The organism is Streptomyces sp. RPT161 (genome assembly GCF_027533845.1).
GTDB classification, from domain to species: Bacteria; Actinomycetota; Actinomycetes; order Streptomycetales; family Streptomycetaceae; genus Streptantibioticus_A; species Streptantibioticus_A silvisoli_A.
Window position 1 is genome coordinate 1 of sequence record NZ_JAPZVN010000002.1, and the last position, 115,343, is coordinate 115,343.

Genomic DNA, 115,343 nt, shown 5'->3' on the forward strand with positions numbered 1-115,343 from the left:
CGCCGGGGCCGCGCCGCCGGGGCCGCGCCGCCGGGGCCGCGCCGCCGGGGCCGCGCCGCCGGGTGTGGCTGTGATCCGGTCGTGGCAAACCGCCCCCACGACCGTTCCCGTCGAGCACCCGTGAATTCACCAGATAAAGCGTCGTGAATTCGCGAGAATTCCAGCATTATCAAGCCGGATTATGGCCCTGCGACCCCCGCGACCAGAGCTATATTTGAATTGTTCCCGGAAAACGGGAAAGGGGAAAGCCGCTAACGCCTTCGCGGAGGATATCCGTCACGGGTGAAGTGCGGCCAAAAACAGAAGGAGCCTGCATGAATGCAGAGCGCGTGATGAATGCGACCCGATTGCGGCCGGTGCACGCCGGGAACGTGATCGAGTTCGAGACCGTAGCCACCCCCGAAATGCAATGGGCGGGCCTGGGCAGACTCGGCAGACCAGTAGTGATCCACGGTGAACTCGCCAGCGTCGAGGCCGACGTGGCCTGCGGCCGTGCGTACGCGCACATCACGGTCATGGCCGAGGTGGTAACAGGCGACGTGGCACGCCGGATCGGCATCGAGGCAGTCCTGGGGGCGCACCGCACCGTCACCTTGACCGGCGAGGTGGGATTCCTGGCGGGCTGGCCGGTGATCTGCACCGGAGTACCCCTCACGTGCGGCGGGTTGACGTTCATGCCCGGTGCGTACCGCGCCATGCGAGACCCATCCGACCTCGACACGTACGGCATCCGGTTTCGCGGCACCACCTACCGGCTGCCCGATCCGAGTGGGGTGTGAGGCGGTCATGTATCCCGACACCGTGTTGCGCGTACTGCGCCAGCTGATCAGCCGGATCGACGAGATCTATGCCCACCGCGACCGTGACTGGTCCGGTGTCGCCATCGAGGCCCTGGAAGGCATCGACGCCCTCGACCGGTGGCTTACCCGGGGCGGGAAGTCGCCGACCGACTGGCACACCGGCAGCTGAACACCAACCCTGGCCCGTCATCAAGGCCAACTCGCGCCGCCCGCAAGCCCCCTGCGGGCGGCGCCACCCCCCACCCTGCGCGCCCCCTTTGTAGACGGAGAGCCCGTATGCGCGACGCGTCTGACGACAACGCCCCGGTCATCCCCCGCATCCCTCGGCCCAGATCACCGCTGGAGCCCATGACCCGACCGCCCGAACCGCCGCGTCGGCCTCACATCCCGCCGCCCACACCGCCCGCCGAGAAGTAGCCGACCCCCCTCGCGACGCACACGATCGGAGCTACCTTCCATGACCACGCCGCCAGCAGCTCAGGGCACTCCGGGGACTTCGAAGGCACGTCCGGGTGAGCTGCGAGCCCGGATCGCCGGAATCCTGGCCGCACAGCCGAGCATGTCGTTCACCGTGACCGAACTGGCCAACCAGCTTGGGCATTCCGGCGGCGCGGTCGGCAACGCCCTGGAAACCCTTCTCGCCCGAGGGCAAGCCGCACGGATCGGCAATCAGCCCCGAACCTACCGGGCAACTGCCACCACGACCGTCGCTGCGGCACACGGCCCGGCCACCACACCACCCAGCCAAAGCCGCGCCACTCCAAACCCCGCCCTGCCGACGACGGCAACGCCCTCTGCCTCACGGGGCAGACCGGTGCCGATCATGCGGCCCAACGGGCAGCGCTACCACCCAAGGGCCTTGGCGAACCTGCCTGATGTGGAGGCGCTGCGGCGGCTGCGCGAGGCGAACGTCCCGGTCCTCCTCTATGGCCCTCCGGGCACGGGCAAGACCTCACTGATCGAGGCGGCGTTCGGCGACTTGATCACGGTGGCCGGGGACGGCGACACCACGGTCGGCGACCTGATCGGCGAATACACCCAAAACGCCAGCGGCGGCTACGAGTTCAACTACGGCCCCCTCGTCACCGCGATGCAGGAAGGCCGCGCCCTGCTCCTGGACGATGCCACGCTGATCTCGCCAAAGGTGTTGGCGGCGCTGTATCCGGCGATGGACGGCCGCAGGCAGATCCAGGTCAAGGCCCACAAAGGCGAGACCATCACGGCCGACGACGGGTTTTACGTGATCGCCGGTCACAATCCGGGTGTACACGGTGCGATCCTCACCGAAGCCCTCGCCTCGCGGTTCAGTGTGCAGATCCAGGTGGGCTCCGACTACGACCTGGCCGCCGCCTTGAAAATCAACGGGACGGCGGTGCGCATCGCCCGCAACATCGCCACCCGCCAACAGACCGGCGAGGTCGGCTGGGCACCACAACTACGCGAACTGATCGCGTTCCAAAAGATCGCCGACGTCCTCGGGCCAGAGGCCGCCTTCGCCAACCTGGTCGGGATCGCCCCCGTAGAGGACCGCGACACGATCGCCGAGATCGTCACGAAGGCCACCGGCAAACCCGTCACCGCCCTCGCCCTCGGCCGCCAACTCTGACACCGAACCACACCCACACCCCCCTTCCACCTCACGAAAGCGAACGATCCGCCATGCCCACGCACACCCACATCCACCACGCCCCGCCGCCGGTGAGCGAGACCGAGCTGGCCACCGCCCGCTGGGAGGACGACGGCGGCCCGGCCATCGAACTGCGCCCAACGTCGAAAGCCGAGCAGTGGCTGCGTGTCTCGGCCGCGTTGACCGAGCGCCTCCCCGACCTCGCGGGCCGCGACGACGTGATCGTCACCTGCGAGGCAGACGGCACCGTCTCCGGAGCCCCCGCCGCCTTCTTCCCCGACCTGGCCACGATCGAGATCGACACCACCGTCTTCGCCCCGCACCACCCCGCCACCCTCGACCCCAAGCAGCCCGGCGACGAGGAACGCTACCCAGCCGCCTGGGGAGCACTGGTCCACGAGGCCGCACACGCAGCCCATAGCACCTGGACCACTCCACCACCCTTGCGCGGAACGGCGGTTGATACGGCAGGGCAGTTGCTGGAGGAGTCCCGGGCCGAACGCGCGCACCTCGCCCGGCGCCCCGCAGACCGCCGATTCCTCCGGGCAACTGTCGGCGCCTTGGTCATGCCGGATTTCACCGCCGAGGCACCGGCCGATGCCTGGCAGGCCGCCTGCGCCGCAGCCTTGATCCTGGCCCGCCGCGACGCCGGAATCCTCGACGCGGATGAGACCAAGTCTCTCGAAGACACCGTCACCAGCATCCTCGGCGGCGACCTCCTGGCCACCCTCACTGCCATCTGGCAAGCCGCCCACCACACCGCCGACACCGACACGCAAGCGATGCTGGACCACGCCCGCGCCTGGTGCACCGCACTCGGCGCGAACCCCGACCAGCCCGAACCCGTCCCCGCACCCGACAGTGGACACGCGGGCGTGTTGGCCGAGGCGATCGGCAAGGTCGTACGAGGCGTAGCGGCGCACGAGGCCGCGCTGGCTGCTGCGCAGGCGGCGATCGCCGCCGCAGCTTCCGCCCGCCGCAAAGCGAAGGCCGCCAAGGCGGCGCACGAGTGGCAAGCCGCCCAGATCGCCGCCCGCGTCTTCGCACCCGGCGCACGCCCCTTCACGCCCGGACAGCCACATCCTGGCTCGCGCGCCCACTCGCCGATCACCGGCACCCGCCCCCCAACCCCGGCCGAAAAGGCGGCTGCCGGACAGCTGGCGCGCGCGTTGCGGGCCGCCGCCTACCGCGAGCGCACCGAGACCGTCACCGCTTCTGCCGCCCCGCCCGGACGGCTGAACATGCGCGGCGCCCTCGCGCGGGACGCGCAAAGGGCGGCAGGCGCTACCCCGACCGCGCTGCCCTGGATCCACACCCAGCGCCGCCCCACTCCCAGCCCACCACTGCGGGTCGGGATCGCGGTCGACGTCTCCGGATCAATGCGGGCCGCTACCGCCCCGATCGCCTCGGCCGCCTGGATCGCTGCCAAAGCCACAGCCCTCACCGACCCCAACTCCCGCACCGCAACCGTCGCCTACCACACCTCCCTCACCGCGATCACCACACCCGGCCGCGCCCCGCACCACGTCACCGAGTTCGCAGCAACCGGTATGGGCCACAGCCTCGCCGAAGCGATCGACGCCCTGACCGCCGGGTTGGAACTGGCGAAAGCGGGCGCGGGCCGACTGCTGGTGATCGCCTCCGACGGCTACTACACGACAGACGAAGCAGCCGCAGCAGCCGAGCGCATCACCGGCCTGCGCAACGCGGGGTGCGCGGTGTTGTGGCTGGCCTTCGCCCCCGACCCCCGGCCCCTGCCCGGCGCCACCCTCCTGGAACTCGGCGACCCAGCCCGCGCCGCCGCAGCGATCGCCAAAGCCGCAACCACCGCCATCACCACCCACTAACCCCCCGCCATGGACACATTACGGAGACCGACATGGCCGTATCACTCAAGACCCTCCACGCCATGTGGCGGGGCCTGAAAACCGACCAGATCATCCGCGTAACCGCCCACCGTGGCACACCACCCCGCGCCTTCGACGGCCGCGTCCTTGCCGTCGGGACCGAAGGGCTCTGGGGACTCACCTACGACGACGGCGAAACCCACTGGATCGACGCCGACCAGCTCGAACACGCCGAAGTCCACTAACCACCCAACAATCCAGCCCCGGACACCGGCGCGACGTCAACACAACAGACGTTTCCTGCTTCGCCACTCCTCGCCCCACCCACGCACCGAACAGGCGCTCCGGCCTGCTTCGAGATCCCCGAAGGGAGACCCCCATCATGACCAACCCACGCCCCGTGCGGTCGTTCGAGCAGTGGTACGCGTCGCTTCCCAAGGTGACCCCCGCTATCTGGCGGGCAACCACGGCTACTACGGCACACCAGGCCTGGCCCCGCTGGAGGAGGCCGGGTGGCTGCACCTGTCCGACGAACTCGGCACCAGCCGGTACTTCGCCGCCGACGGACGCCGGTGCGTCACCTTCCGTCCCGACGAACAGCAACTCCTCGACTGCGCATTGCACCCCTTGTGGGAGGCGGCCAGGCTGGGCCCCGGTCCACCGCCCGCCGTACGCTCAGGCGGGCGGTGACCTTGCTGGGCCTTGGGCCGTCTGGTGAAGGTGGGCATCTCGTCACCTCGGCCTCAAAGGTCAGCTCACCGGTGGTGGGGGTGACCACAGCGTGCGAATGTTGCCGCTCGACCTGCCGGGGCACGGGTACATGACCGGCCGGCGTGATCAAACACGCGTCATCGAAGGCGGCATCAGGTGCCCCTGATGCGTGTGGAGATCGCATCTCGCGGGTGTTCACTTCTTCCGGTTACATGGGGCCCTGGACAAGTCCAATCACCCAAGTCACAGAGCGCCCGCGTTGTCGTATCCGACAGGCAGGCAATCGATCGGTGGATCGAGGCTAAACCGGTTTGTCGCCCAGGGAGGACTGAACGTCCTGCCAACCTTCGTGCCGGTCTCGCCACGATGCGCTCTCGTAGAGAGCTGTTTTTGCTTCCGGCAACGACAGGCCCAGAACTTTGGAAGCGACGTAGATCGCCTCGATCGGAGACATTCCGAGATCACGCAGTTCTTGAAGCACCACCTCTTTTTCCGTTGGCCCGTTTTCGATGAACCTCGATGCGAGCGCATCCAAGCGCGATCGGTCCACGCCTACCCTCCTGCCAGGATCTTCTCCACGTCCAGGACCATGGAGCCAGGACGCTTGAATATCGTTCCATCCGCTTTCGGAATGTGACGCTCGTAGTTGAGCACGACAGTCTTGAATCCCTCGGTATGCGCCTGCTTCGCCAGCGCGTATTTCATGTCCCTGAGCGCATCGGGGCCGACAGGTGCTCGGCTGAGCCCGTCAGTTCCCTTCGGGAAGACCATGAAGCCGTCCAGGTACACCGTGTCACTGGCCGTGCGCACTGTCGCCATGGTCTCAACCGTCTGACCAGATGCCTCGAATGCGTCATCCCAGATCTCACCATCGACGAACCGAAGGCATCCGTCGCTGTTGTGAACGAGTACGGGAGTGCCGCCTGCGAGTACATAGTACGTGTGCAGGCCGTCAACGGTCAGGTTGTATGTGCGTGCCTGCTGGTCGAAGGCGCGGTTGGCGAGGACCTTGACGACGGTTCCGTGCGTGCTCAGCAGCGTTGCGCCCGGTGTCAGGTCCTTGGTCTTGACCCAGCTGTGCGTCGCCGGGCTCCAAAACGGGTGCTCGTCGGTCGCGACGAGTTTGGCTGAGCCCTTGTCGCCGCTTTTGAGTGTGAGTTCGTCGAAGTGCTTGTCGCCATCGGTGACGATCGGCCGGATCACACGCCGTGGTGCTGTCCGGCCGGTTGTCGGGTCGGTGGCGAGGACCGTGTCGCCTGCTCGGATGCCTTCGATGTTGCGGGTGAAGCCGTCCGCCATCAGGACTTTCGTGCCGGATGGGAAGCACTGGCCGCACAACTTGCGGCCCCATCGCACGGCCCGCAGCATTTCCTCGGACCGGTGGAGGATCTCCAGCTTGGAGGAGAATGCTGCGTTGGCCAGGAGTTCTACGCAGGCGCCTGCTTCGAAGTGCGCGCAGTTCTGGAGTTGGTCGAGCCCGAGGAAGCTCTTCTCCGTGTTCCACAGCTGCTGCCCTGCGGCATCCACGGCCGGGCCCTCGGCGATGATCTCGCAGGCAACCGGGTTGTGCTGGCACCACCGTGCCGGGTGATCCGCCGCTTCGCAGCCGAGGATTCCGCACCGGTACAGCTCCCGGGCCTTCTCCCCTTCTGCGTTCTTCACGTCCTGCTGGCGTGCTTGGCGCTCGGCCTCCTCGGTCTTGAGAGCGGCGCGGAAGGCATCGTCGAACGCCTTGGCCGCCGCGTCGTGGTCCTTGCCCGCAGCGATCGCTGAGGCGCGAGCGGCGTCGGCCGACTTCCAGGAGCTGGTAGCCGACACCTGTGCCAATGTCGCGGAGATCGACGCGTCTATCGCCGAGTCGTCCGCGTCTTGGGCCGACTGGTCGGCGTCTGCCGCCGCCTTGCGGGCGGTCTTGGCTGCGGCTGCTGCGTTCGCGGCCGAATCCTCCGCCTCTTTGGCGGACTTGGCAGCCTGCTCGGCGTAGCTCTTGGCCTCGTTGGCTGACGTCGCCGCCTGCTTGGCGTAACCGGCGGCCTCCTGCGCCGCCTTACGTGCGGTGGCCGCAGCCTGACCAGCCTCCGCGGCGTTCTTCTGGGCCGTTGCCGCGATTCCAGCTGCCTCCGCAATGAGCTGCTGCACTTGGGCGAGGTGGGTCGCGGACAGCAGATCCTGGCGCTGTGCCTTGTACTGCCCGACGGAGATGAAAACGTGGAGCAGGTCCGCCGGGCCTTCCAGCGCGATGCGGGCCTCAGCTTGGACTTCAGGTCCGCCACTGTCGTTCAGCTGCGCGGCGCGGAGGCGTTCGTCCTGGATACGGGCGTTGTACTGGCCCGTGGTGATGAACTCGCGGTACTTGTCCAAGGATCCGGAGCTGAGTGCGGCGTCGCCTTCTCGCTGAACTACCGACCCGCCGCTGGAGATGATCTGGGCGATGTGGACCCGGAAGTCCTGCTCTCCGGCCTGGTACTGGCCAGTGGTCAGAAACGCCCTGATCTGGTCGGCATTGCCTTTAAGGGCTTCCTGCGCGGCGGTGCGGACCGAGTTGAGACTGCTTTCTTGCGCCAGAGTCTCAACGCGGTATCGGTCGTCTTGTTCGGCGGCCTGCTTCCAGCCGGTCCGGGCGTAGTCCGTAATCTCCAGATCGGTGCCCGCCAGCGCCGCCTCGGCGGCGGCGGAACTCCACGGACCACCGGTCTCGGCGATACCCAAAGCGATCTTGCGGGCCTGCGGGGCGATAGCCTTCGGGTCGGCGCCCGGCTGGGACGCCTGCTCGGACAGCCGACCGGCTTGGGCATCCAGGTCCTTGGTCTGCTGGAGGGCCGCTTGCTGCGCGGCAGTGCGCCGGTCCTGTTGTGCCTTGAGGTCTTGAGCCTTGGCGATGCCCTCATTGGTGCGGGTGGTCAGTTCCTCGGCGTCGATTTTGCGGGCCAGGTCGTAGGTCTTCTTGGCCTTGGCGACCGCGTCACTGGCCGCGTTGGCGGCGTCCTGCGCCGCCTTCGCGTGTTCCGTTGACTGTTGGGCGGCGGTGGCGGCCTGGCCGGCGTGGGCTGCGGCGTCATCGGCGGCCTTGGCGGCGTTGTCCGCATGAGTGGCAGCCGAGTTGGCGGCATCGCGTGCGTCACGGGCGGCCGAGGCAGACTGGTTCGCCAGGTCTTCCGCGGCACTGGCGGCGCGAGCGGCTTCGCGTGCGTGACGGTGCGCAGAGGCTGCGGCGTTACTGGCCTCGTCGGAGTGGGCACCGGCCTGGTCAGCGTAGGCGTTGGCCTGGTCCGCTGCGTCCGCGGCCGCATCAGCGTTGGCACCAGCCCCAGCCGCCGCCTTGGCCGCCGCTGCCGCGTCACTGGCCGCGTTCCCAGCCTGGTCGGCAGCGTCCGCTGCCAGCCGGGCACCCTTGGCGGCGTCCCGGGCGTCTTCGGCGGCCTTACGAGCGGTGGCCGCCTGGGTCGCATTGGAGGCCGCGTCAGCTGCTGCGTCGCGGGCCCGGGAGGCGGCCTCTGCTGCACCAGCCGCTGCCGATGCCGCCTGGGCAGCGGCGTTGGCTGCAACCCGTGCGGCGGCGTTGGCCGCGGCGGCCGCATCGATGGCGGTCTGCGCCGCAGTTGCCGCCTGATCGGCCGCATCCGCGGCGCGAGCCGCATCCGCCGCAGCGGTTTGCGCATCCCCCTTGGCGGCCTGTGTTTCAGCGGCCGCCTTCTGGGCTGCCGCCTTGGCCAACGCGGCTGCCTTCACCGCACGCGCAGACGCGTCCTTGGCCGCAGTGGTCTGTGCCTTCGCCAACGCACCAGCCTTACGTGCCTGGTCGGCGAGTTGAGCGATGGTGGCGTGTTCCTGATCGTGGGAGCGGGCCACGTACCGGCCCACCATGAGGAACTCATGGATGTCGTCCGCCGACCCGCTGCTCAGGGCGATATCGCCAGCCTTTTGCACGTTCGGGCCGCCGGCATCGATGATCTGCGCGACCTGGAGACGCTCGTCCTGCTGATGCCAGTCGTACTGCCCCTGCCGCAGGAAGTTCTCGATATCGTCTTGGGTGCCGCTCAGCGCGGCGTCCCCAGCCTTGCGCACCAACGGGCCACCGGCGTCAATGATTTGGGCGACCCGGACTCGTTCGTCCTGGAACAGCGGCGCCTTCCATCCATCGGCGAGGAAGGCCTTCAGCTGCTCGGGGGTCCCATCGATGGCCTGGGCGGCGGCTTCCTGCACGTAGTGGCCGCCTATGCTGGCGATCCGCGCGGCCTGGATCCGTTGGTCCTGAACGCCGATGTCCGATGCCTGGGCCAGGAAGTGCCGGACCTGTTCGTCACTTCCAGCCAGCGCGACTTCGGCGGCGGCACGTACGCCAGGGCCGCCGGTCTCCCACAGCCGTACTACTCGTCCGCGGTCGGTGTCGGGTATGACGCCAGTCGGGCTGTTTGCGGTCGGCTGGTCATCGGCCCAGGCATGGACGGGAGTTGGCCCGATCAAGCCCGCGACAAGAGCGATAGGCAGCAGGCTCAGGCATAGCGCGCGTATCGCGCCGGACGCCCTCCTCGCCATGCCCCCCGGGGGTCTTCTGGGTTTCAAAGCGACACTCATTTCGCTGTCTGGCAACGGTAGTTGCCTGCCGTCGTTCGGCGAGCGCGATGATGCCACGCACCTTTACCATTCCTTCACTTTACGGATTTTTATCGGACAGCCCCGAACTGGGCTAAATGGCGCAAACGCGTCGCCATGGCAGTCGCCGAGCGAACTCCCTTACCGGGGTTCTGGGTCAGCTAACTACCCTGCAACGAAGGGGAGTTGCGCTCCGAGCCAGCCAAGTTGATAGCGAGCCAGCTGCCCACCGCTTCAGGATGACCTGTGTGCATCCTGTGGGTTTGGTCACGTTGTGGTCATGTCCAGGTAAACGGTACGCTCCCGCTCGATCTTCACTGTTTGCTTACATCTGTGTGGGGGCCGCGGATGCGCTGTCACCCATGTCTGGAAGGACCTTCCCCGGTGACCTCCCGCGTCCGCACAACACTCGCCGCCGTCGGCGCCACCGCACTCATCGCGCTTTTCGGCGCGCCAGCCATCGCCTCAACTGGCCAGCAATCACTCACCACTTCAGCAGCTGACTCGCCGTCGACATCGGACACCCAACCGCCTTCCGCAGTTGAGGACTTCGCGTACCCCAACGCCGCGAGCATCCTTAAGGACAAGGGCATCAAGCTGATCAAGGGCGACGGTCACATCACCCTGGCTGACTGCGACCAGGGCAGCCAGCAGATCAGGATCTCCACCGTCAAGGGCGAGACCGCCGACCAGCAAGCCACCTACTGCTTCCAGGCCACCGCCAAGACCGGCTACCTCACCCTCGAGCTGCCCCACGTGTTCTACCTGCGGGCCGCCGACCACCCCTTCACCGCCAGCCTCACGCCGCAAGACCCGACCCAGGGCACACCCGCAGGACCCACCCAGCAGGTGGACGTCGCCAAGGGCGGCTTCAAGAGCGTCGGCGAAGGCACCGCCGCCGGTACACCCACGACCCTGGTCGAAATCCGCGTCACCGGCTGACCCAGCGGACACGAGGCATTCCTGCCGTGCCCGCCCCGCCCATCACCGCGCCCGCCACCTGCCTTCCAAGGAACTCCCTCATGCCTGGCATCCGTTCACGCGCCACGTGGACCACCGGACTTCTCACCATCGCCACCCTCGCAGCCGCCACCACGGGCACCGTGCCCGCCAGCGCGGTCTCCGGCCCGCAGACGGCCGACGGGGCCTATGCGTTCACCGCCAAGCTCGACATCGGTGGACAGCGCGGATGCACCGCCACCCTGGTGGATCCCCTGTGGCTGCTGACCGCGGCGAGTTGCTTCACCGACAACCCCGCCCAAGGCTTTGCTGTCGCAGCTGGGGCGCCCAAGTTGAAGACCACGGCCACCATCGGCCGCACCAACCTGTCCGACACCAGCACCGGCAGCGTGCAGGACGTCGTCGAACTCGTACCCCGCGCCGACCGCGATGTGGTCATGGCCAAGCTCGCCAACCCCGTTCCCGGCGTCACCCCCGCCACCATCGCCACCACCGCGGCGTCGACCGGCGAGCAGGTGCAGTCGGTCGGCTACGGGCGCACCCATGACGAGTGGGTGCCCGATCACGCGCACAGTGCCGCCTTCACCGTCGGTGCCGTCAACCCGACCAGGGTGGATCTCGCGGCAGCCGGGGGCGCTGCGATCTGCAAGGGCGACACGGGCGGCCCCACCCTGCGCACCGTCGATGGTCGCGTCGAGGTGGTCGCGGTCGACAGCCTGTCCTGGCAGGGGGGCTGTCTGGGAACGGACGCTGCCGAGACCCGCACGGGTGCCGTCGCCACCCGCGTTGACGACCTCGCCGACTGGATCCAGCAGGTGCGCTACTCCACCGCATTCGCCAAGGCGCCGTGGAAGTACGCCCAGCAGATGACCGCCGGCTACTACACCGGCGGCTCGGCAGGCGGCACCCGCCACATGGACCTCATCGTCCAATGGATCGACGGCGAGGTAACCCTCTACCAGGGTGCGGACGGCAATGATCCGGCACGGCCCTTCGCGGCCGAGTACCGGCTGGCGCCGTCGAAGGGCACCTGGGCCAAGGCCGTCTCCATCGACAGTGCCAACTTCACCGCTGGCAACACCGACGGCCTGATCGTGCGGTGGGACGACGGAAAGATCACCCAGTACACCACCGTCGACGCCAAAGGCTTCCACGGCGAGAAGCAACTGGCCGCACCCAACGCCACGTGGCAGAACGCCCGTCAGATGACCGTGGGCCGCTACACCCCTGGCGGGCGCCGTGACGATCTGGTCGTGGTCTGGAAGGACGGCGAGACCTCCCTTTACACGGACCTCGCCGCCAACGGGATCAAGCGCGAGACCCAGCTGGCCAAGCCCAACACCACCTGGACCTACGCCGACCAGATCACTGCGGGCGAGTTCACCGGCAAGACCTCCGGTGACCTGCTGGTGCGGTGGAGAGACGGCGAGACCACGATCTACCCCGGCCTGACCACCAAGGGCATCCCAGCCGAAATCAAGATCGAAAAGGCCAAGTCCGCCTGGGCCAACGCCACCGTCGTAGCCGCAGGCGCCTTCACCACCAACACCGTCCCCAACGACGTCCTCGTCCGCTGGAACACCGGCCGCCTCGCCCTCTACCCGAGCGTCGACGCCACCGGCGTACACGACGAGGTGCAACTCGCTCCAGCCAACTGACCGTCGTCGGGTGGAATGGAACGGGCGTCGACTGACTGGAGCGGCCGCCCCGTCCCACACCTCCGTGATACGTCAGCGCGCCGCGGCCTGGGGCCTTGAGCCTTGGGCCGAGGGCGCGCGCCGCCTGTGGTTTTCCGCTTCCGGGCCGGGGCAATGGGGCCTGCCGGCTTGGGGGACCGGGGTCCGTTACAGCTTGCGTACGTGGTCGCCCTCGTCGAGCAGCATCGTGAGATTCGATCCTGAATCCCAGTCGACGTCCAACCGCGTGCCCCAACGAGCGTTTGGCTGGTAGGCCGTCACTGTGCCTTGGTCGCCGGGTCGTAGGCGGGTGTGCGGATCTGTGGTGTAGACCAAGGCGATCCGGTCTCCGGGATGAAACATCGCACGCCTCCTGGATATCGGGTTCTGAGGGACGGCCCGCCCGTTGTGGGGTGGTTGTTGTAGTCATCGGTCGGGGTGGCAGGCGTCTTGCGGCCTACCACCCCTACGGGCGCGGTGGGCGACTACTGTTCGATGTCAGCGTGCAGTTGGTACTTGCGTGGGTGGTCGTTGGCTTGCCGGGCTTGGCCGTTCTTTTCGAGAGTGACGAGGGCGTTGGCGATGGCTCCGGAGCTCTTTCCGAGGACCCGGCTGAGTGCGGTGGCGGTGAATTCCGCGTCGGGGTGAGTTTGTAGGTGGTTGAGCACCATCTGGCGGAGCGTGCCGGGTGCAAGTCGCTGCTTGCCGCCGCCGGTGATGACGGTCAGCGTTGGCGGTACAGGCTCGTTCGGCGCGGCTTCGGTCTCGTGGTGAGGGCTGCCGTCCGTGGCCGCCTCGTCGGCTTCTGGGGCTTCGGCGTCGTCGATGGGTGGGGTGGCGGGCTCTGCGTGATCTTCGTGCGGGCTGTTTTCCTCGTCCGTGGATGTGGTGGTGGGGGGTTCGGGCCGTGCGGCTTCGTCCTCTTCGGCGGCCTCGGGTGCCGAGGTTGCGACTTCCTCGTTTGTGGGGGAGTTGGTGTCGGGTTGGGTTGGCTGGTTGGGGTACCAGTGGCTGGCGACGCGGCGGTTGCCGTCGGGTGTGCCGGGTTCGCGGCGGGCGAGGCCGTCCTTTTCCATGGCGGCGAGGGCTTTGGCGGCGGTGGATCGGGAGATTCGGGTGGTTTGGGCCAGCATGGCGGCGGTTGCCCCGGGCTGGTCGTTGAGGGCTTGCCGGATCTGGGCGTGGGCGCCGGTCAGTGCTGCGGGCGCGGGTGCGGTGGGTGTGTCGGTGGTGTGTTGTTCGGCGGTGGTGTGGGTGGTCATATGGTGGGGCCTCTCCCGTGGTGCGGGTACGGTGTGGTGAGGTCCCCGGCCGGGGTACGGCACAGTGCGCCGTTGGTGCCGTTCGGGTGCGTGCGCATCGCGGTGGTCCCGTTGGCGACGACCATGGAGCTATGGATGCGCCGACAAGTCAAGCGGCGTTGTGTTCCCTGGCGTTAGGTGTGTTGAGGACCCGTCTGCCGGGTGGGGTTCGTTCAGGGGAGCGGTCGGGGTGCGGGTTGCGTGGTGTACCTGAAGTTGGGTACGCAGCGCTTGGGCGCGGGCCTGGCCGAGGTGCAGATGCTTCTTGAGCCGCCGAATGCTGACTGGACGCCCGGTGCGGGCGCGGTGTTCGGCGTCCAACCGCAGCGCGCGGGCGAACACATCGCCGTCTACGCCCAGTTCAGCACCGGCGTGGGATGACGCGGGGTACGCCGTGTCGGGCGCGTTGTCGGGCGGGTACGGCCCGCCGTGGGCGTCGGGTTCGGTCGGGTGCGGTGTGTACCCGGTGTACCTGGGTGGGATTTCGGTTTCGGTTCCCGGGTGCGGTGGGGCGCTGAGGTGTGGTGGGGACGGCGGTGGGGGTGTGGTGTGGGGTTGGTTGATGTGGTGGCGATAGGCGGCGACCGTTTCGGTCAGGAGCACCAGGAGTACGGGAGGTACAGCGTGCAGGAGCACCCCTGCTGGGTCGGCATGGCGCGGCCAGCCGATGCGGCCGTCTGGCCACAGTGACTCCCAGGTGTTCATGACGGTGGCGGTGATACCGGTGAACCAGCGCAGCGCCGCGGACCACCTCGGGGGGCGGATCCCCCAGGAGGACAGGCGTGCGTCGGCCAGGAGCACCGTGGCCAAGGCCAAGGCGACCATCGGGTCCAAGAGGATCGCGATCGGCCCGGCGATGCCATGGGCGGTTGCAAAACCGGTGACATTGACCGCGGTGAAGACGGCAGCCATGACGGCGACGGCGGCCAGCGCACGGGTCAACGCCCGCAACAGCGCCTGAACCTCCTCCACGATCGTCACCTCCCCACCGCAACTGGCAGGGCGGCACCCAGGTAGTCATCCCCAGCGAAGCGGACGGGCTCCTCGCGGATGGGTTCGTGTGGGCGCGGTGCGTCGATCATGCGACCGCCGCCGACGTACAGGCCGACGTGGTGGACGTGGGTTGGCGTGCCGTAGAAGACGAGGTCCCCAGGCAAGAGCGGTGCGCGGTCAGGGACGTGGGGTGCGGCGTTGTACTGGTCTTGGGCGACGCGTGGCAGGCGGATGCCGGCGGCGGCGTAGGCGGCTTGGGTCAGGCCCGAGCAGTCGAACCCGGCATCGCCGTGGGCGGGTTCTCTGAACTTCTTGTTGATCAATCTGTCGGCCTCTTGGTTGGCAGTGTGCGTGTGTCAGGAGGGTTGGGAAGGTCTTCTTTGGCTTGGGAATAGGGGCATGCCGAGGTCGGTCTTGGGGGGATCAGCGCTGGTTGATGTCAGTTGCGCGAGTTTGGCGTTCGCTGCGGCGAGGCTGACCTTGAGTCCCTCGATCTCGCCGAGCCATCCCTCGCGTTCAGCTTCGGCAATGCGGTCCTGAAGGTTGTCGCGGATCTCGGTAAGCCGGTGCTGCTGGGTGGGGTCGGGCCAGAGCATGGAGCAGCGGATGCAGGCGTGTTCATGGATGCATGGGGTACCGAACGCGCGTCCGCAGAGGCCGATGGAGACTTTGCGTTTCTCGAAGTGGGCGAGGAATTCGTTCCATTCGTCCTGGGTGGGAGTGCGGTATTCGTGGCTGGGGCGCATGGATCGGCGTCGGGCGATGAATGCCTGGTGGGCGGTGATGGCTTCTTCGGGGTAGATCGCCTTGTAGCCCATGGTTGTGTTGATGTCGCGGTGTCCGCAGATGATCTGGGCGATGTGCGGAGGAAGGCCTTGCATGACGGCGTCGGTGACGAAGATTCTGCGGAAGTCGTGAGGGGTGAAGCGCAGGAGTTTGCCGTCTGGGCTGGTCACGTCGGCGGTGGCGAGGGCGTGGGCGAGCGCGGTTTCGACGGTTCGGCGAGACAGCGCGCGGTCTTCGGCACCGAAGCGTCTTTGGAAGAGTAAGGGGGCTGGTGGCCGCCAGAGACATTCGTGTGGGTCGTAGGAGGGGACCAGCGGAACGGCGCCGGTGGGCTTGCGGACGCGCCGGATGATCGTGCTGAGGACGTCGGCGAGTTCCGGGCTGATCAGCAAGAGGCGCTCGGCGTCGGTCTTCGACGGGGCGATCTGGAGCAGGGGGACGATCTCGCCCGTCGAGGGCAGCCTGTATTGGACAAAGCTGTGGTGGGTGAGTTCGAGGAGTTCTTCGATGCGGATGCCGGTGTGCCGCAGCACCTCGACGGTGGCCCAGGCCCAGAAGGCGAGGTGTTCTTCGTGGGTGAGGTCTCGCCGGGCGCCGGTGTGCGGGTCGTCGGCCCAGATCTTGGTTCCTCCCGCGGTGGGCATGATGGGGCGGATGAGCGTGTGGTCGCCGACGGTGAAGCGCTCACCGGGGGCGGTGGCGCGGGCCGCTTCAAGACGCTGCGCGGCATCTTTGCGCTGCTGGTCGATACTGCGGGCGAGCGTGGGAAGGAGGGGGAGGCGTTCTCGTGTGCGTTGATCCATCCGGGATTTGCGTGCGCGGCGGTCTTTTCGACGGTCGACGTCTGCGTCGGTGATCGGGCAGGGAGCCACCCACGGTCCCCATCGGGCGGGATCCTCCAGTGCGCGGTGGGCGATGTCGCGGTAGAAGGAACGCACGGTGAGCAGGCAGCCTTTGGCATTCAATCGCGCGACCTGGTCTGTGGCGGCCCTGGCGCCGGTTACGGCGGTGGAGGTGCTCTTGACGGCTACGCGTTGTTTCCAGGCGTGGGCGACCTCGGGTGCGAGGTGGAGTGTGGCGATGCCGGGATGGTGGGCTTCCAGATCGCACCAGAACAGGCCGATGAGCTTGTGGGCGAGGTCGACCAGGGTGGTGTAGTCCAGGGCTGGTCGGCGTTCTCGTAGGTAGTCCACGAACAGATCACGCAGGCCGGGGTGGGTCACGCCGAAGCGGTCAACGAGGTCTTCGATGCTGTGCTGTCCGGAGGCGCTGCGGAAGGCGCGGACGGTGGCAGGCGCCTGCGGCGGGAGGATGCCGCTATCGCGGAGCAGTTGGTAGAAGTATGTCTTGCAGGTCCCGCCTTTGGCGTGGACCTCGCTTTGGATATCCAGCAGTTCGACGCAATCGCCGACGGTGATGTCCCGCACCAGCCCGCCCTTGGCTGCCATGATCATGCAGACCCGGGTCAAGGCGAGCCGCGCGATCAGGGGTGAGGCGGTCGGGTTGGCCTTGGCGAGCACGCGCAGCGCAGCAATTCCTTCAGGGTCACGGGAGCGTTCCATGGCGGCCACGAACTTCGGTGAGACGCGGGTGAGCATCCATCTCAGGCTGGGCCGTACGACATCGCCGCAGATCAACGCGAGCAGCCCGGTGGCCAGATGTGCCTCGCTGGTCGGTAGGCCTTGCGCGGTCAGCCACGCGGCGGCGCCCGAGCGCCAGAGTGCGCCGGGCTGATCCTCAGCTTCAGATGCCATCCAGCGCTGCTGCCAGCTGATCCCAGGATGGGCGTTCAGCCAGTGCAGCAGGCCGCAGATCCCGCGCTCACGTTGTCGCCGCACGTTCGGGTTGCCGGTACCGAACGGCGCCGGGACCAAACGCTGCACCAGATAGTCGGCATCGCGCTCAGAAGCTGTCCACGTAGCGGGGACCATCCTCGCCGGGAACTGGTCACGCAGCCGGGCCGCAGCACCGCTGCTGCCACGTGATCGCCGAGGCCTGCTGGGCACGGCGGCCAAGACGGACGCGAGCGGGTCGACCACGGCATTCACAGCGTTGCCTGCCCGAACAGGTCGGCCAGGCTCTCCGCTTGGTACTGTGGAGCCGCCGCTGGCGGCGTAGGTCGTGCTTGCCGCCGTGCGTGATGGGCAAGGACACCGGCGACCACGGCATCAGCAGGCGGCGTCAGGTAGAGCTGGGTCGTGGACAAACGAGCATGACCCATGACCCATTGCACGTCTGTAAGCGGCATCTGAGGATCTTGTGCCATCCGGTAGGCAGCCGTATGCCGAAGGTCATGAAGGGTCCAGTTACTGCCCAGCTGGGCTTGCGCCCGCACCAGGACAGCGCGAGCCGCGTGGTAGGTCAACGGCCGAGGCGTCCGGTGCATCGTCCACCACAGCGGCTGGTCCCATCGCGGCCCGACCACGGCATCGAGCTGCTGCTGATACAAGCGCAGCCAGACGAACGCATCGGGAGAAGCGGGAAGTTGCTGTGCTTCACGCGTCCCCTTGCGCACCACCGTGATCAGGCCACGACCCGGATCGGCGTCACGCCGCCTGGCGCCGAGCAACTCCGAGGCCCGCGCGCCGGTGGAGACGTAGAAAGCCACCAAGGCGCGGTTACGGTGGGATCCCAAGGCCGCGAACAGCTGGTCGAACTGGTCGTCTGGGATGCAGCGAGGGACCCGCTGAGGAATCTTCGGACGGAACAGGCCGACTTGCTCGTTGCGGAATGGCTCCATCGGATTGTGATGCGCGTGGACTCGACCTGTGCGGCGCTGACGGGCCAACGGAAAGGGATTCAGGATCGGCCCGGTGCCCGCCTCCTGGTGGAAGTCGTAGAAGCTGCGCAGCACCGTCTCGCTGTGTGCGACGGTGCGCGCGGCGTACTTCGGCCCCACCATAGGCTTGCCGGTCACCGCATTCGCCGCCTGCAACGCTGATGAAGTGCGGCTCTTGCTCCGACGCGGCTTGTCGATGTGCAGTATCCAGCAAGAGAAGTCGGCGGCATCCCGACGGTCTGCCCGGTTCCAGGGCACGTCAACAGCCCACAAGAACCGGAACCAGCGAAGGAGATCCATTCCATAGGAGCGTTGCGTCGACACCGCGCAGCCTGTCGCCCGCAGCTCGCGCAGATACTCGGCCGCAGGCTCAACGTCCGCCCCACACGCGTCTACGAGTCGATATGGCATGAAGGGGTCCTCCGTCTCCAGCAGCGCACCGACGAGCAGCACGGAAAGGGTCGACAGATCCCGTGGACGCTGTTCACTGACAGTCATGGACCGCTAACGCCGGACGCTGCAGAATGTCATCATCGGCCAGCGGCCAAATCGTCAATATCGCTCCCTCAGCGGCCCGCCGATGGACGGGTAGCACCCAGGTACTGGTCATTGCTGAACCGGTAGGGCTCCACGCGCACCACTTCGCCAGGTCTTGGCGCGTCGATCATGTAACCGTCACCGACGTACAGCCCCACGTGGTGCACGTTCGACGACATTCCATAGAAGACGAGGTCCCCGGGAAGAAGCGGTGCCCCAGCCGGAACGCGAGGACCGGCATCATATTGATCCTGGGCGACCCGAGGCAGTGTGATCCCCGCTGCGGCGTACGCCGCCTTCGTCAACCCAGAACAATCGAAACCACCCCTGACCTGCACAGACCCCGACGGAAGTTCAGTCAACGAGGGTCCGTCGCCGCCCCAGATGTAGGGGCGGCCGAGTTGGGCGCGGGCGTACGCGATCGCGGTGGCTGCTTGCGGGGTGGGGGCGCGGTACGCGTTGTCGGGTTTGGTGGGTTGGTCGCTGGCTGTGTAGGTGGCGGCGGTTTGCAGGACGTGGTCGATATAGGTCTGGTCGTGGTTGTAGGCGAAGATCGCGCCGCGTAGGTTGCGGCCGTCTCGGGCGCCGTTGGTGCACAGCAGGCGGGCCGCTGCGTATACGGAGTCGACTGGATCCCAGGGGGTGGGCGGTGTCTTCCCGCCGGGCGGGATGGGGTGGGCGTAGGTGGCGAAGGTGCTGGGGAGGAATTGCATGGGGCCGACGGCTCCGGCGGTGGAGATCATGTGCGGGTTGCGGGCGTGGTCGGTCTCTGTCTTGCCGATCGCTGCGAGTACGGTCCACGGCAGCCCTGGGCAGGTGGCGGCGGCCTGCTGGTAGAGGGCCAGCATGGCGGTGGGGATGTCGGTGAGTGCCGCCGGGCTGGGCAGCAGCGTGGCACCGGTGACTGTGATGCCGGAGGCGGTGCTGTCCGCGATGCCAGCGATCCCGACGACGGCGATGACCGCGAGGAACAGCAGCCCGGTGGTGGAGCCGACCGCTGCCTTGACGGCTGTCCCCATCAGCGAGTGTCCTGGGACGGTAGAGGGGGGACGGGCCGCCACGGCCACGCATCTTGCTCGACCGGGGACAGGGCTGGGTCTTGCGTGGTCAACGCCGGGGTGAGACCTGGCCAGTGGGCCGCGAGGGCGGCCAGCGGGAGCCTGCCGCCCGCCGTGCTACCCAGCGGCAGCCAGATGGGTCCGGCCAACCCGGCCGCGGATGTGAGGTCGGCGCTGGTGGTGGCGACGGGCAGGTGCGCCTGGTGGGCGGTGTCGGTGAGCCGGGTGCGCAGTGCTGCCTCCCGGCGGGTGGTGCTGGTGTGGATCAACAGGGCGGTGCGGATGCCGGTGGTGGCGGCGAGGCTTGCGTAGCCGGGGAGTTTGGCCTCGAGCCGGGCGAGGGGGCGTTCGGTGCCGGTGTCGTATTCGAGGAAGAACGGCACCGTGGTCGAGCCGCTGTGCCAGTGGGCGTAGGCGTCGGGGCGGATCCAGTCGCCCCACAGTCGTTTCGCCGAGCGGGGGGAGAGCCACTGCGCCAGGTGCTGGTCGCTACGTTGACGGTGGGTTGTGGCGAGGGTGACGAGGTGGGTGTTGACGTTGAGGTCGTGGTCGAGGGTGGGAGAGAAGGCGGTGCGGGCGCACAGGTCTTTGCGCCAGCCGATTGAGGCCAGGTCGGTGCCGCGAATGGCGGCCAGTACTTCGGCTCCGGTGCGGCCGAGGGTGTAGTGCTCGGGTGCGGAGCCGGTCTGCAAAAGGGGCCGGAAGGAGTCCACGAGGCCGAGGAAGTACAGGTCGCGTAGGCGGCGGTTGGCGTTGCGGTGGCCGGTGAACGCCAACGCGGTGATGTGGTGGGAGGTGAGGACTCGGTGCTCGTGCAGCATGGCGGTCAGCCAGAGGTCGCGTGGGGTGAGGCGGGCGGCGAGGGTGGCCAGGTCGGTGCGGGCCCGGTGCAGGTGGTTGGGGCGGCGGCGCTGGGTGGCGGCACGCGGCACGTATGCCGAGCGCGAGCGGGCGGAGGAGCTTTGCGCAGCAGGCATGGAGATCCCCTGTTCTTGGGCGGGCGTGGTGACGGGGTGGCTACAGCGGTAGGTAGGGGGAGCGGGAGGTGGTGGCGCCGACGCGGGCTGCGGCAGCCGCCCTCAAGTGCGCTGAGCGGCCGGGTACGGGCGGTGGCAGGGGGCGGGTGGTGAGGGTGAAAGCGGCGGTCTCCGAGCCGTCTGCGAGCAGGCGGGCGGCGGCTTGGTAGGGGCCGAGGTGGGACAGGTCGTGGGCAGCCAGGGTGGGCAGGGTGTGGCGTTCCAACGCGTGGGCGTCTTCGGGGGAGGCATTGAAGAAGACCTTGTTGCGAGCGTTAGCGGAGATCCCTTCGCGCAGGTCGCGGGGGAGTTGGGCGAGGTGCTGGTGGGCCAGGGTGAGGGAGAGGCGGTAGCCGCGGGCCTCGGCGAGCATGTCCTCCAAGGGGTAGGGGATCGTGAGGAAGTTGTGGCATTCGTCCAGGAACAAAGCCGCGTCGATGCGGGTGTGTTCGGGGGTGCGGGCGCGGGCTGCTGCGGCTTGCCAGGTCTTGGCGACGACGAAGGAGCCCAGCAGCCGGGCGGTCTCCTCACCGAGCGCGCCTTTGGGGAGGCGTGCGAGCAGGATGCCGCCGTTGAGGACGTCGTCGAGGTGGAAGGTCGACTCGCCACTGGCGATCGCGCGGCGGGGGTAGGAGCGTAGGAGAAAGGCGCGCAGCTTGTTCATCACCGGGCCGACCACCGCGGCCCGTGATGGCTCGGACAAGGTCTCGTACCAGGCCCAAAAGCCGCGTAGGACGGGGTCTTTGATGCCGGGCAGGATCCGCAGGCGGTACGCGGACTCGCCTAGCAGCCGGGGGATGTCGGCGAGCGTGACGATCTGATGGTTCTTGCGGGCGTGGAGCAGCAGGGTCAGGCAGGCGGCGCGCATCACGTCGTCGGTGCGCGGGCCCCAGAAAGCGGAGAAGATACGGCGGAAGATGCCGGTGATGTTGTCGACGATGACGTCGATGTCCTCGCCCTCCAACACGTTCAGGCACGGCGGGGTGTGGGGGTCGTCGGGGTCGAGGAGCACGAGCCGGTCCGCGCACCGCTGTGGGAGGCGGTGCAGGAGGTCGGTGACGAGGTCGCCCTTGGGGTCGACGACGATCGCCCCGCGGCCTGCCGTGACATCGTCGAGGACCATGTTGGCGATCAGCGTGGACTTGCCCGAGCCCGTCGCACCCATGACGTGCAGGTGGTGTCGGGCATCGGCAACCTTCAGGCCGACGCCGCGGCGTCGGCCGGTATCGGTCTGCCCAAGCGGCTTGACCCCGGCGCCGGGTGTCGGGATGGCCGGTGGAGGGAGTACGCAGCGGGCTCCGGCACGCGCGAGGCCGGGGGCATCGGGGTCGACGGGCAGGTGAGCCAAGACGGCCAGCTCGGGTACGGATAGCAGATGCCCGCGACGCGGAAACCACCGGCCCAACAGCACCTCGTCTGCCTGGAAGAGCCGGGCTCGGGCCAACCAGTTGCGGGCCGCGAACAGTGAGAACGCAGAGGCGAGGGCGTGCGCCCGGCCGCGTAGCCGAGCCTGCGAGTTGCCGGTGTCGGGGCAGAGGGCGACCGCGTAGCGGATGTCGACTTCCCATTGTGGGCCGGCGAGTTTGGTGACGGTCTGCCGCACTTCGGCGCCGTGAGATGGGTCCAGCGAGGTGACATGGGTGCGCTGCGGGGCGTGGGTGATCAGGTCGAAGATCGCGCTGAGCCGCCGGGGATTGGCACCCGCCTTCAACCGCCGTGCCGCGCGGCGGGCGCGGCGCAGGCGGGCGCCGGTGGCGGGGCGGGCGAGGATTTGCACCACTGCGGCTTCGCCGACCTCCATGCCGGTGGCGGCTTGGAGGAGGGCGCGCAGCGGGTCGGTGTCGTGATCGGTGCGCAGCGGCAGCACTTCGGGCCGGGCCAACCGCAACCTGCCCGCATTGCTGGCATGCCCACGAGGGATCGGGTGGGGTGGTTCGGTCAGGCGGGTGTGGGCGCCGGGCCAGGCGGCCTCAACCGCTCGGCGCACCAGCGCGGTCGGCACGGCCTGGGGCAGCCACAGGCGCACGGTGAGCCCGTCGCTGTTCCAGGCGTACTCGAACGCCAGGTGCGGTTGGCCCCTGGTCATGCGCCGCCACCAGGGGCGTAGCAGCCCTGCGAGTTGGCTCCACAGCACCTCACCCCCCTGTTCGGCGACCTTGGGTGGGGCGAGGATCGTGATGGAGCGCGCCCCGTCGGCCAGGGCAGTGTTGCGCCTTCGGTGCCATCCGGCGCGCCCTACGGCGATGGCGGCGGCGATGAAGAGCACGCCGGGGGTCAGCCACGGCCACGCGGTGGCGGTGAAGCCGGTGATGGTGTGGGCGAGTTCGGTCCACACCGCTTCGGGGTCGGTGAGGTAGCGGCCCAGCAGTCCGCCGAACGGGGTGGGTGCCATGGGGCCGGTCACCGGACCTCCTGCACCGTGGGTGTGGGTGTGTCGTCGTACGGGTCGAGGGCGTCGACATCGGGGCGAGTGGTGCTGGTTTCGGAGACGGCGGCGAGTTCGGCCGGGTCAGTGGTGACGACCTGATGCTCCGTCGCAGACGCGACTGCATAGAACGCTGCTTTATGTCGCCCGGCGAGCAGCAGCGCGGAACCTCGTTCGGCCGTGAGCAAGAACTCTCGCTCACCACGGGAGAGATGGAAGGCGGAGGCGACCTGGTCGATGGTCTGTGGGGCTTGCCGCAGCAGTATCTGTGTGGCGGCGTTCGCCACGATCGCCCGCCCGAGCTCGCCGGCCAGGACGTCGTCAGCGTCCTGGGTGACCACCGCGAGACCGGCCCAGTACTTGCGGGCAGCCTTCGCCATCCGGAACAAGAACCGTGCCCCGTCGCCGTGGCGCATCAACAACCACGCCTCATCCACCACTACCAACCGTCTGCGTGGTGTGGTGGGGTTGGCGACCTGCCGCCAGATGGCATCCAACGCCAACAGCATGGCGGCGGTGACCAGTTCCTCCGGCAACTGTCGTAGGGAGAAGACGACCAGGTGGCCGCGCGGGGGCGTGGTGGTGGGGCCGTCGAAGAGACCGGCGTGGCTGCCGGTGATGTACGGGGCCAGGCGGTCGGCCAGCCCGATCCCCTCCGCTCCGCGCTCACCCAGTACCACGGCGAGGTGACCCAGCAGTGGTGCTGGGCGGTTCCAGGTGCGCGGATCGCCGGTGATCCCGGCGCGTTCGTACGTGGTCAGGATCGCCGTATCCAGCACGGCCCTCTCGCCCGCGGTCAGCTCGGCGCCCAGCAGGACGGCCAGGAAGGTGTGCAAGAACAGCGCCCGCCGGGTCAGCGCATCACGGCTGTTGCGGGCGCCTTCGGGCAGGTCGAAGGGGTTCAGCCGCACCCCGGGCGCGCCGAGCCGGATCACGGTGCCGCCGACCTGCTCTGCCAGGCGCAGGTATTCGTCTTCCGGGTCGATGACGAAGGCTTCGGTGCCGGTGAACAGCTGTCGCAGCAGCTCCAGCTTCATCAGGTACGACTTGCCCGCGCCGGAGCGGGCCACGGTGATGGAGTTGTAGTTGTCCTGGGCGAACCGGTCCCACAACAGCAACGAGGAGCTGGCCGCGTTGACGCCGTACAACACCGGTGAGGTAGAGGGGGTTTGGTCGGTAGTGGGCAGGTCGGGGGAGGTGAAGGGGAAGCAGGCGGCGAGTGCTGCGGTGTCGAAGGTGCGGCGTACTTTGAGGGTGTCGATGCCGAAGGGGAGGGTGGCCAGCCATCCCGGCAGGGCACGGTAGGTGGCCGGTGCAGTGGTGACGAGCAGGGATTCGGCGATCGCCCGGACCGAGGCCACCTGTTCGGCGAGGCTTTCCTCATCGCCCGCGTGGATGGTCAGATACAGGCCGACGTGGAAAAGTTTTCCTTCGCCGCGGGCGATCCGGTAGGCGAGCTCGGCGGCATCCGCCGCTGCCGCCTCGGTATCCGGGTCATCCAGCTTGCCCTTGTCGAATCCGGTGCGCCGTCCGGACTCCAGCCGGGCGCGCTGCTTACGCAAGGAGGCGGCGGCTACGGTGGTGGGGATCGGTTCGATGTGCAGCGCCACGTCCAGGCGGCCGGGATAGGTCAACAACGGTTGCAACCAGCCGGGGTGGACCTCGGCCGGATAACCGATGACGACCAGCGTCGCTGCCAGATGGCCGCCGACCTGCAGGTAGCGGGCCCGCACTTCCACAGCCTCCGGTCCCAGCCCGGCGAGCACCTCACGGCCCGGGACAACAGGTTGCTTGGTGCCCTGGCGGTGCCGCTTGATCAGTGTGTGGACGGTCATCCTCTTCCCTCTCCTTCTGCGTGGTCGGCTGCCATGCGCTCAGTGGCCTCGGAGGAGGCGGCCTCGGTGATGGCTGCCGCGGTCTGGGCCGGATCCAAAGAGGTGGTGGTGATCTCAGCGGCGGCCAGCGCCCGCGTGGCCTCCGTGAGGCGGTGCCTGACCCGGGCCGGAGCAGCGCTGGCGCGGCTGGTTGCGGGGTCTGGCTCGCGCACGACGAGCAGGGCTTGGCGGGTCAGCAGATCGCTGTGGGCCGCGAGGTCGTGCAAGAAGGTGGCGTGGGCGAGCGCCGCGTGCTCCAGGGCAGGGTGTGGCAAGGTCGGCGCGGTGTGAGTGAGCTGGTCGACCAGCGGTTGGAGGTTCAGCCGATGGGCGCGGATGAGGATCTGCGCTGGTCCGGTCAGGGAGTTCAGCCAGCGGGCGAACGCGCCGGTCAGGGCCTGCTGCTCGGCTCCGGTCCGCAGGTCGAAGTTGACGGTCGAACAGGACGCCACCGCCGCGTACCCGTCCCGGCCCAGATCCACCACACCTGAGTCAAGGACCTGCTCGCACGGCATCCGCAACACCGCAGGCGTCGGCCCCACTCGGGTCGCAAGATCTTGCGGCACGACGTCGGGTAGACCAGGCACGCCCTCAGGAGCGTGGAGGCGCCGCTTAGGGGAGCGCCGATGCGCGAGCGCGGCCAGGACGAAGCGGTCCATGCCGATCCCATCGCGGCGCCCGAGCGAGATGGCGGTCATCACCGCGGCGATCGGCCCCACCAACGCCACGTAGGCAAGCGGGGCAAGAAACGGGCGCGTGGCCAAGTAGCCGAGCCACAGCGCTCCTGCGGTACCGGCGAGGATCGCGGTCTGACGTGCAGTCAGAGGGCCGAGGATGCGGTCAGGACATCCGATGTCAGCGGGAATACGGGTGGAGTACGCAACCTCGTCGCTCTCGGTACGGTCAGGTGTCATGTATTCACCTCCTGCGGCGCGGAGTTGAGGGCCCCTCCAGGGGAAGGCGCATCTGCATCGGTCGTGGTGGGCGCAGTCGGCTTCGCTCGACGCGGATCGGCAGCGCCGTCTGCCGCCCCCGTGCGCCCGGCGGCGGTGCCGCGGCTGGTGGCGGTGCAGGAGTACTGGCGCGCGGCTGGCGGGTGGCGGTGATCGGCAGCCACGTCTGTACCGGCCGAGTAGGCCGTCCCGGGGTCTTCGCGGCGGGAATGGGCAGCGTCAACTGCTGCCTGCGCCGAGCCGCGGCCGGATGCGGTACCCCGCGCGCCGGTGGCGGGGTCGAGCCGCGGGGGCCTGAAGTGCCCGGGGGCGAGGGGGACTGCACGGTGGTGCCTCCTGAAGTCGGTGTCGCCCCGCCCGGTCCATGCGGCGCGGGCGGACCGATGGAGGGCGAGGCGGAGGGAGGACAAGTGCCGGGGCCCGGACCTGTCGTGCCGGGTGTGCCTCGCCCGGCCGGGCCGCCAGGGCCGGGGCGCGGGCCTGGACGGTTGCCGGGTCCCGGCGATGCCGACCCTCTGCCGGGACGGGCGGGCGGGGTACGGGCAGGTCTCATGCCGCGGAAAGCGCCGCGCATGACGTAGGCCATGGCGACCGAGCGCAGGATCCGCAGCGGCATGGGGGCGCCGGGCATGGTGATGGGGGTAGAGCGGAAGATGACCCGGGCGGTCCAGCCGGGGATCTTCACCAGCACCCAGAACAGGCACAACCCGGCCAGCAAGTTGCTCAACTGCGAGGGGTTCGGCACGCCGAAGATGGTGTTGTCGGGGGTGAAGTACAGCTTCAGCCCCACAACGAAAACCGTGGACTGCGCGAGCTGGATCACCAGGCACCCGGCGATCCCGCGCCACCACAGGCGAGCGATGCCATCGGTGACCGGCAGCGCGTGGCACGACAGCGCCAGCGGCGCACATGCTGCCAGGACCGCGATGAGGGCGACGCGGACCGTGTAGCCGATCAGCACTCCGAAGATCAAGGCGAGCACGATCAGACCGAGGATCAGCCCGTACAGTGCCCCGCCGGAGGGCAGCAATACCTGCCCGATCAACTGCTGGGCGATGCCCTTGCCAGAAACGGTGGTGCTGCCCAAGATCGCCTGCGAGGCGGCGTTCGCCAACCCAATGGCTTTTCCCAGGATGGTCAGAGAACTGGCCGCGGCGACAAGCCCGATGACCAGGCGCGGGGCGATCTGCTTGAGCGCGTAGCGGGTCTGCACGGTCTCATGGCCCATGAGCATGACCCCACCGACCAGCACGAACAGCACATACACCGCACCGGCGGTGGCTAATGAGGCGGTCCACAACTCGACCAGGGCCGGATTGCCCGTCACATCCGGTGTGGCCAACAGCGTGTCGCCCAACAGCGCGAACAGGGGCTTTTCCGCCTGCTCAATGAGCGCCCCCAGCAGCGAGGCGATCGCATCCGAGACCATCTTCGGGACGTCGAACAGGTCCCCCACCCACCCCCAACCACCCACGCCAGGACCCGGATACGGGCCCGGAGACGGGGCTGGCCCCGGGGAAGGAGAGGGCTCGGGCTGCGGGTGGTTGTGGTCGCTGGGTGGCTGGGGTAGCGACGTGGCGGGTGGGGTCAGCCCAGGTGTGGGCTGTACGGGGGCTGGGCCTGGTGCGGGGGTTGTGGGGCCGCTGGCTGGGCTGGGCTGGGGCAGGGGGTCGGCTGGGGCGGTGACTGGTGCTGCGGCAGCGGCCCGGGGCAGCTCGCCATCGACGGCGACAGCGACGGCGGTGGCGAGGCAGAGCGCGAGGAGCAGTCTGGGCCAGGTTCTGGGGCGCGTGGTCACGGGGCACCGACGATGGACTTGAGAACTTCGACGATGACCGGAGCGAGCACCGCCAAGCCATAACCAGTGGCCGCTGCCCTCAAGGCGCGCTTGGCGGACTCGACTTCACCCGGGTCACCCCCGGCCATCAGGTACCGCAGGCCCCCAACGGTCAGAAACAGGGTGGCAAGTCCTGCGAGCAGCCCCACCAGCCAGTTCCTCAGATTGCCGATGACCTGCGGAATCGTGTCAGCTGCGGCCGCGGGGTCTGCGGCGAGGAAGAGCGCCACGCACGCCGCGACGGCTGGGCCGAGGAACATGCGGCCTGGCCGGAGCGGGCGAGGGACGGGTGGGCATTGGCCTGGTGGCGACATGTGGAACCTCCGGCACGACGAACAAGACGGGCGAAGCGGCAAGGGGTGTCCGGGCTCCTGGGGCCCGAGCGCGAGGCCTCTGCGGCGCGACACCTCCCTTGAGGGTGTGCGGCAGGTGGCCCTTGCTCGGGTGTCAGCACGAGACGGTGCGCTCGGGCCCACAGGAGCTGCCTGGACAGTGAGGGCTCGCCAGCGGTGTGCGCGGGGCCGCGGCGAGGTGCCTCACTATCTATGGACGGATTCGGGCCGATCAGTGCCAGCCCGTCACCTCTGCGGCGGAATCGAGGCCCGGTGCCGCAGGGCTTCACCGAGGCTCTTCTCGGCAGCAGCGCGCTGCCTGAAGATCGTTCGCCTGCTCACCCCCCGCTCCATGGCGATGGCGTCAACTGAGGCCAGGTCCAGGCGGGTACGGGCGATCAGGTCGGCCTCGTCGGGCGTGACGATCTGATCGCGCACGGCCTGCCACAACACGGTGTACTCATCGCCGCATGAGTCAGCCGAGGGCAGGGCGGGGGTGAGGGGCGGCAGGTCGGTGGGGACTTCCCTGACGCGGCGCGGACGGTCTGCCCGGATCAGCTGGTGGGCGGCGCGATCGGCCGCCCGCAGCAGGCGGCGTGCCAGCAGCGGGTCGCCCAGCTCCACGTCCGCGAGTTCGGCCACCAGTCCCGCCAGGGCCTCCTGCTCGATCTCACCGCGGTCGATGTGCGCACCCTTGGGAAGTCGGGCCAGCATCCTGCGCAGCCCCGGCACAGCGAGGCCGCACACCACCGTCGTCCACGGCTCCCCCTCCCGGCGCGCCCGAGAGGCGACCTCGCTCCAGATGCGTTCGCGCACCTCGGGGCGGCACGAGGGGTGGACAATGCGGGCGCGAACCTGGTCGACCGGCACCGGTCGGTCGACGAGCGGGTCGGCGAGCAGCGCGGCGGGCACGGTGAGCGGGCGGATCCCGCGGGCCAGGGACAAGAACGCGGCATCCACCACGGCCAACGGCGAGATGATGGGCGTGGTGGAGGCGGTGCGGTTCGGGTTCATCGTGCGGCTCCTTCAACGAGAGCGGCCAACGTGTGGACAGCCGCCATCGCGCCAGGCGCCCTTGCCACCACCGCGCCATCCATGAACCACCCGCCAGCCCCTCGCGGACCACCGGGCTGCCACACGCACCGGCTCGGCGCTGGCGAATCCGCGCCTGGCCTGCCCTGATACGCCGCTGAGCCGAACCGGCGGAGACGAGAAAAATTTCCTGAAGAAATCCCTGGCCCGCACACGGGCCCGGCGACAGCATGCGGTGTGGCAGGCAACTGGCGAGCACGCCGCTGACCAGCACTTTCGCCCCTGCTGAGCGCCCCGGCGACCCCCCGCACTCACCCGGATCCGATGCTGTGTCACAGGGAAGGTGGTCGGCCGAGAGCTGCGACCTGGGCGGCAACTTACTGGGCGGAAGGACGCGGCTGGCTGAGTCGGCGACGTAGGCATGGACCGTGATCGCCCATGTGATCCGAGCGGTCATCGGCCCAGGCGCACGCCGAGGCGGTCGCGAGTGCTTGTGGCTGCTCCGGTCCGGTGAACCTGCTCGCAGGTCTCAACCGCCTCGTCACCGGCCCGCGCCTCCGACAATGGACTGCAGACGAGAGGGCTGGCGACTGGCAAACAAGTCGCTGAACAGCACCTTTACGGCGCGATCAGACCCACGGATGCGGGGGCATCGCGGTCGCCTAGCTTCGTTGAGACAGCACATCTGGGGCTCCCCGCCGTGGCACTGAAGGACCCGGATTTGTCCATAGAAGGGTGTCAGCACGAGACGGCAGGCCGCCTGCAGCGCACCGCCGCAATGAACCTCAACCGCCGCCCCACCTCACCCCGCCACACCCGACCGCACGTCCCCACACCGCCAGCCGCCATCTGGCTCCCCACCCACCCAACCACCGTCCCCGCCCCCCGACCCGACGAGCCGCCCGCGTCAGCCGTACTGCCCAACTGGGCGGTAGACCGCATCCGGGCCGAGTTCACCCGCCCACTCCACGCCGACCAGCCGCGCCTGCCGCTACTGCGCCTGTCCATTCCCGACTGCCGCCCGGGAATGGACACGCGCACCCGCTGCACTACCGATGCCCTACCCCCGGCACCGCGCCGCGCGGTCATCCTCGCCGAACTCCACCCCGACGCCCTGCCCACCGTCCACGGCGCCAGGCATCCCGAGGCGGCCCAAAGCGACGAGTGGCCCGGATTCTTCCATCGCACCCACCATCTTTTGGCCCGCGGTGGATTCCTCCTGGCCGCCGCCCGGCAACAGCGCCTCGCCGGACGCCTGTCCGACCCCCTCGGCGCCCTGGTGGCCACCGCCCGCTCGGCCGGGTTCACCTACCTGCAGCACATCGTCGTCGTCCACGCCCGCTTGGTCGGCGACCGCATCGAACCCACCCCTCCGCTGGAGACGCCACCGGGGCTGCTCCACAGCGACCTGCTGGTGTTCGAACGAAACACGCGCCCGTGACGGCCGCCCGCCCCGCACACGAGACACCCGCAGACCCGAAGGAGAGCTGTTTCATGCCTGACTCCGTGTGGCCGACCGCCCAAAGGCCCGCACCCGCCCAGCGCGCCGGACGCTACCTGCCCGTATCCGCCGCCCACCCCGCCAAAATGCTGCCCGCCATCGCCGCCCAGGCCATCGCCCGCTACACCAGCCCAGGTGACCTCGTCCTGGATCCGATGTGCGGCATCGGCACCACCCTCGTCGAAGCCGTCCACCAAGGCCGCCACGCGATCGGCGTCGAGTACGAGCCCCGCTGGGCGCACATCGCCCGCAGCAACCTCGACCACGCCACCGAACAAGGGGTTACCGGCCGCGGGGCCGTCTTCCGCGGCGACGCCCGCAACTTGCTCGACCTGATCCCGCAAGAACACCACGGCCGTGTGGCGTTGGTGGTCACCTCACCGCCGTACGGGAGCTCTTTGCACGGTCAGGTCCGCTCCAGCCGCGAGACCGGCCAACCCGGCGTCACCAAGCACGACTACCGCTACGGCACCGACCCGGCCAACCTCGCCCACGCCAGCACCGACCACCTCCTGGCCGCCTTCACCCGCATCCTCATCCAGTGCCGCCGCATGCTGAAGCCCGGTGGAACGGTGGTCGTCACCACCCGACCCTGGCGCGAACGCGGCGAACTGATCGACCTGCCCTCCGCCGCCCTCGCCGCAGGCGAAGTCGCCGGACTCATTCCCACCGAACGCTGCGTCGCCCTCCTCGCCGGAATCCGCGACGGGCAACTGATCACCCGCCCCTCGTTCTTCCAGATGAAGAACGTTCGCGACGCTCGCCGCACCGGGCTGCCTCTTCATCTGATCGCGCATGAGGATTTGTTGGTCTTCCAAGTGCCGTCGCGCGCGAGTTCGGTGGCACGGGGTTTCGGCGGCAACACCGACAAAAGCTACTTGTGTGGGGAGGTCCGATGATGCTCCAGCTTCCTCCCACGCGACTGCAGACGGGTGGCCCGAGGGCAGCACTCAATGCGTGGGCGACCCAAGGCTGGCCCAGTCGATGGGGGTTGTAGTGATTAGGCCCCCTGCCCATCAGCACCGAAAGCATCACTCCCGACGAAAGGACGGCGAACGGTCGCCCACCATCAGTGGCGTCGAAGCGGTACCGCTGTCCCCAGAGCAGAAGGCGAAGGCGGTCAGCGCGCTGGCCACGCTGTTGGCGCTCTGGTGGGAAAAGCGGACCAGGGCGGGTGAACAAAGTCCAACCGATGCCGCAGTAGCGCCCCGGCCATCGACTTGACACCTATTCGGCTTCGAGCGTCCATCGTCGACGCGGCGGCGGGACCGTCCCGCCGCCGCGTCCGCCGACAGTCAGAGGAAGACCATCATGCTGCCGATCAGACCAACCATGCGAGGATGCGCCCATCGCCGCGGCCGACTATTGGCCACCACAACCCATCCAGCAGTCAAGCTCGTTGGGCTCGCGCTGTGATGGGCCGCCACCGGACCGAGGATCGTGCGTGTGGCACAGGCGCCGGAATGCCTTTGCGGGTGGCGATGTACATCCGCATCTCAACCGATGAGGAGCACCAGCCCTTCAGCCTGGAGGCGCAGGAACTCAAACTTCGCTCTTACATCGACTCCCAACCCGGCTGGGAGCTGATCGGAGCGCCCTATCGCGACGAGGCATCCGGTGCGACGACGGACCGACCGGGACTGCAACGGGCTCTGACCGCTGCGCGTGCCGGCTACTTCGACGTTCTTCTCGTCTACAGGGTCGACCGGCTGTCGAGATCACTTCGCGGACTGGTCGAGATCCTTGATCAGTTGGATGAGACCAAGACCGCCTTTCGATCGGCCACCGAACCGTTCGATACCTCCACCCCCGTAGGGCGGATGCTGGTGCAGATGCTGGGCGTCTTCGCCCAGTTCGAGCGGGAGACCATCATCGACCGCGTCATTAACGGCATGGAACGCAAAGCGGCCCGAGGAGAGTGGTGCGGAGGCTACCGCCCGTACGGCTATGAATTGGACTCGGCGACTGCGAAACTCGTGACGGTCGAGCGGGAGGCACCGCTCATCCCGGTGATCTTCGACCTCTACGTCAACGCCCGCATGGGCACGCGCGCCTTGGCCAAGGAGCTCAACGCCCGCGGACACCGCACCAAGAGCGGAAAGCGGTGGAGCGGTGCGAGCGTGATGGTTGTCCTGCGTAACCGGGCGTACCTGGGTGAGGTCTACTTTCGTGGTCAGTGGCACAAGGGCGACGACCCTCACTCATCGCTCATCGACCCCGAGCTGTTCGAGCAGGCACAACAGATCATCGCCGCGCGGGGGGAGGACTACTCTCGCCGGGCCTCAAACAGCAGCGACTACCTGCTCGCGGGCCGGGTGAAGTGCACCCAGTGCGAGAAGAACTACATCGGCACCTCGGCAAGCGGGAACAAGTACCGATACCGGTACTACACGTGTTTCACGCTCAGCCGTTACGGCAAGGGACACTGCGGGGCAGACCGGCTCCCGGCCGACCAGCTGGAGGACGCTGTTCTTGAGGCGCTGCTTGCCGCTTACGCAGATGCCGATCTCATTGCGCAGGCGGTCCAAGCCGCGGCCAAGCGGCGCGCCGACGGCCAGGATCTGGTGAGAGAGGAGCTGGAAGCGGTCAGTAAAGAGATCGCCGCGTCGGAGGCTGGCATCGACCGGTACTTGACCGCCTTCGAAGCCGGTGACCTTCCGCAGAGCGTATGCGGTCCCCGAGTCCAGTCTTTGGCCGAGAAGACGGCGCAGCTACGGGACCGTCAACGTGATCTCCAAGAGTCGCTCGACCTGGCGGATCTGACCGCACCCGGGGAGGAAGATCTCGCCGCGCTGAGAGCCGGGATCCGCGAAGCCATCGACAGTGGACCACCTGCCGTCGTCAAGCAACTACTCGAAGTACTGATCCACGAGGTCCGGGTGGAAAGCCGTACCAGTGTGAAGCCGGTCTTCCGGCTCCCGGAGCTCGGGCGCGTTCCCGACCCCGGGTCGGGATTTCGCGCAATGCTCCGATCGGTGCCCCCGGCAGGACTCGAACCTGCGGCCAAGCGCTTAGAAGGCGCCTGCTCTATCCGCTGAGCTACGGGGGCCGGGCTGCGGCCGCGGCTGTGTCCGTCCCCGGTGTGCCTGCGGTTCCGACCGTGCGGGCCGTGGTACTGGCGGGCTCGGTGGTTCCGTGACCTTGCCGGGGACAAGGATAGAGGGCTGCGGACCTCATGCCGGTTGCTTCACGTCCACGACACGTTGTGTAGGTTCAGTGAAGCGATCTGATAATCGCAGGCTAGTCCGAATTTCGCAGCGTTTTTGACGTCTCCCGTGGCGGGTGTTGTGCACTCGTTATGCCGGCGCCCCAGGAGCCACCGGTGTGTCAGGGCTCGGCTGGGCGGGTCGAAGGGGGCGGACAGGGGCAAGACACGCTTCAAAAAGAGGACAAAATTGGGCATTCTTCACGTGTGGCGATCCTCGACGTACGGCCTGGACTGATCGAAGCGCTGTCGGTGATGCGCGACCGCGTCGACGCCGCGCGATTTCCGTTGCCGCTGCCGGGCGCGCCGCGGGCTCGGCGGGACCGGCAGGAGCTGCTGGCGCAGCTGGACGACTACCTGATGCCGCGGTTGCGCGCGCCGCAGGCGCCGCTGCTCGCGGTGATCGGGGGATCGACCGGGGCCGGAAAGTCAACGCTGGTCAATTCGCTGGTGGGGCGGCGGGTGAGTGAGGCGGGGGTGCTGCGGCCTACTACCCGCACACCGGTACTCGTATGCCATCCCCGGGATCGCGAATGGTTCGCCGAACCGCGGATTCTGCCGGGATTCACGCGGGAGTGCGTCGCGGGCCTGCCCCGGCAGGACTGTTGGGAGCCGGATCCCCGGCGCCGCGAGGCGCTCCGCGAGGGACGGCGCGCCGCCGGGCAGCCGTGCCTGCGGCTGGAGACCGCCGACGCACTGCCGCCGGGGCTGGCGCTCCTCGACGCGCCCGACGTCGACTCCCTCGTCACCGGCAACCGCGAACTCGCCGGCCAACTCATCTGCGCGGCCGACATCTGGGTCCTCGTCACCACCGCCGCCCGCTACGCGGACGCGCTGCCCTGGCACCTGCTGCGCTCCGCCAAGGAGTACGACGTGGCACTGGTCACCGTGCTCGACCGGGTGCCGCACCAGATCGCGGACGAGGTCTCACGGCACTACGCGGCGCTGCTGACGAAGGCCGGACTCGGCGACGTGCCCCGGTTCACGGTCCCCGAACTCCCCGAATCGGCCGACGGCGGCGGGCTGTTGCCGCGCACCGCCGTGCACGGGTTGCGGGAGTGGCTGCGGTACTGCGCGGAGGACTCCCTCGCCCGTGACGCGGCGGCCCGCCGTACCGCCAGGGGAGTGCTGAACTCGCTGCGCCGCCGGATGCCCGCGCTGGCCGGGGCGTCGGCGGCGCAGCACGCGGCCGTCGTACGGCTCACCGGCCATGTGGCCGCGGCGTACCGCGGCGCCGCCGAACGGGTCACCGAGTCCGTGGCGCGCGGCGATGTGCTGTGCGGTGCGGCGCTCGCCCGCTGGCGCGGGTACCCGGCCTGCGGCCCCGAGGCGTTGCGGTACGCGTTGGCCGACGGGTGCGCCGCGTTGCTGCGTACCGCGGTTGACCAGGCCGACGAGGCCGCGGCGCGACGGTGGCGGCTGGACCCGGCCGAGGTGGTCTACCCCGTCTCGTGTGACGACAGGGAGGACGGCTTGGCGGAACGTATCTCCGGGGCGGTGGAGCGGTGGTGCACCGCGCTCACCGATCTCGCGTACGAGGAGGCGCGGTTCGCCCGGGACGGCGAGCGGGCGCCGTTCGACCCCGAGGACATCGCCGCGCTGCTCGGTGTGGCGTTGCTGGGCGGACGGCGTGGCCGCAGTGCCGGAGAGCGGCTTGCCGAACGGCTGGGCGCACTGGCCGCGTTGCGGCTGCGCGACCGCGCGGCGGACGAACTCGACGCCATGGTGGACGGGTTGCTGCGGTCGGAACGCGAAAGGCGGCTCGCTCCGCTCGACGACCTGGAGGTGTCGGCGCGGCAGCAGTCCGCCCTGATCGCCACGTTCTCGGTACTGCGGAAGGTGAGTTGAGCACTGTGCGAGCGGCCGTGGGGAACTCCGGCGACCTGTTGCAGCAGCGGGTCGACGCGCTGGGTGAGCTGCTGGGACTGTCCCGCAGCCGGGTCGAGGCGGAGGCGCTGGCCGACGCGGGGGTGCTGCTCGACCGGGTGGCCGAGCGGCGCAGGCTCTCCCTCAGCCATACCGTCGTAGCCCTCGCCGGAGCCACCGGAAGCGGCAAGTCCTCACTGTTCAACGCCCTGACCGGGCTGGAACTGGCCGAGGTCGGGGTGCGTCGGCCGACCACAGCTTCACCCCTTGCCTATGTTTGGGACGCACACGGCGCAGAACCGCTGCTCGACCGTCTGGGCATCCCGCACGAAACCCGCTTCGCGCGCCGCAGCCTGCTGGATGGAGTGCACACCCGGCTGGGGATGGACGGCGCGGGCAGCGACGCCATGGAGGGCCTGGTACTTCTCGACCTCCCTGATCACGATTCGGCCGCGTTCGGCCACCGGCACCAGGTGGACCGGCTGCTGGAGCTGGTGGACGTGGTGGTGTGGGTGCTGGACCCGGAGAAGTACGCGGACGCCGTGCTGCACGAGCGCTATCTGCGGCCGATGGCCGGACACGCCGACGTCACCCTTGTGGTGCTGAACCAGGTGGACCGGCTCCCGGCGTACGCCGCCGAGCAGGTGCTGGACGACCTGCGCAGGCTGCTGGACGAGGACGGCATCGCGGTGGGCGAGCACGGCGAGGCGGGCGCGGTCGTGCTGGCCGCCTCGGCGCTCACCGGGGAGGGCATCGCGGAGGTACGGGCCGCGATCGGGCAGCTCGTCGCCGAACGCGGCGCCGCCAACCGGCGGTTGGCGGCGGACGTCGACCGTGCGGCGGCGCGGCTGCGGCCGGTGTACGTCGGTGACCGCGCCGTGGGGTTGACGGACGTGGCGTGGGAGGCGTTCGCCGACCGGCTGGCGGACGCGGTCGGCGCGTCGGCGCTTGGGCAGGCTGCCGAACAGGAGTGGCACACGGCCGCGGCAAAGGTCTGCGGAGTGCCGTGGTCGCGGCTGTTGGCACGGCACCGCGGCCCGGTTGCCGACACCGCCGGCCCGCTGGACGAGCCGCTGCTGGCGGCACGCCCGGTGGTGGCGGAGGCGGTACGGGAGGTGGCCGACGCGGCGGCGGACGGGCTGCCGGAGCCATGGGCGCTGGCGGTGTGCGATGCCGCGCAACGGGGGGCCCGGGACCTGCCCGAAGCGCTGGACGAGGCGGTGGCTCGGGCGGAGGAAGCGGAGTTGGAGCGTCCGTGGTGGTGGTCCATGGCCGCCATGGCACAGCGGACGCTACTGGTGCTGGCGGTGGCCGGGACGCTGGGGCTCGTGGCGAGCGCGGTATGGGCGTCCGGCATTCCGCCGTGGATCCCGTTGCTGGCGCTGGCGGTTGGCGCGTTGGGCGGGCCGGTACTGGCTTGGCTGTGCCGGGTCGGTGGACGGGGAGCCGCCCGGCGCTTCGGGCGGTGCACGGAAGCGCGGTTGCGGGCCGCGGCGGCCGAGTGCGGCCAGGCGCTGGTGCTGGAGGCGATGTCCGCCGAACTGCTGCGGTACCGCGAGGTCCGGGAGCGGTACGGGGTGGTGGCGGGGCGCTGACCGGGTTTCCGCCTGGCGGGGGAGGGGGCTTGCCGCTTGGCGGAACGGGGTGCTGGCCGCTCGGCGGGGGCGGTGGACTACCCGTTCGGGTGGGCGAGTTATCCACAATCAGCCGGTACTCCACAGATTTCGGCTCGCTCACCGCAGGCCCCTTCCGCCGGGTGCACGCTGTTCCCAACCACTCGGAAGAGGAAGCGGACAACGGGGAGGATTCGGCCATGAGCATGGGCGAGACGCTGGTGACGGTGGTCGGAAACGCGGCCACCCGGCCGGAGTTGAAGATGACGGCGACGGGCGCGGCGGTGACGCGGTTCCGGCTGGCGGCGACGGAGCGGCGCTATGACCGCGCGGGGGAGCGGTGGACCGACGGGCACACCAACTTCTACACGGTCTGGGCCTGGCGGTCGTTGGGCGAGAACGTGGCGGCGTCGGTGGGAGTCGGCGAACCCCTGGTCGTCCAAGGGCGGCTACGGGTTCGGGAGCGGGAGGACAGGGGGCAGAGCTATGTGTCGGCGGACATCGACGCGGTGACGGTCGGCCACGACCTCTCCAGGGGCACGTCGGCGTTCCGACGCGTGGTCAAGTCCCGCCAGCCGTCAGCGGAACGAGGAGCGGATCCGGCCACGGAACCCGAGCCGACGGAAGCGAAGCGATCGGAGCCCCAGCAGTCAGGAGCTGAACAGGCCCATCCTGAAAGGGCCGAGACACCCAAGGGCGGGGCGCAGCCGGGGGAAGCGTCGCAAACCGACGCCGCGCAGCTGGAGTTGGCGCCGTTCTGAGCGTCCGGATCGTCATCGTAGATCCACTTCCGCGCCGTTCGTCAGCAGATAAAGCATTGAAGGTGGTCACGCGGAATTTGTTAGCCATCCTCCGTAATTCGCGGTAAATAGCTGAGGTGAAGTTGTCCGGCGGATTTATCGATAATTCCAGGGTCATGCGTGATTCGCATAACGATTCAGATTCGGATCGGTTATCGGCTGGGATTAGCGGTGGTGCTGGTGCGGTTGCTTCCTAGGATCCGTCGGGTAGCCACGGGGGATCGGATCTGGCTGGCGAGACGGCCCCGTCAACACCTCTGTCTCGCCCGGAGGGGAAATCCATGTTCACTGTTGGGAGGCGGCGTACCGCCCGCCTTGCCGCCGCCGTGCTGGCATCCGGCCTGGTAGCCGCTGGTTCGATCATCGGCGCCGGGTCGGCGGTCGCCGACGGTTCCGCCCCGGCTGCCGGAGGTGCCACCGCCACGCTCGGCAATCTGAAGACCTACGACTCGGCCACCATTCACGAGAACGGCCACGACCAGCGGGTCGGTGCCGGTCTGTTCGAGATGTCGGTCGACGGTGGCGGCTCGCTCCAGACGTACTGCATCGACATCCACAACCCCACGCAGGACAGCGCCAAATACCAGGAAGTCGCCTGGAGCGCCTCCTCGCTCGGTGAGAACCCGGACGCGGGCAAGATCAAGTGGATCCTGCAGAACTCCTACCCGCAGGTGAACGACCTCAACGCGCTGGCGAAGGAGGCGGGCGTCCAGTCGCTTTCACCGCAGCTCGCCGCCGCCGGTACCCAGGTCGCCATCTGGCGGTACTCGGACCACATGAACACCGATTCCTCGTCGGTCACCGCGAACAACCTCGACGCCGAGAAGCTGGCCGACTACCTCTACAAGAACGCCCAGAGCAGCCCGGAGCCGCAGGCATCGCTGTCCCTCACGCCGCCCGCCGTCTCCGGTAAGTCCGGCAGCCGCATCGGCCCGGTCACCGTGCACACCGACGCCAAGACCGCGCAGGTGAGCCTGAACCCGCAGGGCGCGCCCAGCGGCGTGAAGGTGGTCGACAAGAACGGCAAGCCGGTCACCACCGCGACCGACGGTTCCCAGCTGTACTTCAACGTTCCGGCCGGTACGTCGGACGGCAGCGCCTCGCTCACGGTGCAGGCGACCACCCAGGTCCCGGTCGGCCGGGTGTTCACCGGTGTGGGCCAGTACAAGGTGAGCCAGGTGCAGATCCTGGCCGGTTCCAGCGACAGCACGGTCAGCGCGCAGGCCGGCGCCACCTGGGCCAAGCAGGGTGCGATCCCGGCGCTGTCCGCCATGGTCGACTGCGCCAAGGGCGGCGTGGACGTCACCGCCAGCAACAAGGGCGACCAGGCCTTCACCTTCCAGCTCGCGGGCAAGCAGTACACCGTGGCCGCGGGCAAGGAGCAGACCATCACCGTGCCGGTGAAGGAAGGCCAGAGCTACAAGATCACCATCACCGGCCCGAAGGGCTTCTCGAAGACCTTCAGCGGAATCCTCAACTGCAAGACCGCAGGTGGCGGTAGCGGCACCCCGTCCCCGGCCCCGAGCTCGTCCTCGACCGGCGGCGCCAGCACCGGCGGCGGCAACCTCGCCGAGACCGGTAGCAGCAACGCCACCCCGTACATCGCGGGTGCGGCCGTCGCCCTCGTGGTGATCGGCGGCGGCACGGTCTTCTTCCTCCGCAAGCGGAAGTCGACCCCGGCCGGTCAGTGATCACTGACCGGTAATCCGGACCGACAGGCCAAGGCCCCGGCACACCCCAGGTGTGCCGGGGCCTTCGTCGCCCGCCCCGCAAACCGCGACCCCGCCGCTCAACCACCCGGATCGGTTCCGTAGCAGGCCAGCGGCCCTGGGGTGCCAGGGACCGGCCCCGGCGAGCTTCTCGGCGTCGGGCCGCCTGTGAGCCGTCCGAGGGACGCCGACGACAACCCAGGGCCGCCGATGATGCCCATGCCCCGCAGCGCCACTCCTTGGGGCCCGCGTGACAGGCCCTGGGAAACGGGTTTTCGCCCCGCCCCGCCGGTACGGCAAGATGGGGTGTATCTGCCCACTCCCAGATCTGCCGGACGGTTTTAAGTTGGCTGAGTACATCTACACCATGCGCAAGGCGCGTAAGGCGCACGGCGACAAGGTGATCCTCGACGATGTGACCCTGAGCTTCCTGCCCGGAGCGAAGATCGGCGTCGTGGGCCCGAACGGAGCCGGTAAGTCGACAGTGCTCAAGATCATGGCCGGTCTTGAGCAGCCCTCCAACGGTGATGCCTTCCTCTCGCCCGGTTACTCGGTCGGCATGCTGCTCCAGGAGCCGCCGCTGGACGAGACCAAGACCGTGCTGGAGAACGTCCAGGACGGCGTGGCCGAGACCAAGGCCAAGCTCGACCGGTTCAACGAGATCGCCGAGCAGATGGCCACCGACTACTCCGACGAGTTGCTGGAGGAGATGGGCAAGCTCCAGGAGCAGCTCGACCACTCGAACGCCTGGGACCTCGACGCCCAGCTCGAACAGGCCATGGACGCCCTGGGCTGCCCGCCCGGCGACTGGCCGGTCACCAACCTCTCCGGTGGTGAGAAGCGCCGGGTAGCGCTCTGCAAGCTGCTGCTCGAAGCGCCCGACCTGCTGCTGCTCGACGAGCCCACCAACCACCTGGACGCCGAGTCCGTGCAGTGGCTGGAGCAGCACCTGGCCAAGTACGCCGGTACCGTCGTCGCCGTCACCCACGACCGGTACTTCCTGGACAACGTCGCCGAGTGGATCCTTGAGCTCGACCGCGGCCGCGCCCACCCGTACGAGGGCAACTACTCCACGTACCTGGAGAAGAAGGCGTCCCGCCTCAAGGTCGAGGGCCAGAAGGACGCCAAGCGGCAGAAGCGCCTCAAGGAGGAGCTGGACTGGGTGCGCTCCAACGCCAAGGGGCGGCAGGCCAAGTCCAAGGCGCGACTGGCCCGTTACGAGGAGATGGCCGCCGAGGCCGACAAGATGCGGAAGCTGGACTTCGAGGAGATCCAGATCCCGCCGGGCCCGCGGCTGGGCAACGTCGTGGTCGAGGTGAACAGCCTCTCCAAGGCGTTCGGTGAGAAGGTGCTCATCGACGACCTGTCGTTCACGCTGCCGCGCAACGGCATCGTCGGCGTCATCGGTCCGAACGGCGCGGGCAAGACCACGCTGTTCAAGATGATCCAGGGCCTGGAGAACCCGGACTCCGGCGAGATCAAGGTCGGCGAGACGGTCAAGATCTCGTACGTCGACCAGACCCGCGCCAACATCGACCCGAAGAAGACGCTGTGGGCCGTCGTCTCCGACGAGCTGGACTACATCAACGTCGGCCAGGTCGAGATGCCGTCCCGCGCCTACGTGTCGGCGTTCGGTTTCAAGGGCCCGGACCAGCAGAAGCCCGCGGGCGTGCTGTCCGGCGGTGAGCGCAACCGGCTGAACCTGGCGCTCACCCTCAAGCAGGGCGGCAACCTGCTGCTGCTTGACGAGCCGACCAACGACCTGGACGTCGAGACGCTCTCCTCGCTGGAGAACGCGCTGCTGGACTTCCCCGGCTGCGCCGTGGTCGTCTCCCACGACCGCTGGTTCCTGGACCGGATCGCCACCCACATCCTCGCCTACGAGGGCAACTCTAAGTGGTTCTGGTTCGAGGGCAACTTCGAGTCGTACGAGAAGAACAAGATCGAGCGGCTTGGCGCGGAGGCGGCGCGTCCGCACCGTGCCACCTACAAGAAGCTCACCCGGGGCTGAGGGGCGGAGAAAGGGGATGGCCCGTCACATCTACCGTTGCCCGCTGCGCTGGTCGGACATGGACGCCTTCGGCCATGTCAACAACGCGGTCTTCATCCGCTACTTGGAGGAGGCGCGGATCGATCTCACGTTCCGCCTGGCGCCCGGCGAGGGGAGTGACTCCTTCGCCGGGGGGTCCGTGGTGGCCCGGCATGAGATCGACTACCTGCGTCCGCTGGTCCACCGGTACGAGCCGGTGACCGTGGAGACCTGGGTGACGAAGATCAGCGCGGCCTCGGTGCACTACTCGTATGAGGTCAAGGACGAGAACCACGTGTACGTACGGGCGACGACGGTCGTCGTCCCGTACAACCTCGCCGAGGGGCGGCCGCGCCGCGTCACGGCCGAGGAGCGTGCGTTCCTGGAGGCCTTCCGTGAGGGTGAGCGGACGGAGGAGGCCGTCGCGGTATGACGGCGCTGCCCAACCATGTGCGACTGGCCGACACCGGGGAGGCGGCGGACCTCGCCGCCTTCCTGGTCCGGCTGGTGCGCTGGGACAAGTCCGCGGTGGTGCGGCTCCAGGCGGCGGGCCTGGCGCTCGCGGTCTTCGGCCAGCCGCCGTTCGGCGGTGTGCTGGCGGTGCGGACCGGGGCGCTTGCCGAGCCGTGTGACTTCGACGTGACGGTTTCGGCGGGCCAACTGCTGGACGGAATCGACGAGTCGGCCGCCGTGGCCGCCGTGCCGCCGGGAGTGACTGGTCCGTCCTGGGCCGGTGTGCTGCCGCCGCGCGGCGGTTGGCGACGGGTCGCCGAACTCGACGCGGAGCAGTTGCGGGAGGCCGCGGCCCGGGTCATCGCCGAATTCCGGGCGCGCACCGAGGCGTTGGAGCCCGACAAGCGGACTCGCGGCGAGCTCGATGCGCTCGCCGCGGAGATCTGGGCCCGGCCCCTCGGGGATACGGCGTTGCCGCTGCGCGCGGTGCACGCCGCGCATGCGCTGGGCTTTCTGCGGCCGGTACGGGTCTCCGCCGGCGTCGCGGGAGGTGCGTCGGCCGAAGGCCCGGCGCTTTTCGCCTCCGGCCCTTGGCTGCGGCTCGGTACGGCCTACGGCTCGGCCGTGGTCCGGCGCGCCTCCGGCCTGGGGCTGACGGTCAGCCCGGTTTAGCGGAATTCGCGGCTCCGGCGCAGGGGCCGTGGGGGCATCTGCCCCCAGCCAAAAAGAAGCGATCCAGACTCCGGCGTCAGCCGGGAGTGTTGATCATGGACGCCGCGGCGTAGACCAGGTAGTCCCACAGCTGGCGCTCATACTCGGCGGCGAGCCCCAGCTCGTCCACGGCCGCCCGCATGTGGGCGAGCCAGGCGTCATGCGCGGCGCGATTGACCTGGAACGGGACGTGCCGCATCCGCAGCCGGGGGTGGCCGCGGTTCTCGCTGTAGGTGCGGGGGCCGCCCCAGTACTGCATGAGGAACAGCGCGAGACGCTCCTCCGCCGGGCCGAGGTCCTCCTCGGGGTACATCGGGCGCAGGATCGGGTCCTCCGCCACCCCCTGGTAGAAGCGGTGCACCAAGCGGCGGAAGGTCGGCTCACCGCCGACGGCCTCGAAGAACGTCTGTTGCTGTACCGTTCCGCGCGGGATCTCGGTCACTGAAACCTTCCTTGCCATCGCTTTCCGAATCGCGGCGTCCCTCCATGGTCGCAGATGGCGCGGCGGACGACTTGGGTCGTAGGTCCACCGGTACCACAGTGGAAGCGTGGACTCGGACCGTTGGGCGCGTACCGCCGACCTGCTGCGGGCGCGGCTGGTACGGCGGATCATGGACGCCGGTACGCTGCGTGACCCGGCATGGCGCGCCGCGTTCGAGCGGGTGCCGCGGCATGTCTTCGTGCCGTACTACTACCGCCCGTACCCCGGCGGGCGGGGCTGGGACCGGCTGGCCGCGGACGATCCCGATCCGCGCCGCAGGGCACGCTGGCTCGCCGGGGCGTACGAGGACATACCGCTGGTCACCAGGGTCCGCGAGGGCGCACTGGTCTCCTCCAGCAGCCAACCGTCGCTGATGGCCGCGATGCTGGAGGCACTGGAGATGCGGGAGGGGCAGACGGTACTGGAGATCGGTACCGGGACCGGGTACAACGCGGCGCTGCTCGCACACCGTCTCGGTGGCTCCGCCGTCACCACCGTCGACCTCGACGAGGAGATCACCGACGCCGCCCGCGACCACCTGGCCGCCGTCGGATTCGCGCCGGGGCCTGGCGGACGCGGCAGGGTCACGGTGCTCACCGGGGACGGCGCGCTGGGCTGCCACGAGCGGGCGCCTTTCGACCGGATCATGGCAACCTGCGAACTGGCCTCGGTGCCCGAGGCCTGGCTGCGGCAGTGCCGACCGGGCGGCATGGTGCTGGCACCGATCGCGGACGGGCTGGCCGCGCTGCGGGTCACCGACGCCACGCACGCCGAGGGGCGCTTCCTGAGCACTCCCGCGTACTTCGTCGCGCTGCGCGGCCCCGGCGCCCCGCCGCACCCGGCGCCCGCGCCGGTGCGGGGGGACGAGCGGGCGCGCGCCACCCATGTGCCGCCCGCGGTGCTGGACGACGACGCGTTCCGGTTCGTACTGGCGCTGGCGGCGGGGGAGTTGGAGATCAGCTGGGCCTTCGGCGGTCGAGGCGCGGCGATCACCGCACCGGACGGCTCCACGGTTCGCGCCCAGCGGGACGGCACCGTGCTGGTCGCCGGGCCGCGCGATCTGTGGGCGGTGGTCGAGGACAGCTACCGCCTCTGGCGGCGGGAGCGGTTCGCCCGGCGGGAGCGGTTCGGGGTGACGGTTTCCGGCTCGCGCCAGTGGGCGTGGCTTGACGCCCCCGACGGGCCGCACATCTGGCCGCTGAGGTAGGGGCCGGGGGTGCGGCCCCTCAGGTGTCACCCCCTGCGCAGCGTGATCGTCGTCCAGGCTCCCACGTGCACCCGGTCGCCGTCCGCCAGGTCAACCGGCTGGTACGGGGTGATCGGGTCGGCGCCGCCGTTCAGCGTGGTGCCGTTGGTGGAGTTCTGGTCGACAACCGACCAGCCGCCGTCCGGTTTGCGGACCAGTACGGCGTGCTTGTGGGAGACGCCGGGGTCCTCCGGGGGACGGGACAGGTCGATGTCCGGCGCCTCGCCGGTGCTGTGCCTGCGGCGGCCTATGGTGACCTGGGAGCTGGTCAGCGGAACGTACTGCTCCGGCGAGTAGGTGGGGAAGTACAGCCCCGTGCCGTCGGCTTCGCTGCGCGCCATCATCGCCGTGAAGTACTCGCGGTCAGCGGCCACGATCGCCGTCCAGGTGGCGGTCGTCGGATCCGCCGGTACGCCCTTTTGCCCCGGCAGCGCGGACTGCTCCTGCCGCACCGGCGGTTCGGGCGCCGCGGCGGCGGAACCACTGCCACCGCTCGGTGGCGACAGCAGGAAGTCGCCGTCGTCAGTGCCCTGTTCGACCTCGCCGGAGATCGTGGCGTGCGGCGACAGCGGTTCCGCTGGCCGGTTCATCTGCGAGGGGCGGGAGCTGGTCCGCTCGTACGGCGGCGGGTAGTTGGGCTGGACGTACGACGGCGGGGGCGGCGGCGGGAACGAGGAGGCGGTGTGGCTGAGGAAGTTGTAACGGCACTCCTCGCAGAACGCCGCCTGCCCCTCGCGCAGCGTGCCGCAGCTCGGACAGTGCTCGGCGGCCATCGTCGCGTCCGGGTCGGCCGGGGCGGTGCCGGCGGGGACGGGCGTGGGCACACCGGGACCGGCCGCAGGCGCGGACATGCGCAGCCCGCACACCTCGCACCAGTCGTCGCTCGGCGACTGGTGCCCGTTAGGACAGGTCGGCATGTGGTCGAGTCCCCCTCCCATCGCACCCAAGTGTGCCCAGGTGCCTACTTCTTCACTCGAACGGTCTTTGTGGAACGCGTCTCCAACGTCATCTCGTCGGCGTCCGCGACCTTCTGCTTCAGCCGCACAGTACCCGTCGCCACGTCGACCACGTCCACCACCTTGGCCAGCAGCTTCGCGGTGTCCTCATTGCCGGATTCCGCGGCCAGTTGTACCGCACGCCCGAGTTTGGAGGTGGCCGTGTCGAGATCACCCGCCTTGCGTGCTTCCAGGCCCTGTTGGATCACCTGGGCCAGTTCGGCCTGGCCGGTGTAGTGCGCCACCTGCGCGTTGATCTTGGTGGAGGCGGCCATGTCGTCGGTCCACACCGCGCGCACCAGGCCCTGGCTCAGCACCTCCGGGGCGCCGCCGTCCGCGGACGGCAGGACCAGGGACACCCGCGCCGCCAGCATCTCCTGGCCGACCCCGGCGGCCGGCACCTCCACACAGACGTGGTAGTCGCGCGACTCGTCCCCCCAGGAACCGGTCGGATAGTCCCCGGCCCGCGGCCCCGCCTCGACCCGGCGGTCGGTCAACTCCTCCACCGTGGGCGCCACCTGCTTCACGTACTTGATCCGGGTGCCCTGCGGAGTCCACAGGCGCAGGCTGACGTCCGCGACCTCCTTGCCCATCGCGGTCTCCATCATCTGCCGGAAGTCCGCTTCGAGACCGGACGGATCGGCCACGATGTCGGCGCTGCCGAGCAGCGCCGAGGCGATCCCGGTGACCTCCTTGACCTCCCAGTCGGTGCCGACACCACGGCAGTCACAGGTGAAGCGCCCGGCGCAGCCGTCCAGTGCGGCCCGCAACTCCTCCGGCGTCTCATGCTCGTTGCGGCCGTCGGTCAGCAGGATGCCGTGGCGTATCGCCACATCGGCCGAGGAGAGCAGCCGGTCGGCGAGCCGTAGCCAGGTGCCGATCGCGGTGCCGCCGCTGGGCTTGAGCTTGCGCAGCGCCTGCTTGGCCTGCTCGCGGGTGGCCGGATCGGCGATCGCCGTACGCCCGTTGCCGGGGTAGACCTCCTCGGCCTTGTGGGTGCCCGCGACCACCGCGAACGCCACACCGTCGCGGATCGTGTCGATCGCGGCGGCCGTGGCCTCCCGGGCGTTGCGCATCTTGGTCGGCGGGTAGTCCATCGACCCCGAGCAGTCCACCATGATCACCACGGCGGCGCTGGAAGCGCCGGCTCCAGGGCGGCCGCCGGTGGTGCCGCCGCCGGTGGACGTCACCGTCACGATCGCGTTGACCTCACCGGCGCCTTCCGGCAGGTATTCGTTCTGGTAGACCTCGGCGGTGAACTGCGGGACATGCGACTTCGAAAAGTTGGCCATCGACGGGCTCCTTGACCCTTTTTGTCAGCAAGTGGCGCCTCGGAGTGCGGCGTTGTGCGGAAGTGGGGCTCATCCCGCGGTCAGCCGGGTTGCGGCGTGGGGAACGGCAGTACCGCGACCGTGATGTTGTCGTGGCCGCCGCCGTCGAGCGCCACCCCGACCAGGGTCTGCGCGCAGCGCAGCGGATGGTCGCGTGCGTCGGCCGGTACGACGGCGGCCAACTCGGCGGCGGACTCCGCGTAGTTCCACAGCCCGTCGGTGCACACCACCACCACGCCCGGCCGGTCGGGCTGGAACGAGGCGGTGTGCGGGTCGAGTTCCACCGCGTCCGCGCCGAGCCAGCCGGTGATCGCGTGCGCCCTGACATCCGCGTACGCCTCGGCCTCGGACATCAGACCGGCCTCGACCATCCGGGCCGCCCAGGAGTCGTCCTCGGTGAGCCGGGCGGGCCGCTCGCCTGTGCGGTCGTCCGGGATCCAGTACGCCCGGCTGTCGCCGATCCAGCCGACGGTGAGCAGATCACCGGTGGTGACGGCGCTCACGCAGGTACACGCGGGGGCGTTCGCCGCCGGGTCCGGATCATGGTCGTCGGCGAGGGCGTTGACCGACTCGGCCGCGGTGAGCAGCGCCTCGTGCATCGCCTCCCGTGGCGCCGCACCGCCCGTCAGCGAGACACGCAGCGAGGCGTTGGCCGCCCGGGCCGCGGCGGCCGACGCCTCGTCCGGGCGGGCCGCGGACGACACCCCGTCGCAGACCACCGCGACCACCGCGGAGCCGCCGTCCGGCAGGGCGACCGCGGAGAGCGCGAAGGCGTCCTCGTTGCGGTGGTGCCGCAGCCCGCGGTCGGTCACCGCGGCGACCCCGGGCAACTCCTGCTCCATGTGGTCGCGTTCGCGCGGCTGCGCGTGCCCGCAGTGCTCGCAGTAGCCGTCGGGGTCAACGCTGCCGGTGCCGCAGGCCACGCACATCCGTGCCGGGGATCCCCCGTCGGCCAGCAGCACCTCGCGCGGATCGGTGGCTCCCGCCCGCGGCACCACGCCCGGTGCCGAGTGGTCCGGTCGCGGCGCCCGGTCCGGGGCGGCGGCGGGCGCGGACCGCTCGGGCGGCGCGAGTCCGTAGTCACCGGGCGCCGCGTCCGACTCCTGGCGGGGTGGCGGCGGGCCGTACCCCGTCGCCGGGCCGTGCGGGCCGCGGGTGGCCGTCTCGGCGGCCGGTTCCCCGCTGCGGGGTGCGACGAGGCCGCCGTCGGTGTCGGAGGGCGGCTCCCAGGGCTTGCGGGCGACCGCCGCGGCGGCGAGGTTCGTACCGCAGTTGCCGCAGAACTTGTCCTCGGGCTCAAGCCGTTCGGCACAGGACGGGCAGACGGTCAGTTGCGGCATTGGCTACACCCACGTCCGGGGGCGGAAGCGGTTGGCCCGCTCCACCAGTTCGATCCTTTCCTCGCCGCGCTGGGCGAGCCGGGCCAGGACGCGGTACGAGCGCTCAAGTCCGAAGCGCAGCTCCCGTTCCTCAACGGCGTTGCCCAGCAGGGCGACCTGCACCGTACCGCTCGGGGTGCCGTGTCGGCCCGCCAACACCCAGTCGAGGGCGCTGCCCAGCACCTCGGTTGCCAGCTCCTCGCGGCGGACAGCGTCCAGCCCCAACGCGCCCAGTTTCTCCACCTGCCCGGAGGCCGCGGTCAGGTCGTCGAACAGCGGGTCCTGGGCGGGACGGGCGCGCAGCCGGGCGCGCACGGCGGCCACCTGGGCCGCGGTGTAGTGGATCGAGGACTCCGGGATCGACTCCAGGGCGCGCACCGCGGCGGTCCGGTCGCCGGACGCCAGCCGCACCCGGGCAAGGCCGAACGCCGCGCTGACGTAAGCCTGGTCGGTGGACCACACCAGCCCGTAGTACTCGGCGGCGTTGTCCAACTGGCCCAACACCTCGGCGCAGATGCCGAGCGCCAGCTTGGGCGCGCACTCGCCGGGGAACGCGTCGTAGATCGCGTCGAAGGCGAGCGCCGCGGTCTCGTGGTCGCTCTCGGTGAGCGCCCACAGCCCGCGGTACCAGACCACCCGCCAGTCATCGGGGTGCTGCTCCTCCAACGCGGTCAGGGCGCGGGCGGCGTTCTCCCGGTCGCCCATCTCCAGCCGGGCGCGCAGTTCGCGCAGCCGCTTCTCCACCGAGTCGGTGGGCGCCGCGGCCAGTGCCGCGATCAGCTCGGCGGGCGCCGCCGCCAGCAGGCCGGCCAGGAAACCGGCGTTGGGGTCGCCCGGATCCACCAGCGGCACCGGCAGCGCCAGGGCTGCGGCGTGCCCGTCCAGCGGCGCGGTGACGGCGGGGGTGGAGGTGACGCTTCCGCCGCCCACGTTGACCATGTGCGGGCCGTCGGGCCCGAAGGCCTCCGGCGTGGCCGGACCTGGCAGTCGGCCGGCCGGCTGTGCGGCGGTGCCGGTTCCGGCGGGTAGGGAGGCAGCGCCCGGGGAAGCCGCCGCCCGCTGCCCCGGCACCGCCAGCGGCTGCCCGCCGCCCGCCGCTGCCGTACCCCCGCGGACCTGGCGGGGCAGCCGCAGCAGGCCGGTCCCTGCGGCGGGCGGCGTGCGCGCGCCCAGCGTCGACACCTCGCCCTCGCGCGGCGCCACCAACTCGGTGTCCACCACCCGTAGTTCGGTTCCGAACAGGGTGGACAGCGCCGGGCGCGGCCGCCCCGTGCGCAGCGCCACGACCTCCCGCAGCACACCGGTGAGCTGTTCGCCCATCTCGTCCGCCGAGGCGAACCGCCGCCCGGGATCGGGATCGGTGGCGCGTACCAGCAACCGGTAGAAGGACTCGTACTTGGAGAAGACCTCGATGTGCTCGGGATCGGGCAGGCTGTCCGCGAAGACGTTGGTGTAGCCCTGGAAGTCGAAGGTGAGCACGGCGAGGGTACGGGCGACGGTGTAGAGGTCGGAGGCGACGGACGGACCGACCTCGGCGACCTCCGGCGCCTGGTAGCCGATGGTGCCGTAGATCGGGCTGTCCGCGTCGTCCATCCGGCGGACCGCGCCCATGTCGATCAGCTTGAGCCGGTCCTCCTGCTGGATGGCGTTGTCCACCTTGAAGTCGCAGTACAGCAGGTTGCGGCTGTGCAGATGGCCGAGCGCCTCAAGTGCCTCGATGCCGTAGGCGATCGCCTGCTCCACCGGTAGCGGCTCACGTCGGCCGTCCGCGGTCCGGCGGTCGTTGGCGATCTCCTTCAGCGACTTGCCGCCGACGTACTCCATGACGATGTAGCCGTCGAGGGTGCCGGTGCGCTGGTCGAGGTGTTCCACGAAGTTGTAGATGCGCACGATGTTGGGGTGCTCGATCTCGGCCAGGAACCGCCGTTCGGAGACCGCCGCCGCCAGCGCGTCCTCGTCCCCGGTGTCCAACAGGCCCTTGAGCACCACCCAGCGGTCGCTCACCGCCCGGTCGACCGCCAGATAGATCCAGCCCAGTCCGCCGTGCGCGAGGCAGCCGACCACCTCGTACTGCCCGTGCACCACATCACCGGCGCGCAGCTTGGGGGTGAACGAGTACGGGTTGCCGCACTTGGTGCAGAATCCCTCGGTGCGGCCCGGCCGGTCGCCGCGCGAACGGCCCACCTGTGCCTCGCACTTGCTGCAGTACCGCTTGCGCTCCGGAACCTCCGGGTTGGTCAGCACCGCGGTACGCGGGTCGGGCCGCGGGATCGTCGGTACCGACACCAGCCCCGCGCCCAGCTTGCCGCGCGCCGAACCGCTGCTTCCGGACCGCGAACTGCGCACCGACACCGAACGCCCCGAGGTGGCGCCGGACAACCGCCCGGACACCGAACGCCGGGAGGAACGCGACGAGGTGGAACCCGAGGTGCGCGAGGAGGACGCTGAGGAACCGCTTCCGCTACTGCTCCGGGCGGACGGCACGGAGGGCGCGGAGCCTCCGGTTCCGCCGTTGCCCGTGGTGGCCGCCGGGGCCAGTCCGCAGGTGTCGCAGTACAGTTCGCCGCCGCCGACGTCCTCCAACGTCCCGGCGCAGCCCGGCCGTCCACACTTCATCGGGTCTCTCCTCCACGGTCCGCCGGACCGCCTTGTCCTCCGGGCACCAGCACTTCCGTGACCGCCTGTTGGTAGCGCCGCACCGCGTGCTCCGCCGCCCGCAGATCGCACGGCGCGCTCCACAGCAGCCGCCGTGCCTGGTCGTACCGCTCCACGAGCAGCGGATCCTCCGCCACTCGATGCCGCGCCGCCTTCGCCTTGTACGCGTCCAACCGGCCGCGCAGCTCGGCCCGGACCGCCAGCGGCGCGGTCACCGCGGTCAACGAGGCGCGAGCCCGGTCGAGTTCTTCGTCCGCCCGCTGTTCCAGGTCGTCCAGCAGGGGTGACAGCAGATGCCAGCGGGCCGCCCGGTGGTGCTCGGCGGCGGCGGCCAACTGCTCACGCAGCGCGGCGGCCGGGCCGTTGACCGCCGGGACCTCGGACGCGGCGATCTTCGCCAGCACCTCGCCACGCGCGGCGCGCGCCTCGGCGAGGGTACGGTCGGCGCGCGAGAGCACGTCCCGCAGCCGCAGCAGCCGGTCCTCCGCGTCGTCCCGAACGTGCAGCACCGCCTCGACCTCGCGGCGGATGTCCTCCAGCTCGCGCTCGGCACGTTCATAACGGCTCGTGTCCGGGCGGCCGTTGGCCGGACGGCCCCTGGGCGGCAGCCAGAAGGCGAGCGGATCGGCCACCACCTCGGCGCGCAGCGCGGCCAGATCGGTGAGCAGCCGCTCCAGGTCGTCCCCGGCCGGGTGCTCGCCGGGCGTCACACCGACCGAGCGGGCCAGCGACCGTACCCGCTGGGCCTCGGCGGAGAGCAGGTCGATACGGGCGGGCAGCGCCGACCAGACCGCGTCCGAGGCCGAGACCACCTCGATGACCTGCTGGTACCAGCCGTTCATCCGCTCCACGAGCTGTTCCAGGCTGATCTGCTCGCTCAGCCGGGCCGGGCCGGTCAGCGGGCGGGCCAGATCCGGCAGCGCGCCGCCGGACACCGTGACCCCGGAGCCGCGCAGCAGATCGGTCAGTTCGGCCAGATCGCCGGGGGACGGCCAGCGGCGTCTGCCGCGCAGCTCACGGGCGGTGTCGAGCGCGGTGCCGTACGCGTCGAAGTGCGCCCACAGCAGCGGGATGGCGGGTTCGGCCGTGGCCCACCGTTCCTTCGTCTCCCCGGTCAGCTCGGCCCCCTCAAGCAGCCTGCGGCCCGCATGGTCCTGGAGCGCGAGCAGCGAGGACTCGATGGCCTCGTACTCCGAGCTGAGCCGCGCGAGCGCGCGGTCCACCTCCTCCCGGCTCATCACCGGACCACTAGGACCCGCTGCGGCCATCGAACTCCCCTCTTGTCCTCGTCATCCGTACCGCTGTCATGATCGCCTCAGTCCTTGTAGAGCGGAGCCGGAGGGCCGGTCACGCCCGGCAGGTTGTGCGCCAGCCACTTGTCGTACGCCTGCATCCAGGGGCTGTTGGCGCCGCCCGAGCGGTAGTCGTCCAGCACCTTGTTCACCCGGCGTACCAGGTCCGTGTCCGCAAGGTTCATCGCCACGCCGTAGGTCTCCTGGGTGAGCGGCTGGCCGATCAGGTGTACGGCGGGGTCCTGGGCGGCCTGGCCCGCGGCGAGCGCGTTGTCCGTCAACACCGCGTCGGCCTGGCCCAGTTGCAGTCGCACCAGGCAGTCCAGCTGGTTGGGCACCCGCAGCAGGTGCGAGCCGTGCGGCTGGGCCTCCAGCAGCGCCTCGGCGGTGGAACCCGAGGCGGCGCAGACCGTCCTGCCGTTCAGGCTGTCGTCGAAGCCGGTGACCGCGGTGCCGGTCTTGGGCACCAGCAACTGCTGGCCCACCTCGAAGTACGCGGTGGAGAAGGCCACTTGCCTGATCCGGTCGCAGGTGATGGACATGGTGCGCACCACCATGTCCACCAGGTGGTCCTGGACGGCGGTGATGCGCTGGTCGGTCGGGATCGTCTTGTAGACGATCCTCGCGTCGCTGCCGAGGATCTCCTTGGCGATGGCCTTGACCAGGTCGATGTCGAAGCCGACGAGCTGGCCGGTCTCCGGGTCCCGGTACCCCCACAGATAGCTGTTCTGGTCCACGCCGACGGTCAGGTAGCCGTTCTGCTGTATCCGCTTCACCGCGTCGCCCGACGCCGACGACGGGCGCAGGCTCGCTTCCGGGTGGGTGCACGAGTCGTCCACCGAGACCTGTCTGGCCTGGGCCACACCGGGGCCGCGGGACGGCTCGGCGCCCTGGGTCGCCGCATCGCACGGCAGCAGCGGGAGCAGCGTCGCGGTGAGCGCCACGGCGCACGCGCCCGCCATGGCGGCCACGCCTCCCCAGCCGCGCAGCCGCGGACGCCGGGGCGGAAGGCGCCGCCAGGACCTCCGGGTACCGCTCGATCCGTTCATCGGCTCGCTCCCCTCGCCACTTCGCCGCACTGGCCTGCTCACCTGTACTCCGAGAGCCGTCGGCCGATGCCGAGCACCGCGCCCGCCGCGCCCAGCACCGCCAGCACCGCGACGCCCTCCGGCAGCCCGGTCAGCGAGTCCCGGGCGTCGCCCGCCGCCTGCTGGAACTCTCCCGTCTCATGGTCGACCGCCTGCTGCAGGCTGTGGTCCACCGTGTCGAATGACTGCCCGGTGGTCTGGGTGATCTCCTTGCCGGAGGAGTCCTTGCCGCCGATGACGTACGCCAGCGCGGAGTCGTAGTCGCCGTTGGTGTCGTCGCCGTTGGCCACCGCGTGCCGGGACCGCCACTGGGCCACCCCGTCGGCCGCCTGCTGGACGGGGGCACGGCCGCCGGGGTCGTCGGCGAGCGAGAGCGCCTGGGCCAGCAGGCCGCCCGGCTCGTCCAGTGCGGCCATGCCCTTCTTGTACGCGCCCTCGTACGCGGCGCCCGCGCCACGCGCCACCAGCGTCAGGTTCTCGTTGCCGCGGGCCTGTAGGGCGCCGATCCGGGCCTGGTTGAGGACCTGGAGCGATCTGCCGCCATGGTCCCAGGAGTCGCCGAGGTCGGTGCGGGCCACCGTGTGGCCGGCCACCAGCCACACCAGCGCCAGCCCGGCCGCCACCGTGCCCGCCAGCAGGCCCGGGTTGAGCACCCGGTTGGTGCGCAGGTACGTGCGCCGCTGCGCCCACACCAGGCAGCCCAGGGCGAGCAGGCCGAGTATCCAGGCGGCCCAGGGCAGCGACTTGGCCGCCGCGTAGTCGCCGTTGAGCCGGCCGGTCTCGGTCTGGTACAGCTTCTGGGCGGCGGGCAGCAGGCTGCCGGCCATCTGGTCGTTGGCGTACCGCAGGTAGGCGCCGCCCAGCGGCAGGCCCTGCCGGTTGTTGGCGCGCGCGGTCTCCACCAGGCCCGTGTACACCGGAAGTTGTTCGTTGAGCAGGGTGACCTGGGTCTGGGCGTCGGCCGAACCCTGGCTGTTGGCCGCGGCGTTGGCGATCAGCTGGGCCGCGGTGTGCACGTCGTTCTCGTAGCGCTGCCGCACCGCCGCGGGCTCCTGGCCGCTGACCAGGAAGCCGCCCGCCGCCGTGGTGTTGGCGTCCGCCAGTGACCGGTAGATCTCGGCGGCGTCGGCGCTCAGCGGCTCGCTGCGCGTGGCCACGTCCCGGGCGGCCGAGGACCGCTCGGTGATCTGCCAGGCGGTCACCGCGCCGAACGCCACGATCAGCAGCGCCAGTACCGCGCCGATGATCCGCAGCCGTCCCGGTTCGGTGGTGGCCGCGTCCCGCAGCCGGTCGACGCCCTCGGCCCAGGCGGCCCGCCGTGGCCCGGGCAGCCACGCGGACATGGCACCACCGCTGGTCTGCGTGTGTGTCAACCTGACCCTCCCCCATGGGCGCTGACCGCGCATCGCCCCCTCTCCGCCCGGAGGGAACAACTCTTCTCAGCCAGCCAGTATGGACACCAGGACTGACATCCACCTAGTGATTCTTACGATCTTGCCCTGACCGCAACACCTACGCGTCTCCTCCGTGCTATCACGCCGGGTCGCCGCCCGCTGGTTCCGGGTGCGGTACGTCCAGCAAAAGGGCAGCATTTAGCGGGTTTCTGTCAGATTTAAGGGCAACTTGCATCAATTTCCGGTCTGTTGCGTCTTCGCCCGTTGTGGGGCATCCGCTTCGTAGTGCCGCCGCAACCGGGCGCGGACCCCGTCGCTCGCCGCCAACCGGTCCAGGCCCAGCAGCGCCGCGCCCAGTACCGGGGGTGCGGTGACCACGTGCGCTACGGCCTTCGGCGCGGCGGCGGCGAGGCGGTCGGCGATGGTGTCCATCAGCAGCGGATGGCGCGCCGCCAGCACTCCGCCGCCCAGTACCACCGCCGCCTCCTCGGCCAGCAGCCCCAACCGGTCAAGCGCCACCGACGCCAGGGCGACCACCTCGTCGGCCTGCCGTCGCACGATCCGCACCGCCACCGGATCGCCCTCGGCCGCGACCCGGAACAGCGGCGGCACCATCTCGTGCTTGCGGGTCGCGGCGATCTCCTGTAGGTGCAGCGCCTCGATCAGCGCGTACATCGATCCGAGGCCGAAGTGCGCGGGCAGCACGGCGGCCAGCGCGGTCGGCTCGCCGCGCCCGTCCTCGGCCCGCGCCGCCCACCACAGCGCCTCCTCCGCCAGTTCGGCGCCGCCGCCCCAGTCACCGGAGATCCGGCCGACCGCCGGGAAGCGGGCGGTCCGCCCGTCCGGCAGCATCCCCACACAGTTGATGCCCGCACCGCACACCACCGCGACGCCGCGCGGCTCGGCCACCCCGGCGCGCAGTATCGCGAAGGTGTCGTTGGCCACCTGGGTGCGCCGACCCCAGCCGTAGCCGTGCAGCGCCAGTTCGAGCCGCTGCTCCTCCACCGGGAAGTCGGCGTTGGCCAGACACGCGGAGACCTGCTCGACCAACGGGCCGCCGTCCGGCGCCAGTCCGGCCCCGTGCGCGGCCAGGGCGACGAGCGGGGCGAGCCCCGCGACCGCCTTGGCCGCGCCGATCCGATGCGGGTGGAAACCGCCGCCGCGCGCGGTGCCGAGCACCGAGCCGTCGGCGGCGACGATCACCACATCGGTCTTGCTGTTGCCCGCGTCGATGGCGAGCACGCCGCCCGGCACGGACGGCTCGGAGGTGGTCAGGCCCACGCCAGGTGCTCCCGGTTGTGTGCGATCAGGCGGTCGGTCAGCCGCTCCGCGTACTCGTACTGGCCGATCAGGGGGTGTGCCAGCAGCGCCTTGAACACCCGGTCCCGGCCGCCGTGCAGGGCCGCGGCCAGCGCCAGGTCCTCGTACGCGGTGACGCCCGAGATCAGCCCGGCGTACAGCGGATCGAGGTCCGGCACCGGCAGGGGGCGCACACCGGTGGCGCCGACCACGGCCGGGACCTCGATCACCGCGTCGTCGGCCAGGAACGGCAGCGTGCCGTTGTTGTACGCGTTGACCACCTGGACGTCCCCGCCCTCCTGAACAGACGCCGTCCGGAGCAGCGCGGCGGCAAGGGCCACCGCGGCCTCCGAGTAGAAGGCGCCGCCGCGCCGGGCGAGCAGTCCGGGCTTCTCGTCCAGTGCCGGATCTGCGTAAAGGGCCAGCAACTGACGTTCCATCGCGGCGACTTCGGCGGCCCGGGACGGCTTGTTGTCCAGCTCCCGTACCACCTCGTCGTGGGCGTAGTAGTAGCGCAGGTAGTACGAGGGGACCACGCCGAGCCGGTCCAGGACGGCGTGCGGCAGCCGCAGGTCGTCGGCGATGGCGGCGGTGTGCTCGGCGAGCAGTTCGGGCAGCACGTCCTTGCCGTCCGGGCCGCCGAGCCGTACGCCCAGCTCCCAGGTGAGGTGGTTGAGGCCGACGTGGTCCAGGTGCAGCCGCTCGGGGGGTACGTCCAGCAGCGCGGCGAACTTCCGTTGCAGCCCGATGGCCACGTTGCACAGTCCGACCGCCTTGTGGCCCGCCTGGAGCAGGGCGCGGGTGACGATGCCGACCGGGTTGGTGAAGTCGATGATCCAGGCGTCGGGGGCGGCCCGCCGGACCCGTTCCGCGATGTCCAGCACCACGGGCACGGTGCGCAGCGCCTTGGCGAGACCGCCCGCGCCGGTGGTCTCCTGGCCGACGCAGCCGCACTCCAGCGGCCAGGTCTCGTCCTGTTGGCGGGCCGCCTGGCCGCCGACGCGCAGTTGCAGCAGTACGGCGTCGGCGTCCTCGACCCCGGCGTCCAGGTCCGCGGTGGTGCTGACCCTGGCCGGATGGCCCTGTCTGGCGAGGATCCGGCGGGCGAGGCCGCCGACGAGTTCCAGGCGCTCGGCCGCCGGGTCGATCAGCACCAGTTCCCTTACCGGCAGGGTGTCGCGCAACCTGGCGAATCCATCGATGAGTTCGGGGGTGTAGGTGGAACCGCCCCCCACGACCGCGAGTTTCATTTCCGTGGTCAGCCCTTCACTCCTGTCAGTGTGACGCCTTCGACGAACGCCTTCTGGGCGAAGAAGAAGACGATGATCACCGGGGCCATCACCAGCATGGTGGCCGCCATGGTGAGGTTCCAACTGGTTTGGTGGGCGCCTTTGAAGGACTCCAGACCGTAGCTGAGCGTCCAGGCGGCCGGATTCTCGCTGGCGTAGATCTGCGGGCCGAAGTAGTCGTTCCAGCAGTAGAAGAACTGGAACAACGCGACCGCGGCAACGGCCGGTTTGGCCATCGGCAGCACCACTCTCAGCAGCGTGCGCAGTTCACCGCAGCCGTCCACGCGTGCCGCGTCCACGTACTCGTTGGGAATGGTCACCAGGAACTGCCGCAGAAGGAAGATGGTGAACGCGTCACCGAAGGCCATCGGAATGATCAGCGGCCACAGGGTGCCGGTCAGATGGAGTTGGTTGGCCCAGAACAGATACATGGGCACCACGATGACCTGCGGCGGCAGCATCATGGTCGCCACCACGAGCATCAGCGACAGATTCCGGCCGCGGAAGCGGAACTTGGCGAGCGCGTACGCCACCGGAATGCTGGAGCACACCGTGAGTACGGTGCCGGCGCCCGCGTAGATCAGGCTGTTCTTCCACCAGGTCAGGAATCCCGGGGTGCGGAACACGGTGACGTAGTTGTGCCAGACGAACGGGTGCGGCCACAGCGCCCTGGTCAGTGCCTGGTTGTCGCTCATCAACGAGGTGAGCGCCACGAACACGAACGGCAGCACGAAGAACAACGCGGCCGCGATGCCGAGGGCGTGTACCGCGATCCAGCGCAGCACCGCCTTGCGGCGTACCGCTCGGGCCGGATCGGTAACCGGCCGGGAAACCGTTGTGGGCGGAGTGAGGACATCGGTCATCGCGGGTCAGTCTCCCGCCTGGATCAGGCCGCCGCGGCGCCGCATCAGCAGTGCGGTGAAGGCCATGGCGAGGGCGAACAGAATCAGGGCGATCACACACGCCGATCCGGTGTCGAATCGCTGGAAGCCCAGGTTGTAGACGAGTTGCGGCAGGGTGAGCGTGGACTGCTGGGGATAGCCGGGTTCGAATTGCTGCCCGGAGTTTCCGATGATTCCGCTGGCCACTTTCCCGGCGACGATGGGCTGGGTGTAGTACTGCATGGTCTGGATGACCCCGGTGACCACCGCGAACATCACGATCGGCGAGATGTTCGGCAGGGTGACGTAACGGAACCGCTGCCAGGGGCCCGCGCCGTCCAACTCGGCCGCCTCGTACTGGTCCTTGGGCACGTCGAGCAGCGCGGCCATGAAGATGACCATCAGGTCGCCGATGCCCCACAGCGCGAGCAGCGTGAGCGCGGGCTTGGACCAGGACGGATCGCTGAACCAGCCGGGCTGCGGCAGTCCGACGCTGCCCAGCAGATGGTTGACCGGACCGGTGCCCGGGTTGAGCAGGAAGGCGAAGGCCATGGTCGCGGCGACCGGCGGGGCGAGATACGGCAGGTAGAAGGCGGTGCGGAAGAACCCGGTACCGGTCCTGATCCTGGTGATCAGCAGCCCGACGCCCAGCCCGAAGACCACCCGGGTGCTGACCATCACCAGGACCAGCCACAGGGTGTTGCGCAGCGCCGGCCAGAACAGCGGGTACTGGGTGAAGACGTAACTCCAGTTCCTGCCGCCGTTCCAGGCCGGCGGCCGGAATCCGTCGAAGTGCATGAACGAGAAATAGACGGTGGAGATCAGCGGATACGCGAAGAACACGCTGAAACCGATGATCCAGGGGGCGAGGAATCCCAAAGTCACCAGCGCCGACCGGCGGCGTTTGGCCCGTAGCGTCACGGTGTTCATGGCCGCTACTTCGTCTGGGCGATGTCGCGGTCCACCTGCTGGTCCACGCCGCGCAGCCCGGCCTGGAGGTCGGTGGCCCTTCCGGATTCGTAGGAGTACGCGAAGTCCTGGAGGGTGACCTGGTACTGGCCGCCGTTGGGACTGGCGGGGGTGGTGTTGCTGTGCGGGTTCTGGGCGATTCCCAGGAACGTCCGGAAGTTCGGATCGACGGTCAGGTTCGGCGACCTGAGCGCGGCGAAGGTGGACGGCACGTTGTGGATGGCGTTGGCGAAGTCGACCACCGCGCTGGTGTCGGTGGTCAGGAACCTCACCAGTTCCCAGGCCGCGTTCTGTTTCGCGCTGTGCGCGGCGACGCCGACGATGGTTCCGGTGATGTAGCCCTTTCCGTAGGTGTTCGCCTGGTCGTCGGGTACGGGCAGCGGCGCCACGCCGATCGGGAACTTCACCCCCGCGTCCTTGGCCATGCCCAGACGCCATTCGCCGTCCACCGCCATGGCCACCTGACCGGTGTGGAACGGGTTCTTGGCGCCGAACTCGTCGCCGAAGGTGCTGCGGTACCGTTCCAACTTCGCATAGCCGCCGAGGGAGTTCACCAGGTCCTTCTGGAAGGTGAACATGTTGGCGAAGGCCGGGTCCTTGGCTGTCTGCGACCTGCCCTGGGCGTCGAAGTACGTGGGGCTCCACTGGGCGACGTAGTGCGCGGGCGTGGACTCGTATCCGTGGAAGTCCGGCATGAAGCCGAGCTGGGCGTACGAATCGCCCTGCGGCTTGGTCAACCTGACGGCGTCCGCCTTGAACTCCGACATGGTCCTCGGCGGGGCGGTGATTCCGGCGGCCTTGAAGGCGTCCTTGTTGTAGTACAGCCCGTAGGCGTCACCGAGCAGCGGCAGTGTGCAGCGGGTGCCCTGATAGGCGGTGTAGTCGAGCATCGGTTTGGGGAAGGTCTTCTGCGGGTCGATTCCGGACTTCTTCAGGAAGGGCCCGAGGTCGACCAGGGCCCCGGAGGAGCAGAACTTCCCCACGTTGTCGGTGGTGAACGAGGAGATGACGTCGGGGGAGTCCGAACCGCCCGTGCGCAGCGCCTGGTTGATCTTGTCGTCGTTGACGTTGGGTACTACATGTACGTGGATGTTGGGGTGCGCCTTCTCGAACGCGGCGATGTCACCGTTGATCGCCTTGAGTTCGTTCGGCTGGCTCCACCCATGCCAGAAGTTGATGGTGACGTCCTTGTTGGGATCGTCTCCGGCCTGCCCACCACTCTGGCCGGTGCACGCTCCGGCCAGCAGGGCGGTCGCGGCTATGACCGCGGCGGCGGAACAAATCCTATGGAGTCTGGACATATTGCCCTCCAGAAGGCATGCGGGGACGAAGGGGGCCGGGGCTGGCCCCCGGTGGGGGTTCGGGGCCTGCCCCCGGGTGCTTGCAGGGGCCCGGGGCAGGGCCCAGTTACGTACGGCTGGGCGTCGTGGTGTCGAACAACTCGTCGCGGGCGTCCGAAAGCGCCCGCGACACCGCTCCGGAGAGCACCGGATTCCCCTCCACCGCACTGAGCAGCAACCGCGGCCGCGGAATGGCCAGTTGGTGGAGCTGTTCCTCGATACGGGACCGCAACTCCTCACCCCCCGCGGTGAACACGCCACCGGAGAGTACGACGAGCTGCGGGTCCAGCACGGCGACGATCGAGGCCAGCCCGGTGGCGAAGCGCACCGCCAACTCCTCCAGTACCGCCAGCGCGTCCTGGTCGTCCGGGTTGCCGGTGGCCTCCGCGACCGCCCTGGCGACCGCCTCCTGCGGGGTGCGGGCCTTCAGCCCGTTGAGCCGGGCCAGTTTGAGGACGGCCTCGCCGCCCGCCAGTTCCTGGAAGCCGCCGGTGTTGGCGCGGCTGACGTTGTGCAGTACGGGGGCCCCGGGCAGCGGCATGTAACCGACCTCGCCCGCGCCGCCGGTCGCGCCGCGGTGCAGCCGACCGCCGAGCACTATGGCCGCGCCGAGCCCCTCCTCCGCCCAGAACAACACGAAGTCCTCGCAGCCGACGGCCGCGCCGATCCGCTGCTCGGCGACGGCGGCGAGGTTGACGTCGTTCTCCACCGCGAGCGGCACCCCGAGCGTCTCGCGCAGTTCGTCGAGCAGGGTGGGGGAGTGCCAGCCGGGCACATGGCCCGCGTAGCGCAGCTTGCCGGAGACCGGGTCGAACGCGCCGGGGATGCCGATGACCACGCGGTTCAGCCTGGACCGGTCGGTTCCGGCGGCCTTGGCCGCCGCGTCCACCGCCTCGATCACCTGGCTGAGAGCCCGGCCGGCGCGCCGCCCCCTGGTGCTGATGGTGTGCTGGCCGCGCGGTTCGCCGCCGATGTCGGCGACGGCGGCGAGGATGCGGTCCGGGGTGACGTCGAGCGCGGCCACGTATCCGGCGTCCGGGTTCACCCGGTACAGCTGGGCGCTCGGCCCGGGGCGTCCGGCGGTGGTGCCGGTGGCGACTACCAGGCCCGCGGCCTCCAGCCGGGCGAGCAGTTGGGAGGCGGTGGGCTTGGACAGGCCGGTCAGCTCGCCGATCCGGGTGCGGGACAGCGGGCCGTGCTCCAGCAGCAGGTCGAGCGCGGCGCGGTCGTTCATGGCGCGCAGCACGCGCGGTGTTCCCGGTGTCCCGGCCACGGTCCTGATCCCTCCCTCGCGGGTCCCTGGTGATCGTAGGTGAAGCGACGGTGCGGGCACCGGCGGGTCCACTATTAGGAAACTTTCCTATCGATGACTGGAAAGTTAGGGCCCGCCGATTGCCCCGTCAAGGGGCGTGCACCGGGAAATCGAAGCGTTGCCGAAAACGCGAGCGGCGCCCGGCATCGTGCCGGGCGCCGCTACTGCTCTGTCACTTCTCCAGATGCGGTGCCGTCGGCGGCTCCGGCGGCAGCGGAGCAGCGGCCGTCGACTGCGGGGAGCTCGGGTTGGCCAGCGCCGAGGGGGCGGCCATGGCGGCCGACGGGTCGGCGGCGGTGTCCTCGGTGAGCGCGGTGGGCGCACCGCCAACGATCACTATGCCCTCCGCGTCGAACGCCTTCTTGATGCGCCAGCGCAGTTCGCGCGCGACGGCGGCGGCCTTGCCCGGCATGGTCTTCGCCTGCGCCTGGATCACCACCGAGTCCGCGGAGACGGACTCAAGGCCGAGCACATCCACCGGCTCCCAGAGCGTCTCGTCCCACGGCGCCTCCTCGCTCATCTCCTTCGCGGCCTGCCCGATCACCGCGCGCGCCCGGTCCAGGTCCTCGGAGTAGCCGACCTGGACGTCCACCACGGCTGTCGCCCAGCCCTGGCTCAGGTTGCCGATCCGCTTGACCTCGCCGTTGCGCACGTACCAGATCTCACCGTTGTCCCCGCGCAGCTTGGTCACCCGCAGGCCGACCTCGATCACCGTGCCCTGGGCGACACCCGCGTCGATCACGTCACCGACGCCGTACTGGTCCTCAAGGATCATGAACACGCCGGAGAGGAAGTCGGTGACCAGGTTGCGCGCGCCGAAACCGACCGCCACACCCGCGACACTGACGCTGGCCAGCACCGGGGCGAGGTCGATCCGCATCAGGGAGAGCACCATCAGTGCCGCGGTGCCCATGATCAGGAAGGACGCGACGCTGCGCAGCACGGAGCCGATCGCCTCGCTGCGCTGCCGCCGCCGCTCGGTGTTGACCAGCAGTCCGCCCAGCCCGCCGATCTGCCGGTGCTCGGAGTGCTTGTTCATCCGGGCGATCAGCTGGGTGATCATGCGGCGGACCATGGCCCGCAGGACCATGGCGATGACCACTATCAGCACGATCTGCAGACCGGTGGTGAGCCAGTTCGCCCAGTTGTTCTCCACCCAGGTCGCGGCGTTGGAGGCCGACTTCTGGGCGTGGTCGAGACTTGCGGCACCGGGGGTGGAGTCGGCAGCCGCGATCAAGGACCAGGGCCGGAGCACAGGTGAAACCTTCCTTAGCGGGATGCGTCCGGCCTTCGGGCCGGACCGGGCCGCCACGCTGCGGCGGGCCGAACAACCACCCTAACGGGGTAACGCGGTCAACCTGACGCGTTGATCGTGGCTGATCAGGGCTGGTCGCCTGGTGGGCTGTCCGTAATGCTCTGATGTAAGGAAGTGTGCGGGAAAACACCCTGAGGTCGTTACCCGGTCATGGTGGCGCCATGACCAGGCTTGCGGCGACACTGGGAGAGATCGTCCCGGCGCGAGCCACGCGCCGCCGGCGTATAAGGGAGGCATCCGTGCCGCATGTCCTTGTCCTCAACGCGTCGTACGAGCCGCTCGGCGTCGTACCGCTCCGCCGCGCGCTCATCCTCGTACTGAACAACAAGGCCGTATGCCTAGAGGAGTCCGGCGCCCTGATGCACAGCGCGACCCGCGTCCTTCCGGCGCCCAGCGTCGTCAAGCTCACCAAGTTCGTACGCGTCCCCTTTCGGGGGCCTGTTCCACTCACCCGTCGCGCGCTGTTCGCGCGGGACGGCGGTAAATGCGCCTACTGCGGGTGCGCCGCAACCAGCGTCGACCACGTCATTCCGCGCAGCCGCGGTGGTCAGCACTCCTGGGAGAACGTGGTCGCGGCCTGCCGCCGCTGCAACCACGTCAAGGCCGACCGCCATGTCGCCGAACTCGGCTGGCGGCTCCGCCATCAGCCAGCTCCGCCGTCCGGCCTGGCCTGGCGGATCATCGGCACGGGCCATAGGGACCCGCGCTGGCTGCCATACCTGCAGCCATACGGCGCGGACGACGCCATGGCCCGGATCGACGGCATCTCTGCCTGACATCCGGGCCTTCGTGTGTCCGGCGATCCCCGGACCGCAGCGGGTGCGGTCCGGGGGTTCGCCTGTGCGGGCGGCCTGGGCGGAGCTTGGGCTGGCCAGCTCGCCGGTACGGGCATGAGCGGAACGCCGAACCCCTTGTGAGCGTCCGGCTGGGTCGTGATGATCCCCCAGCCAAGCGTGGAGTCTCCCGTTGCGGCGACCCCTCTTCTTCCAGAACCATGGCCGCCGCAGGAAGTTGTTGAGGGGGAAAGGAAATCCGTGGCGCTTGAGGTCACCACAGGGGAGGACGGGATGATCTACATCCGGGAGACGGACGAGCCGGATGTCGTCGCCGTGACCACGCCCGCCAAGTGGGATGCCTTCGTCAAGGGGGTCAAGGCTGGGGAGTTCGATCACTTCGTGGAGGGGGTGGAGGACCCGGAGGGTGCGGAGTAGGGCACGGAAGGGCGGGGTCCGCGCGGTTGGGCGAGCAGGTGACCACGGCCACCGACAGGAACGTCGGCCGGGCCAGGTAGTAGCCGAGCGAGATGTCGCCGCCGTGCGCCAACGTCTGCGCGGCGCGCGCCACTTGGCGGGCCAGCCGCTCCGGATCCCGGTCGTGCTCGGCGGCGAAGCGCGGGCCGTACTCGCGCAGCACTCCGTCCAGCCAGCCGACCGCCTCGGCCGGGTCGTCCCAGGTGCCACGGATCAGGGCCGGGGACTTCAGCAGCCAGTGCGCCGTCTCCAGCGGCGGCACCTCGGAGCGGGTGAACGTCTCCGTCCAGGCCCGGTAAGCGGCCTGCCGCTGCACCGTCTCCTCCGGGTCGTCCGCCGCCCAGGGCGCCACCGGCATCCGTCGCAGCCCGTCGTCGTCGAAGACGGCCTTGTCGCCGACCCAGAGGTAGCCATGGTGGTGCACGCTGTCCGATGGTGCACAGCGCCACGGGCGCCGAGCGCCGACGCGCCCGCGCCCGCCCGGTGAATGGCCCGGGTGGCAGCGCTACGACGCGCCCTGCACCGCGTACGCCTCCAGCTCCCACAGTGAGATCCCGTACGGTGTCGCCCGCTGGTCGCACTGGACGCGGATGAACCGGGTGTCCGCCTCGTCCATCCGCACCGTCTCCGTGCCGCCCTGCCCCGTGGTGACCGTCGCCGCCGTGCGCCATGAGCGGCCGTCCGACGAGACCAGCACGCGGTAGGCGCTGGCGTAGGCGTCCTGCCAGCGCAGCACGACCCGGCCGACCCGGGCCGGACGGGACAGCTCGACCTGCACCCACTGGCCGTCCTGGGCCGGTGAGGACCAGCGGGTGTCCAGCCTGCCGTCCGCCACCGCCGAGGCGGGGAACGCCGCCGTCTCGTCGCCGGACGAACTGGCCCGGGCGCCGCGCACCAGGTCGGGCCCACCGGTGCGGGGGAACGCGCGCACGGTGGCCGTCTGCGTCACCGTCCGGCCGTCCGCGGTGAACGCCACGGTGATCGGGTACGCGCCTGCCTTGGCGTCCCCCGCGACGGACACCGCGAGCGGCACCGCCTGCGTCTCCCCGCGCCGCAGCACCAGCTGACCGGGCGCCCGTACGCTCACCCCCTTCGGGGCCTTCACCTCCACCGTGCCGTGCACGTCGTCCGGGCGCACGGTGGAAAGCCGCGCGCCGACGGTGGCCTGGCCGCCGACATCGGCGTCGGCCGTGGGCTGGTCGACGGTGAGCCGGGCGGCGGGGGTGTCGCCGAACCACGGCACCACCGCGTAGACGGCGGGCGGTGTCGCGCCGGACACCCAACTGATCCGCACCGCGTCCGCACGTATCCCGTGGGCGGCCAACTCGGTCCATCCGTCGCCGAGTTGACCGACCCGCTGCCAGCCGCGGCCGTCCACCTCGGCCTCCACCGTGCCTCGCGCGCCGCTGCCGGGCGCGGTCAGCACGGTGAGCCCGTCCAGGGCGCGGGACGCGCCGAACGCCATGGTCAGTGCGCCGCCGTCGCGGCCGGCCGCCTGGTACGGGACCTCCGGATCACCGCTGACCACGGTGGACGGCGGCGTACCGTCGGCCGAGGACGGCCCGGTGACCCGGGGCTGGAACGCGCCGACCGCGGTCACGTCGAAACTGCGCACCGCCACCGCGTTGGGCTGTGCGGAGGCGGCCCGCAGCCGTACGTAGCGGGCGGTCGCGCCCTTGGGGAAGGCGGCGGTGACGGTCTGCTGGTTCTGGTACGTACCGGAGGTCCGCCAGGTACCGCCGTCCGGCGAGTACTCCAGCACCGCGTCCCGCAGGATGTCCTCGGCCGCCGGGGAGTCGTCGCCAGAGCCCATCGCGATCCGCACCCGGCTGACCGGGCGGGCCGAGCCGAGGTCCACGCCGAAGGTGTCCCCGGGCTGCGGCGGGCGGTCGCTCCACCAGTACGTGGCGTCGTTGCCGTCGGTCATCAGCGACGGGTCGGTGGAGCGCGCCGAGCCCAGCGACGTCGTCGCCTGCGGGCGGTCTGCGCGCACCCCCGTCCAGGCGTTGGCGGCGCCGAGCGCCTTGATCAGGAATGGCCCCAACACCCCGTCGCCCACGGTGGCGGTGGACTGCGCGATGGCGTGCTGGGCGCGCTGTACGGCGAGTTGCCGCTGCCAGCCCTGTGCGCCGTCACCGTGCCGCTGGGCCAGCAGCATGTCGACAGCGGACCCACCCGCCTGCCCGTAGAGCCCCAACTGCTGTAGCCAGGGCCGCACTTCGGTGCCGAAGGCGCCGCCCGCCAGGCCGCCCAGCCGCCGCGGGGCCTGTGCCATGGTGTCGAAGGCGGCGTGCAGCCGGTCCGCCGCGGTGCGCAGCGCGGAGTCGTCGGTGCCCGCGTAGGCGTTCCAGAAGCCGTCGATCAGCGGGCGCAGATAGGCGGACTCGCCGTTGGAGTCCAGTGGGGACGAGGCGTCGTTGCCGGCCAGCGCGGTCAACGCGGCGCGGGCGTCCGGGTCCTGGCCCGCCAGGTCGTTGACGGCCGCCTGCCAGGACTCCTGCGGCTGGTAGCCGTTGGGGTTCCAGGCGTAGTCGGCGGCGGTGAACAACGGGATGCGGCCCGCGGACGGCTGCTGCATGGCGTTGGCCAGCAGACCCGCCGAGGTGGCGGCGACGGCCGGATCGCGGCCCGCGTAGGGACCTAGGAAGATACGGTCCTGCGCGTAGTCGTTCACCGGGTAGTTGTCCATGGTCAGCAGTGGATGCCGGAACGCGGTCCGGGCGTCGGCGAACTGGCCTCCGGTGATCTTCGCGGGCACCACCCCGACGCCGGTCCAGGCCACCTCGATGCCGGGAGCGAGCGCGGCGGCCAGCGCGCCGCGGTAGGCGGTGGTGCCGTCCTGGTAGTACTCGGTGGGCAGCACCGACAGCGGCGGCGCCGCGCTGCCGTAGCGCGCGGACAGGTGCAGGGCAAGGGCGTTGGCCACCTTGGCCTGGGCGCGGGCCGCGGCGCCCGGGCCGTTACCGAAGGCGGCGGCGTCCGCCGAGCAGTGCCACTCGGTGTAACTGACGTCCTGGAACTGGAGTTGGAAGGCGCGCACCCCCAGCGCCCACATCGCGTCCACCTTGCGGAACAGCGCCTTGAGGTCGTCGGCGGAGGAGAAGCACAGGGACTGGCCGGGCGCCACCGCCCAACCCAGGGTGACGTGGTTGCGCTGGGCGCGTGCCGCCAGCGTCCGCCAGTCGTCCCGCGCCGCGGCGGGGTAGGGGGCGCTCCACTGCGTCGTACGGTACGGGTCGTCGCCAGGGGCGTAGAGGTAGAAGTCCTGCTTGGTGCGGCCCATGAAGTCCAGTTGGGCGAGCCGCTGCTGGGTGGTCCAGGGCTGGCCGTAGAAGCCCTCGGTGATGCCGCGCAGCGCGGTGGACGGCCAGTCGCGGACCACCACGCCCGCGAAGCCGCGCTGCGCGCCGCTGGTCTGGGCGAGCTGGCGCAGCGTCTGCGCGGCGTGGAACAGGCCGTCCGGGCCGACCCCGGACAGCGCCACGGTGTCCCGGTCGCCGTTGTGCCCGACGGCCAGCCGGTAGCCGCCGGACGGCAGGTCGCCGCGGTCGGGCGCGCCCAGCGCGTTCAGCGCGGAGTCGGCGCCCGGGCCGTCCGCGTAGACCACCAGGGCCTGCGCGGGCAGCGGTGCGCCGGGAGCGGTGTCGCGGATGTCGCGGGCGCCCGCCGTGCGCAGGGTGTCGCGTAGCGAGTCCAGCGCGTAAGGGTCGGCGCCGCCGCCGGCGACCAGCGCGACGGTGGGGGTGACCGGTGTGAACTGGCCCTGTGCGCGCAGTGACTGCGGTCTCGGCCACACCGGGGGCGGCTGTCCGGCGGCGGTCCCGCCGTCCGGTGTGGTCAGCGGGGTCAGACCGGTCGCTGGCGCGGCGACCGCGCAGGGCGCGCCACCGAGCACACTGCCGATGACGGCGGCGACGAACGCCGCCACGGTGGGCTTCCTGCGCCGGGGGGACACGGTTCCTCCTTGCGGAGCGGGGGGAGAGGAGGGCAACGCGTTCGGGGACGCGTGAGGCTGGGGGGACGGTTTCACGCGACGCGTCGAGCCCATCACCGGCTCGCCGCAGTGTCAACGCGCCTGATCATTATGTCGGTTACGTCCCGCTAGGGGGTTCGCGGTGCCTGCCCCCGAAGAACGAAACCGGAAACCCCCGCGCGAGGCGTACTGTCAAGGACATGGCGGAACCGCATGAGTTGACGATGCTGGAGCAGGCCGCGGCCATCCGGGAGGGCGAGCTGTCGCCCGTCGAACTGACCCGGCACTACCTGGCCCGCATCGACCGGCTGAACGACAGCGTCGGTGCCTACCTCACCGTCACCCCCGAACGGGCACTGGACGACGCCCGGCGCGCCGAGCGGCGGCTGACCGAGGGGGACGCGCCGCCGCTGCTCGGGGTGTCGGTGCCGGTGAAGGACCTGGTTCCGGTGCCCGGTGTGCGGTTCACCATGGGCTCGGCCGCCTTCGCCGACCACGTGGCGGGCGCGTCCAGCCGCCAGGCCGAGCTGCTCCACGAGGCCGGCACGGTCCTGCTGGGCAAGACCAACACGCCCGAGTTCGGGCTGCCCGCCTACACCGAGAGCCTGGTCGGGCCGCCCGCCCGCACCCCGTACGACCTCACCCGGGGGGCGGGCGGATCCAGCGGCGGCGCCGCGGCCGCGGTCGCCGCGGGGCTGGCGTCCGCCGCGCACGGGTCGGACGGCGGCGGCTCCATCCGGATCCCGGCCAGCTGCTGCGGCCTCGTCGGGCTCAAGCCCAGCCGGGGCCGCATCAGCCCGGCGCCGCTGGGCGACGTCAGCGGGCTCGGGGTGCCCGGCCCGCTGGCCCGGACCGTACGGGACGCCGCCGCCCTGCTGGACGTGATGTCCGCGCACGTACCGGGCGACCCTGCGCCGCTCGCCCCGCCGCAGCGGCCGTTCCTCGAATGGTGCGACGCGCTGGAGCGCGCCCCGCGCCGACTGCGCATCGCCCGCTGGGCGCGGCCGGACGTCCCCGGGGTGACCGTCGACCCGCGGATCCTGGAGGTCTACGAGAAGACCTCCACGCTGCTCGCCGAACTCGGCCATGCGGTGGTCGACGTACCGCAGCCGCTCGATCCCGGGGACCGGGACGCCTTCACCCCGGTGTGGGCGGTGCTGGCCGCGCTGCCCTCGGTGCCCGCGGCGCGTGAGTCGCAGCTGACGCCGATGACCCGCTGGCTGCGCGCGCAGGGGCAGGCGGCCAGCGGTCTCGACTACGTGCGGGCGCTGGCGGCGATGCAGTCGGTCGGCCGGAAGTTCGCCACCGCCGTCGCCGGGTACGACGCGGTGCTCACCCCGACGCTGGCCCAACTCCCGCCACCGGTGGGCGCGTTGCGCGACGACGCCGATCCGGCCGCGGACTTCGCGGCGCAGATCGCGTTCACGCCGTTCACCGGCCCGTGGAACATCGCGGGGCTGCCCGCGATCTCGCTGCCGGTGGGCTGGTCGGAGTCGGGGCTGCCGATCGGCATGATGCTGGGTGCGGCGCACGGCGCGGAGGGGCCGCTGCTGGCGCTCGCCGCGCAGGTGGAGACCGCCGCGCCATGGGCCGGGCGGGCAGTGGTGGAAATCGGGACGGATGGCGCCGCTCCGATTGGGTAGATGGTGACGTGTCCGTCCCCACCGACGGCCGGAGGATTTCCGGTCGTCCCTAGCGAGCACCGGAGGATCTCCGTGGCCGTTCCCACAGATCTACTTCCGTTCGACCTCCCCGACGCCAAATGCGGGTGCCCCGAGCAGCCGCTCACCTCGGAGCCCGCACTGGTCGAGGACGCGCCGCTGACCAGCGAGCCGCCGCTGCCCGCCGAGCCCGCGCTGACCAGCGAGCCGGTGGCTGTGGTGACCACCGCCGCGAGCCTGGGGCCGATGGAGATCTGATGGGAACGGCGCCCGCGGAGGTGGAGGACGCCGACTGCCATCCACTGGCGCGGCTCGCCGCGCTGCACGGAGTCGACACCCGCTACGAGCCCGCGCCCGGCCGGGTGGTCCGGGTGCCCGAGGCCACCGTGATCACGGTGCTCGCCGCGCTCGGCGTGGACGCCTCAAGCCCGCAGGCGGTACGCGACGCGCTGGCCGCGCACGAACAGCGGCTGCGCACCCGCCTGTTGCCGCCCTGTCTCGTGCTGCGCGCGGGCGTGGCGCTCCGCTCCCGGCTGCCGGAACTGCCGGACGGCACGGTGTGCGCGGTCGAGTTGGAGACCGGCGAGCAGCTGCCCGGGCACGCCGATCCGCTGCCCCTCGGCTACCACATGCTGCGGGTACGGGTACCGGACGGGCGCACCGCGGTCGCGCCGCTGATCGTGGTGCCGCAGCGGGTTCCGGAACCGCGGGGCCGGTCTTTTGGGTTCATGGTGCAGCTCTACTCGCTGCTGTCGGACCGCTCCTGGGGCATGGGCGACCTGGGCGACCTCGCCGATCTCGCGGCCTGGGCCGGGCGTTCGCTGGGCGCCGGGTTCATCACCGTCAACCCGCTGCACAGCGCCGTCCCCGGCGCGGACCCCTCGCCGTACCGGCCCTCCGCACGCCGCTTCCCCGACCCCGTCTACCTGCGGGTCGAGGACGTCCCCGAGTACGCCTACCTGCCCCCGGCGGCCCGGCAGCGGGCCGCCGAACTGCTCGCGCAGGCCGCCGTGCTGCGCGAAAGCGTGCTGGAGAAGCGGGAGTTGATCGACCGCGACGCGGTGTGGCGGCTCAAGAGCGCCGCGCTGGAACTCGTCAGGACCGTGCCGCTGACCCCCGGACGGCGCGCCGCCTACTGCGACTTCCTCGCCGAGCGCGGGCAGGCCCTCGACGACCACGCCACCTGGTGCGCGCTCGCCGAGGTCCACGGCCCCGACTGGCGTTCCTGGCCCACGGGCCTGCGCGACCCGCGCTCACCGCAGACAGCCCGCGCCCGTACCGAGGTGCTGGACCGGGTCGACTTCCACTGCTGGCTGGCCTGGCTGACCGACAGCCAGCTCCAGCACGCCCAACTCGCCGCGCGGGACGCCGGAATGGCGCCGGGCATCGTCCATGACCTGGCGGTCGGCGTCCACCCGTACGGTGCCGACGCCTGGGCACTACGGGACGCGCTGGCGCCCGGCATGTCCATCGGCGCGCCACCGGACGCGTTCAATCCGCACGGCCAGGACTGGGCGCTGCCGCCCTGGCGCCCGGACGCCCTGGCCGCCACCGGCTACGCGCCGTACCGGGAACTGCTGCGCGGTGTGCTGCGCCGGGCGGGCGGACTGCGCATCGACCACATCATGGGACTGTTCCGGCTGTGGTGGGTGCCGCAGGGCCGCCCGCCCACCGAGGGCGCCTATGTGCGCTACGACCCCGAGGCCATGCTCGGCGTCCTCGCCCTGGAGGCGCACCGGGCAGGAACCGTGGTGATCGGCGAGGACCTGGGCACCGTGGAACCGGGCGTGCGGGAGGCGCTAGCCGAACGCGGAGTGCTGGGCACCTCGGTGCTGTGGTTCGAGCGCGACGGCGACGGCCGACCGCTGCCCCCCGAAGCCTGGCGCTCCGGCTGTCTGGCCACCGTCACCACACATGACCTGCCCAGCACCGCCGCCCGCCTCACCGGTGAGCACGTGGAGCTGCGGCACCGGCTCGGCCTGCTGGCCCGGCCGCTCGCCATCGAGCAGGCCGAGGACGCCGCCGACGTCGCCCAGTGGCTGGCGCTGCTGCACCGGCTCGACCTGCTTCCGGAGGGCCCCGGCGACGAGGAGGGCGCGATCCGGGCCGTACACCGGTTCCTGCTGCGCACCCCCGCCCGGATGGTCGGGATCTGGCTGCCGGACACCATAGGAGACCGCCGCCCGCAGAACCTGCCGGGCACCTTCGACCAGTACCCCAACTGGCGGCTGCCGATCGCGGACCCGACCGGCCGCCCGGTCACCCTGGACCAGCTCGCGGCCTCGCCCCGGCTGCACGCTCTGGTGGACGAGGTGCGCGAGGGCCTGCACCGGTAAGGGCCACCCCGGCCGCGCGGTGTCCAGGAACCTTCGCTACGTTGGGAACGTGGTCAACAAGAATGCCCTGCGCGCCGGTGCGATAGCCGCCGGTACGACGCTGATGCTGCTGATGTCGTCCCCCGCCTTCGCGCTCATCCACGACGACGGTGAGGACCCCGGTCCCGGCCTGAGCATCGGCCAGACCCTCGGGCTGTACGTGGGTATCCCGGTGCTGCTGTTCGTGGTGATCGCGGGCTTGGTGATCGTCACGGACAAGAGCCGCAAGAAGACCAGGAGCTAGGGCCTTCGGCACGGCGGGGTGCGGGGGAGGTCCCCCGCACCCCTTTTTGCTGCGCCTTCGCGCCGCGCCCTCCGGGTCAGCTCCGCGCGGCGCCCGCCGCACGGTCCGCCCTCTGCGCCCGCAGCGCCCGCTCCACGCCCGCCCGGGACTCCACCACCAGCCGCCGCAGCGCGGCGTTCGGCTCGGCCGAGTCCAGCCAGGCGTCCGTGGCGTCCAGCGTCTCCTGGGAGACCTGGAGCGTCGGGTACAGGCCGACGACGATCTGCTGCGCCATCTCGTGCGAGCGGGTCTCCCAGGCCTGCTTGACCGCCGCGAAGTACTTCTCCGTGTACGGTGCCAGCAGTTCCCGCTGGTCGGTCTGGACGAAGCCGCCGATCACGGCCTCCTGGACGGCGTTCGGCAGCTTGTCCGACTCCACGACCGACTGCCACGCGGCAGCCTTGGCCTCCGCCGTCGGCCGGGCCGCGCGGGCGGTGGCCGCGTGCCGTTCGCCCGCCGCGGTGGCGTCCCTGGCCAGCTCGGCGTCGATCGCCGCCGCGTCCGCCCTGCCGGTGGCCGCCAGCCGCTCCAGCAGCGCCCAGCGCAGCTCGTCGTCCACCACCAGGCCGTCGATCTGCTGCGAGCCGTCCAGCAGCCCGGCCAGCAGGTCGAGCTGCTCGTCGGTGCGCGCGGTGGCCGCGAACGCCCGCGCCCAGGCCAGCTGGTGGTCGCTGCCCGGTGCCGCCGCCCGCAGCTGCTCCAAGGTGGCCTCGGTCCAGCGGGCCAGACCGGTCGGCCGCCACTCGGGGTCGGCGTACAGGTCGAGCGCCAGCTTGACCTGCCGGTGCAGCGACTGCACCACGCCGATGTCGGACTCCCTGGCGGCGCCCTGCAGCACCAGCTCCAGGTAGTCGCGGGTGGCCAGCTCGCCGTCGCGGGTCATGTCCCACGCCGACGCCCAGCTCAGCGCGCGCGGCAGCGACTCGGCGAAGTCCGAGATGTGCCGGGTGACCACGGCCAGCGAGTCCGGGTCCAGCCGCACCTTGGCGTACGACAGGTCGTCGTCGTTCAGCAGGACGACCGCCGGACGGTGCCGGCCCACCAGCTGCGGCACCTCGGTCAGCTCACCGGTGACGTCCAGCTCGATCCGCTCGGTGCGCACGAGCTTGCCGTCCCGCATCTCGTAGACGCCGATCGCGATGCGGTGCGGGCGGAGCACTGGCTCGCCCTTGGCGCCCTGCGGTAGCGCCGGGGCCTCCTGCTTGATGTGGAACGCGGCGATCCGGTCGTGTGCGTCCAACTCGATCTGCGGCCGCAGGACGTTGATCCCCGCGGTCTCCAGCCACGCCTTCGACCAGGCCTTCAGATCCCGGCCGCTGGTCTCCTCCAGCGCGCCCAGCAGATCGGTCAGCCGGGTGTTGCCCCAGGCGTGCCGCTTGAAGTACTGCCGTACGCCCTGGAAGAACTCCTCCATCCCGACATAGGCCACCAACTGCTTGAGCACGCTGGCGCCCTTGGCGTAGGTGATGCCGTCGAAGTTGACCAGGACGTCGTCCAGGTCGCGGATCTCGGCCATGATCGGGTGGGTGGACGGCAGCTGGTCCTGCCGGTACGCCCAGGTCTTCATCGAGTTGGCGAACGTCGTCCAGGCGTGCGGCCAGCGGCTGTTCGGCGCGTACGCCTGGCAGGCGATCGAGGTGTAGGTGGCGAACGACTCGTTCAGCCACAGGTCGTTCCACCACTCCATGGTGACCAGGTCGCCGAACCACATGTGGGCCAGCTCGTGCAGGATGGTCTCGGCCCGGGTCTCGTAGGCCGCGTCCGTCACCTTGGAGCGGAAGACGTACTGGTCGCGGATGGTGACCGCGCCCGCGTTCTCCATCGCGCCGGCGTTGAACTCCGGTACGAACAGCTGGTCGTACTTGGCGAACGGGTACGGGAAGTCGAACTTCTCCTGGAACCAGTCGAAGCCCTGCCGGGTGACCTCGAAGATCGCGTCCGCGTCGAGGTGCTCGGCGAGCGACGGGCGGCAGTAGAGGCCCAGTGGGACGCTGCGGCCCTCGCCCTCCCAGGTGCTGTGCACGCTGTGGTACGGACCGGCGATCAGCGCGGTGATGTACGAGGAGATCCGCGGGGTCGTCTCGAAGACGTGCTGGACAGTGCTGCTGTCCGGCTCGGTCGCGGTGGCCCGCACCGGCGCGTTGCTGATCACCTCCCAGCCCTTGGGAGCGGTGACGGTGAAGGAGAACGTCGCCTTCAGGTCCGGCTGCTCGAAGTTGGCGAACACCCGGCGGGCGTCCGGCACCTCGAACTGGGTGTACAGGTAGGCCTGCTGGTCGACCGGGTCGACGAAGCGGTGCAGGCCCTCGCCGGTGTTGGTGTACGCGCAGTCGGCGACGACCTTCAGCTCGTTGCGTCCGGCGGTCAGTGACGGCAGCGCGATCCGGCTGTCCTGGAAGGCCTCGGCCGGATCCAGTTCCTTGCCGTTCAGTACGACCTGGTGCACGGTCGGCGCGATCAGGTCGATGAACGAGTCCGCGCCGTCCTCGGCGGAGTCGAAGCGCACGACGGTCTCGGACCGGAACGTGCCTCCCTCCTGGGCCCCGCTGAGGTCCAAGTCGATCTCGTAGGAGTCGACAGTGATCAGACGCGCCCGCTGCTGCGCCTCTTCGCGGGTGAGGTTGGTGCCCGGCACGGGAGCTCCTTCTGGGGTGCGATGTGCGGCCTGGTAAGACTTGACGCCATCCTGCCACGGGCGTGTAACGCGTACAGCGTGGCGTGATCAGCGGGGGAGCACCGCCACGTAGGCGTGCGGGCCGCGGTCGTCGGCGCCCAGCAGCGCGGTCCTGACGACGGCCGCCTGCTGCTCCAGCGACTCGCGCAGCTTCCTGGGGGTCGTGATGATCACGTCGATGCCCAGTTGCTCCAGGTGCTCACGGGCACGGGCGTGCTGCTGCCACAGCGCGTCGTCGTCGTGTCGGGGCGCCCTGGCGTCCAGTTCCAGGGCGACGGCGTGGTCCGGCCAGTACGCGTCCACGCTGCCCAGGTGCGGGCCCCCGGGCAGTCGCAGGTCGACGTTCCACACCGGGTCGGGCAGGCCGTACTGGCGGACCATCTCGTACAGACGGCCCTCCGCGATGGCCCGGCCCTCGGCGAGCAGGGCGTCGACGGCGCGCTCCACGTGCGGGCGGGAGAGCAGTCGGGCGTTGTTCAACTCCCGTACCACGGAGGCGGCTTCGCAGTCTCCGGTGCGTACCGACTCGGTGAGCAGGGCGCGGACCGCCTCGGGGTCGCCGAGCCCGGCGACGGCGTCGGCGACCGCCCTGGGTACCGGGGCGCACGGCAGCCCGAGGACCGACACCGGCCGCGGCAGGGAGTTGGCCCGGCGGATGCGGACATCGCCGACGGCGCGCAGTCGGCGTTGGCGGGGAACGAGGACGTCGACGCGGTCCAGGGCGCACAGCGGGGGGACGGTACGGAAGCCGTGCAGGGCGAGCGCGGCGAGGCCGGTGACCATCGCATGGGTGGCCCGGCTGTCCAGTCCGGAGGACGGTTGTCCGGCGTACAGCAGGGCGGCGTGCAGGCGCTCCTCGCCGGTGGCGGGGCCGGAGTGCAGCAGGAAGACCCCTGGCAGCAGTTGCTGCCAGGGGCCGCCCGGCCGGCACCGGTCGGCGAGCACACTCGCCGGTACACCATGGGCGCGCAGTTCGCGTGCGGTCATCACACGGCGCTGGGTGCGCTCGAGGTGGACGAGGTGGCGGGGGCCGAGGGGGGTGGTGTCATGACTCATGTCCACCGAATTCCCGCGTGTGGCACGGCACTTAACCCCTGTTACAGGGCCGTCGACAAATCGGGACACCATGGGGCTAAAGTACCCATGTTCGACCCCCGTCCGGTTGTTCCCCCTGCCCCTCCACCCCACATGGGGGCGCCCCCTGGATCCCCTTGGGCTGCGCGCCGGTGCCCGAATTCTTTCCACCGCGACGGCGCGCAACCCTCGCGGCGGAGGCCGGCGGTTTTCAACTGGCCCTGGCCAGGCCCCCGATCACCCCCGGCTGGAGGCCTCCTGGGCGCGCAGGGAACGGGTCAGGTCGGAGTGGGACTCCTGGATCAGACGGCGTAGGGCGGGGGCCGCGTTCGGGTGGGTGGTCAGCCAGGCGGCCGTGGTGTCGGCCGTCTGCCGGGTGGCCTGGAGCATGGGGTAGAGGCCGCGGACGATGGCCATGCCGATCTCGATCGAGCGCTCGGCCCACACCCGCTCCAGCGCGGCGAAGTACTTCGCCGCGTACGGCGCCAGCAGCTCCCGCTGGTTGCCCTGGGTGAAACCCGAAATCACCGCCTCCACAAGGGCGTTGGACAGCTCGTCGGACTCCACCACCTGCCGCCAGGCCTCCGCCTTCACCTCGGCCGACGGCCGCGCGGCCAGGCACCGCACCTGGTGCCGCTTGCCGGAAGCGGTGTTGTCGCGGGCCAGCTCGGCCGCGATGTCCGCCTCGTCCGCCGCACCGTGCGCGGCCAGCGGCAGCAGGAACGTCCAGCGCAGCTCCTGGTCCACCTCCAGCCCCTCGACCTTCTCGGCTCCGTCCAGCAGGCCGCGCAGCAGCCGCAGTTCGTCCTGGGACGAGGCCGTCGCGGCGAAGAACCGCGCCCACGTCAACTGGTGCCCGCTGCCCGGCTCGGCCGCCCGCAGCTCCCGTAGCGCGCCCTCGGCCAGCGCCCGGCCGCCCTCCGCGCGCCACTCGGGCGCGACGTAGTGGTCGAGCGCGGTCTGCGCCCAGGTGTGCAGCATCTGCAGCACGCCGATGTCGGTCTCCCGCCCGGCGAAGTCCAGCAGCAGCCGCACGTAGTCCTGCGCGGGCAGCAGCCCGTCCCGGGTCAGGTTCCACACCGCCGACCAGGACAGCGCCCGGGCCATCGGATCGGTCAGGTCGCCCAGGTGGCTCCGCAGCGTGTCCAACGACCGCTCGTCGAAGCGGGCCTTGCAGTACGTGAGGTCCTCGTCGTTCACCAGCACCAGTTCCGGCCGCTCGGCCCCGGCCAGCTCGCCGATGACCGTTCGCTCACCGGCGACGTCCGCCTCCACCCGCGCGTACCGTTCCAGCGCACCGTCCGCGTCGCACCGGTACAGCCCGACCGCCACCCGGTGCGGGCGCGGCGGCGTGCCCTCCTGGAGCACCGCGAGCTCCGCCACGCGACCGTCCGCACCGCATATGACCTGCGGGGTGAGGGAGTTGAGGCCCGCGGTCTGCAACCACACCCGGGACCACTCGGCCATGTCCCGACCGGAGGTCTCCTCCAGCACGGACAGCAGGTCCGCCAGCCGGGTGTTGCCGAACGCGTGCCGCTTGAAGTAGCGCCGGGCGCCCTCCAGGAAGGCCTCCTGGCCGACGTACGCGACGAGCTGCTTCAGCACGCTCGCGCCCTTGGAGTAGGTGATGCCGTCGAAGTTGAGCTTGGCGTCCTCAAGGTCGTGGATGTCCGCGGTGATCGGATGGGTGGACGGCAACTGGTCGGCCCGGTACGCCCACGCCTTGCGCCGGTTGGCGAAGGAGACCCAGCCGTTGGTGAACCGGGTCGCCTCCACCAGCGAGAACGAGCCCATGAAGTCCGCGAACGACTCCTTGAGCCACAGGTCGTCCCACCACTCCATGGTGACCAGGTCGCCGAACCACATGTGCGCCATCTCGTGCAGCACGACGGTGGCCCGGCCCTCGTAGGAAGCCTGGGTCACCTTGCCCCGGAAGACGAACTCCTCACGGAAGGTGACCAGTCCGGGGTTCTCCATCGCGCCGATGTTGTACTCCGGCACGAACGCCTGGTCGTACTTCCCGAACGGATACGGGTAGTCGAAGTGGTCGTGGAAGAAGTCCAGGCCCTGCTTGGTGATCTGGAAGATGTCGTCCGCGTCGAAGTGCTGGGCGAGCGACCTGCGGCACATCGCGCCCAGCGGGACCTCCAGGTCGCCGCGCCGGTAGGTGTCCGTCACGTAGTGGTACGGGCCCGCGACCACGCAGGTGATGTACGTCGAGATGGGCGCGGTCCGCGCGAACCGCCACACACCGCCGTCCCGGGACTCCTCCGCGCCGTTGCTCCACACCGTCCAGCCCTCGGGGGCCGTCACCGCGAAGCGGAACCGCGCCTTCAGGTCCGGCTGCTCGAAGTTGGCGAAGACCCGCCGGGCGTCGGCCGGTTCGTACTGGGTGTAGAGGTAGATCTCGCCGTCCTCGGGATCGATGAAGCGGTGCAGCCCCTCGCCGGTCCGGCTGTACGCGCAGGCCGCGTCCACCACCAGTTCGTTGCTCTCGGCGAGGCCGTCCAGCGCGATCCGGGTGCCGTCGAAGACCGCCGAGGGATCCAGCTCGCGCCCGTTGAGCCGCACCGAGCTGACCGAGGGGGCGACCAGGTCCACAAAGGTCGCCGCGCCCGGTCGGGCACAGCGGAACCGGACCGTGGTCACTGAGCGGAAGGTGTTCTCCCGCGGCTGTACGGCGGACCGTAGGTCGAGCGACACCTCGTACCCGTCCACCGCGATCAGTGCGGCCCGCTCGCGGGCCTCGTCTCGGGTCAGGTTCTCGCCGGGCACGGTGACTCCTTCGTCTCGTGGCTCGTCCGCCGCGTCCACCGACCCCGTCGCCGGTGCGGCCGAAGTCGCATCATCGCATGTGGCGGCGGAGGTGACACGCGTCCCTTCGGCCGGGAATGCCCGCACGATCGCCCGTGTTTCAGCCCCCGGAGTGTGTCGTTTCATATCGAACGACCTTGGGAGAGGCTGTGACGACGACCGAGACCGACAAGATCCCGGCGGATTTCTGGTTCGACCCGCTGTGCCCCTGGGCGTGGATGACCTCGCGCTGGATGCTTGAGGTCGAGAAGGTGCGCCCGGTGAGCGTGCGCTGGCATGTGATGAGCCTTGCCGTGCTCAACGAGAACAAGGAAGACCTGCCCGAGAGGTACCGCGAGCTGCTGGCCACCGCCTGGGGACCGGTACGGGTCTGCATCGCCGCCGAGCAGAAGTACGGCGGCGAGGTGCTCGGCCCGCTCTACACCGCGCTGGGCACCCGGTTCCACAACCAGGAACTGCCCAGGACCCGCGAGACGATCGTCGCCGCGCTGGAGGAGGCCGGCCTGCCCGCGGAGTTGGCGGACGCCGCGGACACCGACGCCTACGACACCGAGCTGCGCGCCTCGCACCAGGCGGGTATCGGCCTGGTCGGCGAGGACGTCGGCACGCCGGTGATCGCGGTCCCGGGCGCCGACGGCGAGCAGGTGGCGTTCTTCGGCCCGGTGGTGACCCCGGCGCCCAAGGGCGAGGCGGCGGCCAAGCTGTGGGACGGCACGCTGCTGGTGGCGTCCACGCCCGGCTTCTACGAGATCAAGCGCACCCGCACGGTCGGGCCGATCTTCGACTGAACCGGCCCGCTATGATCCGGCCCCCGGGCTGTCCCTGGCGGGACGGCCCCTCGGGTAAGGGGAAGGCCCCCGCGCGACACCACCGCGCGGGGGCCTTCCGTCCGTGGGGCCGCGATCGTCACGGAACCAGCAGGCCGGAAGGCAGCTGCTTGGCCTTGAGGTAACGCGCGTTCACGTCCTGCCAGTTGACCACCCGCCACATAGCCTCCACGAAGTCCACCTTCTGGTTGCGGTACTGCAGGTAGAAGGCGTGCTCCCAGGCGTCGAAGACCAGCAGCGGAACGCTGCCCTGGCCCACGTTGCCCTGGTGGTCGTAGACCTGCTCGACGATCAGCCGGCCGCTGACCGGCTCGTAGGCGAGCACGCCCCAGCCGGAGCCCTGCGTGGTCGCCGCGGCCTTCGACAACTGGGCCTTGAACCGGGCGAACCCGCCGAAGTGCTCGGCGATGGCGTCGGCCAGCTCACCGGTGCCGTCCTTCTCCAGCGGCTCACCGCCGCCGTCACCGGTCATGTTCTGCCAGTAGATGCTGTGCAGGATGTGGCCGGACAGGTGGAACGCCAGGTTCTTCTCCAGGCCGTTGATCGCCCCCCAGGCGTCCTTCTCCCGCGCCTCGGCGAGCTGGTCCAGGGTGTCGTTGGCGCCCTTCACATACGCGGCGTGGTGCTTGTCGTGGTGCAGCTCGATGATCTCTCCGCTGATGACCGGCTCCAACGCGGCGTAGTCATAAGGGAGTTCAGGAAGGGTGTACGTGGACATGCTGGGTCCTCCGGCTGCGGCTTATTGCAACGCTTTCGCAATTGCAGGCTACCAGCAGCAACTCCGAACGCACTGGAGGGCCGGACCACCGGGTCCGGCCCTCCAGTCGAGTTGCCGTCAGGGACGTCAGCGGCGCTTCGCCGCGAGCTGGCGCGCGTAGCCGACGGCCGCCAGTACGACGGTCGCGCCACCGGTGAAGTACAGCTGCACCCGGGTGTCGGGCTGCCGTGCCATCAGCACCAGCACCGCGCCGATGCCCAGCAGCGCCACCCAGGTCAGATAGGGGAAGGCCCACATCCGCACCACCAGCTTCTCCGGCGCCTCACGCTCCAGCCGACGCCGCATCCGCAACTGCGCCACCGCGATGAACGCCCACACCACCAGAACTGCCGCCCCCACGATGTTCAGCAGCCAGGCGAACACCGTGGTCGGCCACCAGTAGCTGAACAGCACGGCGAGGAAGCCGAACCCGGAGGAGGCCAGCACCGCCAGCCGCGGCACGCCACCGTTCAACCGGCCCAGCAGCCGCGGCCCCTGGCCCCGCGCCACCAGCGAGTACGCCATCCGCGACGAGCCGTAGATGTTGGCGTTCATCGCGGAGAGCAGGGCGACCAGGATGACCACGTTCATCAACTGGCCCGCGCCCGGCACCCCGATGTGGTCGAGCACCGCGACGTACGGGCCGTGCTTGGTCAACGAGCCGTCGTTCCAGGGGATCAGGGTGACGATGACCAGCATCGAGCCGACGTAGAACAGCGCGATGCGCCACATCGCGGTGCGCACCGCCTGGCCCACGCTCTTGACCGGGTTCTCCGACTCGGCCGCCGCGATGGTCACCGTCTCCAGCCCGCCGTACGCGAACACCGAGGCGAGCAGGCCGACCACCAGGCCGTTGGCGCCCTTGGGCAGGAAGCCCCCCGCACCGGTCAGGTTCGCGGCGCCCACCGCGTGCGTGCCCGGCAGCACCCCGAAGATCGCCAGCACGCCCAGGATGAGGAAGAGGGAGATGGCACCGACCTTCAGCGCGGCGAACCAGAACTCGAACTCGCCGAAGTTCTTCACCGCCGCCAGGTTCGTACCGCAGAAGACCGCCATGAAGACGGCCACCCACATCCACGAGGGCGTGCCGGGAAACCAGTTGGCCATGATCCCGGCCGCGCCGATCGCCTCGGCCGCCACGCCCACGCACAGCAGGGTCCAGAAGGTCCACCCCGCGGCGAAGCCCGCCCACGGACCGATGGACCGGTCGGCGTGCACCGAGAAGGAACCGGAGGCCGGGTTGGCCGCGGACATCTCGCCCAGCATCCGCATCACCAGCATGACAAGCACGCCGGACAGCGCGTACGCCAGCACGATGGACGGCCCGGCGGCGGCGATGCCCGCCCCCGAACCGACGAACAGTCCGGCGCCGATGACCCCGCCGAGGGCGATCATCGACAGATGGCGCTGCTTGAGTCCGTGGCCGAGACGCTGTTCCGAGGCGGTCGCGGCGGGTGCCGTATCGGTTATCGGGGAGGGTGTCCGATTCATTGGCGTGACCGTCCAGTGGGGTGAGAGCGGTACGGATCGCCACAGTGTGCGGGGGAGCACCGCCCACAACAACGACGCGTTCGCCATCCGGACACTTTGTTAACGCAATGTGACTGATTAATCGTCAGTTATGCGCTGATTGTGCTGTGCGTCTCTTTTGTGGCTTTAGCCGCGCCGGGCGCGCCACTCGCGTACCCCTGCCGCCAGCAGCACCACGCCGGTGGCGACGGCGGACCAGAGCACCTGGGGACGGGAGCCCGGGTCGCCGAGCATCAGGGCCAGGACCGCGAGCATTCCCAGCAGCGCCGCCCAGCTCAGATAGGGAAAAGCCCACATCCGCAGGGACAGGGTGTGAGGTGCCTCCCGCTCGATCCGGCGGCGCAGCCTCAGCTGGGAGCCGCAGATCAGGCCCCAGACCACCAGCAGCACCGCGCCCACCGCGTTGAGCAGGTAGAGGAAGACCGAGTGCGGCCAGATCAGGTTGAGCAGTACCGAGACGAAGCCGAAGGCCACAGAGGCCAGCACCGCCCGGCGCGGCACCCCGCCGCCGGTCACCTTCAGCAGCCCGCGCGGCGCCTCACCGCGCTCCGCCAGTGAGAAGACCATCCGCGAGGCCCCGTACAGGTTGGCGTTGAGCGCGGACAGCAGCGCGACGAACACCACCACGTTCATGATCTGCGCGGCGGCGGGCACCCCGATCCGGTCGAGCACCGCCACATACGGGCTGGCTCCCGGTTTGATCGAGGTCCACGGCAGCAGGGTGACCACGACCAGCATCGAGCCGATGTAGAAGACCGCGATCCGCAGCACCGCGCTGCGCACCGCCCGTCCGACCGCGCGGGCCGGGTCGTCGGACTCTGCCGCGGCGATGGTGACGACCTCCAGCCCGCCGAAGGCGAAGACCACCGCCAGCACTCCGGAGACCACTCCGCTCCAGCCGTTCGGCAGGAAGCCGCCCCGGCCGGTGAGGTTGGCCAGGCCCACCGCATGGGTGTCCGGCAGCAGCCCGAGGACCGCCAGCAGCCCGAGCGCCAGGAACAGCACGATCGCGCCGACCTTCAGCGCGGCGAACCAGAACTCGAACTCGCCGAAGTTCTTCACCGCCGTCAGGTTCGCGGTGGTGAACACCACCATGAACAGCAGCACCCACGCCCACTGCGGCACCACCGGCAGCCAGCCGGACGCGATGGTCGCCGCGCCGGTGGCCTCCACCGCCAGCACCACGACCAGCATGAACCAGTACAGCCAGCCGACCGTGAACCCGGCCCAGCGCCCGAACGCCCGCTCCGCGTGCACCGAGAACGCGCCGGAGGCGGGCATCGCCGCCGACATCTCGCCCAGCATCCGCATGATCAGCATCGCCAGCAGGCCCGCGATCAGATACGAGACCACGATGCCCGGTCCCGCCACGGCGATCCCGGCGCCCGAGCCCACGAACAGGCCCGCGCCGATCACCCCGCCCAGGCCCAGCATGGTCAGATGGCGCTGCTTGAGCCCGGCCGACAGCGGTTCTCTCCCGCCGTCGGCAAGCTCGCGCGCGGCGGCGGGCGAAGCATCGTGCATGGCGCTGCTAACTCTCAGGATCAGTTGGGGAGACTCCACAGTGTCTCCGCATCGCGTGTCGGGCCGCAAAGTGGTTCATCTTCGACGGTCTCCCCAGTGACCAGCATCACGGTGACCCCTGCCCCGCTCTCGCTCTTTGTGCGGAACCGACTACGGGTGGGAACGAGCCTTTGTCATCCGCTCACCGTGTTGCCGGTCACGGCGCTGGGTTACGGTCACGTTGTCCTGAACCGCCCTCCATCACGCGGGAGACCCGATGAGCCTCGCAGCCGCACCCGTCCGTCCGCAGCAGGTCCTGGCCGACCTGCTGCCCGCCTCCACCGCCACCCGCGCCCGGCTGCGCGACGCGGCCCTGGTCCTCGGCGGCGCCGCGCTCACCGGCCTGGCCGCCCAGATCGCGATACCGGTGCCCGGCTCGCCGGTGCCGGTCACCGGGCAGACCTTCGCCGCACTGCTGGTGGGCACCGCGCTGGGGGCCCGCCGCGGCGTGCTCTCCCTGGCGCTGTACGCGGTCGCGGGCCTGGCCGGGGTGCCGTGGTTCGCGGGCGGCGCGCACGGCGCGGGGCTGGTGACCTTCGGCTATGTGCTGGGCATGGTGCTCGCCTCGGCGGCGGTCGGCGCCCTGGCCCGGCGCGGCGCGGACCGCGGCGTGTGGCGGACGGCGGGCGCGATGCTGGTCGGTGAGGCGGTCATCTACGCCGTGGGCGTCCCCTACCTCGCCTTCGCCGCGCACATGTCCTTCGGCCAGGCGCTCGCCCTGGGCTTCACGCCGTACCTGATCGGTGACGCCCTCAAGGCGGCGCTGGCGATGGGCCTGCTGCCGGCCGCGTGGAAGCTGGTCGGCCGCAAGGGCTGACCCCGGATACGGCGATGGCCCGCACCCCCCGAGGGTGCGGGCCATCGCCGTATCCGGTCAGCGCTGGTCGAGCGCCGAGCGCCGGCGGCCGCGGATGAACGCGACGGCCAGTACGAGGCCCGCTGCCAGGAAGGACATCAGCACCTGGTCGCGCCCGCTCTTGTCGGTCAGCATGTAGCCGATGACGAACACGATCATTCCGATGGTCACCCAGGTCAGATACGGGTAGGCCCACATCTTCACCGACAGCCGCTCCGGCGACTCCCGTTCGATGATCTTGCGCATCCGCAGCTGCGAGAAGCAGATCACCAGCCAGACGAACAGGGCCACCGCACCAGAGGAGTTGAGCAGGAACTGGAAGATGGTCTTCGGGTACTGGTAGTCGAAGTAGACGGCCACGAAGCCGAAGACGACCGAGGCGAGGATCGCCGTCGCGGGCACACCGCGCGAGGTGGTGCGGCTGAAGGCGCGCGGGGCGTCGCCTCGCTCGCTGAGCGAGAACGCCATCCGGGAGGCCGTGTACAGGCCCGAGTTGAGGCAGGAGAGCACGGCGGTCAGCACGATCACGTTCATCAGCTCACCGGCGTGCGGGATGCCGACGTGGTTCAGCACCGCGACATACGGGCTCTTGGCGACCTCGGGGGAGTTCCACGGCAGCAGCGTGACGACGAGCAGGATCGAGCCCAGGTAGAAGACGCCGATCCGCCAGATCACGCTGTTGGTGGCCTTGACCACGGCCTTGCGCGGGTCCTCGGACTCACCGGCGGCCAGCGTGACGATCTCGCTGCCCATGAAGGAGAAGACCACCATCAGCACACCGGTGAGGATGGCGCCCGGCCCCTTCGGCAGGAAGCCGCCCTGACCGGTGAGGTTCGCCAGGCCCACCGCGTGGTCGTGGGTGCCCGGCAGCACACCGAAGACCGCCAGTCCGCCGACCACGATGAACGCGGCGATCGCGACGACCTTGATGCCGGCGAACCAGAACTCGAACTCACCGTAGGAGCCGACCGAGAACAGGTTGGTGGCGGTGAGCACGACCATCACGATCAGCGCCCAGCCCCAGGTCGGCACGGCCGGCATCCAGCTGTTGAGGATGCCCGCACCGGCCATCGCCTCGACCGCGAGCACGACGACCCAGAAGAACCAGTACAGCCAGCCGATGGTGAAGCCCGCCCAGCGGCCCAGCGCCCGGTCCGCGTACGCGGAGAAGGAGCCGGAGACCGGGTTGGCCGCCGCCATCTCGCCGAGCATTCGCATCACCATGACGACGAGCGCGCCCACCAGCGCGTACGACAGCAGGATGGCGGGACCGGCGGCGGCGATGCCCGCGCCGGAGCCGACGAACAGGCCGGCGCCGATGACACCACCGATGGCGATCATCGACAGATGTCGGTTCTTCAGCCCTGCTTGCAGGCCATGACCGGCTGCCTCATGGCCGTACGCGGTGGCGGCGGCCGAGGCCGGGCCGGAGTTGCCGGGCCTGGCGTCCTCCGTCGTGAAGGGCGGTTGCGCACTCATTGACGTGTCCCTCGTCTCTCGGTTCGCGAGTTCCCGAATGCAACCCCAGACATCGGCCGAAACGGAACACCTGTGTCCGAATCGTTGCATCACCGGGTTCAGCGGCCCAGTGTGAAATCGGCCACCCCAAACGCAGGCTCGGCGCGGGAGCGGCCCCCGAAAACACAGGCGCGCGGCCCCGGAAACAGAGGTGCGGGTACACGCATGGCACACTCTCCGCATGCGCGTGTACCTCGGCTCCGATCATGCCGGTTACGAACTGAAGAACCACCTCGTCGAGTGGCTCAAGGCCAACGGCCACGATCCGGTGGACTGCGGTCCGCACATCTACGACGCCCAGGACGACTACCCCCCGTTCTGCCTGCGCGCCGCGGAGCGCACCGCCCAGGACTCCGACAGCCTCGGCATCGTCATCGGCGGCTCGGGCAACGGCGAGGCGATCGCCGCCAACAAGGTCAAGGGCGTACGTGCCGCACTCGCCTGGAGCGAGGAGACCGCCAGCCTCGGCCGCGAGCACAACAACGCCAACGTGGTCAGCATCGGGGCGCGGATGCACTCCGAGGAGGAGGCCACCCGCTTCGTGGAGGTCTTCCTCAACACCCCCTTCTCCGAGGGCGAACGGCACATCCGCCGGATCGACATGCTCAGCGCCTACGAACTCACCGGGAAGCTGCCGGAGATCCCGGCCGACCACCCGCGGCAGGACTGAGCGCGGGAATGCCCGAAGGGCACACCATTCACCGACTGGCCGCCGACCACCAAGCGAGGTTCGGCGGCCGGGCCGTCTCGGCCAGCAGTCCGCAGGGCAAGTTCGCGGACGGCGCGGCGCTGGTCGACGGACAGGTCCTGGAGCGGGCCGAGGCGCACGGCAAGCACCTCTTCCTGCGGTTCGGCCCGGAGCAGTGGGTCCATGTCCACCTGGGGCTGTTCGGCAAGTACGCCTTCGGTACCGGGCCCGCGCCCGCGGCGACCGACACCGTACGGCTGCGGCTTGCCAACTCCGACGGCTACGCCGACCTGCGCGGTCCCACCGCCTGCGAGCTCATCGCCGACGGCGAGAAGCAGGCGATACACGACCGCCTGGGCCCCGACCCGCTGCGCCCCGGCACCGACCACGAGCCCGCGTGGCGGCGGATATCCCGCAGCCGCACATCGGTGGCCGCGCTGCTGATGGACCAGAAGGTGGTCGCGGGCGTCGGCAACGTCTACCGGGCCGAGGTGCTGTTCCGGCACGGCATCGATCCGTACCGGGCCGGGCGCGATCTGAGCCGAGCCGAATGGGACGCGATCTGGGCCGATTTGGTCACACTGATGAGAGAGGGGGTGCGGAACAACCGGATTGACACCGTCCGCCCGGAACACACCCCCGAGGCGATGGCCCGCCCACCGCGCGTGGACGACCACGGCGGTGAGGTCTACGTCTACCGCCGGCACCAACTGCCCTGCCTCGTCTGCGGAGCGCGGGTGCGCACCGCGGAACTGGCCAACCGCAACCTGTTCTGGTGCCCCGGCTGCCAGACGCGGTAGCCCAGCGACCACCTGCTCGAACTGATCGATTCGGGGCCGGTGCTCTTGTGGACGAGGACGTCGTGGGTCTTCTGTGGGCACGGTGGGGCTCGACCTGGCCGCCGCGATCCTGGCCGAACAGGTCGACGCCCAGGACCTCGCAATGGAGTGCCGCCGAGACCTTCTCGAACTGATGCAGACGCGTGCCCGGCGAGTCCCGGTCGGGCGCCGGGCACGCGGAATCAATCGTCTAGAAGCCGTGCGGCAGCCAAGGCGCGACCGGGTGGCCGAAGGCCGTCGCGGCTTCGGCCAGCGCGCCGGGGCGCAGCTCACGTATCCGTCCGGCGCCCGCGAGCGCCGTCAGGCCGAAGCCGCCCAGATACCCGCCGGCCAACTCCCGCGCCGACAGGACTAGATCGGCCGAATCCGTCGTTCGCTCGCACGTGGCGCCCTTCTGGTCGCCGCTGAGCCGCCAACGGCCCTCGTTCCACGGGCAGAAAGTGTCCTCGACCTCCAACACCACGTCCACCGGCGCCGCGTACGTACGGGCGGCGAGCGCCGCGCCGACGTCCACCAGCCGTACGAACATCCCGTCGCGCACGCGCAACCGGCACCGTCGTACGTCGGAGACCAGGTGCAGCAGCGGGTCGTCCACCGGCCGGTTGGAGGCGATGACCGTCGAGGTCAGGTCCACCTCGAACAGATGACGCCACAACGCCGCGTAGCCCGCCGGGTCCAGCGCCTCGACGTCCCGTACCAGTACCGAGCCCTTCGGTCCGGCCTCGTCCCAGTCCGACTTCACCGCGAAGCGGGCGAACCCCACCACCTCCCCGTTCCGTTCGGCCAGCACGCACCCCACCTCGCCGGCCCCGCGCCGCTCCGACGGCGGATCGAGCAACGGCAGCCGCTCCCAGCCGGGTTGCCGCGCCAGCATGCCCGGACGTCCGGCCACCCGGCGCGCGTACACCGCCTCGCAGGCCGCGATGGCCGCACGTGGTGGGACCAGGCGCAGCCGTATCTCGTCCGTCCCCGTGGGGGCCGTCAGCCGCACCCGGGCGCTGTCGATCTCCATCCGCAACCGCTCGGTCGCCAGCCCGTACCCGAACCGCCCGTAGATCGGCGGCTCCGAGGCCGTCAGCACCGCCAGCGGCTCTCCCCACCGCCGCACATCGTCCAGCTGCCGCCGCATCATCGCGGTGAGCACGCCGCGCCGCCGGTGCGTCGAGCGCACACCGACACAGGTCACCCCGGCCGTTGGAACCAGCGAACCACCCGGCACCGACAACCGGAACGAGAACGCTCCGGTTGTGCCCACCAACTCGTCGCCGTCCCAGGCCGCCAGGGAGCGCTCGCATTCGGTCAGATCGTGCCACAGGGAGCGTTCCTCCGGGGACTCCTGCGCCCCGCCGAACGCCCGCTCCAACTCCCCGTACCAGCGGTCCCACCGCCCGGGTTCGAGCACCCGCAGTTCAACCGTCATGTCCCCTGCCTAGCAGCGGCGCGGCGGTACGGGCGAACGAATTACCGGCGGAACCGACCGCCCGTCCGAGCCAGGCCGGAAACGATCGGCCGACGCACCGTGCCCGACCGATATACGGCGAGTCGCGAATCGACGCGCCGCCGAATGGGTGGATAGGGTCGCCGGGAATGGAGGACGAGTAACGGCGCGTACGGCGCCACGGAAGCCGGGTGGCCGTGGGCGACGGTATCGAGACCAGGAGCGCGGAGCAGAGCCCCGCGCGTCCGGACGTCGAGGCGTCTCCCGTGCCGCGGGCCAGGCGCGGGCGGGAGGGAGACGGGATCGAGACCAGGGACGCGGAGCGCCCCGTACCGAGCGCGCGGCCGGTGGGCACCCCCACCCCGCGCCCCCGGCGCGGGCGCACCGGTGACGGAGTGGTGGCCAAGGCGCGCAGGACGCTGCACCGGGGCCGCACCCTGCTGCGCAAATCCGCCGTCGACTACTTCCGCGGCGACGGCTCCGACTGGCTGCCGCTGGTCGGCCTGTTGCTCACCGTTCCCGCCCTGGCCTGGGCCACCACCGCCCTGCCCGACTGGTGCCCGCCGACCGCGCTGGTCTTCCCGGTCCTGCTGGGCGGACTGCTGCTGCGCCCGGCGAGCCTGCTGCTGCTCTACGCCGCCGCGGCCAGCGCACTGGTGGTCGAGGACGCGGTGCTCGGCCCGTACCACTCCGGCGCGTCGCGGACCGTCACACCGGGCACCGTGCTGGTGGTCAGCGCGGTCGCGTTCGCCGGGCTGATGATCGCCCAGTTCCGCAGCCGGGTCGGAGTGCCCTGGCGGCGCGGCGGCACCATGCTGTTCGACCTGCGCGAACGCATCCGCGTGCAGAGCCAGTTGCCGCAGCTGCCGGACGGCTGGCACGCCGAGATGGCGCTGCGCCCGGCCGGCGGCCAGTCGTTCTCCGGGGACTTCGTGGTCGCCACCCGCACCGGCGGCGGCCAGGTGCTGGAGGCGGTGCTGACCGACGTGTCCGGCAAGGGCATGGACGCCGGTTCCCGCGCGCTGCTGCTGTCCGGGGCGTTCGGCGGGCTGCTCGGCTCGCTGCCGCCGCACCAGTTCCTCGCCGCCGCCAACGGCTATCTGCTGCGCCAGGACTGGGACGAGGGGTTCGCCACCTCCGTCCACCTCGTACTCGACCTGGAGAGCGGCGACTACGAGCTGCTGTCCGCCGGACACCTGCCCGGTATGCAACTGTGCGCGGGCACGGGGCGGTGGGAGGAGAAGGCCGCCGACGGCATGATGCTCGGGGTCTTCGAGGGCGCCGAATTCGACGGTGTGAAGGGCACGTTGAACTCCGGTGACGTGCTGATGCTGTTCACCGACGGACTGGTGGAGGCGTCCGGGCGTGATCTGGCCGAGGGCATCGACCGGTTGATCGGCGAGGCCGAACGCCTGGTGGCGCACGGATTCCGGGGCTCCGCCTGGCGGTTGATAGAGGCGGTCGCCAAGGACGTCAACGACGACCGGGCGCTGCTCATCATCTGCCGTGACTGATCGCCGCGTTGACGACCGGCCGGGGACACGCGCCCTCGTGGCGGGTCCACGGAAGGGCTGGTTGGTGGCACGATGGACGGCGCGGGGAGAAGTGGCGGCGGCGCAACCCCGTACCGGCGTGGCGTAGGCCGTAGTGAGCGAGGAAGTGATCCGTTGTGGCCATCTCCCTTTCCGTTGTCGTGGTGTTGGCGATCGTCCTGTTCGTGATGTTGCGAGGGGGGACGCTCAAGGGAGGACCGGCCATCGTGGCCATACTGTTCGGCTTCTTCCTCGCGTCGACCGGGCTGGCACCGGACATCCACCGGTTCCTGGACTCGTTGGCCAACACCATCAACCAGATAAAGCTCTGAACGTGACGAAGGACGCAGCCACGCGAACCGGGGCGCACACGACGGCGTAACACTGTGGCGTGAAAAGCGGTCCGGCCCGGTCGGAGGGAACGTTCCCTCCGACCGGGCCGGACTCGTACAGAGCGGGCGACGGGAATCGAACCCGCGTAGCCAGTTTGGAAGACTGGGGCTCTACCATTGAGCTACGCCCGCAACGGCCAGTCATTCTGGCACACCGCATCGTAGCTGGTCGACTCGGCCCCTGTCGCCCACCGGATTAATTGGCGGCCGGAACGTGCGGAGCCATGTACGCTACGTGTCGCACTGAAACGGGGTGTGGCGCAGCTTGGTAGCGCGTCCGCTTTGGGAGCGGAAGGCCGTGGGTTCAAATCCCGCCACCCCGACCATTTGTTCGAAAGGTCCCGGGCGTGGGACAGTCGTGCCGCTCGTACCGGTACTATGCGAGTTGGCCCTGTATACGGGGCGACGTAGGGGCGAGGACCCCGGGAAGTACGTCTCGTCGGCCACGTAAAGCCCCTGACTGTCAGCCCAAGGAGACCCAACCGTGAAGAGCGCCGTGGAGACTCTGAACCCGACCCGGGTTCGACTCACCGTCGAGGTGCCCTTCGAGGAGCTCAAGCCCAGCCTCGACGCGGCGTACAAGAAGATCAACCAGCAGGTCACGGTGCCGGGATTCCGCAAGGGCAAGATCCCCGCGCGCGTCATCGACCAGCGGTTCGGCCGGGGCGCGGTGCTCGAAGAGGCCATCAACGACGCGCTGCCGAAGTTCTACACGGAGGCGGTCAACGAGGGTGAGCTGAACGTCCTCGGCCAGCCCGAGATCGACATCACCGAGTTCAACGACAACGAGCAGCTGAAGTTCACCGCCGAGGTGGACATCCGCCCGGCCATCGAGATCCCGGACTTCTCCGGCATCGAGGTCACCGTCGACGCCGTCGAGGTTTCCGACGAGGACGTCGACAAGTCGGTCGAGCAGCTGCGCGAGCGCTTCGCCTCCACCACCCCGGTCGAGCGCGCCGCCGCCGACGGTGACGTGGTCACCATCGACCTGGAGGCCAAGGTCGACGGCAACGTGCTGGAGGACGGCGTCGCCAAGGGCGTCACCTACACCATCGGTTCCGGCCAGCTGCTGGACGGCATCGACGAGGCCGTCATCGGCTTGGAGGCCGGCGGCTCCGCCACCTTCTCCTCCGAGCTCAAGGGCGGCTCCGCGGCCGGCAAGACCGCCGAGGTCAAGGTCGACGTCACCGCCGTGCAGGCCCGTGAGCTGCCCGCGCTGGACGACGAGTTCGCCCAGCTGGCGAGCGAGTTCGACACCCTTGAGGAGCTGCGCGCCGACAGCCGCAAGCGCCTTGAGCGGATGAAGAAGTACGACCAGGCCACCCAGGCCCAGGAGAAGGTGCTGGACGCCCTGCTGGACCTGATCGAGGTGCCGATCCCGGAGAAGCTCCTCAAGGACGAGGTCGAGACCCGCAAGCACAACCTGGAGCAGCACCAGTTCCCGATGATGGGGCTGAACTGGGACAGCTTCCTGGAGCGCGAGGGCAAGACCGCCGAGGAGTACGACGCCGAGCTGGAGAAGCAGGCGACCAAGGGCATCAAGACCCAGTTCGTGCTGGACGAGCTGGTCTCCAAGGAGCAGCTCTCGGTCAACCAGGAGGAGCTCACCGAGCACCTCATGCGTCGTGCCGCCACCTCCGGCATGAGCCCCGACCAGTTCGCCCAGGCCGTGGTCGAGGGTGGCCAGGTGCCGATGCTGGTCGGCGAGGTCGCCCGCGGCAAGGCGCTGGCCCTGGTGGTCGAGGCCGCCAAGGTCGTCGACAGCAACGGTGAGACCGTCGACCTGGACGACGAGGACGAGGAAGGCGAGACCGTCGAGGCCGCCGCCGAGGAGTCCACCGAGGACGCCGCCGAGGAGAAGTCCGAGGGCTGATCCAGGCGCTAGCAGCAGGAGCATGACAACGCACCCGGACGCCATGGAGTGTCCGGGTGCGTTCGTTTTCCGCCTCGAACGCGATCACTTTCGGGGTTGCCTGCGCTCACAGCGAACAGTTTCGCGTGGGGGATTGCTGGGCCCGACCTGCGCGTTAGGGTCCGTAGTAACGAGGGCAGGGGAGTCCCTTGACGGCGCTGGAGTCAGCTCGCCAACGCACCCCCGCGCCCTACGAGAAGACGCGAAGACGGCGCGTCGCCGTCCGACAACGAGCAGGTGGATACGTGACGACTCCGCAGATTCAGACGCCTGGACTTCTGATGCCCACCGCCAGCACGCCGACCGGCGGGCCGGGCCTGGGTGACGCGGTCTACAGCCGGCTGCTCGACGAACGCATCATCTTCCTCGGCCAGGCCGTAGACGACGACATCGCCAACCGGATCTGCGCGCAGATGCTGCTGCTCGCCGCGGACCCGACCAAGGACATCTACCTCTACATCAACTCGCCGGGCGGCTCCGTGACCGCCGGTTTCGCGATCTACGACACCATGCAGTACATCAAGAACGACGTGGTGACGATCGCGATGGGCCTGGCCGCCTCCATGGGCCAGTTCCTGCTCACCGCGGGCACCCCCGGCAAGCGCTTCGCCCTGCCCAACGCCGACATCCTGATGCACCAGGGCTCGGCCGGTCTGGGCGGCTCCGCCTCCGACATCAAGATCCAGGCCGAGCAGCTGCTGCGCACCAAGAAGCGCATGGAGCAGCTGACCGCGGCGCACACCGGCCAGACGGTTGAGACGATCAACCGCGACGCCGACCGTGACCGCTGGTTCACCGCGGAGGAGGCCAAGGAGTACGGGCTGATCGACGAGGTCATGAGCACCGCCGCGGACGTCCCCGGTGGCGGCGGTACCGGCGCGTGAGGCCGCTCCGCTCGACCAGCGGCCACCCGGTTACGCTTCCCCTCCCCGCTCACCCCTCAGGACGGTGAACCCATCATGAACACCCCGAACCCGCTCGCCCTCCAGGAGGGCGTGGACGCCCGCCGATCGCTCGGCGCCGAGTCCCGTTACATCGTGCCGCGCTTCGTTGAGCGCACCTCGCAGGGCGTGCGCGAGTACGACCCGTACGCCAAGCTTTTCGAGGAGCGGGTGATCTTCCTCGGTGTGCAGATCGACGACGCCTCCGCCAACGACGTGATGGCGCAGCTGCTGTGCCTGGAGTCGATGGACCCGGACCGCGACATCTCGATCTACATCAACTCGCCCGGCGGCTCGTTCACCGCGATGACGGCGATCTACGACACCATGCAGTTCGTTAAGCCGGACATCCAGACGGTCTGCCTCGGCCAGGCGGCCTCCGCCGCGGCCGTGCTGCTCGCCGCCGGTACGCCCGGCAAGCGGATGGCGCTGCCCAACGCCCGGGTGCTGATCCACCAGCCGTACACCGAGACCGGCCGGGCACAGATCTCGGACCTGGAGATCCAGGCCAACGAGATCACGCGGATGCGCACCCAGATGGAGGAGATGCTGGCCAAGCACTCCAGCCGGTCCGAGGAGCAGATCCGCGAGGACATCGAGCGTGACAAGATCCTGACCGCCGAGGACGCGCTGTCCTTCGGTTTCGTGGACCAGATCACATCGTCCCGTAAGGCCGCGGTCTCGGCCTGAGACAGGCCCGACGGCACCGTTAACCCCTTGGGTCGCCAGGACGAGTCGGCCCAAGGGGGGCCCACACGAGGGGTCCGGCAAGGTACCGTCGGAGATTAGGCACCAGGCTCCGTTGAACAAGGCGGATCCCAGGCGAAGGGGAAGCACCTCGTGGCACGCATCGGTGATGGCGGCGATCTGCTCAAGTGCTCGTTTTGCGGTAAGAGTCAGAAGCAGGTGAAGAAGCTCATCGCAGGGCCTGGTGTGTACATCTGCGACGAGTGCATCGACCTGTGCAACGAGATCATCGAGGAGGAGCTGGCCGAGTCCTCCGAGGTGCGGTGGGAGGACCTGCCCAAGCCGCGCGAGATCTACGAGTTCCTTGAGGGCTACGTCGTCGGCCAGGAGCCCGCGAAGAAGGCACTGTCGGTCGCCGTCTACAACCACTACAAGCGGGTGCAGGCGGGCGAGAACGGTGGCGGTAGAGGCCACGACGACGGCATCGAACTGGCCAAGTCCAACATCCTGCTGCTCGGCCCCACCGGCTCCGGCAAGACGCTGCTGGCCCAGACCCTCGCCAGGATGCTGAACGTCCCGTTCGCCATCGCCGACGCCACGGCGCTCACCGAGGCCGGCTACGTGGGCGAGGACGTCGAGAACATCCTGCTGAAGCTGATCCAGGCGGCCGACTACGACGTCAAGAAGGCCGAGACCGGGATCATCTACATCGACGAGATCGACAAGGTCGCGCGCAAGAGCGAGAACCCGTCCATTACTCGTGATGTGTCGGGTGAGGGTGTCCAGCAGGCGCTGCTGAAGATCCTGGAGGGGACCACCGCCTCGGTGCCGCCGCAGGGCGGGCGCAAGCACCCGCACCAGGAGTTCATCCAGATCGACACCACGAACGTGCTGTTCATCGTCGGCGGCGCGTTCGCCGGTCTGGAGAAGATCATCGAGGCCCGTGCGGGCGCCAAGGGCATCGGCTTCGGCGCGACCATCCGCTCCAAGCGGGAGCTCGACCAGGCCGACCAGTTCGCCGACATCATGCCGGAGGACCTGGTGAAGTTCGGGATGATCCCGGAGTTCATCGGCCGTCTGCCGGTGATCACCAGCGTGCACAACCTCGACCGCGAGGCGCTGCTGAAGATCCTGGTCGAGCCGCGTAACGCCCTGGTGAAGCAGTACCAACGACTTTTCGAACTCGACGGTGTGGAGCTGGAGTTCGACCGCCCGGCCCTGGAGGCCATCGCCGACCAGGCGATCCTGCGCGGCACCGGGGCGCGGGGCTTGCGCGCCATCATGGAAGAGGTGCTGCAGTCGGTGATGTACGAGGTGCCGTCCCGCAAGGACGTGGCCCGAGTCGTCATCACCGAGGAGGTCGTTCACTCGAACGTGAACCCCACCCTGGTACCGCGCAGCACGCGCGGTGACGCGGGGGAGCGGCACGAGAAGAGTGCGTGACGCCCGCCGCTGGGCTTGACGTGTGGGGCCGCCCCCCGGGGCGGCCCTCAGCCTGTAAGGGGCGCTCGCCATTGGCGGGCGCCCCTTACCTCTTGCCCTAGAGCGCCACGACGACAGCACCCAGGTGCCGCCCCTCGATCACCTCGCACAGGGCTCGCGGGGCGTGTTCGATGCCGGTAACGCGGGTGTGCGGGAAGCGGAGGTCGCCGGAGCGCAGCCAGTCCGCGAACTTCTCTGGCCACCGGCCGCGTTCCGGGGCGGGGAGGTCGTCCGCACTGAAGCCGCGCATCGCGATCCGCTTCAGCAGCAGTTGGAACGAGTCCAGCTCGACCGGGGCCGCCGTGCCCCTACCGTGCCGCGCCAACTGCCCGGACAGCGCGCCGACCAGTACGAAGCGTGCACCGCTGCGGGCGGCCGAGACGGCCGCCCGCAGCTGGTCGCCGCCGACGTTGTCGAAGAGGACGTCGATGCCCCCGGGGGCGGCCTCGGTCAGCTGCTCGGCCATCGGCCGGGCACCACGCAGCACGGCCGCGTCATAACCCAGCTCGGCCACCAGGCGGTCGGCCTTCCGCTGGGAGCCGGTGCTGCCGATGACACGGCCCGCGCCCATCAGGCGGGCGATCTGCCCGGCCATCGAGCCGATCCCCCCGGCCGCGCCGGAGACGAACACCGTGTCGCCAGGCCGGACTTCGGCGCCCCAGCGCAGCGCGGCGTACGCGGTCCAGGCGTGCGAGAGATGGGCGACCGGGTCGGGCAGCGCACCGTCCAGCGGGGTGCACTGGGCGGCGGGCACGGCCGCGTACTCGCGCCAGCCCTGCCAGTGCGAGACCAGGTCGCCGGGGTGCAGGCCGCTGCCCTCGGGGGCGGACACCACCTCGCCGATCGTCTCCTCGAACGGCGTCTCACCCGGGCGCACCACGGGGAACGGCACGCCGTCCACGTTCTCCGCGCCGCCACTGATCATCATCCGTAGTGAGGCGGAGACGCGGAAGAAGCGGTTGCGTATCAGCGCCTCGCCCGGCGCTGGTTGCGGTAGCGGGGCTTCGGTGACGGTGAAGTGTTCGGGGCGGGGCAGACCGTCGGGGCGGGTGAGCAGGCGCACGGTGCGGTGGCTTCGCGGCAGGGCGGGAGTCGTGGGGTTCGGCATCGTCGGAGAGGTCCTTCCGGGGTTCCAGAGCGGCCACTGAGGTCATGGGCCAGCGTGGAACGACGGACGCGGTAGGTTCCATGCTGCGTGCCTGCTTGGTGGATTGATTCCACCGGAAGTCGATTTTTGAGGGAAAGCGCTGATGCTCGACGGGGTGGACCGGGGTCTGATCCACGCCCTGCACATCGACGGGCGGGCGTCGTTCGCCCGTATCGCCGAGGTGCTCGGGGTGTCGACGCAGACCGTTGCCCGCCGCTACCGGCGGCTGAGCGCCGACGCGTCGCTGCGGGTGGTCGCGCTCGCCGACCCGGACCGCGCGGACCAGGCGCAGTGGATCGTGCGGCTGACCGCCAGCCCGCGCACCGCCCAGGACCTGGCACACGCCCTGGCCCGCCGACGCGACACCTCCTGGGTGAAGCTCGCCTCGGGCGGTACGGAGATTCTGGCGATCGTGCGCACCCCGACCGGCGCCGGCCATCCGCTGCTGCTCGCGGACATCCCGCGCACCGCGGGCATCACCGGGGTGAGCGCCCACTACGTGCTGCACACCTACCTCGGCGGCCCCACGGCCTGGCGCGGTCACCTGGGCACCCTGGACGACGGCCAACAGCGCCAACTCCGGCCTCCGACAGGTCCGTTGTCCCGCCCTGGCAAGCCCCTGGCCGACTCCGACGGCCCCTTGCTGGCCGCCCTGCAACGCGACGGCCGCACCAGCCATGCCGAACTCGCCACGGCCACCGGCTGGTCACCGGCGACCGTCGCCCGCCGTCTGGCCGACCTCCAATCGAGCGGCGCGATCTTCTTCGACGTCGAGTTCAACGACGCGCTCCTGGGCGCGACCACTCAAGCGCTGCTGTGGGTGGCGGTGGCCCCCGCCCACCTGGACCACGTCGCCACCGCTTTGTCCCAACACCCCGAACTGGCCTACGTAGCCGCCACAACAGGCCCCACCAACCTCCTGGCCCACGCCCTGTGCCCCACCCCGGCCGTGCTTCACGACTACCTCGTCCACCGCTTGGGCGCCCTGGAGGCAATCCACACCCTGGAGACGGCGCCAGTACTGCGCACCGTGAAGGCGGCAGGATCCCTTTCCACGATCAGCCGCCGCGCGTGACCCTGGCGTGGTCGCTGAAGGCCCGCCGGAACAGGTCGTGTCCGGTGCGGCCGGTGTGCCGTAGGCACCAGTCGAGTACGGCGTCGGGATCGCCCTGGGGGCCGGACCCCGCGTCGCAGCCATGTGCGACGCAGAACGCCTCGCAGACGATGCCGCCTTCGGGGACGTGGCGGATGGTGTGCGGGACCCAGCGGTAGACGGCCCTGGCGGTCATCCGGCCACCGCCACGCCGTGCACGTTCCGCAGGTGCCGCCGGGCCAGGACCCGGTAGTCGACCTCCTTGCTCGGGTCGCGGTCGTATCGGGCCTTTTCCTCATCGGCCTTGAACCGGGTGCACTCGGGGCAGCTTGGCGCGTACGGCAGTTCGCTGACGTGGGTGTGTGCTGTCATGCCTTGACCGTGACGGATGGTGCCGCCGGTACCCAGCCCAGGGCCCTATAGGACGGCCCTATAGTCGAGCTATGGGGGATCACTCTGTGGATCTGTGGGCTCACCCTCGGCTCGTTTCTGCGATCGCCAGCGAGGACTGGGCCGCCGTCCTTCGTACCTACCGCCAACTCGCGGGCGGTGTGAGTCAGACCAGACTTGGCGAGCGGGTGGGTTTGTCGCAGTCGGACGTTTCCGACATCGAACGCGGTCGGCGGCGTGTGACGTCCGTGGAAGTCCGGCAACGGATCGTTGAGGGGCTCGGCATTCCCGACAGGCTGCTGTACGGTGCCGCCCGGCCCGATCCAGGGCCAGTGGCCAGCCTGGCGCTGCCGGGTCTGGCGCCGGACGAAGACCTGTTGGCCCGGGTCACGAGCGCTGTGAACGGTTCGACGCGCCCGGACAGCGCGACCCTGGACTGGTTCGATCGCCTGCTGGCCGAGCACAGGAGGGCAGAGGACCTCATCGGATCGCGGCCACTTGTTGACGTGATGCGCCAGCAGTTGCGGACCGTTGTGGGCCTCCACGGCTGTGCTGCGGGGGCGTTGTCCGACCGAGTGGTCCGACTGGCCGCCGAACACGCCCAGTTTCTTGCGTGGATGGCGCAGGACCAAGGCGCGAGCGCTGCGGCGCTGGCCTGGTATGACCGGTCCCACGAATGGGCGTTGGAGGCCGGAGACGCCAACATGGCGGCCACGACGCTGAGCATGAAGGCTCACATGGCATGGTCCGGAGGGCGCGGCACGCGGTGCGTACGGCTCGCGGAAGCCGCGCGCTGGTCGGCGCCCGGGACCTCGCGGGGAGTCCAGGGCATGGCGGCGCAGATGGCGGCCCGCGGTCACGCGCTGAACGGGGAAGGCGACGATGCCCGACATCTGCTCGACGAGGCCCAGGAGCTGATCGGCCGCGCCGCCGAGCGTTCCGAGGACGAACCACCGTGGATGTACTTCTACGACGAGACGTGGTTCACCCTCCAACGCGGCATGGCCGAACTGCACTTGGGCGGGTGGCGTGCCGCGATCGACCAACTGACGACAGGGCTGGCCGCGCTTCCCGACCACCACCGGCGCGACAAGACCTGGTACCGCTCCTGTCTGGCGCATGCCTTCGCCGGGGTGGGGGAAGCATCTGAAGCCTTGGCGATCGCGATCGGCTGCCTGCCGGATGCCGCATCGGTCGGCCGTCCGCACTCGTGGAACGAACTCCACACGACCGCTGCGGTGTTGTTGAGGCACGGCGCCAAGGAAGGGCGAGAACTGATCTCCGTGCTCAAGCAGTACGACTGAGTCGGCCGCGCGGATTCGCGTATCGGTCGCGGGTGCTGCCCGACGAGCGTCGGCCTCACCTGTAAGGGCGCTCGCGTCTGGCGAGCGCCCTTACAGGTGGCGGTGACGCTACTTCTTGACCCGCACCTCGCTGCGCAGCTTGGCCGTGGTCTGGGCCCAGTCGGAGATGGACGGGGCGGTGGGAAGGCTGGCAGTGGGATTGGACGGATCGATGTTGGGCATCCACATGGCTATGGCGACCGTGCTGCTGTCGCCCCAGACACAGAAGGGCATCGACGCGACGCCTTCGTTCTGCTGACCGCACTTCATGATCGTGCCGTCGAAGCCGGACGGAGTCTGCTTCGTGGTGGTGGCGCCCTTGAGCCCCTCTGAGATCACCTTGTCGACGGCGCCACTCGGGTCGGAGACGTTGCCGTACGCGCCGCTGAGGACCACCCCGTCGCTGCCGCCGGTCCAGACAGCGGCCGCGGTCTTACCATCCGAGATGCCCGAGTCGTTGACCGACGAGTCCATCTGGTTCGTCATCTGCGACGACTTTGCCGTGTCCTTGCTGTACTTGCCGTCCAGCACCGTGTCCGGTGTCGTCAGCTTGTAGTCGCCGCCGCCTGTGAGGCCGCCGCCGCTGCCCACGACGGCGAAGGCGATGCCCGCGCCCGCCACGACCACGACGGCGGCGAGGATGCCGATGACCTTGCCCGCGTTGCTCTTCTTGACCGGCGGGGGCGGTGGGACCTGAGCGCCCCAACCGGGCTGCTGGACATAGGGGTTCTGGCCCTGGGGCGGCATGCCGTAGGGGGCGTTGGCCGGGGCCTGGCCGTAAGGGTTGGTGGGCGGTTGGCCGGGCTGGCCGTAAGGGTTCGGCTGCGGGGGGACGCCGCCCTGCTGGGGATAGCCGTAGCCGGGCTGCGGGCCGGGCTGCTGGCCGTATGGGTTGGGCGGTGGCTGGTTGAAGCTCATGGGTCTTGCGTCCTCCCGTTGACTGTCTTGCGAGCGCCACATCCTTCCTCATTCCATGGGCACGTCAAAAGCCGGGTCCTCGTCCGGTCAGCGGACCAAAGCCGTTCGGAGACCGGGCCGTGCCGCCCCTAGAATTGCCGCGTGACCGACATGAACCCGCGCCCCCTGGACGGGGCCAGCAGCAGCCCTGACAACCTGCCGACCCAGTACGTTCCGGCCGAGGTAGAGGGGAAGCTGTACGAGCGCTGGGTAGAGCGCGGTTACTTCGAGGCCGACGCCAAGAGCGACAAGCAGCCGTACGCCGTCGTCATCCCGCCGCCGAACGTCACCGGCAGCCTGCACCTGGGCCACGCCTTCGAGCACACGCTGATCGACGCCCTGACCCGCCGCAAGCGGATGCAGGGCTACGAGACGCTGTGGCAGCCGGGCATGGACCACGCCGGTATCGCCACCCAGAACGTGGTCGAGCGCGAGCTGGCCAAGGAGGGCAAGTCCCGGCACGACCTGGGCCGGGAGGCGTTCGTCGAGCGGGTCTGGCAGTGGAAGGCCGAGTCCGGCGGGCAGATCTCCGGCCAGATGCGCCGCCTCGGCGACGGCGTGGACTGGTCCCGTGAGCGGTTCACCATGGACGAGGGCCTCTCCCGGGCCGTCCAGACGATCTTCAAGAAGCTCTACGACGACGGGCTGATCTACCGCGCCGAGCGCATCATCAACTGGTGCCCGCGCTGTCTGACCGCCATCTCGGACATCGAGGTGGAGTACCAGGACGACGACGGCGAGCTGGTCTCGATCAAGTACGGCGACGGGGACGACGCCATCGTCGTGGCCACCACCCGGGCCGAGACGATGCTCGGCGACACCGCCGTCGCCGTCCACCCCGACGACGAGCGGTACAAGCACCTGGTCGGCCGTGAGATCGAGCTGCCGCTGACCGGCCGCCGGATCCCCGTCGTCGCCGACGCCCATGTGGACCCCGAGTTCGGCACCGGCGCGGTCAAGGTCACCCCGGCCCACGACCCCAACGACTTCGAGATCGGCCAGCGGCACAATCTGCCGTCGCTCAACGTGCTGGACGAGCACGGCATCATCACCGCGCACGGCCCCTTCCAGGGCCTGGACCGCTTCGAGGCCCGCTCCACGATCGTCGGCGCGCTGCGCGCCGAGGGCCGGATCGTCGCCGAGAAGCGCCCGTACACCCACTCCGTCGGGCACTGCTCGCGCTGCAAGACCACCATCGAGCCGCGGCTGTCGCTCCAGTGGTGGGTCAAGGTCGGCCCGCTGGCTCAGGCCGCCGGTGACGCGGTGCGCGACGGCCGGGTGAAGATCCACCCGAAGGAGATGGAGTCGCGCTACTTCGGCTGGGTCGACAACCTCCACGACTGGTGCATCTCACGGCAGTTGTGGTGGGGCCACCGCATTCCGGTCTGGTACGGGCCGAACGGCGAGGTCGTCTGCGTCGGCCCGAACGAGGAGCCGCCGACCGGTGACGGCTGGCACCAGGACACCGATGTGCTGGACACCTGGTTCTCCTCCGGGCTGTGGCCGTTCTCCACGCTCGGCTGGCCGGAGCGGACCGACAGCCTGGCGAAGTTCTATCCGAACTCCGCGCTGGTCACCGGCTACGACATCCTGTTCTTCTGGGTCGCCCGGATGATGATGTTCGGCCTGTACGCGATGGACGGCACGCCTCCGTTCCACACCATCGTGCTGCACGGCATGGTCCGCGACCAGTTCGGCAAGAAGATGTCGAAGTCCTTCGGCAACGCGGTCAACCCGCTGGACTGGATGGACGCCTACGGCTCCGACGCCGTCCGCTTCACCCTGGCCCGGGGCGCCAACCCCGGTGTGGACGTGCCGATCGGCGAGGACTGGGTGCAGGGCTCCCGCAACTTCGCCAACAAGATCTGGAACGCCACCCGCTTCGCGCTGATGAACGGCGCCACGGTCGAGGGCGAACTGCCGCCCGCCGAGCGGCAGTCGGCGACCGACCGGTGGATCCTGTCCCGGCTGAACTCGGTCGTCGCCGAGGTGGACGCGTACTACGACGACTACCAGTTCGCCAAGCTCTCCGACACCCTGTTCCACTTCGCCTGGGACGAGGTCTTCGACTGGTACGTGGAGCTGGTCAAGACCACGTTCGCGGCGGGCGGCGAGGCAGCCGACGTCTCGCGCCGCGTGCTGGGCGAGGTCCTGGACGTCACGCTGCGGCTGCTGCACCCGGTGGTGCCGTTCGTCACCGAGACGCTGTGGACCTCGCTGACCGGTGGCGAGTCGCTGGTCATCGCCGACTGGCCGAGCGACAGCGGCTTCCGCGACCGGGCCGCCGAGCAGGAGATCGCCACCCTCCAGCAGGTGATCACCGAGGTCCGCCGGTTCCGCTCCGACCAGGGCCTGCAGCCCGGCCAGCGGGTTCCCGCCCGGCTTGACCTGGACGGCACGCCGCTGGCGCCGCACGAGGAGGCCATCCGGTCGCTGCTGCGCCTGCAGCCCGCGGGCGAGGGCTTCCACGCCACCGCCTCGCTGCCGGTCGCGGGCGCCACGGTGGCGCTCGACCTGTCCGGCGCGATCGACTTCGCGGCGGAGCGCAAGCGGCTGACCAAGGACCTGGCCGCCGCCGAGAAGGAACTGGCGCAGGCCAACGCGAAGCTGGGCAACGAGGCGTTCCTGGCCAAGGCGCCCGACCACGTGGTGGACAAGATCCGCGCCCGGCGGGAGGCCGCCGAGGCCGACATCGCCCGTATCGGCGCCCAGTTGGCGAACCTGCCGGAGGCATGAGCGCCCCCGGTCCGCTGACGGTCAAGGCCCCCGAGCCTCCGCTCGGGGGCCTTGACCGTTTCTGTCAGTCCCCCTCCGTAGACTGGTCACCGTGAGCGAGCGCCCCCGAAACGATGCCCCCGACCCGGACGAGTTCGACGAGATCATGGCGAACGAGACCGACCGGGACCCCGACCTTGCCGTGATCGAGGCCGGAAGCCGGACGCTGCGCGCACAGGTCCCGCCCACCCCGCAGGACGACGCGCCCGCCGGGCCCAGGACGCCCGAGGAGGCGCAGGCGCTGCGCGAGGTGGAGGCCGAACTGGCGGGTCGCTGGCCGGAGACGAAGCTGGACCCGTCGCTGGACCGAATGGCCGCGCTGATGGACATCCTCGGCGAGCCCCAGCACTCCTACCCGTCGATCCACATCACCGGCACCAACGGCAAGACCAGCACCGCCCGCATGATCGAGACGCTGCTGCGCGCCTTCGAGCTGCGGACCGGCCGCTACACCAGCCCGCACGTCCAGTCGGTGACCGAGCGGATCAGCCTGGACGGCGCGCCGATCTCCGTGGACCGGTTCGTCAGCACGTTCCAGGACATCAAGCCGTACGTCGAGATGGTGGACGGCTCCCAGCCGCACCGGATGTCGTTCTTCGAGGTGCTCACGGGCATGGCGTACGCGGCCTTCGCCGACGCGCCGGTCGACGTGGCCGTCGTCGAGGTCGGCATGGGCGGCAGCTGGGACGCCACGAACGTGGTGGACGGCGGGGTCGCCGTGGTCACCCCGATAGCGCTGGACCACACCGACCGGCTGGGCGGGACGCCCGGCGAGATCGCGGTGGAGAAGTCCGGGGTGATCAAGCAGGGCGCCACGGTGGTGCTGGCCCAGCAGCCGGTCGACGCCGCGCAGGTGCTGCTGCGGCGCGCCGTGGAGGTGGACGCCACGGTGGCCAGGGAGGGCATGGAGTTCGGAGTGGCGTCCCGCGAGGTCGCGGTCGGCGGGCAGATGCTGACGCTGCGCGGGCTCGGCGGTGAGTACGAGCAGATCTTCCTGCCGCTGCACGGCGCACACCAGGCACACAACGCGGCGGTCGCGCTCGCCGCGGTCGAGGCGTTCTTCGGGGTCGGCTCCAGCAGGGCCGCCCGCCCGCTGGACATCGACACGGTGCGCGGCGCGTTCGCCTCGGTCACCTCGCCGGGCCGCCTGGAGGTCGTGCGCCGTAGCCCCACGGTGGTGCTGGACGCCGCGCACAACCCGGCCGGCGCCCAGGCGGCGGCCGAGGCGGTCCGGGAGGCCTTCGGCTTCACCCATCTGGTCGGGGTGATCGGCCCGAGCGGGGACAAGGACGTACGCGGGCTGCTGGAGGCCTTCGAGCCGATCTTCGCCGAGGTGGTGGTGACCCGGAACTCCAGTCACCGTTCGATGGACGTGGACGAGCTGGCGGCGATCGCGGTCGAGGTCTTCGGCTCCGAACGGGTGCAGGTCGAGCCGCGGTTGGACGACGCGCTTGAGGCGGCCATCACGCTGGCCGAGGAAGAGGGCGAGTACGCGGGCGCGGGCGTGCTGGTGGCCGGTTCCGTGATCACCGTTGGAGAGGCCCGGCTGCTGCTGGGCCGGAAGTGAGAGCCGATGAGAACGCTGTGTGCGAGCACCCTGATCGGTGAGGCCTTCGTCATCGGCCTCGCGGGGCTGGTCGCGATGAACCTCTCCGGCTATTCGACGGCCACCGTGTGGACGGTGTGCGGTGTCGCGATGGCGGTCTGCGTGCTGCTGTGCGGCGTGGTCACCAGGCCGGGCGCGGTGGCGGTCGGCTGGCTGCTCCAGGTCGGGCTGGTGGCCTCGGGCTTCGTGGTGTCCATGATGTTCTTCCTGGGCGCGGCGTTCGCCGGTCTGTGGTGGGCCGCGGTGCACTACGGAAGAAAGATCGACGAATTCAAAGCGAAGGTCGCGTCGACCGCGTAGCCGCTGGTCACGGGTGCCGGTTGGCCCGATAGGGTCAGTGCACCCGTGAAGCATCGTGTTATGCAAGGAGCCGCAGCATGAGCCAGCGCACCCTCGTCCTCCTCAAGCCGGACGCCGTACGGCGCGGCCTGGTCGGCGAGATCATCGGCCGGATCGAGCGCAAGGCCGGTTGGACCATCGGCGCGTTGGAACTGCGCACGCTGGAGCGCGCGACGCTGGAGCAGCACTACGCCGAGCACGTCGGCAAGCCGTTCTACGAGCCGCTGGTGGAGTTCATGTCGTCCGGCCCGTCCGTCGCCATGGTCGTGGAGGGGGAGCGGGTGATCGAGGGGCTGCGCGCGCTGGCCGGTCCGACCGACCCGATCGCCGCCGCGCCGGGGAGCATTCGTGGAGATTTCGGCACCATTGTGCGCGAAAACCTGATCCACGCGTCGGATTCCGTGGAGTCCGCGGAGCGGGAGATCAAGATTTTCTTCCCGGAACTCGGCTGACCCTGACTGACAATCCGTCATACGGCGACCGGCGGATTCCGGTCGCCGTAGGGCATATGCCGAGGATTTACGGGAACCAATAGCCCCGACACGTCGTCACCATTACAGGGGACGGCCGCGTGTTCTGCTGACAATGGCCGAGGCGTCCTCGCGCCCGGTCCCACGGGCGCACTTAAGATGGACCCGCCGCTACGGACCCCGCAGCACATCGCACCTCCGCGCCCTCAAGTCCCCATCGCTCCAGCTCGGGAAGGCCAGACGTATCCTCATGGCGAACAACATGTCGTTCATCGGCCGTGACATGGCTGTCGACCTCGGCACCGCCAACACGCTGGTGTACGTCAGGGGTCGCGGGATCGTCCTCAATGAACCGTCTGTCGTCGCCATCAACACCAACACCGGCGGCATCCTGGCGGTCGGCGCCGAAGCCAAGAAGATGATCGGCCGCACTCCTGGCAACATCGTTGCGGTCCGCCCGCTCAAGGACGGCGTGATCGCGGACTTCGAGATCACGGAGCGGATGCTCCGTTATTTCATCCTCAAGATCCACAAGCGGCGTTATCTGGCCCGCCCACGCGTGGTGGTCTGTGTGCCCTCCGGCATCACCGGAGTTGAGCGGCGCGCCGTGATCGAGGCGTCCAGCCAGGCTGGTGCCCGCCAGGTGCACATCATCGAGGAGCCGATGGCGGCGGCGATCGGCGCGGGACTGCCGGTGCACGAGGCCACCGGCAACATGGTGGTCGACATCGGCGGCGGTACCACCGAGGTCGCCGTGATCTCGCTGGGCGGCATCGTCACCGCGCAGTCGATCCGGGTGGCGGGCGACGAGCTGGACAACGCGATCATCCAGCACATCAAGAAGGAGTACAGCCTGCTGCTCGGCGAGCGCACGGCCGAGCAGATCAAGATCACCATCGGCTCGGCCTATGACTTCGACAAGGACGAGCACACCGAGATCCGTGGCCGCGACCTGGTCAGCGGACTGCCCAAGACCGTGGTCATCTCCGCCGCGGAGGTCCGCAAGGCGATCGAGGAGCCCGTGAACGCGATCGTGGACGCGGTCAAGACCACCCTCGACAAGTGCCCGCCGGAGCTGTCCGGCGACATCATGGACCGCGGCATCGTCCTCACCGGCGGCGGCGCCATGCTGCGCGGCCTGGACGAGCGGCTGCGGCGCGAGACCGGAATGCCCATCCACATCGCCGAGGACCCGCTGGACTCGGTCGCCCTCGGTTCCGGCAAGTGCGTCGAGGAGTTCGAGGCGCTCCAGCAGGTGCTGGACGCCCAGCCCCGCCGCTAGCGCGGGGGCGATCCGCCGTACGGGTGACTGCCCGGCCCGGCGGCGGATCGTTTCCCAACCGACGGTTCCGCGGCACGGACCGTTCGGCAGCACGACAAGGACAGACCCCAGGTTCGCCAGGTACCACATCGCTGACCGGTCGAAGCCCCTAGCCGACCGGTCCCACGAGGAAGGCACGGCCGCCGCACGTGAGGGACACACGAGAGAGCAGGTTGCTCTTGGTCCTACTGGTCGCCATCGCGTTCGCGCTGATCACCGTGGACATCCGCGGCGGCGACCAGTCTCCGCTGGATGGTGTGCGGTCCGCCGCCGCCTCTGTCTTCGGACCGGTGGAGAACGGGGTCGCCTCCGCCGTCAATCCGGTCGGCAACGCCATAGAGGCGGTACGGGACTCCGGCGCCCGGCACGACAGGATCGCCCAACTCCAGCAGGAGAACGAGGAGCTGAAGCAGAAGCTCGGCAGCAGCGACATCACCCGCAACCGCGCCGCCGAACTCGACAAGCTGCTCAAGACCGCCGGAGCGGGCCAGTACGGCATCAAGGCCGCCCAGGTCGTCGCCATAGGAGCCACCCAGGGCTTCTCCTGGACGGTCACCATCGACGCTGGAAGCAACGACGGCATCCAGCGCGACCAGACCGTCATCAACGGCGACGGCCTGGTTGGCCGGGTCACCACAGTGGCTCCGTCCACCTCCACCGTGCTGCTCGCCATCGACCCCGACTTCACCGTCGGCGCCCGGATGGAGAAGTCGATGGAACTCGGCTTCAGCACCGGCCAGGGCGACCGCCCGATGCGCGTCCAACTGCTCGACGGCAAGGCCAATGTGAAGCCGGGCGACCGCATGGTCACCTTCGGCTCGCAGGGCGACAAGCCGTTCGTGCCGGGCGTGCCGCTCGGCCAGGTCGTCGCGCTCGACCCGGGCGCGGGCGGACTGACCAGGGCCGTCGAGGTCCAGCCGTTCGTCGCCTTCAGCAGGCTGGACATCGTGGGCGTCGTGGTGGTGCCGCCGCGTCGGGACCCGCGCGACACCGTGCTGCCGCCCGCCCCGAAGGCGGTGCCCACCCCGACGGTCACCGTCACCGTGTCCCCGAGCGCCTCCGGATCCGCGTCGCCCTCGTCCTCCGGTTCACCGTCTTCCGCCGGGTCACCGTCCCCGTCCCCGTCTGCGAGCTGACCGATGCGCATCAACCGGATCCTGCTCACCGCCGTCCTGGTGGTGGTCACCCTCGTCTTCCAGGTCAGCGTGCTCGCCCGGCTCCATCTGCCGGGCGCCGTACCCGACCTGATGCTGCTCGTCGTCCTCGGCCTGGCCCTCACCTACGGCCATGTCGGCGGCTGTCTCGTCGGCTTCGGCGCGGGACTGCTCTCCGACCTGGCCCCGCCCGCCGACCACGCCGCCGGGCGGTACGCCCTGGTGCTGTGCGTCATCGGCTACCTCGCCGGGCTCGCCAAGCCCGACAGCGGCCAACTGCGGTCCGCGGTCATGCCGATGGTGGTGGTCGGCGCCGCGGCCATCGGCTCCACACTGCTGAACGCCGGGGTGGGCGCGCTGGTCGGCGACACCGCGGCCCGCCATGTCGGCATGGTCAAGTTGCTGTTCACCGCCACGGTCTACGACCTGCTGCTCGCGCCGTTCACCGTGCCCTGGATCATGGCCCTGGCCCGGCGGGTGGAGAACGATCCGATCGCCGGGGACACTTCCGGCGGCCCCGGCATCGGCCCGTACCGCTGGCTGACACCCGGAACCCCGCGGAACTTCCGCCCGGGCCGGGGCGGCCGACTGTCCCGCCCGGGCCTCGGCGGCCAGCGCGGCGGCCTGCTGAAGGGAGGCCGGAAGCTGTGACTTCCCTCCCGCCGCCCGCCACCACCCTCAACCGGGGCCCTGCGGGCCGCTGCGCTGTTTTCCCGCCGCCCGCCACCACCGCCAACCGAGGCCCCGCGGGCCGCTGCGCTGTTTTCCCGCCGCCCGCCATCGTCCTCGAAGGAGGCGCCGCGCGCCGATGAGCAATATCCCCGAGACCGGCCGCACCCAGCGCGTCACCATCCGGCTGATCATCCTGCAGATCCTGGTCGTCTCACTGCTGCTCACCCTCGGCGGACGGCTGTGGTACCTCCAGATCCGCAACGGCCAGCAGTACACCCAGGAAGCCGACAGCAACCACATCCAGGAAGTCGTCGACCCGGCGGTACGCGGCCAGATCCTCGACGCGCGCGGCGTCCCGCTGGCCGACAACCAGACCCGACTGGTCGTCACCGTCAGCCGTACCGACATCATGAAGATGAAGGACGGCGGCAAGGCCGTGCTCACCCGGCTCGCGGGCGTGCTCGGCATGAAGTACCAGGACGTCGCCGACAAGGTCCGGCTCTGCGACGCCAAGACCCCGCGGCCGTGCTGGAACGGCTCGCCCTACCAGCCGATCCCGATCACCGACACGGCCACCACCCAGCAGGCGCTGCAGATCATGGAGCGCCGCGAGGACTTCCCCGGCATCGCCGCGCAGCCCACCGCGGTACGCCGCTACCCGGGCCCGGACGGCTCCAACACCGCCCAGGTGCTGGGCTACCTCTCGCCGGTCACCGACGACGAGATCCAGGCGTCGATGAAGAACGGGCAGCCCACCCTGCAGCGCTCCGACCAGGTGGGCCGCTCCGGGCTCGAGCACACCTACGACAGCGAACTGCGCGGCAAGGCCGGTGTCACCCGGTACGAGGTGGACAACCGCGGCCGGGTCATCGGCAACGCGGGCGACACCCCGCCGCAGCCCGGCGACTCGATAGTGACCAGCATCGACTCCCGGGTCCAGGCGATCACCGAGAAGCAGCTCGCCGCCGCGATGCAGGACGCCCGCAACACCTACGACACCGTCACCCACGAGAACTACAAGGCCGACTCCGGCGCCGCCGTGGTGATGGACGTACACACCGGCCAGGTCATCGCGATGGCCAGCGCGCCCACGTACGACCCCAACGAGTGGGTGGGCGGCATCTCCGCCAAGGACTACGCCGCGCTCACCGGCAAGGACTCCGACTACCCGCTGCTCAACAGGGCCACACAGGGACAGTCGGCGCCCGGTTCGACCTTCAAGGTCATCTCCACCTCGGCGGCGGTCAACGCCGGGTACGACATCAACGGTCACTACTCCTGCCCGTCGAGCATGTCCATCGGCGGCCAGCTGTTCAAGAACTTCGAGGGCGAGCAGGCGGGCGACATCAGCCTGGCCCACGCCCTGGAGATCTCCTGCGACACCGTCTTCTACGGGCTCTCCTACGACCAGTGGCTCAAGGACGGCGGCAACAACCCCAAGAACCCGAAGGACTGGTTCTACAAGACGGCCCACCAGTTCGGGCTCGGCGCCAAGACCGGCATCGACCTGCCGGGCGAGGTCCCCGGTCGCGTTCCGGACCGCCAGTGGAAGCAGGCGGAGTACGACGCGATGAAGAAGTCCTGGTGCGCCCAGGCCGCGTCCGGCAAGCACGACTACGCCACCGACATCGCCCGCGAGGACTGCGTCGACGGCAACCGGATGCGCGCCGGTGACTCCGTCAACTACGCGATCGGCCAGGGCGACACGCTCGTCACCCCGATCCAGATGGCCAAGATCTACTCCGCCATCGCCAACGGCGGCACCCTCTACCAGCCGACCATCGGCAAGGCCGTCGTCAGCCCGGACGGCAAGCACATCCAGCAGATCGACCCGAAGTCGGTCGGCAAGCTGCCCGACTCCCCGCAGACCATCCACTACATCGACGACGCGCTGGCCGGGGTGATCACCAGCGGTACCGCCGCCTGGAAGTTCGGCGGCTGGCCGCAGGACAAGATCACCTTGCACGCCAAGACCGGTACCGCGGAGGTCTACGGCAAGCAGACCACCTCGTGGTTCGCGACGTACAGCAAGGACTACGCGATCGTGATGACCATCTCCCAGGGTGGTACCGGTTCCGGTGGTTCCGGTCAGGCGGTGCGCAACATCTACTCGGCGCTGTACGGCGTCCAGCCGGACGGGTCGATCGACCCCAAGAAGGGTCTGCTGCCCACCCCGCAGCAGAGCCTGCCGAAGTTCGGCCCGGACGGACTGGTCCAGCAGGCCGCCCTGACCACTCCCGACCCGACCCAGTTCGCCTACCCGGGCAACGACTCCAGCGTCCCCGGCCAGCCGGCCACGCTGGACGCGCTGGCCCCGGAGCGCAACGAGAAGCTGCTGCTCGGGCGGAGGTACCTCGCATGACGAGCAGCAGCTTCAGCGGCTACTCGATCCGCCGGTTCACCCCGGAACGCTCCACGCTGGGCAAGCTGTTGGCCCGGGACTCGGTGGTGCGGCGGATGGACTGGATACTGGTCGCAGCCGCCATAGCGCTGTCCGCGGTCGGCTCGCTGCTCGTCTGGTCGGCGACCCGCGGCCGTACCTCCATCAACCACGGCGATCCGCAGTACTTCCTGATCCGCCATCTGATGAACCTGGCCATAGGGATCGCGCTCGCGATCGGCACCGTCGTGGTCGGCCACCGCAGGGTGCGCGGGATCATCCCGATCTTCTACGCCGTGTCGATCCTGCTGCTGCTCGCGGTGCTGTCACCGCTCGGCTCCACGGTCAACGGCGCGCACTCGTGGATCGTCATCGGCGGCGGATTCTCCTTGCAGCCCTCGGAGTTCGCCAAGATCACCATCGTGCTGGGCATGGCGATGATCCTGTCCGCACGGGTGGACGCGGGCGACCAGCTGCACCCCGACAGCCGCACGGTGCTCCAGGCCCTCGGCCTGGCCGTCGTGCCGATGTGCGTCATCCTGCTGATGCCGGACCTCGGCTCGACCATGGTCATCGTGGTGACGGTACTGGGCGTGCTGCTCGCCTCCGGCGCGTCCAACCGCTGGGTGTTCGGGCTGCTGACCGTCGGCGCGGCGGGAGCGGTGGCGGTCTGGCAGCTCCATCTGCTCAGCAAGTACCAGATCGACCGCTTCGCGGCCTTCGCCAACCCGGCCCTGGACCCGTCGGGCGTCGGCTACAACACCGCGCAGGCGCGCATCGCGATCGGCTCCGGCGGACTGCTGGGCAAGGGTCTCTTCCACGGCACGCAGACCACCGGTCAGTTCGTCCCCGAGCAGCAGACCGACTTCGTGTTCACCGTGGCGGGGGAGGAGTTGGGCTTCGTCGGCGCGGGACTGATCATCCTGCTGGTCGGCATCATCCTGTGGCGGGCCTGCCGGATCTCCCGGCAGGCCACGGACCTGTACGGCACGATCATCGCGGCCGGGATAGTGGCCTGGTTCGCCTTCCAGTCGTTCGAGAACATCGGGATGACGCTGGGCATCATGCCCGTGGCGGGAATCCCCCTGCCGTTCGTCTCATACGGCGGATCATCGATGTTCGCGGTGTGGATCGGCGTCGGCCTGCTCCAGTCGGTACGGATGCAGCGCCCCGTCTCGGCTTAGCGGAGACATCCTTCCCGCCGCGGTGGCGGGGAGCCCCCGCGGCGCGGTCCGGCGGTGCCGAACACGCCGCCACCACCGCGCGAACCGGCCCGAGCCGTTCCCGACGCCATTGCCGGGGACGGCGAGGGCAACTACCGTCCAGGCATGGGGAAGCGTCTGCGGGAGACCGAGCGCACGTACGAGGCCGGGGACGGGGCCGCCGAGCCCGACCTGTCGGGGTTGCCCGCCGTCGCCTCGGTGCGCCTGCTGAACCCGGCCGAGTTCGACGCCGTCTACTTCGACACCCCCGACCTGGCGCTCGCCGCCCGCCGCATCACCCTACGCCGTAGAACCGGCGGCGACGACGCCGGATGGCACCTCAAGCTCCCCACCGCCCAGGCCGACACCCGTACCGAGGTGCACGCCCCGCTCGGCCGGGGCCGCCGCACCGTGCCCCCGGCCCTGCTCGCCGAGGTCCTCGTGTACACCCGGGGCCGCCCGCTCGTCCCCGTCGTACGGCTGCGCAACCACCGCGAACGCTGCCAACTGCTGGACGCCGACGGCACCCCGCTCGCCGAGATCGCCCATGACCACGTCACCGCCGAGTACCCCGACGAGCGCGACCCGCTGTCCTGGACGGAGACCGAGGTGGAACTCCTCGGCGGGAAGCCGAAGTTGCTCGACGCCGTGGAGGAACGGCTGACCGCCGCGGGCTACCGCCGCTCCGCCCACCCCTCGAAACTGCTGCACGCCCTCGGCGACCGCGTCCCACCCGACCCACCGGCCCCGCCCGACACCATCTCCACCGCGGGCGACGCCGCCCTGACCTACCTCCACGAGCAGGTACGGGCGATCGCGGCGTACGACCCGGCGGTGCGCCGCGACGAGCCCGACGCCGTGCACCAGATGCGGGTCGCCACCCGCCGTCTGCGCAGCGCCTTCAAGACCTACGGCCGGGAGCTCGACCGCGCCGTCACCGACCCCATCGGCGACGAGCTGAAGTGGCTGGCCGAAGTCCTCGGCTTGGAACGGGACCGCGAGGTGCTCGCCGAGCGGCTGGCCGAACGCGGCGCGGAGCTGGACCCCGACCTGCGCACCGAGCAGCTGTGCGACCGGATCCGCGGCCCGCGGGCCGACGCCCGGAGCAGCGCCCGCCGCCAACTGCTGCGGCAACTGTGCGAGGAGCGCTACTTCGACCTGCTCGACCGCCTCGACGCGCTGCTGGCCGCCCCACCACTGCGCGACCCCGCCCAGCGCCCAGCCGAGGAGGCGGTGCGCCGGGCGGTGCGCCGCGACCACCGTCGCCTCGCTCGCCGGGTGGCCGAGTCGCTGGCGCTGCCCCCCGGCACCGGCCGCGACCTCGCCCTGCACGACGCCCGCAAGGCGGCCAAGCGCGCCAGATACGCGGCCGAGTCCGCCCGACCCGTTCTCGGCAAGCCAGCCGAGCGGCACCGTGCCCGGCTCGCCGCACTGCAGAAGCTGCTCGGCGAGCACCAGGACAGCGTGATGTGCCGGGCGGCGATCCGGCGGCTCGCCGACACCGCCCGCCGCGCCGACGAGGACACCTTCCCGTACGGGGCGCTGCACCAGATGGAGCGGGAACGCGCCGGTGCGGTGGAGGCCGCCCTGCCGAAGGCATGGGGCGAAACGGACCGGGGCCCGCTCGCGGGCTGAGCCGTGGGCAGGACTCGGTTACGCTGGATGGTCACCCCTGCCAGCTCACGAGAGACAGTCGAGAGACCCCAAGATGCCTGTCGAGTCGGTCTTCCCGCGCCTGGAAGCGCTTCTCCCACATGTCCAGAAGCCCATCCAGTACGTCGGCGGAGAGCTCAACTCCACCGTCAAGGACTGGGACGCCTGTGATGTGCGCTGGTCACTGATGTACCCAGACGCGTATGAGGTGGGGCTGCCCAACCAGGGCGTCATGATCCTCTACGAGGTGCTCAACGAGCGCGAGGGCGTGCTGGCCGAGCGCACCTACAGCGTCTGGCCGGACCTTGAGGCTCTGATGCGCGAGCACGGCGTTCCGCAGTTCACCGTGGACGCGCACCGCCCGGTGCGGGCCTTCGACGTGCTCGGGGTGTCCTTCTCCACCGAGCTGGGCTACACCAACCTGCTCACGGCGCTCGACCTGTCCGGCATCCCGCTGGAGGCCAAGGACCGCACCCTGGACGACC

General features: G+C 70.0%; 94 protein-coding genes, 3 tRNA genes and 1 pseudogene (1 of these 98 running past the window's edge). 51 read left to right on the forward strand and 47 right to left on the reverse strand.

The features are described 5' to 3' along the window. Positions 1-314: 314 nt before the first annotated feature. The 6 genes from O5O46_RS04555 (at position 315) to O5O46_RS04580 (ending at position 4,964) form a co-directional block, all read left to right on the forward strand. Positions 315-779 carry a hypothetical protein gene (locus O5O46_RS04555; protein ID WP_269853935.1) on the forward strand — a complete coding sequence of 155 codons (465 nt, stop codon included), beginning with the start codon at positions 315-317 and terminating at the stop codon, positions 777-779. Between the two features lie 7 nt (positions 780-786). Next, the gene (locus tag O5O46_RS04560; RefSeq protein WP_269853936.1) at positions 787-969 is read left to right on the forward strand and encodes a hypothetical protein; all 183 of its coding nucleotides are present in this window, start codon (positions 787-789) and stop codon (positions 967-969) included. A gap of 360 nt (positions 970-1,329) precedes the next feature. Then, positions 1,330-2,406, forward strand: a complete 1,077-nt coding sequence (locus tag O5O46_RS04565) for an AAA family ATPase (RefSeq protein WP_269854556.1) — start codon at positions 1,330-1,332, stop codon at positions 2,404-2,406. A gap of 53 nt (positions 2,407-2,459) precedes the next feature. Further along, the gene (locus tag O5O46_RS04570; protein WP_269853937.1) at positions 2,460-4,274 is read left to right on the forward strand and encodes a VWA domain-containing protein; all 1,815 of its coding nucleotides are present in this window, start codon (positions 2,460-2,462) and stop codon (positions 4,272-4,274) included. Between the two features lie 32 nt (positions 4,275-4,306). Further along, entirely contained in the window at positions 4,307-4,519 is a 213-nt protein-coding gene (locus tag O5O46_RS04575) for a hypothetical protein (RefSeq protein WP_269853938.1), read from the forward strand. A gap of 172 nt (positions 4,520-4,691) precedes the next feature. After that, entirely contained in the window at positions 4,692-4,964 is a 273-nt protein-coding gene (locus O5O46_RS04580; RefSeq protein ID WP_269853939.1) for a hypothetical protein, read from the forward strand. Positions 4,965-5,286: 322 nt separating this feature from the next. Here O5O46_RS04580 and O5O46_RS04585 read toward each other — a convergent pair whose 3' ends face one another. Beyond that, positions 5,287-5,535, reverse strand: a complete 249-nt coding sequence (locus O5O46_RS04585) for a hypothetical protein (RefSeq protein WP_269853940.1) — start codon at positions 5,533-5,535, stop codon at positions 5,287-5,289. A 2-nt stretch (positions 5,536-5,537) separates the two neighbouring features. Further along, the gene (locus O5O46_RS04590) at positions 5,538-9,521 is read right to left on the reverse strand and encodes a polymorphic toxin-type HINT domain-containing protein (RefSeq protein WP_269853941.1); all 3,984 of its coding nucleotides are present in this window, start codon (positions 9,519-9,521) and stop codon (positions 5,538-5,540) included. 441 nt (positions 9,522-9,962) lie between these two features. Between O5O46_RS04590 and O5O46_RS04595 the strand changes: the two genes are divergently transcribed. Further along, positions 9,963-10,520, forward strand: a complete 558-nt coding sequence (locus tag O5O46_RS04595) for a hypothetical protein (RefSeq protein ID WP_269853942.1) — start codon at positions 9,963-9,965, stop codon at positions 10,518-10,520. Between the two features lie 80 nt (positions 10,521-10,600). Then, positions 10,601-12,196 carry a S1 family peptidase gene (locus O5O46_RS04600; RefSeq protein WP_269853943.1) on the forward strand — a complete coding sequence of 532 codons (1,596 nt, stop codon included), beginning with the start codon at positions 10,601-10,603 and terminating at the stop codon, positions 12,194-12,196. A gap of 186 nt (positions 12,197-12,382) precedes the next feature. Here the strand turns inward: O5O46_RS04600 and O5O46_RS04605 are convergent, their stop codons facing one another. From O5O46_RS04605 to O5O46_RS04615, 3 genes are all read right to left on the reverse strand, one after another. Continuing rightward, positions 12,383-12,595, reverse strand: coding sequence for a DUF4314 domain-containing protein (locus O5O46_RS04605; protein ID WP_269854557.1), 213 nt, complete (start codon positions 12,593-12,595; stop codon positions 12,383-12,385). A 104-nt stretch (positions 12,596-12,699) separates the two neighbouring features. Further along, positions 12,700-13,476, reverse strand: a complete 777-nt coding sequence (locus O5O46_RS04610; RefSeq protein ID WP_269853944.1) for a MarR family transcriptional regulator — start codon at positions 13,474-13,476, stop codon at positions 12,700-12,702. Then, on the reverse strand, positions 13,473-13,601 hold the full coding sequence (locus O5O46_RS04615; protein WP_269853945.1) for a hypothetical protein: 129 nt from the start codon (positions 13,599-13,601) through the stop codon (positions 13,473-13,475). The genes O5O46_RS04610 and O5O46_RS04615 overlap by 4 nt, the downstream gene beginning before the upstream one ends. 115 nt (positions 13,602-13,716) lie before the next feature. Here O5O46_RS04615 and O5O46_RS04620 point away from each other — a divergent pair, with 115 nt between their 5' ends. Further along, positions 13,717-13,896, forward strand: coding sequence for a hypothetical protein (locus tag O5O46_RS04620; RefSeq protein WP_269853946.1), 180 nt, complete (start codon positions 13,717-13,719; stop codon positions 13,894-13,896). Positions 13,897-14,317: 421 nt separating this feature from the next. Continuing rightward, positions 14,318-14,476, forward strand: a complete 159-nt coding sequence (locus O5O46_RS04625; protein ID WP_269853947.1) for a hypothetical protein — start codon at positions 14,318-14,320, stop codon at positions 14,474-14,476. A 16-nt stretch (positions 14,477-14,492) separates the two neighbouring features. Here O5O46_RS04625 and O5O46_RS04630 read toward each other — a convergent pair whose 3' ends face one another. The 11 genes from O5O46_RS04630 to O5O46_RS04680 form a co-directional block, all read right to left on the reverse strand. Beyond that, positions 14,493-14,831 (reverse strand): C40 family peptidase, encoded by a 339-nt coding sequence (locus O5O46_RS04630; protein WP_333482331.1) that lies wholly within the window; start codon positions 14,829-14,831, stop codon positions 14,493-14,495. 33 nt (positions 14,832-14,864) lie between these two features. After that, positions 14,865-17,342 (reverse strand): site-specific integrase, encoded by a 2,478-nt coding sequence (locus O5O46_RS04635; protein WP_269853948.1) that lies wholly within the window; start codon positions 17,340-17,342, stop codon positions 14,865-14,867. Then, complete coding sequence (locus O5O46_RS04640) at positions 17,339-18,571, reverse strand: tyrosine-type recombinase/integrase (protein WP_269853949.1); 1,233 nt, start codon at positions 18,569-18,571, stop codon at positions 17,339-17,341. Before O5O46_RS04640 ends, O5O46_RS04635 begins: the two co-directional genes overlap by 4 nt. Positions 18,572-18,639: 68 nt before the next feature. Beyond that, positions 18,640-19,629 carry a C40 family peptidase gene (locus O5O46_RS04645; protein ID WP_269853950.1) on the reverse strand — a complete coding sequence of 330 codons (990 nt, stop codon included), beginning with the start codon at positions 19,627-19,629 and terminating at the stop codon, positions 18,640-18,642. Beyond that, positions 19,629-20,645: a replication-relaxation family protein gene (locus O5O46_RS04650; RefSeq protein WP_269853951.1), complete on the reverse strand. Its 1,017-nt coding sequence runs from the start codon at positions 20,643-20,645 to the stop codon at positions 19,629-19,631. The genes O5O46_RS04645 and O5O46_RS04650 overlap by 1 nt, the downstream gene beginning before the upstream one ends. Before the next feature lie 40 nt (positions 20,646-20,685). Beyond that, the gene (locus tag O5O46_RS04655) at positions 20,686-23,088 is read right to left on the reverse strand and encodes a type IV secretory system conjugative DNA transfer family protein (RefSeq protein ID WP_269853952.1); all 2,403 of its coding nucleotides are present in this window, start codon (positions 23,086-23,088) and stop codon (positions 20,686-20,688) included. After that, complete coding sequence (locus tag O5O46_RS04660) at positions 23,085-24,944, reverse strand: VirB4 family type IV secretion system protein (RefSeq protein WP_269853953.1); 1,860 nt, start codon at positions 24,942-24,944, stop codon at positions 23,085-23,087. The genes O5O46_RS04655 and O5O46_RS04660 overlap by 4 nt, the downstream gene beginning before the upstream one ends. Next, a complete protein-coding gene (locus tag O5O46_RS04665; RefSeq protein WP_269853954.1) occupies positions 24,941-25,897 on the reverse strand; it encodes a PrgI family protein in 957 nt (318 codons plus the stop codon). Before O5O46_RS04665 ends, O5O46_RS04660 begins: the two co-directional genes overlap by 4 nt. A 4-nt stretch (positions 25,898-25,901) precedes the next feature. Further along, positions 25,902-27,392, reverse strand: a complete 1,491-nt coding sequence (locus tag O5O46_RS04670; protein WP_269853955.1) for a hypothetical protein — start codon at positions 27,390-27,392, stop codon at positions 25,902-25,904. A gap of 338 nt (positions 27,393-27,730) precedes the next feature. Further along, positions 27,731-28,033 carry a pilin gene (locus O5O46_RS04675; protein ID WP_269853956.1) on the reverse strand — a complete coding sequence of 101 codons (303 nt, stop codon included), beginning with the start codon at positions 28,031-28,033 and terminating at the stop codon, positions 27,731-27,733. A 318-nt stretch (positions 28,034-28,351) separates the two neighbouring features. Next, entirely contained in the window at positions 28,352-29,119 is a 768-nt protein-coding gene (locus O5O46_RS04680) for a hypothetical protein (RefSeq protein WP_269853957.1), read from the reverse strand. A gap of 718 nt (positions 29,120-29,837) precedes the next feature. Between O5O46_RS04680 and O5O46_RS04685 the strand changes: the two genes are divergently transcribed. The 3 genes and pseudogenes from O5O46_RS04685 to O5O46_RS35435 all read left to right on the forward strand — a co-directional run. Next, positions 29,838-30,578 carry a hypothetical protein gene (locus tag O5O46_RS04685; RefSeq protein ID WP_269853958.1) on the forward strand — a complete coding sequence of 247 codons (741 nt, stop codon included), beginning with the start codon at positions 29,838-29,840 and terminating at the stop codon, positions 30,576-30,578. 53 nt (positions 30,579-30,631) lie between these two features. Beyond that, positions 30,632-31,537, forward strand: coding sequence for a TRM11 family SAM-dependent methyltransferase (locus O5O46_RS04690; RefSeq protein WP_269853959.1), 906 nt, complete (start codon positions 30,632-30,634; stop codon positions 31,535-31,537). 582 nt (positions 31,538-32,119) lie between these two features. Continuing rightward, a pseudogene (locus tag O5O46_RS35435) lies at positions 32,120-33,109 on the forward strand (recombinase family protein); the annotation flags it as partial. Positions 33,110-33,614: 505 nt separating this feature from the next. Here the strand turns inward: O5O46_RS35435 and O5O46_RS04695 are convergent. After that, positions 33,615-33,687, reverse strand: a tRNA-Arg gene (locus O5O46_RS04695). A gap of 363 nt (positions 33,688-34,050) precedes the next feature. Here O5O46_RS04695 and O5O46_RS04700 point away from each other — a divergent pair. The 7 genes from O5O46_RS04700 (at position 34,051) to O5O46_RS04730 (ending at position 42,985) form a co-directional block, all read left to right on the forward strand. Next, the gene (locus O5O46_RS04700; protein ID WP_269853960.1) at positions 34,051-35,691 is read left to right on the forward strand and encodes a dynamin family protein; all 1,641 of its coding nucleotides are present in this window, start codon (positions 34,051-34,053) and stop codon (positions 35,689-35,691) included. A 5-nt stretch (positions 35,692-35,696) separates the two neighbouring features. Continuing rightward, a complete protein-coding gene (locus O5O46_RS04705) occupies positions 35,697-37,304 on the forward strand; it encodes a GTPase (protein WP_269854558.1) in 1,608 nt (535 codons plus the stop codon). A gap of 218 nt (positions 37,305-37,522) precedes the next feature. Next, entirely contained in the window at positions 37,523-38,083 is a 561-nt protein-coding gene (locus tag O5O46_RS04710; RefSeq protein ID WP_333482333.1) for a single-stranded DNA-binding protein, read from the forward strand. A gap of 320 nt (positions 38,084-38,403) precedes the next feature. Next, the gene (locus tag O5O46_RS04715) at positions 38,404-39,813 is read left to right on the forward strand and encodes a Cys-Gln thioester bond-forming surface protein (protein WP_269853961.1); all 1,410 of its coding nucleotides are present in this window, start codon (positions 38,404-38,406) and stop codon (positions 39,811-39,813) included. 364 nt (positions 39,814-40,177) lie between these two features. Continuing rightward, on the forward strand, positions 40,178-41,842 hold the full coding sequence (ettA, locus tag O5O46_RS04720; protein WP_269853962.1) for an energy-dependent translational throttle protein EttA: 1,665 nt from the start codon (positions 40,178-40,180) through the stop codon (positions 41,840-41,842). 16 nt (positions 41,843-41,858) lie between these two features. Then, complete coding sequence (locus O5O46_RS04725) at positions 41,859-42,293, forward strand: acyl-CoA thioesterase (RefSeq protein WP_269853963.1); 435 nt, start codon at positions 41,859-41,861, stop codon at positions 42,291-42,293. Further along, positions 42,290-42,985 (forward strand): hypothetical protein, encoded by a 696-nt coding sequence (locus O5O46_RS04730; protein ID WP_269853964.1) that lies wholly within the window; start codon positions 42,290-42,292, stop codon positions 42,983-42,985. Before O5O46_RS04725 ends, O5O46_RS04730 begins: the two co-directional genes overlap by 4 nt. Before the next feature lie 76 nt (positions 42,986-43,061). On the opposite strand, the gene O5O46_RS04735 is transcribed toward O5O46_RS04730, so the two are convergent. Next, entirely contained in the window at positions 43,062-43,466 is a 405-nt protein-coding gene (locus tag O5O46_RS04735) for a globin (RefSeq protein ID WP_269853965.1), read from the reverse strand. 106 nt (positions 43,467-43,572) lie between these two features. Here O5O46_RS04735 and O5O46_RS04740 point away from each other — a divergent pair, with 106 nt between their 5' ends. Then, complete coding sequence (locus O5O46_RS04740) at positions 43,573-44,712, forward strand: methyltransferase domain-containing protein (RefSeq protein WP_443072386.1); 1,140 nt, start codon at positions 43,573-43,575, stop codon at positions 44,710-44,712. A 26-nt stretch (positions 44,713-44,738) separates the two neighbouring features. Here O5O46_RS04740 and O5O46_RS04745 read toward each other — a convergent pair whose 3' ends face one another. From O5O46_RS04745 to O5O46_RS04810, 14 genes are all read right to left on the reverse strand, one after another. After that, positions 44,739-45,668 (reverse strand): FHA domain-containing protein, encoded by a 930-nt coding sequence (locus O5O46_RS04745; protein ID WP_269853966.1) that lies wholly within the window; start codon positions 45,666-45,668, stop codon positions 44,739-44,741. A gap of 44 nt (positions 45,669-45,712) precedes the next feature. Further along, positions 45,713-47,038, reverse strand: coding sequence for a vWA domain-containing protein (locus tag O5O46_RS04750; protein WP_269853967.1), 1,326 nt, complete (start codon positions 47,036-47,038; stop codon positions 45,713-45,715). Positions 47,039-47,118: 80 nt separating this feature from the next. Continuing rightward, on the reverse strand, positions 47,119-48,417 hold the full coding sequence (locus tag O5O46_RS04755; protein WP_269853968.1) for a protein phosphatase 2C domain-containing protein: 1,299 nt from the start codon (positions 48,415-48,417) through the stop codon (positions 47,119-47,121). Positions 48,418-48,420: 3 nt separating this feature from the next. Continuing rightward, positions 48,421-51,072: a serine/threonine-protein kinase gene (locus O5O46_RS04760; RefSeq protein WP_269853969.1), complete on the reverse strand. Its 2,652-nt coding sequence runs from the start codon at positions 51,070-51,072 to the stop codon at positions 48,421-48,423. Then, a complete protein-coding gene (locus O5O46_RS04765; RefSeq protein WP_269853970.1) occupies positions 51,069-52,379 on the reverse strand; it encodes a hypothetical protein in 1,311 nt (436 codons plus the stop codon). The genes O5O46_RS04760 and O5O46_RS04765 overlap by 4 nt, the downstream gene beginning before the upstream one ends. A gap of 47 nt (positions 52,380-52,426) precedes the next feature. Beyond that, positions 52,427-53,452, reverse strand: coding sequence for a glutamate ABC transporter substrate-binding protein (locus tag O5O46_RS04770; RefSeq protein WP_269853971.1), 1,026 nt, complete (start codon positions 53,450-53,452; stop codon positions 52,427-52,429). Positions 53,453-53,490: 38 nt separating this feature from the next. Next, positions 53,491-54,834, reverse strand: coding sequence for a hypothetical protein (locus O5O46_RS04775; protein ID WP_269854561.1), 1,344 nt, complete (start codon positions 54,832-54,834; stop codon positions 53,491-53,493). Positions 54,835-55,119: 285 nt separating this feature from the next. Further along, the gene (locus O5O46_RS04780) at positions 55,120-56,166 is read right to left on the reverse strand and encodes an N-acetylglucosamine kinase (RefSeq protein ID WP_269853972.1); all 1,047 of its coding nucleotides are present in this window, start codon (positions 56,164-56,166) and stop codon (positions 55,120-55,122) included. Next, positions 56,157-57,434 (reverse strand): 6-phospho-beta-glucosidase, encoded by a 1,278-nt coding sequence (locus O5O46_RS04785; protein WP_269853973.1) that lies wholly within the window; start codon positions 57,432-57,434, stop codon positions 56,157-56,159. Before O5O46_RS04785 ends, O5O46_RS04780 begins: the two co-directional genes overlap by 10 nt. 8 nt (positions 57,435-57,442) lie before the next feature. Then, complete coding sequence (locus O5O46_RS04790) at positions 57,443-58,336, reverse strand: carbohydrate ABC transporter permease (protein ID WP_269853974.1); 894 nt, start codon at positions 58,334-58,336, stop codon at positions 57,443-57,445. Between the two features lie 6 nt (positions 58,337-58,342). Next, the gene (locus tag O5O46_RS04795) at positions 58,343-59,284 is read right to left on the reverse strand and encodes a carbohydrate ABC transporter permease (protein WP_269853975.1); all 942 of its coding nucleotides are present in this window, start codon (positions 59,282-59,284) and stop codon (positions 58,343-58,345) included. A gap of 5 nt (positions 59,285-59,289) precedes the next feature. Beyond that, positions 59,290-60,624: an ABC transporter substrate-binding protein gene (locus O5O46_RS04800; RefSeq protein WP_269853976.1), complete on the reverse strand. Its 1,335-nt coding sequence runs from the start codon at positions 60,622-60,624 to the stop codon at positions 59,290-59,292. 106 nt (positions 60,625-60,730) lie between these two features. Further along, a complete protein-coding gene (locus O5O46_RS04805) occupies positions 60,731-61,897 on the reverse strand; it encodes an ROK family transcriptional regulator (protein WP_269854562.1) in 1,167 nt (388 codons plus the stop codon). Positions 61,898-62,147: 250 nt separating this feature from the next. Further along, positions 62,148-63,230, reverse strand: a complete 1,083-nt coding sequence (locus O5O46_RS04810) for a mechanosensitive ion channel family protein (protein WP_269853977.1) — start codon at positions 63,228-63,230, stop codon at positions 62,148-62,150. 299 nt (positions 63,231-63,529) lie between these two features. On the opposite strand from O5O46_RS04810, the gene O5O46_RS04815 reads away from it, so the two are divergent. Then, on the forward strand, positions 63,530-64,066 hold the full coding sequence (locus O5O46_RS04815; RefSeq protein ID WP_269853978.1) for an HNH endonuclease: 537 nt from the start codon (positions 63,530-63,532) through the stop codon (positions 64,064-64,066). A 258-nt stretch (positions 64,067-64,324) separates the two neighbouring features. Further along, positions 64,325-64,501, forward strand: coding sequence for a DUF397 domain-containing protein (locus O5O46_RS04820; protein WP_269853979.1), 177 nt, complete (start codon positions 64,325-64,327; stop codon positions 64,499-64,501). On the opposite strand, the gene O5O46_RS04825 is transcribed toward O5O46_RS04820, so the two are convergent. Both O5O46_RS04825 and O5O46_RS04830 read right to left on the reverse strand, forming a co-directional pair. Beyond that, on the reverse strand, positions 64,440-64,964 hold the full coding sequence (locus O5O46_RS04825) for a hypothetical protein (RefSeq protein WP_269853980.1): 525 nt from the start codon (positions 64,962-64,964) through the stop codon (positions 64,440-64,442). The two genes, O5O46_RS04820 and O5O46_RS04825, sit on opposite strands and share 62 nt — an antisense overlap. 81 nt (positions 64,965-65,045) lie before the next feature. Next, the gene (locus O5O46_RS04830) at positions 65,046-68,495 is read right to left on the reverse strand and encodes a beta-N-acetylglucosaminidase domain-containing protein (protein ID WP_269853981.1); all 3,450 of its coding nucleotides are present in this window, start codon (positions 68,493-68,495) and stop codon (positions 65,046-65,048) included. Positions 68,496-68,713: 218 nt separating this feature from the next. Between O5O46_RS04830 and O5O46_RS04835 the strand changes: the two genes are divergently transcribed. The 4 genes from O5O46_RS04835 (at position 68,714) to O5O46_RS04850 (ending at position 72,793) form a co-directional block, all read left to right on the forward strand. After that, positions 68,714-70,156: an amidase gene (locus tag O5O46_RS04835; protein ID WP_269853982.1), complete on the forward strand. Its 1,443-nt coding sequence runs from the start codon at positions 68,714-68,716 to the stop codon at positions 70,154-70,156. Between the two features lie 72 nt (positions 70,157-70,228). Then, positions 70,229-70,432 (forward strand): hypothetical protein, encoded by a 204-nt coding sequence (locus tag O5O46_RS04840; RefSeq protein WP_269853983.1) that lies wholly within the window; start codon positions 70,229-70,231, stop codon positions 70,430-70,432. Continuing rightward, positions 70,432-72,510, forward strand: a complete 2,079-nt coding sequence (gene malQ, locus O5O46_RS04845; RefSeq protein ID WP_269853984.1) for a 4-alpha-glucanotransferase — start codon at positions 70,432-70,434, stop codon at positions 72,508-72,510. Before O5O46_RS04840 ends, malQ begins: the two co-directional genes overlap by 1 nt. 49 nt (positions 72,511-72,559) lie before the next feature. Next, positions 72,560-72,793 (forward strand): hypothetical protein, encoded by a 234-nt coding sequence (locus O5O46_RS04850; RefSeq protein WP_269853985.1) that lies wholly within the window; start codon positions 72,560-72,562, stop codon positions 72,791-72,793. A gap of 76 nt (positions 72,794-72,869) precedes the next feature. On the opposite strand, the gene pepN (O5O46_RS04855) is transcribed toward O5O46_RS04850, so the two are convergent. The 3 genes from pepN (O5O46_RS04855) to pepN (O5O46_RS04865) form a co-directional block, all read right to left on the reverse strand. Beyond that, positions 72,870-75,467 carry an aminopeptidase N gene (pepN, locus tag O5O46_RS04855; protein WP_269853986.1) on the reverse strand — a complete coding sequence of 866 codons (2,598 nt, stop codon included), beginning with the start codon at positions 75,465-75,467 and terminating at the stop codon, positions 72,870-72,872. Between the two features lie 87 nt (positions 75,468-75,554). Then, positions 75,555-76,562 carry a hypothetical protein gene (locus O5O46_RS04860; protein WP_269853987.1) on the reverse strand — a complete coding sequence of 336 codons (1,008 nt, stop codon included), beginning with the start codon at positions 76,560-76,562 and terminating at the stop codon, positions 75,555-75,557. Between the two features lie 255 nt (positions 76,563-76,817). Next, entirely contained in the window at positions 76,818-79,355 is a 2,538-nt protein-coding gene (gene pepN / locus O5O46_RS04865) for an aminopeptidase N (protein WP_269853988.1), read from the reverse strand. A gap of 188 nt (positions 79,356-79,543) precedes the next feature. Here pepN (O5O46_RS04865) and O5O46_RS04870 point away from each other — a divergent pair, with 188 nt between their 5' ends. Beyond that, positions 79,544-80,182, forward strand: coding sequence for a mycothiol-dependent nitroreductase Rv2466c family protein (locus tag O5O46_RS04870; RefSeq protein ID WP_269853989.1), 639 nt, complete (start codon positions 79,544-79,546; stop codon positions 80,180-80,182). Between the two features lie 118 nt (positions 80,183-80,300). On the opposite strand, the gene O5O46_RS04875 is transcribed toward O5O46_RS04870, so the two are convergent. From O5O46_RS04875 to O5O46_RS04885, 3 genes are all read right to left on the reverse strand, one after another. Next, entirely contained in the window at positions 80,301-80,939 is a 639-nt protein-coding gene (locus O5O46_RS04875) for a superoxide dismutase (protein WP_269853990.1), read from the reverse strand. A gap of 126 nt (positions 80,940-81,065) precedes the next feature. Continuing rightward, positions 81,066-82,469, reverse strand: coding sequence for an amino acid permease (locus tag O5O46_RS04880; RefSeq protein WP_443072388.1), 1,404 nt, complete (start codon positions 82,467-82,469; stop codon positions 81,066-81,068). Positions 82,470-82,634: 165 nt separating this feature from the next. Next, positions 82,635-84,032, reverse strand: a complete 1,398-nt coding sequence (locus tag O5O46_RS04885; protein WP_269853991.1) for an amino acid permease — start codon at positions 84,030-84,032, stop codon at positions 82,635-82,637. A 256-nt stretch (positions 84,033-84,288) separates the two neighbouring features. On the opposite strand from O5O46_RS04885, the gene O5O46_RS04890 reads away from it, so the two are divergent. Next, a complete protein-coding gene (locus O5O46_RS04890; RefSeq protein ID WP_269853992.1) occupies positions 84,289-84,888 on the forward strand; it encodes a biotin transporter BioY in 600 nt (199 codons plus the stop codon). 57 nt (positions 84,889-84,945) lie between these two features. On the opposite strand, the gene O5O46_RS04895 is transcribed toward O5O46_RS04890, so the two are convergent. After that, positions 84,946-86,406, reverse strand: a complete 1,461-nt coding sequence (locus tag O5O46_RS04895) for an amino acid permease (protein WP_269853993.1) — start codon at positions 86,404-86,406, stop codon at positions 84,946-84,948. Positions 86,407-86,626: 220 nt separating this feature from the next. Here O5O46_RS04895 and O5O46_RS04900 point away from each other — a divergent pair, with 220 nt between their 5' ends. Continuing rightward, entirely contained in the window at positions 86,627-87,115 is a 489-nt protein-coding gene (locus tag O5O46_RS04900; RefSeq protein WP_269853994.1) for a ribose-5-phosphate isomerase, read from the forward strand. 8 nt (positions 87,116-87,123) lie between these two features. Continuing rightward, the gene (locus O5O46_RS04905) at positions 87,124-87,933 is read left to right on the forward strand and encodes an Fpg/Nei family DNA glycosylase (protein WP_269853995.1); all 810 of its coding nucleotides are present in this window, start codon (positions 87,124-87,126) and stop codon (positions 87,931-87,933) included. A gap of 229 nt (positions 87,934-88,162) precedes the next feature. Here the strand turns inward: O5O46_RS04905 and O5O46_RS04910 are convergent, their stop codons facing one another. Continuing rightward, positions 88,163-89,392, reverse strand: a complete 1,230-nt coding sequence (locus O5O46_RS04910) for a GNAT family N-acetyltransferase (RefSeq protein WP_269853996.1) — start codon at positions 89,390-89,392, stop codon at positions 88,163-88,165. A 413-nt stretch (positions 89,393-89,805) separates the two neighbouring features. Between O5O46_RS04910 and O5O46_RS04915 the strand changes: the two genes are divergently transcribed. After that, entirely contained in the window at positions 89,806-90,924 is a 1,119-nt protein-coding gene (locus O5O46_RS04915; RefSeq protein ID WP_269854564.1) for a PP2C family protein-serine/threonine phosphatase, read from the forward strand. 155 nt (positions 90,925-91,079) lie between these two features. Next, complete coding sequence (locus O5O46_RS04920) at positions 91,080-91,274, forward strand: hypothetical protein (RefSeq protein ID WP_269853997.1); 195 nt, start codon at positions 91,080-91,082, stop codon at positions 91,272-91,274. 121 nt (positions 91,275-91,395) lie between these two features. Here the strand turns inward: O5O46_RS04920 and O5O46_RS04925 are convergent. Next, positions 91,396-91,466, reverse strand: a tRNA-Gly gene (locus O5O46_RS04925). A gap of 117 nt (positions 91,467-91,583) precedes the next feature. Between O5O46_RS04925 and O5O46_RS04930 the strand changes: the two genes are divergently transcribed. From O5O46_RS04930 to clpX, 5 genes are all read left to right on the forward strand, one after another. Continuing rightward, positions 91,584-91,660, forward strand: a tRNA-Pro gene (locus tag O5O46_RS04930). Between the two features lie 158 nt (positions 91,661-91,818). Then, the gene (tig, locus tag O5O46_RS04935; protein ID WP_269853998.1) at positions 91,819-93,207 is read left to right on the forward strand and encodes a trigger factor; all 1,389 of its coding nucleotides are present in this window, start codon (positions 91,819-91,821) and stop codon (positions 93,205-93,207) included. A gap of 320 nt (positions 93,208-93,527) precedes the next feature. Continuing rightward, positions 93,528-94,130 carry an ATP-dependent Clp protease proteolytic subunit gene (locus tag O5O46_RS04940; RefSeq protein WP_269853999.1) on the forward strand — a complete coding sequence of 201 codons (603 nt, stop codon included), beginning with the start codon at positions 93,528-93,530 and terminating at the stop codon, positions 94,128-94,130. Positions 94,131-94,205: 75 nt separating this feature from the next. Beyond that, on the forward strand, positions 94,206-94,877 hold the full coding sequence (locus O5O46_RS04945) for an ATP-dependent Clp protease proteolytic subunit (protein ID WP_269854000.1): 672 nt from the start codon (positions 94,206-94,208) through the stop codon (positions 94,875-94,877). Between the two features lie 150 nt (positions 94,878-95,027). Then, positions 95,028-96,317, forward strand: a complete 1,290-nt coding sequence (gene clpX / locus O5O46_RS04950; RefSeq protein WP_269854001.1) for an ATP-dependent Clp protease ATP-binding subunit ClpX — start codon at positions 95,028-95,030, stop codon at positions 96,315-96,317. Positions 96,318-96,414: 97 nt separating this feature from the next. Here clpX and O5O46_RS04955 read toward each other — a convergent pair whose 3' ends face one another. Beyond that, entirely contained in the window at positions 96,415-97,464 is a 1,050-nt protein-coding gene (locus O5O46_RS04955; protein ID WP_269854002.1) for an MDR family NADP-dependent oxidoreductase, read from the reverse strand. Positions 97,465-97,606: 142 nt separating this feature from the next. Here O5O46_RS04955 and O5O46_RS04960 point away from each other — a divergent pair, with 142 nt between their 5' ends. Continuing rightward, entirely contained in the window at positions 97,607-98,578 is a 972-nt protein-coding gene (locus O5O46_RS04960; RefSeq protein WP_269854003.1) for an Lrp/AsnC family transcriptional regulator, read from the forward strand. Here the strand turns inward: O5O46_RS04960 and O5O46_RS04965 are convergent. Together O5O46_RS04965 and O5O46_RS04970 are read right to left on the reverse strand one after the other, a co-directional pair. Then, positions 98,562-98,792, reverse strand: coding sequence for a DUF7848 domain-containing protein (locus O5O46_RS04965; RefSeq protein WP_269854004.1), 231 nt, complete (start codon positions 98,790-98,792; stop codon positions 98,562-98,564). The two genes, O5O46_RS04960 and O5O46_RS04965, sit on opposite strands and share 17 nt — an antisense overlap. Continuing rightward, positions 98,789-98,968 carry a hypothetical protein gene (locus O5O46_RS04970; protein ID WP_269854005.1) on the reverse strand — a complete coding sequence of 60 codons (180 nt, stop codon included), beginning with the start codon at positions 98,966-98,968 and terminating at the stop codon, positions 98,789-98,791. Before O5O46_RS04970 ends, O5O46_RS04965 begins: the two co-directional genes overlap by 4 nt. Before the next feature lie 71 nt (positions 98,969-99,039). Here O5O46_RS04970 and O5O46_RS04975 point away from each other — a divergent pair, with 71 nt between their 5' ends. Further along, on the forward strand, positions 99,040-100,290 hold the full coding sequence (locus O5O46_RS04975) for a helix-turn-helix domain-containing protein (RefSeq protein WP_269854565.1): 1,251 nt from the start codon (positions 99,040-99,042) through the stop codon (positions 100,288-100,290). Between the two features lie 108 nt (positions 100,291-100,398). On the opposite strand, the gene O5O46_RS04980 is transcribed toward O5O46_RS04975, so the two are convergent. Beyond that, positions 100,399-101,247, reverse strand: coding sequence for a DUF3824 domain-containing protein (locus O5O46_RS04980; protein WP_269854006.1), 849 nt, complete (start codon positions 101,245-101,247; stop codon positions 100,399-100,401). A 150-nt stretch (positions 101,248-101,397) separates the two neighbouring features. On the opposite strand from O5O46_RS04980, the gene O5O46_RS04985 reads away from it, so the two are divergent. The 11 genes from O5O46_RS04985 to O5O46_RS05035 all read left to right on the forward strand — a co-directional run. After that, a complete protein-coding gene (locus tag O5O46_RS04985; RefSeq protein WP_269854566.1) occupies positions 101,398-104,022 on the forward strand; it encodes a valine--tRNA ligase in 2,625 nt (874 codons plus the stop codon). Positions 104,023-104,113: 91 nt separating this feature from the next. Then, positions 104,114-105,628 (forward strand): bifunctional tetrahydrofolate synthase/dihydrofolate synthase, encoded by a 1,515-nt coding sequence (gene folC / locus O5O46_RS04990; RefSeq protein ID WP_269854007.1) that lies wholly within the window; start codon positions 104,114-104,116, stop codon positions 105,626-105,628. 6 nt (positions 105,629-105,634) lie between these two features. Further along, complete coding sequence (locus O5O46_RS04995; protein ID WP_269854008.1) at positions 105,635-105,967, forward strand: DUF4233 domain-containing protein; 333 nt, start codon at positions 105,635-105,637, stop codon at positions 105,965-105,967. A 77-nt stretch (positions 105,968-106,044) separates the two neighbouring features. After that, positions 106,045-106,458, forward strand: coding sequence for a nucleoside-diphosphate kinase (ndk, locus tag O5O46_RS05000; RefSeq protein WP_269854009.1), 414 nt, complete (start codon positions 106,045-106,047; stop codon positions 106,456-106,458). A gap of 280 nt (positions 106,459-106,738) precedes the next feature. Then, positions 106,739-107,758 carry a rod shape-determining protein gene (locus O5O46_RS05005; protein WP_255932338.1) on the forward strand — a complete coding sequence of 340 codons (1,020 nt, stop codon included), beginning with the start codon at positions 106,739-106,741 and terminating at the stop codon, positions 107,756-107,758. Between the two features lie 188 nt (positions 107,759-107,946). Then, positions 107,947-108,933, forward strand: a complete 987-nt coding sequence (gene mreC, locus O5O46_RS05010) for a rod shape-determining protein MreC (protein WP_269854010.1) — start codon at positions 107,947-107,949, stop codon at positions 108,931-108,933. A gap of 3 nt (positions 108,934-108,936) precedes the next feature. Beyond that, positions 108,937-109,602 carry a rod shape-determining protein MreD gene (gene mreD, locus O5O46_RS05015; RefSeq protein WP_269854011.1) on the forward strand — a complete coding sequence of 222 codons (666 nt, stop codon included), beginning with the start codon at positions 108,937-108,939 and terminating at the stop codon, positions 109,600-109,602. 157 nt (positions 109,603-109,759) lie between these two features. Continuing rightward, positions 109,760-111,985, forward strand: coding sequence for a penicillin-binding protein 2 (gene mrdA, locus O5O46_RS05020; protein WP_269854012.1), 2,226 nt, complete (start codon positions 109,760-109,762; stop codon positions 111,983-111,985). Further along, a complete protein-coding gene (gene rodA, locus O5O46_RS05025) occupies positions 111,982-113,187 on the forward strand; it encodes a rod shape-determining protein RodA (protein WP_269854013.1) in 1,206 nt (401 codons plus the stop codon). The genes mrdA and rodA overlap by 4 nt, the downstream gene beginning before the upstream one ends. Before the next feature lie 144 nt (positions 113,188-113,331). After that, a complete protein-coding gene (locus O5O46_RS05030; protein ID WP_269854014.1) occupies positions 113,332-114,840 on the forward strand; it encodes a CYTH and CHAD domain-containing protein in 1,509 nt (502 codons plus the stop codon). 73 nt (positions 114,841-114,913) lie between these two features. After that, positions 114,914-115,343, forward strand: the 5' portion of a protein-coding gene (locus tag O5O46_RS05035) for a TIGR03960 family B12-binding radical SAM protein (RefSeq protein WP_269854015.1). 1,523 nt of this gene lie beyond the right edge of the window; only the first 430 of its 1,953 coding nucleotides appear in the window; the start codon lies at positions 114,914-114,916; the stop codon falls past the right edge of the window.

Bases quoted from the DNA above. Each gene is read 5' to 3' on its own strand.
- O5O46_RS04555 (WP_269853935.1), top strand. From the start codon at position 315: ATGAATGCAGAGCGCGTGATGAATGCGACCCGATTGCGGCCGGTGCAC.
- O5O46_RS04560 (WP_269853936.1), top strand. From the start codon at position 787: ATGTATCCCGACACCGTGTTGCGCGTACTGCGCCAGCTGATCAGCCGG.
- O5O46_RS04570 (WP_269853937.1), top strand. From the start codon at position 2,460: ATGCCCACGCACACCCACATCCACCACGCCCCGCCGCCGGTGAGCGAG.
- O5O46_RS04575 (WP_269853938.1), top strand. From the start codon at position 4,307: ATGGCCGTATCACTCAAGACCCTCCACGCCATGTGGCGGGGCCTGAAA.
- O5O46_RS04590 (WP_269853941.1), bottom strand. From the start codon at position 9,521: ATGGCGAGGAGGGCGTCCGGCGCGATACGCGCGCTATGCCTGAGCCTG.
- O5O46_RS04600 (WP_269853943.1), top strand. From the start codon at position 10,601: ATGCCTGGCATCCGTTCACGCGCCACGTGGACCACCGGACTTCTCACC.
- O5O46_RS04610 (WP_269853944.1), bottom strand. From the start codon at position 13,476: ATGACCACCCACACCACCGCCGAACAACACACCACCGACACACCCACC.
- O5O46_RS04615 (WP_269853945.1), bottom strand. From the start codon at position 13,601: ATGGTCGTCGCCAACGGGACCACCGCGATGCGCACGCACCCGAACGGC.
- O5O46_RS04640 (WP_269853949.1), bottom strand. From the start codon at position 18,571: ATGACTGTCAGTGAACAGCGTCCACGGGATCTGTCGACCCTTTCCGTG.
- O5O46_RS04645 (WP_269853950.1), bottom strand. From the start codon at position 19,629: ATGGGGACAGCCGTCAAGGCAGCGGTCGGCTCCACCACCGGGCTGCTG.
- O5O46_RS04650 (WP_269853951.1), bottom strand. From the start codon at position 20,645: ATGCCTGCTGCGCAAAGCTCCTCCGCCCGCTCGCGCTCGGCATACGTG.
- O5O46_RS04660 (WP_269853953.1), bottom strand. From the start codon at position 24,944: ATGACCGTCCACACACTGATCAAGCGGCACCGCCAGGGCACCAAGCAA.
- O5O46_RS04665 (WP_269853954.1), bottom strand. From the start codon at position 25,897: ATGACACCTGACCGTACCGAGAGCGACGAGGTTGCGTACTCCACCCGT.
- O5O46_RS04675 (WP_269853956.1), bottom strand. From the start codon at position 28,033: ATGTTCCTCGGCCCAGCCGTCGCGGCGTGCGTGGCGCTCTTCCTCGCC.
- O5O46_RS04680 (WP_269853957.1), bottom strand. From the start codon at position 29,119: ATGAACCCGAACCGCACCGCCTCCACCACGCCCATCATCTCGCCGTTG.
- O5O46_RS04690 (WP_269853959.1), top strand. From the start codon at position 30,632: ATGCCTGACTCCGTGTGGCCGACCGCCCAAAGGCCCGCACCCGCCCAG.
- O5O46_RS04710 (WP_333482333.1), top strand. From the start codon at position 37,523: ATGAGCATGGGCGAGACGCTGGTGACGGTGGTCGGAAACGCGGCCACC.
- O5O46_RS04715 (WP_269853961.1), top strand. From the start codon at position 38,404: ATGTTCACTGTTGGGAGGCGGCGTACCGCCCGCCTTGCCGCCGCCGTG.
- O5O46_RS04725 (WP_269853963.1), top strand. From the start codon at position 41,859: ATGGCCCGTCACATCTACCGTTGCCCGCTGCGCTGGTCGGACATGGAC.
- O5O46_RS04730 (WP_269853964.1), top strand. From the start codon at position 42,290: ATGACGGCGCTGCCCAACCATGTGCGACTGGCCGACACCGGGGAGGCG.
- O5O46_RS04745 (WP_269853966.1), bottom strand. From the start codon at position 45,668: ATGCCGACCTGTCCTAACGGGCACCAGTCGCCGAGCGACGACTGGTGC.
- O5O46_RS04750 (WP_269853967.1), bottom strand. From the start codon at position 47,038: ATGGCCAACTTTTCGAAGTCGCATGTCCCGCAGTTCACCGCCGAGGTC.
- O5O46_RS04755 (WP_269853968.1), bottom strand. From the start codon at position 48,417: ATGCCGCAACTGACCGTCTGCCCGTCCTGTGCCGAACGGCTTGAGCCC.
- O5O46_RS04760 (WP_269853969.1), bottom strand. From the start codon at position 51,072: ATGAAGTGTGGACGGCCGGGCTGCGCCGGGACGTTGGAGGACGTCGGC.
- O5O46_RS04765 (WP_269853970.1), bottom strand. From the start codon at position 52,379: ATGGCCGCAGCGGGTCCTAGTGGTCCGGTGATGAGCCGGGAGGAGGTG.
- O5O46_RS04770 (WP_269853971.1), bottom strand. From the start codon at position 53,452: ATGAACGGATCGAGCGGTACCCGGAGGTCCTGGCGGCGCCTTCCGCCC.
- O5O46_RS04775 (WP_269854561.1), bottom strand. From the start codon at position 54,834: ATGTCCGCGTGGCTGCCCGGGCCACGGCGGGCCGCCTGGGCCGAGGGC.
- O5O46_RS04785 (WP_269853973.1), bottom strand. From the start codon at position 57,434: ATGAAACTCGCGGTCGTGGGGGGCGGTTCCACCTACACCCCCGAACTC.
- O5O46_RS04790 (WP_269853974.1), bottom strand. From the start codon at position 58,336: ATGACCGATGTCCTCACTCCGCCCACAACGGTTTCCCGGCCGGTTACC.
- O5O46_RS04795 (WP_269853975.1), bottom strand. From the start codon at position 59,284: ATGAACACCGTGACGCTACGGGCCAAACGCCGCCGGTCGGCGCTGGTG.
- O5O46_RS04800 (WP_269853976.1), bottom strand. From the start codon at position 60,624: ATGTCCAGACTCCATAGGATTTGTTCCGCCGCCGCGGTCATAGCCGCG.
- O5O46_RS04805 (WP_269854562.1), bottom strand. From the start codon at position 61,897: ATGAACGACCGCGCCGCGCTCGACCTGCTGCTGGAGCACGGCCCGCTG.
- O5O46_RS04835 (WP_269853982.1), top strand. From the start codon at position 68,714: ATGGCGGAACCGCATGAGTTGACGATGCTGGAGCAGGCCGCGGCCATC.
- malQ (WP_269853984.1), top strand. From the start codon at position 70,432: ATGGGAACGGCGCCCGCGGAGGTGGAGGACGCCGACTGCCATCCACTG.
- O5O46_RS04860 (WP_269853987.1), bottom strand. From the start codon at position 76,562: ATGAGTCATGACACCACCCCCCTCGGCCCCCGCCACCTCGTCCACCTC.
- O5O46_RS04875 (WP_269853990.1), bottom strand. From the start codon at position 80,939: ATGTCCACGTACACCCTTCCTGAACTCCCTTATGACTACGCCGCGTTG.
- O5O46_RS04880 (WP_443072388.1), bottom strand. From the start codon at position 82,469: ATGAATCGGACACCCTCCCCGATAACCGATACGGCACCCGCCGCGACC.
- O5O46_RS04885 (WP_269853991.1), bottom strand. From the start codon at position 84,032: ATGCACGATGCTTCGCCCGCCGCCGCGCGCGAGCTTGCCGACGGCGGG.
- O5O46_RS04890 (WP_269853992.1), top strand. From the start codon at position 84,289: ATGAGCCTCGCAGCCGCACCCGTCCGTCCGCAGCAGGTCCTGGCCGAC.
- O5O46_RS04895 (WP_269853993.1), bottom strand. From the start codon at position 86,406: ATGAGTGCGCAACCGCCCTTCACGACGGAGGACGCCAGGCCCGGCAAC.
- O5O46_RS04900 (WP_269853994.1), top strand. From the start codon at position 86,627: ATGCGCGTGTACCTCGGCTCCGATCATGCCGGTTACGAACTGAAGAAC.
- O5O46_RS04905 (WP_269853995.1), top strand. From the start codon at position 87,124: ATGCCCGAAGGGCACACCATTCACCGACTGGCCGCCGACCACCAAGCG.
- O5O46_RS04910 (WP_269853996.1), bottom strand. From the start codon at position 89,392: ATGACGGTTGAACTGCGGGTGCTCGAACCCGGGCGGTGGGACCGCTGG.
- O5O46_RS04940 (WP_269853999.1), top strand. From the start codon at position 93,528: ATGCCCACCGCCAGCACGCCGACCGGCGGGCCGGGCCTGGGTGACGCG.
- O5O46_RS04945 (WP_269854000.1), top strand. From the start codon at position 94,206: ATGAACACCCCGAACCCGCTCGCCCTCCAGGAGGGCGTGGACGCCCGC.
- O5O46_RS04955 (WP_269854002.1), bottom strand. From the start codon at position 97,464: ATGCCGAACCCCACGACTCCCGCCCTGCCGCGAAGCCACCGCACCGTG.
- O5O46_RS04960 (WP_269854003.1), top strand. From the start codon at position 97,607: ATGCTCGACGGGGTGGACCGGGGTCTGATCCACGCCCTGCACATCGAC.
- O5O46_RS04965 (WP_269854004.1), bottom strand. From the start codon at position 98,792: ATGACCGCCAGGGCCGTCTACCGCTGGGTCCCGCACACCATCCGCCAC.
- O5O46_RS04970 (WP_269854005.1), bottom strand. From the start codon at position 98,968: ATGACAGCACACACCCACGTCAGCGAACTGCCGTACGCGCCAAGCTGC.
- O5O46_RS04975 (WP_269854565.1), top strand. From the start codon at position 99,040: ATGGGGGATCACTCTGTGGATCTGTGGGCTCACCCTCGGCTCGTTTCT.
- O5O46_RS04980 (WP_269854006.1), bottom strand. From the start codon at position 101,247: ATGAGCTTCAACCAGCCACCGCCCAACCCATACGGCCAGCAGCCCGGC.
- O5O46_RS04985 (WP_269854566.1), top strand. From the start codon at position 101,398: ATGAACCCGCGCCCCCTGGACGGGGCCAGCAGCAGCCCTGACAACCTG.
- O5O46_RS04995 (WP_269854008.1), top strand. From the start codon at position 105,635: ATGAGAACGCTGTGTGCGAGCACCCTGATCGGTGAGGCCTTCGTCATC.
- ndk (WP_269854009.1), top strand. From the start codon at position 106,045: ATGAGCCAGCGCACCCTCGTCCTCCTCAAGCCGGACGCCGTACGGCGC.
- O5O46_RS05005 (WP_255932338.1), top strand. From the start codon at position 106,739: ATGTCGTTCATCGGCCGTGACATGGCTGTCGACCTCGGCACCGCCAAC.
- mreD (WP_269854011.1), top strand. From the start codon at position 108,937: ATGCGCATCAACCGGATCCTGCTCACCGCCGTCCTGGTGGTGGTCACC.
- mrdA (WP_269854012.1), top strand. From the start codon at position 109,760: ATGAGCAATATCCCCGAGACCGGCCGCACCCAGCGCGTCACCATCCGG.
- rodA (WP_269854013.1), top strand. From the start codon at position 111,982: ATGACGAGCAGCAGCTTCAGCGGCTACTCGATCCGCCGGTTCACCCCG.
- O5O46_RS05030 (WP_269854014.1), top strand. From the start codon at position 113,332: ATGGGGAAGCGTCTGCGGGAGACCGAGCGCACGTACGAGGCCGGGGAC.